Annotated in this window: 101 protein-coding genes and 1 pseudogene (1 of these 102 running past the window's edge); 40 read left to right on the top strand and 62 right to left on the bottom strand. The window is 61.9% G+C overall.

Translation table 11 applies throughout. The features are described from left to right. Window positions 1–190 carry the 5' portion of a substrate-binding domain-containing protein gene (locus tag PG898_RS04185; protein ID WP_171269121.1) on the bottom strand. Its footprint begins 617 nt before the window's first position, so 190 of the gene's 807 nt are visible here — the first part of the coding sequence; its start codon is at window positions 188–190; the stop codon falls past the left edge of the window. Between the two features lie 120 nt (window positions 191–310). Next, window positions 311–1,726 (bottom strand): aminotransferase-like domain-containing protein, encoded by a 1,416-nt coding sequence (locus tag PG898_RS04180; RefSeq protein WP_171269120.1) that lies wholly within the window; start codon window positions 1,724–1,726, stop codon window positions 311–313. Between the two features lie 121 nt (window positions 1,727–1,847). Here PG898_RS04180 and PG898_RS04175 point away from each other — a divergent pair, with 121 nt between their 5' ends. The 3 genes from PG898_RS04175 to cydX are packed head-to-tail and all read left to right on the top strand — an operon-like array spanning window position 1,848 to window position 4,684. Continuing rightward, a complete protein-coding gene (locus PG898_RS04175) occupies window positions 1,848–3,419 on the top strand; it encodes a cytochrome ubiquinol oxidase subunit I (RefSeq protein WP_042648349.1) in 1,572 nt (523 codons plus the stop codon). Further along, entirely contained in the window at window positions 3,419–4,546 is a 1,128-nt protein-coding gene (gene cydB, locus PG898_RS04170; protein ID WP_171269119.1) for a cytochrome d ubiquinol oxidase subunit II, read from the top strand. The genes PG898_RS04175 and cydB overlap by 1 nt, the downstream gene beginning before the upstream one ends. 24 nt (window positions 4,547–4,570) lie before the next feature. Next, window positions 4,571–4,684 carry a cytochrome bd-I oxidase subunit CydX gene (gene cydX, locus PG898_RS04165; protein WP_005310033.1) on the top strand — a complete coding sequence of 38 codons (114 nt, stop codon included), beginning with the start codon at window positions 4,571–4,573 and terminating at the stop codon, window positions 4,682–4,684. A 63-nt stretch (window positions 4,685–4,747) separates the two neighbouring features. On the opposite strand, the gene PG898_RS04160 is transcribed toward cydX, so the two are convergent. The 6 genes from PG898_RS04160 to PG898_RS04135 form a co-directional block, all read right to left on the bottom strand. Continuing rightward, entirely contained in the window at window positions 4,748–5,920 is a 1,173-nt protein-coding gene (locus tag PG898_RS04160; protein WP_171269118.1) for an MFS transporter, read from the bottom strand. 412 nt (window positions 5,921–6,332) lie between these two features. After that, window positions 6,333–7,136, bottom strand: coding sequence for a 2,5-didehydrogluconate reductase DkgB (gene dkgB / locus PG898_RS04155; RefSeq protein ID WP_270824025.1), 804 nt, complete (start codon window positions 7,134–7,136; stop codon window positions 6,333–6,335). Window positions 7,137–7,223: 87 nt separating this feature from the next. Then, complete coding sequence (locus tag PG898_RS04150; protein WP_171269116.1) at window positions 7,224–7,514, bottom strand: putative quinol monooxygenase; 291 nt, start codon at window positions 7,512–7,514, stop codon at window positions 7,224–7,226. A 174-nt stretch (window positions 7,515–7,688) separates the two neighbouring features. Continuing rightward, window positions 7,689–8,054 carry a VOC family protein gene (locus PG898_RS04145; protein WP_139750858.1) on the bottom strand — a complete coding sequence of 122 codons (366 nt, stop codon included), beginning with the start codon at window positions 8,052–8,054 and terminating at the stop codon, window positions 7,689–7,691. 46 nt (window positions 8,055–8,100) lie between these two features. Continuing rightward, on the bottom strand, window positions 8,101–8,487 hold the full coding sequence (locus PG898_RS04140) for a DUF6404 family protein (protein ID WP_171269115.1): 387 nt from the start codon (window positions 8,485–8,487) through the stop codon (window positions 8,101–8,103). Window positions 8,488–8,714: 227 nt separating this feature from the next. After that, window positions 8,715–9,062, bottom strand: a complete 348-nt coding sequence (locus PG898_RS04135) for a GFA family protein (RefSeq protein WP_041206103.1) — start codon at window positions 9,060–9,062, stop codon at window positions 8,715–8,717. Window positions 9,063–9,308: 246 nt separating this feature from the next. On the opposite strand from PG898_RS04135, the gene PG898_RS04130 reads away from it, so the two are divergent. Further along, the gene (locus PG898_RS04130; protein ID WP_005327695.1) at window positions 9,309–10,211 is read left to right on the top strand and encodes a LysR substrate-binding domain-containing protein; all 903 of its coding nucleotides are present in this window, start codon (window positions 9,309–9,311) and stop codon (window positions 10,209–10,211) included. Between the two features lie 175 nt (window positions 10,212–10,386). On the opposite strand, the gene glpK is transcribed toward PG898_RS04130, so the two are convergent. Both glpK and PG898_RS04120 read right to left on the bottom strand, forming a co-directional pair. Further along, window positions 10,387–11,889 carry a glycerol kinase GlpK gene (gene glpK, locus PG898_RS04125; RefSeq protein ID WP_041206102.1) on the bottom strand — a complete coding sequence of 501 codons (1,503 nt, stop codon included), beginning with the start codon at window positions 11,887–11,889 and terminating at the stop codon, window positions 10,387–10,389. A gap of 29 nt (window positions 11,890–11,918) precedes the next feature. Continuing rightward, window positions 11,919–12,767: an MIP/aquaporin family protein gene (locus PG898_RS04120; protein ID WP_005327692.1), complete on the bottom strand. Its 849-nt coding sequence runs from the start codon at window positions 12,765–12,767 to the stop codon at window positions 11,919–11,921. Between the two features lie 489 nt (window positions 12,768–13,256). Here PG898_RS04120 and glpT point away from each other — a divergent pair, with 489 nt between their 5' ends. From glpT to tyrA, 6 genes are all read left to right on the top strand, one after another. Beyond that, complete coding sequence (gene glpT / locus PG898_RS04115; protein ID WP_171269114.1) at window positions 13,257–14,612, top strand: glycerol-3-phosphate transporter; 1,356 nt, start codon at window positions 13,257–13,259, stop codon at window positions 14,610–14,612. Window positions 14,613–14,712: 100 nt separating this feature from the next. Next, window positions 14,713–15,471, top strand: a complete 759-nt coding sequence (locus PG898_RS04110) for a DeoR/GlpR family transcriptional regulator (RefSeq protein ID WP_005328190.1) — start codon at window positions 14,713–14,715, stop codon at window positions 15,469–15,471. 443 nt (window positions 15,472–15,914) lie between these two features. Continuing rightward, complete coding sequence (glpD, locus tag PG898_RS04105) at window positions 15,915–17,402, top strand: glycerol-3-phosphate dehydrogenase (RefSeq protein WP_171269113.1); 1,488 nt, start codon at window positions 15,915–15,917, stop codon at window positions 17,400–17,402. A 103-nt stretch (window positions 17,403–17,505) separates the two neighbouring features. Then, window positions 17,506–18,585, top strand: coding sequence for a glycerophosphodiester phosphodiesterase (gene glpQ / locus PG898_RS04100; RefSeq protein WP_171269112.1), 1,080 nt, complete (start codon window positions 17,506–17,508; stop codon window positions 18,583–18,585). Window positions 18,586–18,914: 329 nt separating this feature from the next. After that, window positions 18,915–19,988 (top strand): 3-deoxy-7-phosphoheptulonate synthase, encoded by a 1,074-nt coding sequence (locus tag PG898_RS04095; protein WP_171269111.1) that lies wholly within the window; start codon window positions 18,915–18,917, stop codon window positions 19,986–19,988. A gap of 118 nt (window positions 19,989–20,106) precedes the next feature. Continuing rightward, entirely contained in the window at window positions 20,107–21,246 is a 1,140-nt protein-coding gene (gene tyrA / locus PG898_RS04090) for a bifunctional chorismate mutase/prephenate dehydrogenase (protein ID WP_270824024.1), read from the top strand. A gap of 66 nt (window positions 21,247–21,312) precedes the next feature. Here tyrA and hdfR read toward each other — a convergent pair whose 3' ends face one another. The 10 genes from hdfR to PG898_RS04040 form a co-directional block, all read right to left on the bottom strand. Further along, window positions 21,313–22,188, bottom strand: a complete 876-nt coding sequence (hdfR, locus tag PG898_RS04085) for an HTH-type transcriptional regulator HdfR (RefSeq protein WP_005328182.1) — start codon at window positions 22,186–22,188, stop codon at window positions 21,313–21,315. Further along, window positions 22,188–22,547: a DUF413 domain-containing protein gene (gene maoP / locus PG898_RS04080; RefSeq protein WP_005328181.1), complete on the bottom strand. Its 360-nt coding sequence runs from the start codon at window positions 22,545–22,547 to the stop codon at window positions 22,188–22,190. Before maoP ends, hdfR begins: the two co-directional genes overlap by 1 nt. Window positions 22,548–22,837: 290 nt before the next feature. Continuing rightward, window positions 22,838–23,320: a serine protease inhibitor ecotin gene (gene eco / locus PG898_RS04075; protein ID WP_005328180.1), complete on the bottom strand. Its 483-nt coding sequence runs from the start codon at window positions 23,318–23,320 to the stop codon at window positions 22,838–22,840. Between the two features lie 187 nt (window positions 23,321–23,507). Further along, entirely contained in the window at window positions 23,508–24,065 is a 558-nt protein-coding gene (locus tag PG898_RS04070; RefSeq protein WP_270824022.1) for an Lcl C-terminal domain-containing protein, read from the bottom strand. After that, complete coding sequence (locus PG898_RS04065; RefSeq protein WP_333563611.1) at window positions 24,062–25,420, bottom strand: Lcl C-terminal domain-containing protein; 1,359 nt, start codon at window positions 25,418–25,420, stop codon at window positions 24,062–24,064. The genes PG898_RS04070 and PG898_RS04065 overlap by 4 nt, the downstream gene beginning before the upstream one ends. Window positions 25,421–25,482: 62 nt before the next feature. Then, window positions 25,483–27,897, bottom strand: a complete 2,415-nt coding sequence (locus tag PG898_RS04060; RefSeq protein ID WP_171269108.1) for a proprotein convertase P-domain-containing protein — start codon at window positions 27,895–27,897, stop codon at window positions 25,483–25,485. A 35-nt stretch (window positions 27,898–27,932) separates the two neighbouring features. Next, the gene (locus PG898_RS04055) at window positions 27,933–29,975 is read right to left on the bottom strand and encodes a prolyl oligopeptidase family serine peptidase (RefSeq protein WP_171269107.1); all 2,043 of its coding nucleotides are present in this window, start codon (window positions 29,973–29,975) and stop codon (window positions 27,933–27,935) included. Then, window positions 29,975–32,125: a TonB-dependent hemoglobin/transferrin/lactoferrin family receptor gene (locus PG898_RS04050; RefSeq protein ID WP_270824020.1), complete on the bottom strand. Its 2,151-nt coding sequence runs from the start codon at window positions 32,123–32,125 to the stop codon at window positions 29,975–29,977. The genes PG898_RS04055 and PG898_RS04050 overlap by 1 nt, the downstream gene beginning before the upstream one ends. Window positions 32,126–32,385: 260 nt before the next feature. After that, window positions 32,386–34,233, bottom strand: a complete 1,848-nt coding sequence (locus tag PG898_RS04045) for a DUF3413 domain-containing protein (protein WP_171269106.1) — start codon at window positions 34,231–34,233, stop codon at window positions 32,386–32,388. Between the two features lie 43 nt (window positions 34,234–34,276). After that, window positions 34,277–34,504: a DUF1414 domain-containing protein gene (locus PG898_RS04040; RefSeq protein WP_011705556.1), complete on the bottom strand. Its 228-nt coding sequence runs from the start codon at window positions 34,502–34,504 to the stop codon at window positions 34,277–34,279. Between the two features lie 73 nt (window positions 34,505–34,577). Here PG898_RS04040 and yejK point away from each other — a divergent pair, with 73 nt between their 5' ends. The 5 genes from yejK (at window position 34,578) to PG898_RS04015 (ending at window position 41,054) form a co-directional block, all read left to right on the top strand. Continuing rightward, window positions 34,578–35,639, top strand: a complete 1,062-nt coding sequence (gene yejK, locus PG898_RS04035; RefSeq protein ID WP_171269104.1) for a nucleoid-associated protein YejK — start codon at window positions 34,578–34,580, stop codon at window positions 35,637–35,639. A gap of 396 nt (window positions 35,640–36,035) precedes the next feature. Continuing rightward, window positions 36,036–37,217 (top strand): maltose/maltodextrin ABC transporter substrate-binding protein MalE, encoded by a 1,182-nt coding sequence (malE, locus tag PG898_RS04030; RefSeq protein WP_005328161.1) that lies wholly within the window; start codon window positions 36,036–36,038, stop codon window positions 37,215–37,217. 75 nt (window positions 37,218–37,292) lie between these two features. Then, entirely contained in the window at window positions 37,293–38,945 is a 1,653-nt protein-coding gene (gene malF / locus PG898_RS04025) for a maltose ABC transporter permease MalF (RefSeq protein WP_005328158.1), read from the top strand. Between the two features lie 12 nt (window positions 38,946–38,957). Further along, on the top strand, window positions 38,958–39,848 hold the full coding sequence (gene malG, locus PG898_RS04020; RefSeq protein ID WP_025326477.1) for a maltose ABC transporter permease MalG: 891 nt from the start codon (window positions 38,958–38,960) through the stop codon (window positions 39,846–39,848). A gap of 69 nt (window positions 39,849–39,917) precedes the next feature. Continuing rightward, window positions 39,918–41,054: an ABC transporter ATP-binding protein gene (locus PG898_RS04015; RefSeq protein WP_005328154.1), complete on the top strand. Its 1,137-nt coding sequence runs from the start codon at window positions 39,918–39,920 to the stop codon at window positions 41,052–41,054. A 100-nt stretch (window positions 41,055–41,154) separates the two neighbouring features. Here PG898_RS04015 and ppk2 read toward each other — a convergent pair whose 3' ends face one another. Further along, on the bottom strand, window positions 41,155–41,970 hold the full coding sequence (gene ppk2, locus PG898_RS04010) for a polyphosphate kinase 2 (RefSeq protein WP_042648271.1): 816 nt from the start codon (window positions 41,968–41,970) through the stop codon (window positions 41,155–41,157). A gap of 240 nt (window positions 41,971–42,210) precedes the next feature. Here ppk2 and PG898_RS04005 point away from each other — a divergent pair, with 240 nt between their 5' ends. Further along, entirely contained in the window at window positions 42,211–43,017 is an 807-nt protein-coding gene (locus tag PG898_RS04005; protein ID WP_171269103.1) for an alpha/beta fold hydrolase, read from the top strand. Between the two features lie 70 nt (window positions 43,018–43,087). On the opposite strand, the gene PG898_RS04000 is transcribed toward PG898_RS04005, so the two are convergent. The 3 genes from PG898_RS04000 to PG898_RS03990 all read right to left on the bottom strand — a co-directional run bounded on the left by PG898_RS04000 (window position 43,088) and on the right by PG898_RS03990 (window position 45,476). Next, window positions 43,088–43,897 (bottom strand): MipA/OmpV family protein, encoded by an 810-nt coding sequence (locus PG898_RS04000; protein ID WP_171269102.1) that lies wholly within the window; start codon window positions 43,895–43,897, stop codon window positions 43,088–43,090. Window positions 43,898–44,082: 185 nt separating this feature from the next. Next, window positions 44,083–45,153, bottom strand: coding sequence for an AI-2E family transporter (locus tag PG898_RS03995; RefSeq protein WP_042648268.1), 1,071 nt, complete (start codon window positions 45,151–45,153; stop codon window positions 44,083–44,085). Window positions 45,154–45,233: 80 nt separating this feature from the next. Continuing rightward, the gene (locus PG898_RS03990; RefSeq protein ID WP_171269101.1) at window positions 45,234–45,476 is read right to left on the bottom strand and encodes a sulfurtransferase TusA family protein; all 243 of its coding nucleotides are present in this window, start codon (window positions 45,474–45,476) and stop codon (window positions 45,234–45,236) included. A gap of 130 nt (window positions 45,477–45,606) precedes the next feature. Here PG898_RS03990 and PG898_RS03985 point away from each other — a divergent pair, with 130 nt between their 5' ends. Beyond that, on the top strand, window positions 45,607–47,061 hold the full coding sequence (locus PG898_RS03985; protein ID WP_364576666.1) for a beta-barrel assembly-enhancing protease: 1,455 nt from the start codon (window positions 45,607–45,609) through the stop codon (window positions 47,059–47,061). Between the two features lie 70 nt (window positions 47,062–47,131). Here the strand turns inward: PG898_RS03985 and PG898_RS03980 are convergent, their stop codons facing one another. Beyond that, window positions 47,132–47,611 (bottom strand): TlpA disulfide reductase family protein, encoded by a 480-nt coding sequence (locus PG898_RS03980; protein ID WP_042648265.1) that lies wholly within the window; start codon window positions 47,609–47,611, stop codon window positions 47,132–47,134. Between the two features lie 58 nt (window positions 47,612–47,669). Here PG898_RS03980 and arsC point away from each other — a divergent pair, with 58 nt between their 5' ends. Continuing rightward, on the top strand, window positions 47,670–48,020 hold the full coding sequence (gene arsC, locus PG898_RS03975) for an arsenate reductase (glutaredoxin) (RefSeq protein ID WP_043130031.1): 351 nt from the start codon (window positions 47,670–47,672) through the stop codon (window positions 48,018–48,020). After that, window positions 48,017–48,397 (top strand): DUF2069 domain-containing protein, encoded by a 381-nt coding sequence (locus PG898_RS03970; protein WP_043130029.1) that lies wholly within the window; start codon window positions 48,017–48,019, stop codon window positions 48,395–48,397. Before arsC ends, PG898_RS03970 begins: the two co-directional genes overlap by 4 nt. Window positions 48,398–48,472: 75 nt before the next feature. Here the strand turns inward: PG898_RS03970 and PG898_RS03965 are convergent, their stop codons facing one another. Together PG898_RS03965 and PG898_RS03960 are read right to left on the bottom strand one after the other, a co-directional pair. Further along, window positions 48,473–49,807, bottom strand: a complete 1,335-nt coding sequence (locus tag PG898_RS03965; RefSeq protein WP_171269099.1) for a metal-dependent hydrolase family protein — start codon at window positions 49,805–49,807, stop codon at window positions 48,473–48,475. Between the two features lie 183 nt (window positions 49,808–49,990). Beyond that, window positions 49,991–50,611, bottom strand: coding sequence for an acyl carrier protein phosphodiesterase (locus PG898_RS03960; RefSeq protein ID WP_171269098.1), 621 nt, complete (start codon window positions 50,609–50,611; stop codon window positions 49,991–49,993). A 425-nt stretch (window positions 50,612–51,036) separates the two neighbouring features. On the opposite strand from PG898_RS03960, the gene PG898_RS03955 reads away from it, so the two are divergent. Further along, window positions 51,037–51,816, top strand: coding sequence for an ABC transporter substrate-binding protein (locus tag PG898_RS03955; protein ID WP_408749932.1), 780 nt, complete (start codon window positions 51,037–51,039; stop codon window positions 51,814–51,816). A gap of 66 nt (window positions 51,817–51,882) precedes the next feature. Continuing rightward, the gene (gene iadA, locus PG898_RS03950; RefSeq protein ID WP_171269097.1) at window positions 51,883–53,013 is read left to right on the top strand and encodes a beta-aspartyl-peptidase; all 1,131 of its coding nucleotides are present in this window, start codon (window positions 51,883–51,885) and stop codon (window positions 53,011–53,013) included. A 76-nt stretch (window positions 53,014–53,089) separates the two neighbouring features. Here the strand turns inward: iadA and PG898_RS03945 are convergent, their stop codons facing one another. Then, window positions 53,090–53,992: a lysine exporter LysO family protein gene (locus PG898_RS03945; protein ID WP_171269096.1), complete on the bottom strand. Its 903-nt coding sequence runs from the start codon at window positions 53,990–53,992 to the stop codon at window positions 53,090–53,092. A 532-nt stretch (window positions 53,993–54,524) separates the two neighbouring features. Between PG898_RS03945 and PG898_RS03940 the strand changes: the two genes are divergently transcribed. The 4 genes from PG898_RS03940 to PG898_RS03925 all read left to right on the top strand — a co-directional run bounded on the left by PG898_RS03940 (window position 54,525) and on the right by PG898_RS03925 (window position 57,775). Further along, window positions 54,525–55,295: an ABC transporter ATP-binding protein gene (locus PG898_RS03940; RefSeq protein WP_005332890.1), complete on the top strand. Its 771-nt coding sequence runs from the start codon at window positions 54,525–54,527 to the stop codon at window positions 55,293–55,295. A 65-nt stretch (window positions 55,296–55,360) separates the two neighbouring features. After that, entirely contained in the window at window positions 55,361–56,134 is a 774-nt protein-coding gene (locus PG898_RS03935) for an ABC transporter substrate-binding protein (RefSeq protein WP_041206090.1), read from the top strand. Window positions 56,135–56,338: 204 nt separating this feature from the next. Beyond that, on the top strand, window positions 56,339–57,079 hold the full coding sequence (locus tag PG898_RS03930) for an ABC transporter permease (RefSeq protein WP_005332892.1): 741 nt from the start codon (window positions 56,339–56,341) through the stop codon (window positions 57,077–57,079). Window positions 57,080–57,082: 3 nt separating this feature from the next. Further along, on the top strand, window positions 57,083–57,775 hold the full coding sequence (locus tag PG898_RS03925) for an ABC transporter permease (protein WP_043130022.1): 693 nt from the start codon (window positions 57,083–57,085) through the stop codon (window positions 57,773–57,775). Between the two features lie 58 nt (window positions 57,776–57,833). Here the strand turns inward: PG898_RS03925 and PG898_RS03920 are convergent, their stop codons facing one another. From PG898_RS03920 to PG898_RS03910, 3 genes are all read right to left on the bottom strand, one after another. Next, complete coding sequence (locus PG898_RS03920) at window positions 57,834–58,475, bottom strand: energy-coupling factor ABC transporter permease (protein ID WP_171269095.1); 642 nt, start codon at window positions 58,473–58,475, stop codon at window positions 57,834–57,836. A gap of 93 nt (window positions 58,476–58,568) precedes the next feature. After that, window positions 58,569–59,411, bottom strand: a complete 843-nt coding sequence (pflA, locus tag PG898_RS03915; protein ID WP_171269094.1) for a pyruvate formate lyase 1-activating protein — start codon at window positions 59,409–59,411, stop codon at window positions 58,569–58,571. A gap of 75 nt (window positions 59,412–59,486) precedes the next feature. Next, a complete protein-coding gene (locus tag PG898_RS03910; RefSeq protein WP_171269093.1) occupies window positions 59,487–62,426 on the bottom strand; it encodes a sensor domain-containing phosphodiesterase in 2,940 nt (979 codons plus the stop codon). A 134-nt stretch (window positions 62,427–62,560) separates the two neighbouring features. Here PG898_RS03910 and PG898_RS03905 point away from each other — a divergent pair, with 134 nt between their 5' ends. Next, window positions 62,561–64,249: an FAD-dependent oxidoreductase gene (locus PG898_RS03905; protein WP_171269092.1), complete on the top strand. Its 1,689-nt coding sequence runs from the start codon at window positions 62,561–62,563 to the stop codon at window positions 64,247–64,249. Window positions 64,250–64,331: 82 nt separating this feature from the next. On the opposite strand, the gene PG898_RS03900 is transcribed toward PG898_RS03905, so the two are convergent. The 5 genes from PG898_RS03900 to PG898_RS03880 are packed head-to-tail and all read right to left on the bottom strand — an operon-like array spanning window position 64,332 to window position 69,445. Further along, window positions 64,332–64,760: an ion channel gene (locus PG898_RS03900; protein ID WP_171269091.1), complete on the bottom strand. Its 429-nt coding sequence runs from the start codon at window positions 64,758–64,760 to the stop codon at window positions 64,332–64,334. 1 nt (window position 64,761) lies between these two features. Continuing rightward, entirely contained in the window at window positions 64,762–65,790 is a 1,029-nt protein-coding gene (locus PG898_RS03895) for a DUF2955 domain-containing protein (protein WP_171269090.1), read from the bottom strand. Between the two features lie 8 nt (window positions 65,791–65,798). Then, a complete protein-coding gene (locus PG898_RS03890; protein WP_171269089.1) occupies window positions 65,799–66,893 on the bottom strand; it encodes an HlyD family secretion protein in 1,095 nt (364 codons plus the stop codon). After that, window positions 66,886–68,403: an efflux transporter outer membrane subunit gene (locus PG898_RS03885; protein WP_171269088.1), complete on the bottom strand. Its 1,518-nt coding sequence runs from the start codon at window positions 68,401–68,403 to the stop codon at window positions 66,886–66,888. Before PG898_RS03885 ends, PG898_RS03890 begins: the two co-directional genes overlap by 8 nt. A 4-nt stretch (window positions 68,404–68,407) precedes the next feature. Next, complete coding sequence (locus tag PG898_RS03880; RefSeq protein WP_253264855.1) at window positions 68,408–69,445, bottom strand: AI-2E family transporter; 1,038 nt, start codon at window positions 69,443–69,445, stop codon at window positions 68,408–68,410. Between the two features lie 559 nt (window positions 69,446–70,004). Between PG898_RS03880 and PG898_RS03875 the strand changes: the two genes are divergently transcribed. Beyond that, entirely contained in the window at window positions 70,005–74,858 is a 4,854-nt protein-coding gene (locus PG898_RS03875; RefSeq protein ID WP_253264854.1) for an alpha-2-macroglobulin family protein, read from the top strand. 127 nt (window positions 74,859–74,985) lie between these two features. Continuing rightward, entirely contained in the window at window positions 74,986–77,232 is a 2,247-nt protein-coding gene (gene pbpC, locus PG898_RS03870) for a penicillin-binding protein 1C (RefSeq protein ID WP_253264914.1), read from the top strand. A 65-nt stretch (window positions 77,233–77,297) separates the two neighbouring features. Here pbpC and PG898_RS03865 read toward each other — a convergent pair whose 3' ends face one another. Beyond that, window positions 77,298–78,257 (bottom strand): hypothetical protein, encoded by a 960-nt coding sequence (locus PG898_RS03865; protein ID WP_171269085.1) that lies wholly within the window; start codon window positions 78,255–78,257, stop codon window positions 77,298–77,300. 175 nt (window positions 78,258–78,432) lie between these two features. On the opposite strand from PG898_RS03865, the gene thiI reads away from it, so the two are divergent. Next, window positions 78,433–79,881, top strand: coding sequence for a tRNA uracil 4-sulfurtransferase ThiI (gene thiI / locus PG898_RS03860; protein ID WP_171269070.1), 1,449 nt, complete (start codon window positions 78,433–78,435; stop codon window positions 79,879–79,881). 74 nt (window positions 79,882–79,955) lie between these two features. On the opposite strand, the gene PG898_RS03855 is transcribed toward thiI, so the two are convergent. Both PG898_RS03855 and PG898_RS03850 read right to left on the bottom strand, forming a co-directional pair. After that, window positions 79,956–80,348, bottom strand: coding sequence for a hypothetical protein (locus tag PG898_RS03855; RefSeq protein WP_005326432.1), 393 nt, complete (start codon window positions 80,346–80,348; stop codon window positions 79,956–79,958). A 101-nt stretch (window positions 80,349–80,449) separates the two neighbouring features. Then, window positions 80,450–81,082 carry a trimeric intracellular cation channel family protein gene (locus PG898_RS03850; protein WP_025326511.1) on the bottom strand — a complete coding sequence of 211 codons (633 nt, stop codon included), beginning with the start codon at window positions 81,080–81,082 and terminating at the stop codon, window positions 80,450–80,452. 388 nt (window positions 81,083–81,470) lie between these two features. Between PG898_RS03850 and PG898_RS03845 the strand changes: the two genes are divergently transcribed. The 8 genes from PG898_RS03845 (at window position 81,471) to PG898_RS03810 (ending at window position 90,187) form a co-directional block, all read left to right on the top strand. Then, on the top strand, window positions 81,471–82,385 hold the full coding sequence (locus tag PG898_RS03845; RefSeq protein WP_111912387.1) for a flagellin N-terminal helical domain-containing protein: 915 nt from the start codon (window positions 81,471–81,473) through the stop codon (window positions 82,383–82,385). Window positions 82,386–82,983: 598 nt separating this feature from the next. Then, the gene (locus PG898_RS03840) at window positions 82,984–83,883 is read left to right on the top strand and encodes a flagellin N-terminal helical domain-containing protein (RefSeq protein ID WP_111912389.1); all 900 of its coding nucleotides are present in this window, start codon (window positions 82,984–82,986) and stop codon (window positions 83,881–83,883) included. Window positions 83,884–84,495: 612 nt separating this feature from the next. Continuing rightward, window positions 84,496–85,407, top strand: coding sequence for a flagellin N-terminal helical domain-containing protein (locus tag PG898_RS03835; RefSeq protein WP_111912391.1), 912 nt, complete (start codon window positions 84,496–84,498; stop codon window positions 85,405–85,407). Window positions 85,408–85,443: 36 nt separating this feature from the next. Next, window positions 85,444–85,893: a flagellar protein FlaG gene (locus PG898_RS03830; RefSeq protein ID WP_253264850.1), complete on the top strand. Its 450-nt coding sequence runs from the start codon at window positions 85,444–85,446 to the stop codon at window positions 85,891–85,893. 31 nt (window positions 85,894–85,924) lie between these two features. Then, window positions 85,925–87,319 (top strand): flagellar filament capping protein FliD, encoded by a 1,395-nt coding sequence (fliD, locus tag PG898_RS03825; RefSeq protein ID WP_171269069.1) that lies wholly within the window; start codon window positions 85,925–85,927, stop codon window positions 87,317–87,319. 20 nt (window positions 87,320–87,339) lie between these two features. Beyond that, the gene (gene fliS / locus PG898_RS03820; protein WP_171269068.1) at window positions 87,340–87,762 is read left to right on the top strand and encodes a flagellar export chaperone FliS; all 423 of its coding nucleotides are present in this window, start codon (window positions 87,340–87,342) and stop codon (window positions 87,760–87,762) included. Window positions 87,763–87,812: 50 nt separating this feature from the next. Beyond that, the gene (locus PG898_RS03815; RefSeq protein ID WP_171269067.1) at window positions 87,813–88,085 is read left to right on the top strand and encodes a hypothetical protein; all 273 of its coding nucleotides are present in this window, start codon (window positions 87,813–87,815) and stop codon (window positions 88,083–88,085) included. Then, window positions 88,085–90,187 (top strand): motility associated factor glycosyltransferase family protein, encoded by a 2,103-nt coding sequence (locus PG898_RS03810; protein WP_171269066.1) that lies wholly within the window; start codon window positions 88,085–88,087, stop codon window positions 90,185–90,187. The genes PG898_RS03815 and PG898_RS03810 overlap by 1 nt, the downstream gene beginning before the upstream one ends. A gap of 92 nt (window positions 90,188–90,279) precedes the next feature. Here PG898_RS03810 and PG898_RS03805 read toward each other — a convergent pair whose 3' ends face one another. From PG898_RS03805 to PG898_RS03745, 13 genes are all read right to left on the bottom strand, one after another. Further along, window positions 90,280–90,945: a class I SAM-dependent methyltransferase gene (locus PG898_RS03805; RefSeq protein WP_171269065.1), complete on the bottom strand. Its 666-nt coding sequence runs from the start codon at window positions 90,943–90,945 to the stop codon at window positions 90,280–90,282. 11 nt (window positions 90,946–90,956) lie between these two features. After that, complete coding sequence (pseI, locus tag PG898_RS03800; protein WP_408750204.1) at window positions 90,957–91,994, bottom strand: pseudaminic acid synthase; 1,038 nt, start codon at window positions 91,992–91,994, stop codon at window positions 90,957–90,959. A gap of 15 nt (window positions 91,995–92,009) precedes the next feature. Beyond that, entirely contained in the window at window positions 92,010–92,561 is a 552-nt protein-coding gene (pseH, locus tag PG898_RS03795; RefSeq protein WP_171269063.1) for a UDP-4-amino-4,6-dideoxy-N-acetyl-beta-L-altrosamine N-acetyltransferase, read from the bottom strand. A gap of 14 nt (window positions 92,562–92,575) precedes the next feature. Continuing rightward, the gene (pseG, locus tag PG898_RS03790) at window positions 92,576–93,730 is read right to left on the bottom strand and encodes a UDP-2,4-diacetamido-2,4,6-trideoxy-beta-L-altropyranose hydrolase (protein WP_216368058.1); all 1,155 of its coding nucleotides are present in this window, start codon (window positions 93,728–93,730) and stop codon (window positions 92,576–92,578) included. Beyond that, window positions 93,731–95,020: an aminotransferase class III-fold pyridoxal phosphate-dependent enzyme gene (locus PG898_RS03785; RefSeq protein ID WP_171269062.1), complete on the bottom strand. Its 1,290-nt coding sequence runs from the start codon at window positions 95,018–95,020 to the stop codon at window positions 93,731–93,733. It lies immediately after the preceding gene. Then, window positions 95,017–95,772, bottom strand: coding sequence for a cytidylyltransferase domain-containing protein (locus PG898_RS03780; protein ID WP_171269061.1), 756 nt, complete (start codon window positions 95,770–95,772; stop codon window positions 95,017–95,019). Before PG898_RS03780 ends, PG898_RS03785 begins: the two co-directional genes overlap by 4 nt. Next, a complete protein-coding gene (locus PG898_RS03775; RefSeq protein ID WP_171269060.1) occupies window positions 95,769–96,614 on the bottom strand; it encodes an aldo/keto reductase in 846 nt (281 codons plus the stop codon). The genes PG898_RS03780 and PG898_RS03775 overlap by 4 nt, the downstream gene beginning before the upstream one ends. Then, window positions 96,605–97,747, bottom strand: coding sequence for a UDP-4-amino-4,6-dideoxy-N-acetyl-beta-L-altrosamine transaminase (gene pseC / locus PG898_RS03770; protein ID WP_171269059.1), 1,143 nt, complete (start codon window positions 97,745–97,747; stop codon window positions 96,605–96,607). Before pseC ends, PG898_RS03775 begins: the two co-directional genes overlap by 10 nt. After that, entirely contained in the window at window positions 97,744–98,748 is a 1,005-nt protein-coding gene (pseB, locus tag PG898_RS03765; RefSeq protein ID WP_171269058.1) for a UDP-N-acetylglucosamine 4,6-dehydratase (inverting), read from the bottom strand. The genes pseC and pseB overlap by 4 nt, the downstream gene beginning before the upstream one ends. A 105-nt stretch (window positions 98,749–98,853) precedes the next feature. Next, a complete protein-coding gene (locus tag PG898_RS03760) occupies window positions 98,854–99,693 on the bottom strand; it encodes a cobalamin-binding protein (RefSeq protein ID WP_253264849.1) in 840 nt (279 codons plus the stop codon). After that, window positions 99,686–100,618, bottom strand: a complete 933-nt coding sequence (locus tag PG898_RS03755) for a cobalamin biosynthesis protein CobD/CbiB (protein WP_171269057.1) — start codon at window positions 100,616–100,618, stop codon at window positions 99,686–99,688. Before PG898_RS03755 ends, PG898_RS03760 begins: the two co-directional genes overlap by 8 nt. A 26-nt stretch (window positions 100,619–100,644) precedes the next feature. Then, a complete protein-coding gene (gene mtnN, locus PG898_RS03750) occupies window positions 100,645–101,337 on the bottom strand; it encodes a 5'-methylthioadenosine/S-adenosylhomocysteine nucleosidase (RefSeq protein WP_171269056.1) in 693 nt (230 codons plus the stop codon). 141 nt (window positions 101,338–101,478) lie between these two features. Next, window positions 101,479–102,408 (bottom strand): ZIP family metal transporter, encoded by a 930-nt coding sequence (locus PG898_RS03745; protein ID WP_043129314.1) that lies wholly within the window; start codon window positions 102,406–102,408, stop codon window positions 101,479–101,481. A 335-nt stretch (window positions 102,409–102,743) separates the two neighbouring features. Between PG898_RS03745 and PG898_RS03740 the strand changes: the two genes are divergently transcribed. Next, a complete protein-coding gene (locus PG898_RS03740) occupies window positions 102,744–103,097 on the top strand; it encodes a hypothetical protein (RefSeq protein ID WP_216368083.1) in 354 nt (117 codons plus the stop codon). An 82-nt stretch (window positions 103,098–103,179) separates the two neighbouring features. Here PG898_RS03740 and gloA read toward each other — a convergent pair whose 3' ends face one another. The 8 genes from gloA to rsxA all read right to left on the bottom strand — a co-directional run bounded on the left by gloA (window position 103,180) and on the right by rsxA (window position 110,771). Further along, window positions 103,180–103,587 carry a lactoylglutathione lyase gene (gloA, locus tag PG898_RS03735; protein ID WP_025326535.1) on the bottom strand — a complete coding sequence of 136 codons (408 nt, stop codon included), beginning with the start codon at window positions 103,585–103,587 and terminating at the stop codon, window positions 103,180–103,182. 80 nt (window positions 103,588–103,667) lie between these two features. Further along, window positions 103,668–104,309: an endonuclease III gene (gene nth / locus PG898_RS03730; RefSeq protein ID WP_005323629.1), complete on the bottom strand. Its 642-nt coding sequence runs from the start codon at window positions 104,307–104,309 to the stop codon at window positions 103,668–103,670. A 30-nt stretch (window positions 104,310–104,339) separates the two neighbouring features. Next, window positions 104,340–105,098, bottom strand: a complete 759-nt coding sequence (locus PG898_RS03725) for an electron transport complex subunit E (RefSeq protein ID WP_171269055.1) — start codon at window positions 105,096–105,098, stop codon at window positions 104,340–104,342. Between the two features lie 38 nt (window positions 105,099–105,136). Further along, a complete protein-coding gene (rsxG, locus tag PG898_RS03720; RefSeq protein WP_042648614.1) occupies window positions 105,137–105,769 on the bottom strand; it encodes an electron transport complex subunit RsxG in 633 nt (210 codons plus the stop codon). 85 nt (window positions 105,770–105,854) lie between these two features. Next, window positions 105,855–106,907: an electron transport complex subunit RsxD gene (gene rsxD / locus PG898_RS03715; protein ID WP_042648615.1), complete on the bottom strand. Its 1,053-nt coding sequence runs from the start codon at window positions 106,905–106,907 to the stop codon at window positions 105,855–105,857. 3 nt (window positions 106,908–106,910) lie between these two features. Continuing rightward, complete coding sequence (rsxC, locus tag PG898_RS03710; RefSeq protein WP_171269054.1) at window positions 106,911–109,604, bottom strand: electron transport complex subunit RsxC; 2,694 nt, start codon at window positions 109,602–109,604, stop codon at window positions 106,911–106,913. Window positions 109,605–109,618: 14 nt separating this feature from the next. Beyond that, window positions 109,619–110,185: an electron transport complex subunit RsxB gene (gene rsxB, locus PG898_RS03705; RefSeq protein WP_005326872.1), complete on the bottom strand. Its 567-nt coding sequence runs from the start codon at window positions 110,183–110,185 to the stop codon at window positions 109,619–109,621. A gap of 4 nt (window positions 110,186–110,189) precedes the next feature. Further along, window positions 110,190–110,771, bottom strand: coding sequence for an electron transport complex subunit RsxA (gene rsxA / locus PG898_RS03700; protein ID WP_005326871.1), 582 nt, complete (start codon window positions 110,769–110,771; stop codon window positions 110,190–110,192). 111 nt (window positions 110,772–110,882) lie between these two features. Here rsxA and PG898_RS03695 point away from each other — a divergent pair, with 111 nt between their 5' ends. After that, on the top strand, window positions 110,883–111,779 hold the full coding sequence (locus tag PG898_RS03695; RefSeq protein ID WP_270824016.1) for a DMT family transporter: 897 nt from the start codon (window positions 110,883–110,885) through the stop codon (window positions 111,777–111,779). Between the two features lie 61 nt (window positions 111,780–111,840). Continuing rightward, the gene (locus PG898_RS03690) at window positions 111,841–112,038 is read left to right on the top strand and encodes a hypothetical protein (RefSeq protein WP_042648673.1); all 198 of its coding nucleotides are present in this window, start codon (window positions 111,841–111,843) and stop codon (window positions 112,036–112,038) included. A gap of 80 nt (window positions 112,039–112,118) precedes the next feature. Here the strand turns inward: PG898_RS03690 and PG898_RS21305 are convergent, their stop codons facing one another. Then, window positions 112,119–112,508 carry a methyl-accepting chemotaxis protein gene (locus PG898_RS21305; protein WP_409241608.1) on the bottom strand — a complete coding sequence of 130 codons (390 nt, stop codon included), beginning with the start codon at window positions 112,506–112,508 and terminating at the stop codon, window positions 112,119–112,121. 150 nt (window positions 112,509–112,658) lie between these two features. Next, window positions 112,659–113,366: pseudogene (locus PG898_RS21300) on the bottom strand (PAS domain-containing protein); the annotation flags it as partial. Window positions 113,367–113,594: the final 228 nt, after the last annotated feature.

Here is a 113,594-nt window from a genome sequence, read left to right as displayed (position 1 = left end):
TCTCCTGCTGGAAGGCCGCGGCCGCCCGTTTCAGGGCGGTGTCCGGGCCACCTGGGCCGTATAGGCGGATCACGCCATCACCGGCCTGATGGACAGGGTCGGTCTGGGCAGACTGGGAGAGGGGGGCCGCCTGCAGCGGCTGGATGAGGGCCAAGCAGAGCAGGGCGAGCCAGAGGGGTTGGGATTTCATCGTCTCTCCTTGATTGAGGTTCAAGCAAGAGACGAAGGAGGGAGGCGATTGGATGCAGTTGAGGAAAAATTAATTTATCAATAAAGCCGAACCCGCCTCAGGCGCAGCTATCGATAAAGGCTAGGAGCCTCCCAGCTGCTGGTGGACCAACGCCGCCAGCCGGGTGAGGGCGGCCTCCAGCGCCGGGCTCCAGGGATGGGCGCTGTTGAGGCGCAGGCAGTGGTTGTGCTGGCCCTGGCTCGAGAACAGGGCACCGGGGGCCAGCGAGAAACCGTTGGCCAGCGCCTGGGCATAGAGGGCCCGGCTGTCGAGGCGCGCGTCGAATGTCAGCCAGAGGAAGTAGCCGCCGTCCGGGGTCGAGATATGCACCTCGTCCTGGAAGAGGCGCAGCAGGGCCGCCCGCATCTGCTGCTGGCGCTGGGCCAGGGTGTGGCGCAGGCGGCGAAAGTGGGCATCCACCCCACCCTGGCGCAGCATGTCGGCGAGCGCCAGCTGGCTCGGCACATTGGTGGACAGCGTCGACATCAGTTGCAGCCGCTGGATGCGCTCGGCATGGGATCCGGCCACCACCCAGCCGACCCGAAAGCCCGGCGCCAGGCACTTGGTCCAGGAGCCGCACAGCAGGCTGTCGCCCCGGGCGTCCCAGCGTTTGATGGGGCTGGGGCGCTCGCGGCCAAAGTAGAGCTCGGCGTAGACGTCGTCTTCCACCAGGGGCACCTCATGGGCGTTGAGCAGCGCCATCAGTGCCTGCTTGTGGCCATCCGGCATGGTGTGGCCGAGCGGATGCTGGACGTTGCCCATCAGCCAGCACGCCTTGATGGGGCGCTGGGCCAGGGCCTCGGTGAGCAGGGCGAGATCGATGCCCACCCCGGGGATCACGGGGATCTCCACCACGTTGAGCTTGAGCCGCTCTATGGCCTGCAGGGCGCCGTAGAAGGTGGGGGACTCCACCACCACCCAGTCCCCGGGCTCGGTCAGCACCTGCAGGCTTAGGGAGAGGGCCTCCATGGCACCGGTGGTGATGATGATCTCCTGGGGATCCACCGCCAGGCCGTCGTTGGCGTAACGCTGGGCGATGGCGCGGCGCAGCGCCTCGTTGCCAGGGGGAAGATCTGCCACCGTGCTGAAGGGATCGAGGCGGCGCATGCAGCTCGCCAGGGCCCGGCCGAGCTGGGGGTGGGGGAAGAGGGCGGGATCCGCCACCGCGAGCCCCAGCGGCACCAGCTCCCGGGACTTGCTCGCCTGCAACACCTCGAACACCAGATCGTTGATGTCCACCGAGCCGCTGTAGTGAGCCTGCTGCGGCGTGCTGGCGCGCAGCGGGGAGGGGGCGGCCTTGACGTAGTAACCGGACTGGGGCCTGGCCAGGATGAGGCCGAGGCTCTCGAGCAACTGGTAGGCCTGCAGCACCGTCATGGGGCTCAAATGATGGGTCTTGCAGCTCTGGCGGATGGAGGGGATGCGCTCCCCCGGCTGCCAGAGGCCGCTCTCTATCTGCTGCTGCAACAAGGCAGCCAGCTGACCGTAACGGGACATGGGGTGGCCTAAACTGTTATAGGTGGATTTCACTATAACTGCATCTGTTATAGGTGTCATGGCACGTGTTGTACTTAACGGGCGAAAACCTGTCTGTTAAATGCAACATAGAGAGTCATGCATGATAAGCCTGGATGATGTGGTCAGCCTCTCCCGAATACAGTTCGGCGCGACGGCGATGTTCCACTTTCTGTTTGTGCCCCTCACCCTGGGACTGTCCTGGATCCTGGTGATTGCCGAGTCCGCCTACGTGATGACCGGCAAGGTGATCTACAAGGACATCACCCGCTTCTGGGGCAAGCTGTTCGGTATCAACTTCGTCATGGGGGTGACTACCGGCATCACCCTGGAGTTCCAGTTTGGTACCAACTGGGCCTATTACTCCCACTACGTCGGCGACATCTTCGGCACCCCGCTGGCGGTAGAGGGGCTGATGGCCTTCTTCCTGGAATCCACCCTGGTGGGCCTCTTCTTCTTCGGCTGGGAGAAGCTCTCCCGGGGTCAGCACCTGCTGGTGACCGCGCTGGTGGCGCTCGGCTCCAACCTCTCCGCACTCTGGATCCTCATCGCCAACGGCTGGATGCAGAACCCGGTCGGCGCCGAGTTCAACCCCATGACGATGCGCATGGAGCTGACCGACGTGGCGGCGGTGATCTTCAACCCGGTGGCCCAGGTCAAGTTCGTCCACACTGTCGCGGCGGGCTATGTGGCGGCCTCCCTGTTCGTGATGGGGGTGAGCAGCTGGTATCTGCTGCGCCGCATGGAGGTGCGCTTCGCCCTGCGATCCTTTGCCATCGCCTCGGGTTTTGGCCTGGCCGCCATCCTCTCTGTCATCGTGCTGGGGGACGAGTCGGGCTACCGCTCCGGGGAGGTGCAGAAGGTCAAGCTCGCCGCCATAGAGGCGGAGTGGGAGACCGAACCCGCCCCTGCCTCCTTCACCCTGTTCGGTCTGCCGGATCAGGGTGACGAGACCACTCACGGGGCCATCAAAATTCCCTATCTGATGGGCATCATCGCCACCCGCTCTCTCGATGAGCAGGTGACCGGCCTTAAAGATCTGAAAGCGCAGCACGAGGTGCGCATTCGCAGCGGCATGCTGGCGTACGGCGCCCTGGAGGCGCTGCGTTCAGACGGTAGCAATGCCGAGGCCCGCGCCACCTTCGAGCGTCACCGCGCCGATCTCGGCTACGGCCTGCTGCTCACCCCCCATGCCAAGGAGATAGGCAAAGCGGACGAGGCGGCCATCGCCAAGGCGGTCGACGATTCCATTCCCCAGGTGGCGCCGCTCTTCTGGAGCTTCCGGCTGATGGTGGGCATAGGGGTGGTGTTGCTCGGGCTCTTTGTCGCCGCCTTCCTGCAGCTGTGCCGGGGCAAGCTGGTGCAATCCCCGCGCCTGCTCAAGGCGCTGTTCTGGTCTATTCCGCTGCCCTGGATTGCCATAGAGGCGGGCTGGTTCGTGGCCGAGTTTGGTCGTCAGCCCTGGACCATCAGCGACGTGCTGCCGGTGTCGGCGTCCGTCTCCTTGCTGCAACCTGGGCAGCTCTGGTTCAGCCTCATCTCCATCTTCCTTATCTACAGCACGCTGCTGGTGGTGGAGCTGTTCTTGTTGCGTCACGTGATCCGCAAAGGGCCCGCGAGCCTGCAAACGGGTCGTTATCAAGGTGAAGTGTTGAAAAACGGGAGTCCCGTCTGATGGATTACGAAACCCTGAAACTCATCTGGTGGGGGCTGGTGCTCTTCCTGCTCATCGGCTTCGTGGTAATGGACGGCTTCGATCTCGGGGTCGGCATGTTGCTCCCCGTGGTGGCCAAAACTGATGAGGAGCGGCGCGTGCTGCTCAACAGCGTGGGCCCCGTGTGGGAGGGCAACCAGGTGTGGCTCATTGCCGGTGCCGGCACCCTGTTCGCCGCCTGGCCTCTGGTCTATGCCGCCTCCTTCTCGGCGCTCTATGTGCCCTTCATGTTCCTGCTGTTCGGCCTCTTCCTGCGCCCGGTGGGGTTTGACTATCGCAGCAAGCTGCCGGACCCCCTGTGGCGTCGCTGGTGGGACAGGGCCCTGGTGATGGGGGCCCTGCTGCCGACCCTGGTGTTTGGCGCGACCCTCGGCTTCTTGTTGCAGGGGCTGCCGTTTCGCTTCGACTCGGCCCTTCGCATCCACTACGGCGCCTTTGACTTCAACTGGCCGCTGCTGTTGACCTGCATGGGCACGGCGCTGGCCCTGCTGATGCTACATGGCAGCAGCTTCCTGCAGTGCAAGACCCAAGGGGTGATAGCACAGCGTTGCGCCCGCCAGAGCCGCTGGCTCGGCCCATTGGCTAGTATTCTCTTTGCCCTGGGTGGTTTCTGGCTTAGCCAGATGCGCGGTTACCGGATAGCCGAGATCGGGGATCTCAACAGCGCCCTGACGCCCCTGATGAAGCGGGTGGTGACAGCGCCGGATGGCTGGTTGGGCAACTTCATGGCGCACCCCTGGCTCTGGACTGTGCCTGCCCTGGGTCTCTTGCTACCGCTCTTAAGCACGCTGGCAAGCCATCTGGGCCGGGCACGACTGGCCATCGTCGCCAGCGGCGGCGCCTGCGCCGCCATGATGCTGACCGTGGCCATTGCGCTGTTCCCGTTTGTGCTGCCCTCGTCCCTGGATCCGTCGAGCAGCCTGACCCTGTGGGACGGTACCTCCAGCGAGCACACCCTCTTCATCATGCTGGGCATAGTCGCCGTGCTGATGCCCATCAACATCGGCTATACGCTCTGGGTCTATTGGGTGGCGCGGGGCAAGATGAGTACCGAGCAGGTGCGCCAGCAGGGCCATAGCCTTTACTGACACAGGAATTGAGGAGTCGTTGATATGTGGTATTTCACCTGGATTTTGGGGCTGGGGTTCGCGCTGCTGTGCGGCCTGGTCAATCTGCTCTGGCTGGAGGCGCGCTGGGCTGCGGATGAGGATCTCAAGGAGTCTTGAGCCGCACTATTTTACCAATGAAAAAGGCCGACACCGGGTGTCGGCCTTGTCGTCTGTGGGAAGTTAAACCGCCAGCGCCAATTTGGCCTCGCGCTTCTCGCTGACGTGGGTGAGGCCATAGGCCAGCAGCACGATCAGCGCCCCAATCCAGGGGGTGTGCATCAATCCGAGGTGCTCCACCACGAAACCGCCCACCACGGATCCCAGCGCTATGCCGACGTTGAAGGCGGCGATGTTGAGGCCGGAGGCCACATCCACGGCATTTGGGGTGTGGCGTTCGGCCTGCTTCACCACCAGCACCTGCAGCCCCGGTACGTTGCCGAACGCGAAGGCACCCCACACCAGCACGGTGAGCACCGCCAGCACCGGATGGGGCGCGGTGAAGGTGAGCATCAGCAGGATGAGTGCCAGACCGCCAAACATCAGCTTCAAGGCGGGCAGTGGGCCCATCTTGTCCGCGAGCTTGCCGCCCCAGATATTGCCGACGGCAACCGAGACCCCGTACACCAGCAGAATGAGGCTCACCGCATTGGCACCAAAACCGCTCACCTGCTGCAAGATGGGGGCGAGGAAGGTAAAGGCGGTGAAGGCGCCGCCGTAGCCCAGGGCCGTCTTGGCGTAGACCATCAGCAGGGGCTTGTGGGTCAGCACAGAAAGCTGCTCACGAAGACTGGAGGCTGCGCCTTTTGGCAGGTTGTTCGGGATCAGCAGCAGGCTGCCTGCCATGGCGATGACCCCGAGTGCGCTCACCACCAGGAAGGTCTCGCGCCAGCCAAAGACCTGACCAATCCAGGTGCCGAGCGGCACGCCTGTCACCAGGGCAACCGTGAGGCCGCTGAACATGATGGCGATGGCACTCGCCGCCTTCTCCTTGGCCACGAGACCCGTGGCGATGGTGCTGCCCACCGAGAAGAAGACCCCGTGGGCCAGGCCGGTGAGGATGCGGGCGACGATCAGGCTCTCGTAGCCGGGGGCCTGCCAGGCCAGCAGGTTGCCGGCGGTGAACAGGGCCATCAGGCCCACCAGCAGCCACTTGCGCGGCAGTTTGCCGGTGAGCGCCGTCAGCACCGGCGCGCCGATGGCGACTCCGAGGGCATAGAGGCTGACCAGCAGGCCGGCCGAGGGGAGCGAGACATTGAGCTGCTCGGCTATGGTGGGGATCAGCCCCACGATCACAAACTCTGTGGTGCCGATCGCAAAGGCACTCAGGGTGAGGGCAAATAACGCCAGTGGCATACAAACTCCTTGGATAGTGGCTCCCGACGGGAGAATGGCGCCAGTATGCCGATGAGCTTTGTTGGCAAAAATGACGGCAACGTCAAATTACTTTTGCCAAATCAGCAGCAATGGTGCCGTGGAAGAAGGAGTGGCTGAGGCAGCGGAGGCAAGAGCGGGCCGTACAGAGAGAGTTGAGAGCAGCGGCAAAGGTGCAGAAGCAAAGCGTACAGACCGGGCCGGGGACTCATAGGCAAGGCGCTAGGGAAGGTTGCAGGGGAGAGGGCCAGCGGCACGGGCGGCAGTGGCGCACGGTATTGGAAGCAAAAAAAGCGGGAGGCACAGTGCCTCCCGCTTGGGTGCTCGTCGATGGTGTTGGGGTTTTCTTTGCTCCCTTCTCCCCTGGCGGGAGAAGGGCTGGGGATGAGGGGGATCAATCCCAATCTGGTGCGAAGTCCGGGTTGGCGCAGCGCTCGCCTCGCTCCAGGGTGGCAATCTGTGCCATCTCCTCGGGGCTGAGTTTGACCTTCAGCGCAGCCAGGTTGGCGGCCAGATTCTCCCGTTTGGTGGAGCTCGGGATCACCGTCATGCCCTGGGCCAGCAGCCAGGCCAGCGACACCTGGGCCGCCGAGACACCGTGGCGCTTGCCGATCTCCATCAGGAGCGGCTCGGCGAGCACCTTGCCATAGGCGAGCGGCATATAGGCGGTGATGGCGATGCCGTGCTCCTGGCAGAACGCCACCACCTTGCGGTTTTGCAGCAGGGGGTGGATCTCCACCTGCTGGTGGGCGATGGCGCCCGGCCCCAGGATCTCGATGGCCTGCTGGAGCTGAGCCACGGTGAAGTTGGAAACCCCGATCTCCCGGGTCAGGCCCCGGGCTTTGGCTTCGGCCAGCTGCTCCAGATAGACCGCCATTGGCACCTCATCCTGGGGGGAGGGCCAGTGAATGAGCGCCAGATCCAGATAGTCGGTGCCCAGCTTTTCCAGGCTCAGCTCCAGGCTCGGGATCACCTTGCCCGGGCCGAACTCGCTAGTCCACACCTTGGTGGTCAGGTAGATCTCCTGGCGGGGCACGCCGCTTTCGCTCATCAAGCGTCCCACTTCGGCCTCGTTGTCATAGATCTGGGCAGTATCGATATGGCGATAGCCGAGATCCAGACCCTGCAGCAGGGAGTCGCGCAGGGGCTGATCCTTCAGGCGAAAGGTACCAAGACCCAGGTTGGGCATCTTCATCATCATATTCCTCAACTTATTGTTTCTACGCTCAATATTGTATCGGCCCATCCCGCATCCAGGGTGGGCAGGGGCAGGCCGCAGCTGGATTCAGGCTAGTTGATAGCGGCGTACATTGGTGCTGGCAAACCAGCCCTGGGTGTTGGCCACGAAGGCGAGAAAATGGGGCTGCTGCTGGTGGGCACTGAGGGCGGCCTCACTCTCCCACTCCTCGTGGGTCATCCAGCCGTGGGGGCTCTCCAGGCTCTGATGCAACTGGTAGCAGAGGCACCCAGGCTCTTGCAGGGTAGCCGCTATCAAGGGGCTCAAGGCGGCGCGACACTCGGCGGTGAATTCAGGCTTGGCCTCAAGCTGGGCAATCACAATCACGGGGGATGACATCTAAACCTCCTCGTTAAGACGAGAATCAGTATGCCCGCCGCCTATCGTGGGAAACAGGGCAGCAGTCGCAAAACACTATTGAGAGGAAAGCAGCAATGAATGGGCAGGGGCGAGGTGGAGGTGAGGAAGTCAGGGAGGTAAAGGAGCAGGGAACGCCGGAGCGCCCCCTTGCCATCAGGCATTGGCCGGCTCCGACCAGACCGCAAATTCATTGCCGCTGGGTTCGACAAAGTGGAAGCGCCGGCCGCCGGGGAAGTCGAACAGCGGGCGGTTGATGATGCCACCATGATGCTGCACCTTGGCCTGGGTGGCCTCTATGTCGGCGCTGTAGAACACCAGCAGGGCGCCACCCTGATGGCTGTGACTGCACATATCTGCGCGGTAGAAGCCGCCATCCAGCCCTTCCCCTTCGAAGGCGCAATAATCGGGGCCGTAGTCGGCAAATTGCCAGCCAAAGGCGGCGGTGAAGAAGGCCTTGGTGGCGGCGAGATCCCTTGCCGCAAACTCCACATAGTTCAGTTTCTCATGGGCCTTGGTCATGGTAGCTTCCTTTTGTTTCAAACGATGTGTGATGGCGGCCGCGTGATTATCTGGGCTGCCAGCGTTTCTGTGTCCGTGGCGTGGAGCAGGGCAGAGCCCCCCAGGGGGTCAGCTTTAGCTGTAGCCGACGGATCTGGAAGAAAATGGCCATCAGCAGACCGAAACAGAGGGTGAAGAAAGTGGCCTGACGCAGGGCATATTCCAGACTCACCTCATGTTCCCGGCCCAAAAACCACATCAGCAGTCCCCAGATGATGCCAGTCGGTAGCCCCAGTGCGAGCAGATTGATCATGAAACGCTCATAGTGGGGCGGCCTCAGCTGCCAGCCAGTTCGGCGCAGCAGACGGTATAGCGGCGGGTCGTAATTGGGCTCCTTCACACCCTTGCTTGCCAGCTCTTTATGGGCGGCGAATAGACGGTGTTCAAATAACATTGTGCTTCCTTTGTGTGGCAGCAGAGCAGGGCTCACGATGAGATGCCTGCCCAGAATATCTCCATGCGGGCTCCGATTGTAGCCTTTTTTCCGGCTGGGGTGTTAGCGCCGGATCACATCGAGCCGTGCAGGAGAAGGGGAGAGCGGGCGGTGGGGATAGAGAGGGACAGGCCAGAGGGAAGAGAGGCACCTCCGGCCTGATTGACAGCGTCAGACGGCTTCTATGGTCATAGCGCCCGACCATCGTAGTGCTGCACCGGCAGCGACTCGGGCTCTATCCCCTCCAGGCAGCGGACATTGATGGCGACGATATGGTTGCCCTTGGGATCCACGCCTTCGCCATAGGGGTGCATGCCGCACACTGGGCAGAATCTGTGTTTGACCACATGCTTGTTGAAGGTGTAAGTGCTGGCCGCCTCGTCCGGGGTCAGCAACCTCATCTTGTCATGGGGCATGATCCACAGCAGGGACCCCTTGCGCTGACAGATGGAACAGTTGCAGGCCATGACCTGGCTCAGCTCCCCTTCGACTTCGAATGCCACCCTGCCGCAGTGGCAGCTTCCCTTGTATTTCATCACCCGACTCCTTGTTCTCTGGCTTGATCCTTAGGCAGGTACCGAACCACTTGTCTGCCAAAGGCCATCTTCATTGCCCGCAGCGCTTGTCCCGATGGGATGCGCGAACCGACTCAGTATAGCCATCCCGCGTCGGACGCCTCTGGCGGGCTAATGCGCGAAGGTGACCCCGAGCGGGCCATGGCGCTTGCCAACTCATCGCCATAATGACTATAAAGCCCCATGACTCTTGCCAGGATGACAACAATGAAGACCCATTCCGATGAATTGACCCTGTTCGTGGCCGTGGTGGAGGCGGGCAGCTTTCGCCAGGCGGCGGAGAACCTCGGCATGGACAACTCTGTGGTGAGCCGCGGCATCAAGCGCCTCGAAGAGAAGCTCGCCACCGTGCTGCTCAACCGCACCACGAGGCGGGTCAGCCTGACCGAGGAGGGGAGCTGGTTCTATCAGCGGGCGGTGAAGGTGCTGACCGAGATGAGCGAGGCGGAGAGTCATCTGCTGATGCGCCGGGAACAACCCGAAGGGGTGTTGAGAGTCGACGCCGCCACCCCTTTCATCCTGCACCGGCTGGTGCCCATCATCGGCGAGTTTCGCCGCCGCTATCCGGGGATCGAGCTGCAACTGCACAGCTCCGAGGGCTTCATCAATCTGATGGAGCGGCGGGTGGACATGGCCATTCGCATCGGCGAGCTGACGGACTCCTCCCTGCGGGCCCTGTCGCTCGGACGATCCAAGCTGCGGTTGCTCGCCTCCCCCGACTATCTGAAGGCGCGCGGTACCCCGCGCCAGCCGGCTGACTTGCTGGCAGGTCACGAGCTGCTCGGCTTTTTGCACCCCGATCACCTCAACCACTGGCCGCTGCTGAGCGCCGAGCAGGGGGACAGGTTCGCCATCACCCCGACCTTGCGGGCCAGCAGCGGCGAGACCCTGCGCCAGCTGGCGCTCAGAGGTCAGGGGATCGTCTGCCTGTCGGACTTCATGACGGGGGAGGACAGGGCGAGCGGTGCCCTGGTGGAGGTGCTGGCCCGCAGCAACAGCGGAGCCTCGCGCCCCATCCATGCGGTCTTCTACTCCGATGCCCAGCGGGATATCCGACTGCGGGTCTGGCTCGACTTCCTCAAGGAGCAGCTCGGCGCCGAGGCGTTGTAGGAGGCGGGCAGGAAGTTGCACTCTCTGCCGACCGCTTTCTACCAGAGGGAGGAGATTGCATACCTTTCCTGACGAAGGGGGGGCGGAAGGGGGCTCGCGAGCGCCAATAAGAAGAGGCCGACATTGCTGTCGGCCTCTTTGTTTTCTTCATCTCAAGGATGTGCCGGTTACCCGATCACTCCTCTTCGGCCCAGCGGCGTGAACGCTCCACCGCCTTCTTCCAGCCGTTGTAGCGTTTGGCGCGATCTTCCTTGTCCATCTGGGGGATGAACTCGCGATCGACGCTGAACTTGTCTTCCAGCTCTTCGGAACTCTTCCAGAAGCCGACGGCAAGGCCAGCTAGGAAGGCGGCGCCCATGGCGGTGGTCTCGATGCGGGTCGGGCGCACCACAGGGGTGTGCATCATGTCGGCCTGGAACTGCATCAGGAAGTCGTTGGCCACGGCGCCGCCGTCTACCTTGAGGGCAGCCAGCTTGATGCCGGAGTCCTGCTGCATGGCATCCAGCACGTCGCGGCTCTGGTAGGCGATGGATTCCAGCGCGGCACGGATGATGTGGTTGCGGTTGGCTCCGCGGGTCAGGCCGACCATGGTGCCGCGAGCATACGGATCCCAGTAGGGGGCGCCCAGACCGACGAAGGCCGGTACCAGGTAGACGCCGTTGGTGTCGCCAACCTTGGAGGCGAAGTAGTCGGTGTCGCGGGCATCGTGAATGATTTTCAGCTCGTCACGCAGCCACTGGATGGTGGCGCCACCCATGAATACCGCACCTTCCAGCGCGTAATTCACTTCCCCTTTCGGGCCGATGGCGACCGTGGTCAGCAGGCCGTTGCTGGAGCGGACCGGCTCGGTGCCGGTGTTCATCAGCAGGAAGCAGCCGGTGCCATAGGTGTTCTTGGCCATGCCTTTCTCGAAGCAGAGCTGGCCGAACAGGGCAGACTGCTGGTCACCGGCGATGCCGGCGATGGGGATGCGGGAGCCGCCCCCACGGGTGGTGTAGCCATAGACCTCGGAGGAGGGTTTGACCTCTGGCAGCATGGAGGCGGGGATGCCCAGCTCGTCCAGCATCCGCTCGTCCCACTTCAGATCGCGGATGTTGTAGAGCATGGTGCGTGACGCGTTGGTCGGGTCGGTGACGTGCACCTCGCCGTTGGTCATCTTCCACACCAGCCAGGTGTCGATGGTGCCGAATAGCAGCTCGCCGTTCATCGCCTTCTCGCGGGCCCCTTCCACGTTGTCGAGGATCCACTTCACCTTGGTGCCGGAGAAGTAGGCGTCCAGCACCAGGCCGGTGTTCTCGCGCACGTACTCTTCCAGGCCGCGGGCCTTGAGCTCTTCACAGATGGCGGCGGTGCGGCGGCACTGCCAGACGATGGCGTTGTAGATGGGCTTGCCGGTGGCTTTCTCCCACACCACGGTCGTTTCACGCTGGTTGGTGATGCCGATGGCGGCGATCTGCTCGCTGTGCAGGCCGCTCTTGGCCAGCACCTCGGTGAAGACGGAGGACTGGGTCGCCCAGATCTCCATGGGGTCGTGCTCGACCCAGCCCGCTTTCGGGTAGTGCTGGGTGAATTCGCGCTGTGAGGTCGCGACTATGTTGGCATCCTGATCGAACACGATGGCACGGGAGGAGGTGGTACCTTGATCCAGCGCGACGACAAATTTCTTTTCAGCAGACATGATGTTCTCCACGTTTGGGGGGACCGCTCTTAGGCGGCGGCCTCTTCTTTATTGGACAGCTTGGCGGCTTCTTCGGTCACGACACGGTTGCCCGGGACGCAGGGAGCCAGCACTTTCACATACAGAGCGGTACCCAGCTGGGCGCCGACGATGGGGCCGAGGATGGGGACCCAGAAGTAGGGGTTGTCGCGACCACCGGTCAGGGCCACATCGCCCCAGCCTGCAAAGAAGGCGAACAGTTTGGGACCAAAGTCACGGGCCGGGTTCATGGCAAAACCGGTCAAGGGGCCGAGGGAGGCGCCGATCACCGCGATCAGGATGCCGATCAGCAGGGCGGCGGCGAAACCTTTGGGGGCGCCGTTGTTGTTGTCACCCAGCGCCATGATGCCCAGCATCAGGACGGCGGTGATCACCAGCTCGACCGCGAATGCCTGCATGTTACTGAGCAGGGCATTGGGGTAGGTGGAGAAGATGCCGGCGGTGCCGAGGCTCTCTACGCTGCCGCGCACCACGTTGTGGGTCAGTTCCCACTGGGTGAAGAGGTTGCCATAGAGGAAGTAGACCAGAGCGGCGGAGGCGAAGGCGCCCGCTATCTGGGCGATGATGAAGGGCACGACCTTGCGCTTGTCGAAGCCGCAGAAGGTCATCAGCGCCAGGGTCACGGCCGGGTTCAGGTGGGCACCGGAGATGCCGCCGGTCACGTAGATGGCGATGGCGACTCCCAGGCCCCAGGTAATGGAGATTTCCCATTGCCCGAAGTTGGCGCCAGCCAGCACCAGGGCGGCCACACAACCAACGCCGAAGAAGATCAGCAGGCCGGTGCCGATAAACTCGGCGAGGCACTCGCCGAGCAGGGTATTGGGTCTTTGTATGCTCATAGTTGTTATTCCTTATATCCACCCAGAGTAGGTTTGATGTTCCGTTTCGTTATCTTGCATTCCCATTTCTTGCGTCCGAAAACGTTTCTTCTTGTTGTTTGAGCTGACGCAAACGTTATGCTCGTTTGCGCTCGTTCTTGGACGAGAGAGAAAATAAACCTTCTGTGCCAATTCACCAGACCCCCGCCACTGGAAATGTGGACAAGATCCCATTCATTGCTAAGAAAATGTGACGAAAAGCAACAGTTAGCGGCATCAATACTCCTTAGTGGGTAGCTAAGTTCCGTGCCCTGCAAGGGCTGGAGGCCGATGCGCGATCACTCATCGGGTGACATTCTTTGTAATAAAACTGCAATAATTTAGCCTTCATCACAGATTAAATGTTCACATATGAGCACAATAGGCTCGCTTGCGAAGTAAGGACTCAACTGGTCGCAGGCACGATCGGGGCACCCTCAATCGCCCATAACAACAATAAGGAAGCAGAACATGCTTAGTCTCTTCAGGCCTGCACCCCACATAGAACGGCTACCGGCCGACAAGGTGGACCCCTTCTACAAACGCATGCGCTGGCAGGTGTTTTTCGGGATCTTCTTCGGTTATGCCGGCTACTACCTGGTGCGCAAGAACTTCAGTCTGGCGATGCCCTATCTCATCGAGCAGGGCTTCTCCCGCGGTGATCTGGGGCTGGCCCTGTCCGGTGTCTCCATCGCCTACGGTCTCTCCAAATTCCTGATGGGGAACGTGTCGGACCGCTCCAATGCGCGCTACTTCCTCTCCGCCGGCCTGCTGCTCTCGGCCGGCATCATGTTCATGATGGGGACTGTGCACTGGGCCACCTCCAGCATCGCCATCATGTTCGTGCTGTTGTTCCTGAACGGCTGGGTTCAGGGCATGGGCTGGCCGCCCTGCGGTCGCACCATGGTGCACTGGTGGTCACAGAAGGAGCGGGGCGAAATCGTCTCGGTCTGGAACGTGGCCCACAACGTGGGTGGCGGCATGATAGGTCCGCTGTTCATCCTCGGCATGGGCTGGTTCAATGACTGGCGCAGCGCCTTCTATGTGCCGGCTGCGGCTGCGGCTGCCATCGCGGTGATCGCCTTCTTCGTGATGCGTGACACCCCGCAGTCCGTGGGTCTGCCACCCATCGAGGAGTACAAGAACGACTACCCGAAGGATTACAACGAGAGTCACGAGCAGGAGTTCTCCGCCAAGGAGATCTTCATGAAGTACGTGTTGCACAACAAGCTCTTGTGGTACATCGCCATCGCCAACGCCTTCGTCTACCTCATTCGCTACGGCGTGCTGGACTGGGCACCGACCTACCTCAAGGAAGCCAAGGATTTCAGCGTGGATCACTCCTCCTGGGCCTACTTCCTCTATGAGTGGGCGGGGATCCCGGGCACCCTGCTGTGTGGCTGGATCTCGGACAAGATGTTCCAGGGCCGCCGCGCCCCGGCCGGTATCCTGTTCATGGTGCTGGTGACAGTGGCCGTGCTGGTCTACTGGTTCAACCCGGCGGGCAACCCGACCATCGACATGATGGCCCTGGTCGCCATCGGCTTCCTCATCTATGGCCCCGTCATGCTGATCGGTCTCTATGCCCTGGAGCTGGCGCCCAAGAAGGCCGCCGGTACCGCGGCAGGTTTCACCGGTCTGTTCGGTTACCTGGGCGGCGCCGTGGCGGCCAACGCCATGCTGGGCTACACGGTCGACCATTTCGGTTGGGACGGCGGCTTCCTGGTGCTGACCATCTCCTGCGTGCTCTCTATCGTACTGCTGGCCCTGACCCTCAAGCACGAGAACATCTCGATCGCCCACAAGGCCGCTGCCGACAAGGCATAAAACGTGATCCTGCCCTTATCAGTCCGAAAAGGGATAGGGTACACTGCCAAAGGCCCCGCAATGCCGGGGCCTTTTTTCGTCTCTCAAGCGGAGTGCAAGCGTGAAGCAAACCCAACGACATCTGGAGATCCTGGACGTTCTGACAAGGCAGGGCTTTGTCTCGACCGACGACCTGGTGACCCATTTTGACGTCAGCCCCCAGACCATTCGCCGGGATCTGAACGATCTCGCCGAGCAGAACAAGATCCGGCGCCATCACGGCGGGGCCTCCCTGCATTCGAGTACCGTCAATACCGCCTACAGCGCCCGCAAGGTGATGCAGCTCAAGGAGAAGGAGCGCATCGCTCGCGAGGTGGCCGCCAATATTCCCGACGGTTCATCGCTCTTCATCGACATCGGCACCACCACCGAGGCCATCGCCCGCGCCTTGCTCGATCACCGTGAGCTGCGGGTGGTCACCAACAACCTCAACGTCGCCAGCATCCTCACCGCCAAGGATGACTTCACCGTCATCATCGCCGGTGGCGAGATCCGCAACCGGGACGGGGGCATCGTCGGGGAGGCGACCCGCGACTTCATCGGCCAGTTCCGCATGGATTATGGCGTCATCGGCATCTCCGGCATCGACAACGACGGCTCCTTGCTCGATTTCGACTATCACGAGGTGAAGATAGCCCAGGCCATCATCGCCCACTCCCGCCAGGTGTTCCTGGCCGCCGACCACACCAAGTTCGGGCGCAATGCCATGGTCAACCTCGGCAACCTCAACCAGATCCACGCCCTGTTCACGGATCAGGAGCCGCCGGAGAAGCTGATGCGGCTGATGTCCCAGCATCAGATCGCCTGCCACATCTGCTGAGTATCCCCACGCCGCACTAGCATCAGGCCGCCGTCAGGCGGCCGCTTTCCTTGCTGTTCTCTAACGGGGTCCCCATGCGGGGCGCCTTGCCCCTGCAGCCTCTCTCCGTCTGTCTCTGTGGCGCCGTCTAGGCCGGAAAAACAACGGCTCTCTTCTCGTCCTCGGTGGTTTGTCTCTGGGCAATCTCTGCTTCAGGGCCGGGCTCCTTCGGCCTCGGCCAGCCGCGTCCGCATCCGTTGCGGCAGATTCGCCCTGGCAGTAGGGACAATGGCGAGGGCTTGGGGCGGCACTTTGTCACCGACCGGCAGCATTTTTAGCATTGTCAGAACAATCGCGATCACATTTCCCTCATAAAATGTTCGTTTATCATTTTTTCATGTTCTAATATGAGCGAAATCAAACATTGCCGGCATGGCGAACACAAAATAAGAAAGTAGGTGAACATGAGCGAACATTATGATCTGGTCGTCGTCGGCGGCGGCATCAACGGGGTCGGCATTGCGGCGGATGCGGCGGGGCGGGGGCTGAAGGTGGCGCTGTTCGAGGCGCAGGATCTCGCCTCGGCCACCTCGTCCAACTCCAGCAAGCTGATCCACGGCGGCTTGCGCTATCTCGAACATTACGAATTCAGGCTGGTGAAAGAGGCGCTGGCGGAGCGGGAGGTGCTGCTCGGCATGGCGCCGCACATCGCCCGTCCCATGCGATTCCGCTTGCCGCACCGCCCGCACTTGCGCCCGGCCTGGATGATCCGTGCCGGCCTCTTCCTCTACGACAACCTGGCCAAGCGCGACAAGCTCAAGGGCAGTTGCGGCCTGCGCTTCCTGCCGCAAGATGGTCTCAAGAGTGGCATCAACAAGGGCTTCGAGTACTCGGACGCCTGGGTCGACGACGCCCGCCTGGTGGTGCTCAACGCCATGATGGCCCGGGACAAGGGCGCCGATGTGCAGACCCGTACCCGCTGCGTCAAGGCGGTGCGCGGATCCAAGCACTGGACCCTGACCCTGGAGCGAGAAGGGGGCGAGCAGTTCAACGTCACCTGCCGTGGCCTGGTCAATGCGGCCGGCCCCTGGGTCAAGACCTTCTATGACGAGAGCCTGCACGAGAAATCCCCGCGCGGCATTCGCCTCATCAAGGGCAGCCACATCATAGTGCCGCGCATCCATGAGCGCGAAGAGGCCTATATCCTGCAAAACGAGGACAACCGCATCGTCTTCGTCATCCCCTACCAGCAGGACTACTCCCTCATCGGCACCACGGACGTGGAGCACCATGGCAGCCCGCGGGAGGCGAAGATCAGCGAAGCCGAGATAAATTACCTGTGCAAGGTGGTCAACGCCCACTTCACCCGCCAGATTGCGCCCTCCGAAGTCATCTGGACCTATGCCGGGGTGCGGCCGCTGTGCGATGACGAGTCCGACTCACCCCAGGCGGTGACCCGCGACTACACCCTTGAGCTCTCCGGCGAATCCGACGGGGCGCCGCTGTTGTCGGTGTTTGGCGGCAAGCTCACCACCTATCGCAAGCTGGCCCAGGCCGCCTGCAACAAGCTCAAGCCCTGGTACAGCCAGATGGGCGAGGACTGGACCGCCACCAGCCGTCTGCCCGGCGGCGAGTTCGACTGCTCCACCACCGAGCTGGCCCGCGCCTACATGCTCGAATTCGACTGGCTGGACGAGCGCAGCGCCCGCCGCATCGCCGAGGCCTATGGCAGTCATGCCCGTCTCTGGTTGCACGAGGAGCGCGGCCAGCACTTTGGTGCCGGGCTGTACGAGTCGGAAGTGCGCTATCTGATCAGCCGCGAGTGGGCCCACTCCCTGGAGGATATCCTGTGGCGTCGCAGCAAGCTGGGGCTGCGCCTGTCCGAATCCGAGCAGCAGCAGCTCGGTGCCTGGCTGCTCGAACACCATCACGCCCTGCCCAAGGCAAGCTGATTGAAGCGGCGGGCTGCCCCTTGGCCGCCCGCCGTAAAACTGCAATAAACCTCTGCTATAACAACTACCTACATCCAATAAACAATAACAAAGAGCACCTTTCATGAAACAACCTCACCTCTCTCTCGTGGCCCTGGGCCTCGGGGTCGCCCTCGCATTGCCCGCCCTGGCCGCAGATGAAGGCAAGATAGTGATTGCCCACCGCGGCGCCTCCGGCTACCTGCCCGAGCACACACTGGAGTCCAAGGCGCTGGCCTATGGCATGGGGGCCGACTATCTGGAGCAGGATCTGGTGATGACCAGGGATGACCAGCTGGTGGTGATGCACGATCACTTCCTCGACGGTATCACCGACGTGGCGACGCGCTTCCCCGGTCGTGCCCGCCCGGACGGTCGCTACTACGTGGTGGACTTCACCCTGGCCGAGGTGCGCTCCCTGCGCATGACGGAGCCCTTCCAGCTGGTGGACGGCAAACAGGTGCCCGTCTATCCGGCCCGCTTCCCGTTGTGGCAGTCCGACTTCAAGATCCACACCTTCCAGGAAGAGATAGAGATGATCCAGGGGCTCAACAAGAGCACCGGCAAAGAGATCGGCATCTACCCGGAGATCAAGGCCCCTTGGCTGTTCCGCCACGAGGGCAAGGACATCTCCAAGGCGGTGCTGACAGTGCTCAAGGAGTACGGCTATACCGGCAAGAGCGACAAGGTCTATCTGCAGAGCTTCGACGTGGATGAGCTCAAACGCATCGACACCGAGCTGATGCCGGCGCTGGGCATGGACTTGAAGCTGGTGCAGCTGATGGCCGAGACCGACTGGAACGAGACCATGGTCTACGACACCAAGGGCAAGGCGACCCCCTACGATTATGACTGGATGTTCAAGCCGGGCGCTATGAAGACCATAGCCGGCTACGCCGACGGCATAGGCCCCTGGAAGCCGATGATAGTCACCGAGCCGGGCACTCCGGGCAAACCGGTGTTCACCGCCATGGTGAAAGAGGCTCACGCCGCTGGTCTCAAGGTGCACCCTTATACCTTCCGCCAGGATGAGGGCCAGATCCCGCCCTATGCGAAAGACTTCACCGACTTGCTCAACATTTTCCTCTACCAGGCGGACGTGGACGGAGTATTCAGCGACTTCCCCGACAAGGCGGTGGCGGTCATTAAGGCCCACGGCAAATAATAAAAGAAGAGCAACACGGGAACATAAGCGGGGCCAGGTGCCCCGCTTTTTTATGGCGGCAGGCTGGCCAGGGCGTGATGAGGTACAGGGTGTAATCATTTGTTTACGATTTTCGTGGTGGAGAGTGCCTCTCACACGCTACTTTCTGGCTGTTTTGGTCACGACAGTGGTCATTAATCCATCTGTTGATGCAGTAAACCGCTAGTTTCACTTGATTGTTTGTTTTTCCTTGGTAAGGTGAGGGCGGTTGTGTAACAAAGCGCTGACTTGTGTAAACAAATAAATACACCTGGCGCAATTGGCTTGAATACAGTAGAGAGAATGAGAAAATGCAAAGAGACCCCCTGAACAACATCCATATCCAGTCCGAACAAGTGATGATCACGCCTGCCCAGCTCAAGGAGAGGCAACCCATCTCCGACAAGGCGCTGGCATTCGTGCAAGGGGCCCGCAATACCATAGCCGACATCATCCACCGCCGGGATCACCGCCTGCTGGTGATCTGTGGACCCTGCTCCATCCACGACATGGACGCCGCCAAAGAGTACGCAACCAGACTCAAAGCGCTGCATGATGCCTACCAGGACTCTCTCTACATTGTCATGCGGGTCTACTTTGAGAAGCCACGCACCACGGTCGGTTGGAAGGGCTTTATCAACGATCCGAACCTCGACGGTACCTTCGACGTTGAGCTGGGGCTGCACCGCGCCCGGGAGCTGCTCTGCTGGCTGGCGGAGCTGGAGTTGCCGCTGGCGACCGAGGCGCTGGATCCCATCAGCCCGCAATACCTGGCTGAGCTCTTCTCCTGGTCGGCCATCGGTGCGCGCACCACAGAATCCCAGACCCACAGGGAGATGGCGTCCGGCCTCTCCATGCCGGTCGGCTTCAAGAACGGCACAGACGGCAACCTGGGTACCGCCATCAACGCGCTGCAGGCAGCCTCCAGCCCCCACGCCTTCATGGGGATCAACCAGCAGGGTCAGGTCGCTTTGTTGCAGACCCAGGGCAACCCGGATGGTCACGTGATCCTGCGCGGCGGCAAGCACCCGAACTACGATTCGGTCAATGTGTCGCTGGCGGAAGAGGCGCTGGAGAAGGCGGGTCTGCTGCCCGGTCTGGTGGTGGATTGCAGCCACGGCAACTCCAGCAAGGATCACCGTCTGCAACCCAAGGTGGCGGACAACGTCATCCACCAGATCCAGGAGGGCAACCGCTCCATCATAGGGGTGATGCTCGAATCCAACCTGTTCGAGGGCAACCAGTCCAGCGAGCAGCCCAAGGCGCAGATGCGCTACGGCGTCTCCATCACAGATGCCTGTATCGACTGGGAGACCACGGCGGATCTGCTGGCCCGCTGCCACAGCCAGTTGGCGGCGCCGCTCAAGAGCAGAACTGCGCAGTAAGTCGTGATATCTTGTCGTAACTGATTGAACCATAGAGGTATCACTGCCCACGCGGTGATACCTTGTTGCCTCTTGAATCACAGGGCGCCGCCGCCAGCGGCGCCGGCAGGGACTGGATATGGCTGAAGAGTTGAATGCCCTCAGGGACAAAATAGATGCGGTGGACAAGCAGCTGATCGATCTGCTGGCCGCCCGTCTGGCCCTGGTGGGGGAAGTGGGTGAAGTGAAGAGCCGGCACGGTCTGCCCATCTATGCACCGGACAGGGAGGCGAGCATGTTGGCCCGCCGCCGCGCCGAGGCCGAACGGCTGGGGGTGCCCGGGGATCTCATCGAGGACGTGCTGCGCCGGGTGATGCGCGAATCCTATATTCTGGAATCCACCAGCGACAAGGAGCACCACTTCAAGTGCATGAAGCCGGCCCTTGGCAAGGTGGTCATCATCGGCGGCCAGGGCCAGCTTGGCCGCCTGTTCGGCCAGATGTTCGGCCTCTCCGGCTACCGGGTCGAGACCCTGGAGCAGGGGGACTGGCCGCGCGCTGACGAGATCCTCGCCGATGCGGGTCTGGTGATGGTGGCTGTGCCTATCGATATAACCTGCCAGGTCATCGACCGGCTCGGCAAGCTGCCGGCGGATTGCCTGCTGGTGGATGTCACCAGCGTGAAGTCGGCACCGCTCGAGCACATGCTGGCGGTGCACCAGGGGCCGGTGCTGGGGCTGCACCCCATGTTCGGGCCGGATGTGGCGAGCCTTGCCAAGCAGGTGATCGTCTGCTGTCAGGGCCGCGACCCCGCCGCCAGCCAGTGGCTGCTGGATCAGATGACCATCTGGGGCGCACGGTTACAGCAGGTAGAAGCCAAGGCTCACGACGAGGCCATGACCCTCATTCAGGCGCTGCGCCACTTCGCTACTTTCGCCTACGGCTGGCACCTCTCCCGGGAGCAGGCCAATCTGGATCGCCTGCTGAGTTTGAGCTCCCCCATCTACCGGCTGGAGCTCGCCATGGTAGGGCGACTGTTTGCCCAGGATCCCCACCTCTATGCCGATATCATATTGTCGTCACCGCAGAACCTCGCGATGATCCGCCGCTACTACCAGAACTTCGGCGAGGCGCTGGGGCTGCTGGAGCGGGGGGACAGGGACGGCTTCATCGAGGCCTTCTCGCAAGTTTCCAGCTTCTTCGGCGAACGCGCCGACGAGTTCCTGCGCGAGAGCCGCACCCTGCTGGCCCAGGCCAACGACCGTCGTCACCATGGCTGACGGCACGCATCCATAACAAAGGGGCCGCTTGGCCCCTTTTTTCATGCTGGTCAGGCTGAGGCCCGGCTACTCGGCGGATGGCAGCCGCAGATCGGCGCCATCCCAACCGAGCGGCAGGGTGAGCAGCTGATCGATGAGCTCCCGGCGATCGGATTTCTCCAGATAGGCGAGATAGAGCGGGCGACTCAGCGCCTGTCCCCCTTCCACCAGGTGCAGTTGTCCCTGCTCCAGGAAGGGGCTCACCATACGCCGCGGCAGATAGGCAGCGCCCCCATTGGCCAGCACGAACTGCAGCGCCATGCTGGCCGAGCTCGAATGCAGCACAGGAGTCTTCTGCAGGCTCTGCAACCGGCTGGAAGGAGGCTCGAAACTGGTGCCCCAGTCGAGGTGAATATGGGGCATCTGCATCAGGCTGTCCGCATTGGCGGCCGGCTCCCGGCTCACCAGCTCGAACACCAGCTCGCCTATGGGGTGCAGGGCTATCTCGTCTATCTTGGTCGGCTCGGAGAGCAGGGCGAGATCGAGGGAGCGCTCCAGCAACTGGCGGCACAGGTGCTCGCGAGACGCCGTCTCGAGGCGCACCGCGAGACCGGGGGCCAGGGCATAGACATGGTTGAGCCAGTCATTGAAGTCGAGCTCCCAAAACACCGCGGGTGCACCTATGGCGAGCTGCTGACTGAAACCGGGGGAGAGGGCCACGTCCTGCCTGGCGCGGCCCAGGGTATGCAAGATGGCGTCTGCGTAAGGCAGCAGACGCTCACCGGAGGCGGTCAGACGGATGTTGTTGCGATGGCGGGCAAACAGGCTGACCCCGAGTTGTTGCTCGAGCTGGCGGATCCGAAAGCTGACCGCCGACTGGGTCAGGTAGAGATTCTCGGCAGCCCGGCCAAAATGCCGGGTCTTGCTGACCTCGATGAAGGTCCGAAGCAGCTCGGTATCCATTAATCGAGGGACTCGTCGCTGCCACCGCCGCCACCGCCCTCAAAGCTGCCGCCCGCATCCTCATTGGCGCCACCTGCGACTGTGCATAGACGGTGCACCCGCTTGGGACCAATCACCTTCAGGTACTTGAACCATACCTTGGCGTGGGGGTTGCTGCCGGCTGCGCCAGACTTGACCTGCTCGATGAAGGCGCTTTCTACGTCATCGCGAGGGGCCAGGTTGCCCTGATAGAGCGCCAGCATCACTGTGCCGTACTTTTCCAGACTGTCCGCTTCGGCCACGGTGAATTCGCCACTGCGACGCAGGCCACGGGGAAAATGTTTGAAGTCGTTGAAACGCTTGTCTGATTCGAAGCTCATAGTGCTCTTGTTCTGGTTAGTTTGACCTTTGCGGGCAAGTATCATCAGGCCGTCGCAGAGTGCAAAATCAATTTTCTTACTATGTTAATAAATATCTTTTATCGAACAGCCTTTGTCTCATCCCGAGGGAGAATTTTGCGGTCCGCAGCACAAAAAGCCTGAAAAATAGTGGAGTTATGTCAGGTTTTGTACAGCTGGACCCAGTCTCTGCAGGGTAAAAACAATAAAATAAAGGCGCCATACGGCGCCTTTGTGTGTTCATGGATTGGCTGAACCTGAGCGTCGGGCACTCATTCAATCATGGCTGGCTGCGCCAGGTTGTCGGCACGCCACAGACGGTAGCGCACTTCATACTCCTGCGGCACATAGATGACGAACGGCAGCTTGGAGTTGTAGTTCACGAAGAAGCCCTGACCATAGATCTGGACGAAGCTCTCTTTCTTCTGGCCATCCGGGCAGGCCATCAGGGTGCTGACAGGACCCGAGACCTGGCCCAGGGTCAGGTAGTTGTAGCCCCAGCCCTTGACGCTGTGCTGTTCCAGGTTGCCGGCGAAGCGGGGCAGGTTGCAGTCCACCAGCATCTTCTTGCCCACTTGCAGCTCGACCATCATGTCGGCTTCGTTTTCGACTTCCGGCAGGCGGATCACGACACGTTCCTGGTTCACTTCGGCGGCAGGGAACATGCTGATATCAAATTTTTTCGGTTCGGCGGCGAAGGCATGGCCACCCAGTAACAAGGCGCCCAGCAGGCTAAAACGCAATACGGTTTTCATCTGTACCTCATGGGATTGGTTCAACGCCGCTAGACTAACCGCTCTGCCCGTTTCACGCCAGCGCTCCGGCGCGCAAAACCAGCCTGAACCGGCACAGGGTGACGTAATTTGATGCTTTTTTGACGCCTTCCACCCCAAAGGGGCCATTCGGGGGTAAACCGGGCAGGGGAGTCCCCGCCCGGACAGCTCACCTTACCAGCAGCACCTGCTTTGCCCAGGAGCCGGGGGCCCGCATGCCGACGGCGCCACTGGTGATGTCCAGATAGACGACGCCCTTGCTGGCGGGCACCGGGGTGGAGGACCAGAGGTAGACATAGCCGTCGTTCACCTCCTTGCCGTCCCCGGCCATGGCGCGGGGGAAGAGGGTCTCGTTCAATGCCGGCTTGTAGCAGGCGGACTCCAGTATGCTGGTGAGCTCCTTGATGGTGGGCAGGCGCCAATCGGTATGCCCGCCGAAACCGTGGAGGGCATGGCTCGGCTCGGTGCGGATCCGCTCTGCGGTCAGCAGGGCCTGTTGCCAGTAGAGCCGGGTCGGCTCGCCGCTGCAGCTTCCATTCTGCCAGCTTTGGCCGAGCTGGCAGCGCATCCAGGTGAGGCCGGAAGCCCGGTCGGTGACGGTGCCGTTGCCGCGATCCAGGAAGCGGGAGCTGGGGCTGGTGCGCGGCAGGGTGTCGTCGCAGATGGCGATGGCCAGTGCCAGCGGGCTGCACAGGGTGAGCAGCAGGGTCAGAAGATACTTGTTCATCGGGTTACCTCGGCCACAAGGCGCAGTTGTATGGCATTGATTTCATTTTCGTTCTGGACGCCATAGGGGTAATCGGTGCCCGCATCCCCCCCCAGAAACTGAGGGCTGATGACGGCGATGGGGACGCTCTCGAGGCGCCGGGATGGGGTCAGAGTCTGGGTCCAGTAGCTGCCACCGAAGTCGCCGCTCGAGGGACCGACGTCGGGGAAGTAGCGCATATCCAGGCTGACCAGCTGGCCATCCTGGCGGGCGAGGGAGCCGTAGTGTTGCAGACTGCCGAGCTCCTGGGCTGTGGGCAGGCGCCAGTGCCCTATGCCGCAGAGTCGTTGTCCATTGAGCCACTGGCGATACTCCTCGGTGGAGCAGATGGCCTCCCCCTCTGGGCAGGCATAATCCAGCTCCGCCTGACTGGGGTGATAGTTGCCAAACTCCCAGGCGAAGACTTTGTGCAGATCCCGCGGACTGTCGGCATCATCTAGCTTCTTCTCCCAGATGAGGCCGGTGTTGAGATCCTCCACGCACTCCCACTCGTCGGCATTGTCCGCCAGGGGCTGCCCCTTGCCGTCCAGCTTGCGATAGCGCAGGGGCGCCTGGCCCAGGCTCGCCTCCTGGCCCGGGTGATCCGCAGGCTCCTGGGTCAGCAGGTAATCCACCCCGTCCGTGTAGGTGGTGACGCCGCTGGCGGTCACCAACGCCCGGGGTTGCTGCTGCATCAGCACGGCGGCGAGTCTGGCCTGATGGCTCAGGAGCTCGGGGCTTGCGGCAAAGTGCCGGGCGAGCTCGGGCAGCAGGGTGACCAGCCCCTGCCAGATCTGGCGTTGGCGCTCGCCGGTGGCGAGACCGGGCAGGCTGGCGGCGTCATCCCGTGTCGCCAGAGCGAGCGCCTCCAGAGCCCTGTTGAACTCCTCCAGCTGCACCAGGGCCGCGAGTCCCTGATCCGGTTGCAGGGGCGCAAGGGCGAGCAGCAGCTCGGCCAGGGCCTGGGCAGGCGGTATCCCGTCCGCGACCCGGGTCTGCAGCAGCGTGCTCAAGGGGGTGGGGGTGAGGTGCTGATCGTCCAGGCGCGCTGCCGGGTGGGTCAGGGTCAGGGCGCCCGGCTCCCGGGGGATGAACAGCAAGGGGCTGGTGAGCAGGCCGGGGGCGCTGGCGCTCAACTGGCGCGCGCCAGCCTCGCCACTGACCACGGGCTCGCCTGGCTCGCAGTTGTCGTTCTGGTTCAGGTTGACGCACAGGGTGCCCGCTGCGGGCAGGTTGACCGTCAGACGGTAGTCCGGCGCGGTCAGGGGCGCCTCATCGGACTCGCCTCCACCACAGGCGCTGAGCAGGGGGGCCAGCAGACAGGCCAGCGGGGTCATTCTCATCTTCATTTCTTGTCCTTGGAGGGGCCTTGGCCCCTCTTTGCTTTTATGGGGATGGATCAGCCGCGACGGCAGAGGCGGCGCCAGAGGGTGAGCGGCAGCAGCCAGAGCAGGTTGATAGTGCCGCCCCCGCTGCTGTCCGCGGTGTCGAAGTGGATGATGCCGTCATCCGGCGGGGCGACGGGCTCACCACACTGGGCGCCGGTGCGCTGGCTGATGCTCCAGCCGTTGATGCGCCCCTGATGGCCCGGCTTGCTGTCCACCACCTCCAGGGTCCAGCGACCGGCCAGCGGCTCTCCCACTAGGGGGGTGAAGGGTTGCAGGGGCTGAAGCTCGGTGGGGAAGACCCCCTTGAGCCGTGGCAACGGGCTGTATCCCTTGTCCCAGATCTGGATGCGGGTGCCTGAGGGGGAGTTGAGCCAGATCTCCAGCTCATCCAGGGCCCGGTGTTGCAAGTCCAGATTCAGCTGCAGGCGATCGCTCACCCGGGCGTCACTCTTCTCCAGCACCAGGCTGGTTTCGCTGATGCCGCGTATCTCCTCGCTCTGGGCATCCTTGAGGGTCAGCGGCTGGCCGTTGGCCCGGCTGATGACGGGGGGGCCTATGGGCAGGGTGAGGGACTGCTGCCACTGACGCTCGGTCGGGCTGGTGCCGCTCATGGCGAGGCTCACCGGCAGGCTCACCTCGTCGCCACAGGTCAGCGGGCTGGCGGCCAGCAGTCGCACTGTGGTGGTGAGGCTGGCTCCGGCCGCCAGGGTGGTCGCTGACCAGGCCAGGGGATCGGCCTGCAAGCCGGCGGGCAGGGACAGGGTCAGGGCGTTGAGGGTCACCGGGGTGCTGCCGGCGTTGCTGAGGTTCAGCTGCACCGACTGACGCTGCCCCAGCGCAAGGGCGCTGCCCTCGGCCAGGGCGATGTTGACGGGGGCCTGCAGCAGCCCGTGCTGGCGAAACGCCTGCTCCAGATGGCGGGCATAGGAGCGCGCCGGATAGAGGCGTGCCGCCGTGTCCACGGTAATGCGGGCCAGCTGCGGCATGCGGATGGCGGGCCCTAAGCCGAAGTGAGACTCGATGACGAGGCGATCGAACTCGTCCCGCGCCTCTTCCCCGTGTTCGGCTACCGACGCCAGCAGGGCCTGGAACAGCGGGGTGCCCCACAGCTGATCCCCGTTGCTGCCGTTGATGGTGCGGTGGGCCGGGTAGTTGTAGTCCGGGTGGTAGCGGGCCCGAGCATCGTCCAGCTGGCGCGGGGTGCGGTCGGTGAAGCGGGCATCCCAGTTGAACACCATGGCGGGCTCGAACTGGCGGCCCGCCTCGCTGCGCTGGCGATGGCTGGCGGCCAGGAAGTCGCCGAAGCCCTCGCCGATGGCGCCCCAGTCCCCCTCTTCCCCGAGATCCGGCACTATGTGGTGCTGCACCCCGTGGCCGAATTCGTGCCAGATCACCATGGGATCCTCGGCATCGGGGACGCCGCTGCGGCCCAGCTCCAGCCGGCGCTCGAACGGATCATAGAGGGAGTTGTCCTGATAGCCTGCGTCCGTGTCGACGTCGAGGGCGCCGGGGATGAGGTCGGTGAAGCCGAGGGCCTTGAGGTGGCGCTGGGCGAGATCCAGGTGGTAGTAGGCGTTGATGTCGGCAAAGCCCGGGTTGTCCCGGGTCAGGCGAAAGGCCTGCTGGTTGTCTGTCCCGTAGGGGGCCATAGTGGGCTCGATGGCATCCACCACCCTGGCGTGGGGGCCGCTCAGCACATAGTCCGAGTCCTGCAGGCTGACCGGCAGGGAGACCTTGTCCTGATAGGCGGCATCCGCCAGCACCAGGGCCTCGTGCCAGACCAGGCTGGCGTCTTGCAGCTGGGTGCGGGGATCGGGATCGAACACCCGCGCCAGGACGCGCTGATCCCCCGCATCCGGAGTACGCTGCGCCTGGGTGCTCGCCTGATCGCCCCAGCGGCCGAGCTCGCGATCCCCCTCGCAACTGGCAAACAGCTGGACCCGGGTGGCCTTGGCATTGCCCTCCTTATGCTCGCTCACCCGCTGGCGCAGGGCCGGCACCAGGGTGTCGCCGTCACGCCAGTACCAGGCTTCGACCGGCCCCTGCGGGTCTATCCGGCTGCCGTCGGCGCGCAGCAAGTCCAGCAGGGGATCCAGGCTGGTGCTGGCATCGCAGCCGGGCGCGGCGCTCTGCAAGGGGCGCAGATTGTGATAGAGGCGCCAGGGTCTGCCGGCGCCGTCTATGCTGACGGCGGCCTGGGTGGTGGCCACCGGCAGGCCGTTGACCAGCATGCGGAAGCTATGGTGATGGCCGAGCAGGCTGGCCCTGTCGTAGTCGGGGGTGAGCGTCACGCCGAGGCGCTGCTCCAGCCAGGCCTGGGGCGTGGTGGTCAGGGGGGGCTCATCGACAAACTGCAGTTCGGCCGCCAGCAGGGGCTGGGGGAGCAGGGTTGCCGCCAGCCAGAGGGCCAGGGAGGAGGGTTTCATGGGTGACTCCAAAACAGAAAAGGTGAATGCGGACATCAGTGACGGACTCCAGCCAGGGAGAACAGGAAGGCATATTCACGGGCAGCCTTCTGCTGCGCGGTGCCCGCACTGGCGAGATGGCCGCCGTCGAGTTCGGTGTGCAGCAGATAGGGACCGGCCCCTGTGCTGTGGGCCCGCAGGCGGGCCAGCCACTTGAGCGGCTCCCAGTAGGGCACCTGGCTGTCGTGCAGCCCGGCCGTCACATAGAGGGGCGGGTAGGGGACCGAGTGCAGGTTGTCGTAGGGGCTCAGGCGGCGCATGGCCGCATAGTCGGCCGGGATGGCCGGATTGCCCCACTCCCCGTACTCCTGGCGGGTGAGGGGCAGCTCGGGATCCTGCATGGTGCCGAGCAGGTCGACGAAGGGGACCTGCAACACGGCCCCAGCGAAGCGGGTCGGTGCCTGATTGAGGGCCGCCGCCACCAGCAGGCCGCCGGCGCTGCCCCCCATGGCGAACAGCCGGTCGGGATTGATGGCGGGATCCCGGGCCAGGCTGTCTGCCACCGCCAGGAAATCGTCCACGCTGTGTTGCTTCTGCTGGCCGCGACCCTCCTTGTACCACGCCTCCCCCAGCAGGCCCCCGCCGCGCACATGGGCGATGGCGTAGACGAAGCCGCGATCCAGCAGGCTCAGCACCTGGGGCTGATAGTAGGGGCGCATGGGGGTGCCATAGGCGCCATAGCCGTAGAGCAGCAGCGCCTTGGGCGCCTGGATCTCTTTGCGCCATACCAGAGAAACCGGCACCCGGACGCCGTCCTTGCCCACCACCCAGCGCCGTTCGCTCTGATAGAGGGGGTTCGCGACCGGTTTGTCAGCGGCTTGCCATTGACCGGAGGCGAGATCCAGCCAGCGCTGGTGCGGCGCCTCGGCCATGCCCTGGCGGCGGATCAGGATCTGCTGGCTGGCGGGATCATGGGCCCCCTGGATCCAGGCCGTGCCCGCCCCGTCGGTGAGCGGGAGGCTGTGGGTCAGCTTGCCGTCTGCATCCAGCACATCGAGCCAGTCGTCCCCTGCCTTGCGGTATTGCAACACTGTGTGGCGGGCAAACAGGCGCCACTTCTCGAGCTCCCGGCCCTCGCCTGACCAGAGGGGCTGCCAGGGACCCGTCGCCAGGCTCGCCAGGGTGGGTGCCTGATAAAGTCCCATGGCCCCGTCCTGGTTGCTCTTGACAAGCACCCTGTCCCCCTGGGTATCCAGGTAGTATTCGAGCCCATGTTCACGGGCCCTGAGCAGGGTCGGGCCGCCCTCATCCAGTAGGTATTGCTCCGAGCTGTCGTGGTTGTTGCTCTGCAGCACCAGGTGGCGGTTGTCCGTGGTGCGATAGAGGCTGAGCAGCCAGGCGGGATCGGCCTCCTGGTGCACCAGCGCCTCCTTGCCGGCCTGCCAGGCCCACAGCTGCCAGGGGCGCAGGGTGCGGGGTTCGTTGGCAATGGTGTAAAGGGTCTTGCCATCCAGGCTCCAGAGCAGATCGCTGGCCCGGTGCGCCAGGGTCGCAACCGTCTCGCCGCTCGCCAGCTCCAGCACTGTGATGCGGTAGTCCCTGTCCCCACGGTTGTCTTCGGCCAGGGCAAGCAGGCGGCTATCCGGGTGCAGGGCCCAGGCGGCAATCTCGTAGTAACCCTGGTCGGGCTGACGGGGGGCCAGCCGCTGGCGGGGGGCGTCGCGGGCGTCGCTGCGCTGCCACAGGCTGCCGTCCGCCTCCATGCGCCACTGGCTGCCCGCCTGAGTCAGCCACTCCTTTGGCAGGGGCTCGCCCCGCGCCCTGGCCTGCCACTCCGCTTGCAGCGTTGTTTCGAGGGGCTTTTGAGGGGCGAGTTGCTCGTCGGTCCAGCGATTCTGCTCGCGCAGCAGCGCCAGCAGGTCGGGGGTGCGGCGACTGTCGTCGCGCCAGCCGCCATAGGGATCGAGGCGGGCTATCTCCCCCTTCATCAGTTGTGGACGCTCGGGGATAAGGGGCGCTGCCTCCTGGGTTGTCTCAGGAAGAGGGGCTGCCGGGGCCGGGGTGGCCAGCAGGCTGGCCAGTACAAACAGGCTGTGCATCAGATCCCCACGAAGGTGTAGCGCAGGCTGGCACTCAAGGTGCGCCCGCTCTGGGTGAAGAGGGAGGCGTCGGTACCGGCTTCCAGCCCGGCCACGTCCTGATAGCGGGTGTAACGGGTGTCGAACAGGTTATCGAGCTTGAGGTTGACCTTGAGGGCATCGGTAATCAGCCAGTCCGCCGTCATGGCGAGACTGAGCCAGCCCGCGCTCGTGAGGCAGGCATCCTGGCTCTTGGTCAGGTTGTTGCCGCAGCTGGGCACTCTGTCCATGGCCGCGGCGTAGTCCGCCTGCACCCCCAGGCTCCAGTCATGGGTCTGGTAGCTCAGGCGAGTGTTGCCCTCCAGCGGGGTCAGAGTGCGCAGCGCCTCGCCCTGGCTGTCTTCCCCGTCGACCCAGCCGAGCTTGGTGGCCAGCTCCCACTCCTGGGTCAGCCAGTAGCTGGCGGCGATTTCCGCGCCCCAGGTCTCGGCCTTGGCCACGTTGCGGTACTGGCGCAGGATGACGCCGTCACTCAGGCGTAGCCCCACCTCGCGCCAGTCGATGAAGTTGTAGTAGCGGTTGTAGAAGAGGGCCGGCTTGATGCTCCAGTTTTCCCCCTCGCCGCTGAGCCCCCACTCAAAGCTGTGGCTGGTCTCCTCCTTCAGATCCGTGTTGGCGATGATCTGGAATGGCGGCAGGGCGAAGTAGTGGGGAATGTTGCCGTACACCTTGTCGTAGGAGGGGGCCCGAAAGCCGTTGGCATAGCTGAGCCAGCTGCGCCACTGCTCGTTGACGCGGTAGCTGGTGGCAAGACTCGGGGAGAGATGCCAGCTGTGGTTCTCGCCCTGGTTGCCATCTTGCGGGCGCAGCCACTGGTGATCCATGCGCAGGGTGGGGGTGAACTGCCACCGGCCCAGGGTCGCCACGTCGCCGAGCCAGACGCCGGCCCGGTCGGTGCGGGCACTGCTGAAGGGCTCGGACTGGCTGGGCTGGGGCACCCCCGCCTCCAGGCTCAGCTTCTCCACCGGCCGCTCGTGGCGGGTACGCTCCAGCTCGACGCCGTAGCTCAGCTTGTGGGCGATGTCGCCGGTGACGAGATCCCGGCGTACGTCCAGCTCGCTGCCGACCCTCTCTTCGGTGAAGGTGGAGAGCTCCCGCTCGCTGCGGTAGCGGGGATAGCCGCTCAGCAGGTCGTTTTGCAACAGGCTGCGCTTGTTGGCGCTGTTCTTGGAGTGGTTGCCATAGAGGCTCCAGGTGAACTGATCCGCCAGCAGACTGCCGAGACCGCTCGCCTCCCAGCCAAGCTTGCCCCCCTGGGTGCGCTGGCTGCCCTGCTCGTGGTATTGGCGCACCTGCCACTTGCCGTCGGGCTGGGGCACTTCGCGCGGTCCCTGATCCCGCTCCGCATTGTCCTCGAAGTAGTCGAGCTCCAGGCGCAGCAGGTGGTGATCGCTTAACGGGAAGCGGGAGCTGGTGGAGGCGCTGAGGCCGTCCAGATCCGCCGGGATGCGGCTCTCGTCATAGTTGGCGGTCTCGTGCCCCTGCCAGCCGGAGACCCGCAGCAGGTGCTCGCTATCCAGTACCCGGGCGGCGCCGGTGGCGCTCAGCTTCTGCTTGTCGCTGCTGCCGTCCTGCAGCACCTTGCTGCCGAGATAGGTATCCTGCCCCTGCAGGTAGTCCTCCGGCTGCTTGGTAGAGATGACTATGGTGCCGCCGATGGCGTCGGAGCCATGGAGGGAGGAGCCGGCACCCTTGGCGACCTCTATCTGCTTGACGTCATCGAGATCGAAGCTGAAACGGCCCACCTTGTCGTTGAGGTCGTCGGCGCCGAAGCCGTCGCTGACCCGCACCCCATCCTTGATGATGAGCACCCGGTTGCCGCCCATGCCGCGGATGATGATGTTCTGCGGCCGACCGGCCGAGCCGGTCACCGAGACCCCGGGTTCGTTCTTGAACACGTCGGTGAGCTCGGTGGCGACCTGGCGATCCAGATCGTCTTGTGTGATGACGGTGATGGAGCCTGAGACATCGGACAGCTTCTGCTCGATGCGCTGCCCCTTGACCACTATGGTCTCGTGAGCCCTGGGTTCGGGATCTGTCCCGGCGGGATCGCTGGCGGCCAGGGCTGTGCCGGACAGCAGCATGGGCCAGTAGTGAAGCAGTGTTTTCATTGTTGATAATGATTTTTATTTAAGCCTGAAGGGCGCGGATTATTGCAGATGAATCCCTTCTCATCAATGATTGATAATTATTATCATCTTTGTTTTATGATCTTGATCGGACTGAGTTTTTTGAGAGATGAATCAGTAGGTGCAGGGCATATGCTTGCGAAGGGCACTGACCGGGGGAGGGGAAGGGAGGTGTCCTGACTGGATCTTGAGGCAATAAAAAGCCCGCCGAGAAGGCGGGCTGGTTGGAGGCGTGCGAGCACCTATGGGGTGCGATAGAAGCGGTTAAGCTCGTTCATCACCTGGATCATGGCCCCCATGTCCGGGGTGCCGTGCTTGATGGGGCGATAGGTGGCGCGATCCAGCAGTTCGAAGTCACCCTGCTTGTTGAACTGGGTGATGGTGTTGTCCTGATAGATGGCAAAGTCATTCTGATCGCCGGCCAGCAGCCAGTTGCGCGGGCTGGTGTCGAACAGGCTGCGCCCCGTGCTGTAGTCCCGAGGGGGGTTGCGAACCCCCAGCATGCCCTTCATCAGGGTCGGCACCAGATCCAGGTGGCTGCTTGCCTGCTCCTGTGGCTGGCTATCGATCCCAGGCCAGGCGAGTACCAGGGGAACCTGCACCTGATAGGGGGAGTAGTTGCTGCCATAGCCCCAGCTGTTGCTCTGGGTTTCGTTGAACTCCTGGCCGTGATTGGAGGTGATGACGACTATGGTCTGTTCGCCGAGCCCCTGTTGCTGCAGCTGGGAGAGCATCTGTTCCAGCAGTTGGTCGGTATAGAACACCGAGTTCTTGTAGCGATTCTCCAGCTTTTGCAGGTTCTCGGGTCTGTAGGCGGTAGCCGGGTTGAACCGGGTCAGCTCGGGCTGGAAGGGGCCCTTGAGGCTGGCGGGCACCTGATAATCTCCCGGGCTAGAGAGATAGACCAGAGAGAACCAGGGTCTGTCCGCCGTGCGTGTGCCAAGCCACTGCTGCCAGTCGCCAATGAGGCGTGTATCGTCGGTCTGGCGGGAGACAAACACCTGCTTGCGCAGGCCGGCGAGCAGGCTCTGCTGATATTGCTGGGCATCTTCCAGCGCACCGAACAAGCCGAACTGGTAGTCCTGGCGCAGCATCTCGTCGAACAGCACCGGCGGGCGCTTGTCGGCACGGATATCGCCATAGTAGTGGCCCGGCAGCCCGTAGAAGAGGCTGAACATCCCCATGGCGTCATCGTTGCCGCCACTCATGTGGTTGGCAAAGTTGAGGTGTTGATCCGCATAGCGCTGCAGATTGGGCATGTTGATGTTGTTGAGCATGTCGGCCCGCAGGGAGTCGACCACCACCACCAGCAGGTTCTTGTGCTCGGCCGGGGCACTCACGCTGAGGGGGCGCAGGGGGTAGAGCAGGCGATGCTCGGCGCTACCCTGGTTCTCGGCCTTCTTCTCATACTGCTCGAGATCGAGCCAGCCATGCTTGGCCAGGAAGCTTCTGGCTGTCATGGGGTAGGAGAGCGGGAAGTTGGCGCGCTGCATGGTGATGGCCTGATACAGGGTTGCATCGGCCCAGCTGTTGACCAGGTGAGTCAGCATGAAGCAGACCAGCAGGGCCAGCCCCACCTGATTGCCGTACTGGCGGCGTTTGCGCTTGTTGATCTTGCGCCACACATAGGCCGACAGCAGCAGTTGCAGAAGGAAGATGGTGGGCACGGCGACGAAGATGATGCTCCAGATAGAGCCCTCTTCGGTCTGGGCCTGATCCAGCAGCAGTTGCCACACCTGGCCATTCAAGTGGAACTTGAACAGCTGGAACACCTGGGTGTCGATGAGCAGCAGCACCTGCGCCAGGGTGGCGATGATGGCCGAGATGAAGCGCAGCGGCTTCTCCCTGGGCAGCACGAAGCTCAAGGGGAAGACGGTCAGCAGATAGGTGACGAAGCTCAGGAACGAGAAGTGACCTATCCAGCTGATGATGAGATAGGTGACCCCGAGCGTGGTCGATGGCCAGCTGATGGAACCCAGGTAGCGGGTCGCGATCAGCATGGCCAGGATGATGTTGAAGAAGGAGAACCAATGCCCCCAGGTGATCAGGCGAGAGACATTATCACGATAGGGGTTGCCGGTTTCGACCATAATGATCCATCTGCTTGAAAAACATCAAAGAATGCGAAGAAACTCAGTGAGCATCGTGGCGATGATCCACCGAGGCGGTGAGCGCCTGGATGTACTTCTCGGTGATCGCCTGACGCTGGGCCGGGGCCATACCGTTGATGATGTTGGTGGTCAGGTTGCCAAGCACCATGAGACTGAGATCCACCGGCGCCTTGTGTTTCTCCAGGGCGGTGATCAGGTCGTTCATCAGGGCGTCAAACTGCTCGTTATTGTACTTTGATACGATGGGCATAATCTTGGGTTCATCTCGGTTCAAAGCGCCTTATAATACTTCACCCTTTCGGCTAACACTATGGCTTTGTGACATGAGTCTCGATATCGACAAGATCATTCTTCACTCCCTGCGCGCCGGCAATGACGGTCAGCCGCACGCCGATACCCGCAGTCAGACTCTGCCTGCCGACGAGGCGGTGCAAGGGCTGATGGCAGAACTGCATCGCATCTACAACGGCAAGGGTGGCAAGGGCTTCGGCTTCTTTGCCGACCCGGAAGCCGACGTCGCCGAGCTGGCAGAAGGTGAAGAGGCTCCCAGACAGCCGTCACCGGCCTTTCGCATCGCCCTCGAACAGCTGCTTGGCGAGCAGACCGAATTCGTCCCCTTCTCTATTACCCTGACCCAGATGCTGGTCAAACAGTTGGTGGAGCACGCCTTGGACGAGCAGGGCGTGTTGCTGATTGCCAAATACAACTATGTCGGGGTCGATTACCTGATGATCGCCCTGCTGGAGGGCAAGGAGAGCGTCACCGTCAGTGAGGCGCTGGACCTGCGCCACATTCATTATCTGGATATCGGCAAACTCAACCTGGTGGCCCGCATCGATCTGACTGAGTGGAAAACCCAGCCGGACTCTCGCCGTTATATCACCTTCAGCAAGGGGCGGGTCGGCCGCAAGCTGGGGGACTTTTTCATGGACTTGCTGGGTGCCCGTGAGGGCATGGATGCCAAGGTACAAAATAAAGGCTTGCTGCAGGCGGTGGACGATTACTGCGACAGCCGTCAGCTCGAACCCGCCGAGCGCAATGATTACAAGAAACAGGTCTTCAAATATTGCACCGAACAGGCCAGCGCCGGTGAAGAGATCGAGATCAAGGAGCTCTCGGCGGAGCTCTCCGCAAAAGAAGCGGGAGGTGGCGACCTCGATTTTTACAGCTTCATCGGTCAGGAATACGAGCTGGAGGAACGCTTCCCGGCGGACAGATCCACCCTGCGTGGCCTGACCAAGTTCGTCGGTTCCGGCGGCGGCCTGACCTTGAGCTTCGAGCAGAAGCTGTTGAACAGTCGGGTGTTTTACGATCCCCAGACCGACACGCTGACCATCCGTGGTGTGCCGCCCAACCTCAAGGATCAGCTGCTGCGCCAGTCATAATGTGATCTACTCGCCATTTCTGGCAAAAAGGCATCGGAGTCCGCTCCGATGCCTTTTTATTTAAGGGGGAGATGAACTTGGAATCCGGCTTGGTACTTTTGTTAACACATTAAACAAAATAATGGAGATGAAAGGGTTTTCATTGAGGTGAAACCCCTTTCATTGGTGTAAATTTATTTCTTTTTGGTAATTGGTTTTCTGTGCGAGGCCAAAAATATGGCGATAAATCCCGATAAGTCGCTGAAATAAGAAAATGTTTTCATAACTTTCTGGAAGAAAATACGTAATTGCATTTCAAAAATGCGAGGCGTGTCATGTGAGGCGTTGCAGGCTTGGGATAATATTCATCTCGCACACAATGCTCTTACAGCGCGGAACTAATACAAGGAAAGGCTCATGAAAAAGAAATTGCTGTCATCCCTGATCGGTCTGGCTACCCTGGGTGTGGCTTGTTCAGCCACTGCTGCGATTGACGAAGGTCAGCTGACCATCTGGATCAACGGTGACAAGGGCTACAACGGCCTGGCCGAAGTAGGCAAGAAGTTCGAAGCCGAGACCGGCATCAAGGTGACCGTCGCTCACCCGGATCAGGTAGAAGTGAAGTTCCAGCAAGCCGCCGCCACTGGCAACGGCCCGGACATCTTCTTCTGGGCTCACGACCGTTACGGTGAGTGGGTCAAGGCCGGTCTGCTGGTGCCCGTGACGCCGAACGCCGCCACCAAGGCCAAGTTCGAGCAGTTCGCCTGGGACGCCATGGCTGTCGATGGCAAGACCTATGGCTACCCGGTCGCGGTGGAAGCCGTCAGCCTGATTTACAACAAGGATCTGTTGCCCAATCCGCCGAAGACCTTCGAAGAGATCGCCAAGATCGACGAAGAGATGAAGAAAAATGGCAAGCGCGCCATCATGTGGGCCTATGACACCCCCTACTTCAGCTACCCCCTGGTGGCTGCCAACGGTGGCTATGCCTTCAAGAAGACCGCCACCGGTTATGACGTGAAAGACACCGGCGTGGCCAACGCGGGTGCCAAGGCGGGCGTCGGCTACATCTCCGAGATGATCAAGTCCGGTCACCTGGAGAAGGGCATCGACTACGGTGTCATGGATGCCAAGTTCAACAAGGGCGAAGTGGCCATGATGATCAACGGCCCCTGGGCCTGGAGCAACCTGGACAAGAGCGGCATCAAGTACGGCGTAGCGCCGCTGCCGACCCTGAAGGGTAATCCGGCCAAGGCCTTCGTCGGCGTACTGGGTGCCACCATCAACGCCGCCAGCCCGAACAAGGATCTGGCCATCGAGTTCCTCGAGAACTACCTGCTGACCGATGCCGGTCTGGCACCGGTGAACGCCGACAAGCCGCTGGGTGCCGTGGCGCTGAAGTCCTTCCAGAAGACTCTGGAAACCGACCCCAACATCAAGGCCACCATGCAGAACGCCCAGAATGGCGAGCCGATGCCGTCCGTGCCTGAGATGAGCCGTTTCTGGTCTTCCTTCGAAACTGCCCTCAAGAACGTCACCTCTGGCCGTCAGAGCGTTGACGAAGCCCTGGATACCGCTGCCAAGCGCATCGTCCAGTAAGCACGCACTACCGGGGAGGCCGCAACGGCCTCCCACTCTCTCAAATCTCTCTTGGCGCAATAAAGGTTAATTGGCATGGAAGTAGTACCTTCTATTGAATCCTATGCCGGTCCGAAGAAAGACAAGTACGTCTGGCTGAAGTGGACCATGGCGGCACTGATCGCAGTGCTTAATGGTTATGCGGCCGTGATGATGTATGCCAGCGGCGAGTGGGTGTTTGCCCTGCTCGATCTGGTGGTCGTTTCCGTCGGTCTCTATGTCTTCATGAACAAGAAGACCTATGCCCACCGCTATATTTTCCCCGGTGTGGCAGGCATGGTTGTTTTTATCATCTTCCCTCTTGCCTACACGATCGGCATCGCCTTCACCAACTATTCGGGGTCCAACTTGCTCTCCCTCGAGCAGGCACGGGATTTCCATCTGAAAAAAATCTATAAGGTGACCGGCGGTGAATTCGATTTCACCCTTCTGGGTGGTGAGAACAATCAGTTTCAGCTGCTGCTGCAACAGGACGACCAATCCTTTATCAGTCAACCCCTTACCTTGCTGAACAACAAGGCACGTGAACTGGCCGTCCGTGAGGGCCGGGTTCATGACGAGCCACAGGCTGTTCAGTTGCAACCCCTGAACGGGGAAGCGATCGACCAGGCGGCACCCATCCGTGCCATCGTCGATCATCGTACTCACCTGAGTGCTCTGGATCTGGTGCTGCCCGAAGGCAATATTCACCTGACCCTGAGCAGCCTGCGCAAGTTCGCGGCGCAAAAGCCCCTCTACACCCAGCTGGTGGACGGAGCCGTGCTCAAGTCCGGTGTCGTTATCAAGGACGGCAACCTGCTGCGTGACAACCAGAGTGGCGAGCTGATGCTGCCCAACGGCGATACCGGCTTCTATCAGTACATCGATGCGGAAGGTCATTTCGTTGGCAAGGGCATAGCCCCGGGCTTCGTGGTGAGCGTGGGCTGGAAGAACTTCGTACGCATCATGACAGACCCGGGTATCCAGGGTCCCTTCATGCAGATCTTCGTCTGGACCGTGATCTTCTCCGCCTGCTCCGTGGCCTTCACCCTGGCCATCGGCATGGTGATGGCGTGTCTGGTGCAGTGGGAGCAACTCAGGGGACGCGGTTTCTACCGGGTCATGCTGATCCTGCCCTATGCGATACCGGCGTTCATCTCCATCCTGGTGTTCAAGGGCTTGTTCAACCAGAACTTCGGCGAGATCAACCTGTTCCTGGAAGCGGCGTTCGGCATCAAGCCGGACTGGTACACCACCCCCTTCCTGGCCAAGGTGATGATCCTCATCGTCAACACCTGGCTCGGCTATCCCTACATGATGATCCTCTGCATGGGGCTGCTCAAGGCCATCCCGGAAGATCTCTATGAGGCATCCGCCATGGACGGTGCGGGTCCGGTACAGAACTTCTTCAAGATCACTGTGCCGCTGCTGATGAAGCCGCTGACGCCCCTGTTGATTGCATCCTTTGCCTTCAACTTCAACAACTTCGTGCTTATCCAGTTGTTGACGAACGGCGCGCCGGACATCATAGGGGCCAGTACCCCGGCCGGGACCACGGATCTGCTGGTGAACTACACCTACCGGATCGCGTTCCAGGGCTCGGGTGGTCAGGACTACGGTCTGGCCAGTGCCATCGCCACCGCCATCTTCCTGATCGTCGGCGCGCTTGCACTGCTCAACCTGAAATTGTCCAAAGCGGACAAGCTGTAAGGAGGCTTCTCAATGGCTATCGTACAACCCAAATCAGTGAAATACCGGGTGTGGGCAACCCACCTGGTCATGTGGGGCTTCCTCGCACTGATCATCTTCCCGGTGATCATGGTTATCGCCATCTCGTTCCGTAACGGCAACTTCTCGGTGGGGGAGATCATCCCCTCCAATCCGACTCTGGATCACTGGAAGCTGGCGCTCGGCATGTCCATCACCAACGCCGATGGCAGCATCACGCCGCCACCGTTCCCGGTGCTGACCTGGCTGTGGAACTCCATCAAGATCGCGGGCATCACCGCCCTGATGATAGTGGTGCTCTCCACCACCTGTGCCTATGCGTTTGCCCGCCTGCGATTCCGTGGCAAGCAGACCATCTTGCAGGGGATGCTGATCTTCCAGATGTTCCCGGCGGTGCTGGCACTGGTGGCCATCTATGCGCTCTTCAACAAGATTGGTGACTACATCCCCTGGTTGGGTCTGAACACCCACGGCGGCCTGATCCTGGCCTACATGGGCGGCATCGCGTTGCACGTGTGGACCATCAAGGGCTACTTCGAGACCATCGACTCCTCCCTCGAGGAAGCGGCGGCCATCGATGGTGCGACTCCCTGGCAGGCATTCCGGTTGATCCTGCTGCCCCTGTCGGTGCCCATCCTGGCGGTGGTGTTCATTCTGGCCTTCATCGGTTCCATCACCGAGGTGCCCGTGGCCTCCATCCTGCTGCAGGATGTGAACAACCTGACCCTGGCGGTCGGTGCCCAGCAATACCTCTATCCGCAGAACTATCTGTGGGGTGACTTCGCCGCCGCCGCCGTGTTGTCAGGTCTGCCCATTACAGTGGTGTTCCTCATGGCGCAGCGCTGGCTGGTGGGTGGCCTCACCGCGGGCGGTGTGAAAGGTTAAGGTTAATGGCCGGGGGAGCTGGCTCCCCCGGCCGTCACGATTTGCAAAGATTCAAGAGCGGAGCTCGTCATGGCTGAAGTAGTACTCAACAACGTTCGCAAGAACTACGATCCGGCGGTCCACAAGGACACGCTGCGCAACATCAACCTCGCCATCAAGGAAGGGGAGTTCATCGTCTTCGTCGGCCCGTCCGGTTGCGGCAAGTCCACTCTGCTGCGGATGATCGCAGGTCTGGAAGACATCACCAGCGGTGAGCTGACCATCGGCGGTCGTTACATGAACGACGTGCCGCCGGTGGAGCGCAACGTGGGCATGGTGTTCCAGTCCTACGCCCTCTACCCGCACATGAACATCTACGAGAACATGGCCTTCGGCCTCAAGCTCAAGAAGATGGACAAGGAGAACATCCACAAGCGGGTAATGCGCGCTGCCGAGATCCTGGGGCTCGAGCCCCTGCTGGACAGAAAGCCCAAGGCCCTCTCCGGCGGTCAGCGCCAGCGGGTGGCCATCGGCCGCTCTATCGTCCAGCAGCCGCAGGTGTTCCTGTTCGATGAACCCCTGTCGAACCTGGACGCCGCCCTGCGGGTGAAGATGCGCATCGAGATCGCCAAGCTGCACAAGGAGCTCAACTCCACCATCATCTACGTGACCCACGATCAGGTGGAGGCCATGACCCTGGCCAACCGCATCGTGGTGCTGAGCCCGCTCAAGGGTGAGGCGACCACCAACCTGGAGCAGTTCGGCACCCCGCTTGAGCTCTACCACAACCCGGACAACAAGTTCGTGGCAGGCTTCATCGGCTCCCCCAAGATGAACTTCCTGGCGGGTGAGCTGCTGGAGATCGGCGAACAGGAGTGCGTGATCAAGCTGACCTCCGGCGACACCGTGCGTGCCCGGGTCGATGCTCGCAGCGGCGCGGTCGGTGACAAGGTGGAGCTGGGCATTCGTCCCGAGCACCTGGTACCGCTCGATCATGCCCATGCCGACAGCAAGGTGAGCGGCGTGGTGCAGGTAGCCGAGCACCTGGGTGCCGAGTCCTTCGTCTACATGGACGTGGATGGTCACGACTTCACCGTCAAGGCCAGCTCAGACGTGGACGTGGCCACGGGTCAGGAGTACAGCGTCGGCATTCCGGCGGAGGCTTGCTACCTGTTCGATGCCAAGGAGCAGGCATTCCCCCGTACCGCCAGATATATCCGTACTTGATGATTTTTTGCGTTGGTTTTCCTTAGTATTCAATGCCTTTTTGCCGGTCGAAAGACCGGCTTTTTATTGCCTGTCGTTTCGGTAACCGAGCCGGCAGGGTTCAGGCTTCGAGATCGGCGGTGATGTCGGGCACGAAGGTCTGGCTGGTCAGGGGCGGGCGCTCATAGCCCTCGGTCTTGATGGGGGGCAGGGTGATGGGCTCGTAATGGATCGCCTCGTAAGGCACCTTGCCGAGCAGGTGGGCGATGCAGTTGAGGCGGGCGCGACGCTTGTCGTCGGCATCGACCACGAACCAGGGGCAGTCCTCGGTATCCGTGTAGGTGAACATGTCATCCTTGGCGCGCGAATACTCCACCCAGCGGGAGCGGGATTGCAGGTCCATGGGGCTGAACTTCCAGCGCTTGATGGGGGTGTTGATGCGCTCCTTGAAGCGCTTCTCCTGCTCCTCGTCACTGACCGAGAACCAGTACTTGATGAGGGTGATGCCGGAACGAGTCAGCATTCGCTCGAACTCGGGGCAGGCACGCAGAAACTCACGGTATTCGGCGTCGGTGCAAAAGCCCATCACCCGCTCCACCCCCGCCCGGTTGTACCAGGATCGATCGAACAGCACCATCTCGCCCGCCGACGGCAGGTGGGCGGCATAGCGCTGGAAGTACCACTGGGTGCGTTCCCTGTCCGAGGGGGCTGGCAGGGCGGTGACCCGGCAGACCCGAGGATTGAGCGGCTCGGTGATCGCCTTGATGACACCCCCCTTGCCGGCGGCGTCGCGCCCCTCGAACAGCACCACCACCTTGAGTCCCTCCTGCTTGACCCATTCCTGCAGCTTGACCAGTTCCTCGTGCAGGCGGGCGAGGCTGTGCTCATAGGTTTTCTTGTCCAGGCGCGGGCGTTTCTTGCTCTTTTCCTTCTGCATGGTCTTCTCCTGTTCGAGTCCTTTCTGTGGGTTGCCCCAGCTTGCCCCAGGGAGGCGCCACTGCCAAGGCCGACGTGTTACACTGCCGCCCCATCGCTGGCAGCAAGACAGAAGAAAACATGAGGCAATGTATGGCGATTGATACTGCCGCCTCATCAGCCGCTGGCAATCGAAAAAACATGAGGCAATGTATGGCGATTGATACTGCCGCCTCATCAGCCGCTGGCAACAGGAGATGACATGAAGCATTTTATGGAGATAGCGGGTCGCCGCATGGCCTATCTGGACGAGGGGCAGGGCCCTGTGCTGCTCTTTGGCCACAGCTATCTGTGGGACAGTGCCATGTGGGCGCCGCAAGTCGAGGCGCTCAAGGGCAGCTATCGCTGCATCGTGCCCGAGCTGTGGGGCCACGGTGATTCCGACGTGCTCCCTGACGGTGGTTGCACCCTGGCAACCCTGGCCCGGGATCACCTGGCACTGCTCGATGCCCTCCACATCGAACAGTGCGTGCTGGTGGGACTCTCCATCGGCGGCATGTGGGGCGTGGAGCTCGCGCGCATGGCCCCGGCGCGGCTCAAGGGACTGGTGCTGATGGATACCTTCGTTGGCTGGGAGCCCCAGATCCCCTGTGAGCGCTACCTCGGCATGCTGGCGATGATAGAGCAGCTGGGAACCCTTCCTGCCCCCGTCATCGAGCAGGTGGCGCCGCTCTTCTTCGCCCATGAGCCGGATCCCGCCCTGATGAGCGGCTTCAAGGTGCGGCTCGCCCAGTGGCCAGCGGACCAGGTGGCGAGTCTGGTGGCGGTGGGGCGCAGTTTCGTGACTCGGGAGGATCGCATCGAGTGGCTCGAAGAGATGGCGATGCCGAGCCTGGTGATGACAGGCTGCGAGGACAAGGCGCGCCCGGTGCTGGAGGGCTATCTGATGGCCGAGGTGCTGAACTGCCCCTTCAGGGAGATACCGGGTGCGGGCCACATCTCGACCCTGGAGAACCCCGAGTTCGTCAACCGGAGGCTGGCCGAGTTTCTGGCCGGGTTGCAAGGGTGATGCATTGCCCGATAGCACAAGAAAAGGAGCCATGGGCTCCTTTTCTGTTATTCAGTCCTGCCGGATGGGGTTACCAGATATAGCCCACGCCGAAGCCGGCGTAGAGTTCGCCATCGTGCTGGACGATGGGGCTGTTGGCGATGTCGTCGTCGTAGCGTTCGTAGTTGGCGGCAAACATGCCGATCCAGTGGGGGCTGAAACGGTAGCTGGTGATGATGGCCACCATGGGGGAGAGGGTGGTGCCCGTGTCCCACTCGGGGCGCTGTGCCCTGGCTTCGCTGCCCGAGACGCCGCCGAAGTAGTAGTTCGCCATCTTGTCGCTGCGGATCATCATCCCCATGCCGGGCATGATGAGCAGCTTGTCACGCAATATGGGGAAGTCGGCCCACAACAGCAGTTCCTGGCCGTTGCTGGTGCCGGTCACGTCCGTGCTGAGGCGGGTGCTGAGCAGGGCGTAGGGGGTGATGAGGCTGGCGCCGACGCCCCCTTCCAGCTGCCACTTGCGCTGCTCCATGCCTGCGAGTTCGGGGGCATCGTCCGGGTCGAGATTGCCAAAGCGCACCCGGCCGTAACCGTAGGCGGCGAAGTTGTCATCCTTGTGGAAGTAGTAGCGGGCCCTGTCTCCGAGGAACATGAATTGATCGCCGAAGTAGACGGCACCCGGCACCGCCAGGGCCGTGTCGTCCTGCCCCTGATAGCGGGCATCGCCACCGATGACGGCACCGCCCAGCACCAGCCCCTTGGGCACCGGGCTGGTGGGGCTGTCCTGCACGAAGATATCGAGGGAGCCGAGATCGACCTCGGCCCGGGCCGGGGTGGCGAACAGCAGGGTCAGGAGCGCGCCAAGGGCGGCGCGGTGGAGGGGGCGAACAGGGGGCATGGACTGATCCTTCAGAGTCGGGGCTGGCAGAGCATACTGCCGATGACCTTGTCAGTGAAGCCTGTTTTTATTTGAAATTCAAGTCGATAGCGTCACGGTGTCCCGCCTGGATTCAGGCGGGAACGGAGTCTGTGGTCGACGAGATCGCGGCAATAACAGAAAAGAGGCGGCGGCCTCTCCCGTCATCAGGGGGCGGGGCGGGGAAGATCGTCCCGTTTGGGCCAGGCGTTGAGCACCGCTTTCACCAGGGTCGCCAGGGGAATGGCGAAGAAGACGCCCCAGAAGCCCCAGAGCCCGCCGAACACCAGCACGGCGATGATGATGGCCACCGGGTGCAGGTTGACCGCCTCGGAGAAGAGCAGGGGTACCAGCAGGTTGCCGTCGAGGGCCTGAATGACCAGATAGGCCACCATCAGCCAGGCGAAGTCCGGGGTCAGTCCCCACTGGAACAGGGCCACCATGGCGACGGGCACGGTCACCGCCACGGCCCCAATGTAGGGGATGAGCACGGAGAAACCGACCGCCACCGCCAGCAGCACCGAGTAGCGCAGCCCCATCAGGGCGAAGGGCACATAGGTCGCCACCCCGACGATGAGGATCTCGATCACCTTGCCGCGGATGTAGTTGATGATCTGGTCGTTCATCTCCACCCAGACCCGGTTGACCAGGGTACGGTTGCGGGGCAGGAAGCGGCGCAGGCCGCCCATCAACACCTGCTTGTCCTTGAGCATGAAGAACACCATCAGGGGCACCAGGATGGCGTAGATGAGGATGGCCACCACGTTGATGAGGGAGCTGAGCGAAGCGCTCACCAACTGCTCGCCGCCTGCCAGGATACGCTGACGGATGTTGTCGATGATGGTCTCGACCAGGCTGACGTCGATGATCTCCGGGTACTTTTCCGGCAGGGTGCGCACAGCGTCCTGGGCATGGGCCAGCATGGACGGCGCCTCCTTGGCGAGGTTGACCCCCTGGCTCACCAGTGTGGGAATGAGGCCCAGCACCATCAGGGTGGTCACCGTGATGAACAGCAGCAGCACCAGGCTGGTGGCGAAGGTACGGGAGAGCCCGGTGCGTTGCAGCCGGCTGACCGGCCACTCCAGCAGGTAGGCCATCACCACGGCCACCAGCAGCGGCGCCAGCAGATCGCCGAACAGCCAGAGCACCGCGAAGCAGAACACCAGCAGCAGGAACAGGGTGACGGCATCGGGGTCGGAAAAACGGGTCTGATACCAGCGCTTCAATACATCTAACATCGAGGCTTCCTTGGTTTATCGGGTCATGGCGATGGAAAGGGTCGATCCGGTGTTGGTCCATATCATGGGCATTGGCACCATCATGATGGCCGGTTTTGGACGACGAGCCGCAGGGTGAGAGCGGCTTCCGACTCCTGCAGACGCTGTACCTGATGGCCCTGCCGCAGCAACCAGGCCGGAATGTCTTGGCGGGAGCCGGGATCCTTGAGCAGGATCAGCAGGGATTGACCGGCCCGGGCGCCGCGCAACCAGAGCTTGAGCCGGATCAGCGGCTCCGGGCAGCGCCAGGGGGTCAGGTCGAGCTGTTCCCAGTGCGGTTCCATATCGGGGGAGGCTCCATGGTGCGTGATGGCCGTCATTATGGCCGCGATGGGAGGGCGAAACAACGCTTGTAGGCCTTGATGGGCAAGGGTATTCTGCCCCCGAGCACTTTCTGATGGAGATAGAAACACAGTGGCCCGCTTTTCCCCTTTGATGGCATCACTTCCCCTGCTGGTCTCCCTGATGGGTGCCACCTTCCATGCCCAGGCGAACAACCAGTTGCCCGACATCGGCACCGCCGGGGTCGCGGCCCTGCCCATCGAGCAGGAAGTGCGCTATGGCAACGCCTTCATGCGGTTCGCCCGGGCGGGCTTGCCCATCATCGATGATCCCGTGCTAAACGAATACATCGACGATCTGGGTCAGCGATTGCTCACCAATGCCGACGGGGTACGTTTCCCCTTTACCTTCTTCCTCATCAACGATCCCAGCATCAACGCGGCCGCGTTCCTCGGCGGGCGGGTCAAGGTGCACACCGGCCTCTTCCTCTACGCCGACAGCGAGAGCGAGCTGGCCTCGGTGCTGGCGCACGAAATCACCCACGTGACCCAGCGCCACATCGCCCGTTACATGGAGGCGCAGGCGAGCAGCTCGGCCATGACCCTGGCTGGCCTGGTGGGCTCCATCGCGCTTGCGGTGATCAACCCCACCGCCGGTATCGCCGCGCTGCAGACTACCCTCGGGCTCTCCATGCAGTCGGCCATCAACTATACCCGTGACAACGAATACGAGGCGGATCGCATCGGCATGAAGACGCTGTATGACGCCGGTTTCGATCCCATGGGCATGGCCAACTTCTTCCAGAAGCTGGCGGCGGAGTATCGCTACGCCAGCAAGCCGCCCGAGATGCTGCTCACTCACCCCCTGCCCGAGACCCGGATCAGCGAAGCCCGCGCCCGGGCGGGCAGCTATGGCCGCCGAGCCTTGCCCCCCAGCCTCGACTTCTGGCTGGCCAAGGTGCGCATCCAGGTGCGTTATGGCACCGAGAGCCCTCAGGCGCTGCTCACCTATTTCGACAGCCGCCTGCAGAAGGGGGACTACCCCCTCAAGGACGCCGCCACCTATGGCAAGGCGCTGGCCCTGTTGCAGCTCAAGCGCACCGACGAGGCCGATACCCTGATGCAGGGGTTGGCGGCCCGCCATCCGGAAGATCTGTTCGTGGTGGATGCCCTGACCGACATCGATCTCGCCAAGGGGCGCAGCGCCCAGGCCATCGCCCGGCTGGAGCGCTTCCGCACCCGGATGCCGGACAACGAGGTGGTAGTGGTCAACCTCGGCAACGCCTATCTGGAAGGGGGCAATTACCATAAGTCCATCGCCATCCTGGACCCCTATGCCCGGGAGCACGACGAGAACAGCCTGGCCTGGAGCCTGCTGTCGGACGCCTATCGCAAGGCGGGACGAATGACGGATCTGCACATGGCACGGGCGGAGACCCTCTCCCTGCGCGGCGACTACCAGGCGGCCATTGACGAGCTGATCGTGGCCCGCGGCACCACCAGCGACAAGCTGACCCTGGCCCGCATCGAGGCGCGCATCACCCAGCTGGAGCGGGCGAAGAAGGATCTGGACAGCCTGAAGGGCTAGTCCGGCTCACCGCTCCTGTGACGAAACGGGGTGCACCAGCGATGGGGCACCCCGTTTCGTCATGGGGCCATCAGGGCTGTGCTGCAGCCCAGGCCCTGAGGTCGGCGAGCCTGTGTTCATCTATCTCTCCCACCAGTGTCTCCTGCAACCGGCCCTCGCCATCGAGCAGGTAGCTGGTTGGCAGCGCGCCGGGTCTGGGGAAGGGGAGGCTGGCTTCATCGAGGGGCACCATCAGGGGGACGGCTATCTGATGGCGCCGGGCCAGCTCGGCCAGCTCACCGGGGGAGGCGGGATCATAGTTGATGGCGATCACTCCAATCCGCCCCTCCCGGTGCAGCGCCGCGAGCAGGGGCATCTCCCGCAGACAGGGGGCGCACCAGGGGGCGAAGTAGTTGACCAGCAGGGGCTTGCCCGCCAGGGCGCTCAGGCTGATGCTCTTGCCCGTCTCGTCGGTGAAGTCGGGCGCCGGGCTGCAGGCCCCCAGCAGGGTCGCCACAATCAGCCAACAGATTCGTTTCATTTCCATATCCTTCCCGCTTACCCTGCCCATCCGTTTCCCCTACAATAGCGCCATTTGTTGTCCCATCTTGCAATATCAGGGAGTTACCATGAGCGAGACCCAAATCTATCACAACCCGCGCTGCTCCAAGAGCCGTGAAACCCTGGCCTTGCTGGAACAGCACGGAATAGCCCCGGAGGTGGTGCTCTATCTGGAACAGGCGCCGAGCGAAGACGATATCCGCACCCTGTTGAGCCAGCTCGGTTTCACCGATCCGCGCCAGCTGATGCGCACCAAGGAAGATCTCTACAAGGAGCTGGGGCTGGCCGAGATGAGCGGCGATGCCCTCATTCGCGCCATGCACCAGCATCCGAAGCTTATCGAACGCCCCATCGTCATCAAGAATGGTCAGGCCCGCATCGGCCGTCCGCCCGAGCAGGTGCTGGAGATCCTCAAGTGAGCACCCGCTTCGCCCGTCTGCTGACCCTGGTCGGCTTCTTCGGCCTGCTGGGCTGGGTCATCCTCTGGCATCTGTGGCTGTCACCCCATCCGGATCTCAATCCCTGGCTGCTGCCGGTGATCTGGACGGTGCCGCTGCTCTTCCCCTTGAAGGGGATAGTGCAGGGCAACCCTTACACCCATGCCTGGGGCAACTTCGTGCTGATGCCCTACTTCCTCCACGCCCTCACCCTGATCACCACGGATGAAGGGGAGCGGTGGCTGGCGGTGGTGGAGCTGGTGTTCACCACTCTGGCCTTCGTCGGCACCATCTATTACGCCCGCCTGCGCGGTCGTGAGCTGGGCCTGAGCATTCGCAAGAAGAAGGAAGATCGCTGAGCCGCTCTGCCGCTGGCAGTCGTGCAGCCCCCATCAAAAAGGCCCCTTTCGGGGCCTTTTTGTCATCCAGGGAGGTCAGAGCGTGTTCTTGTAGATCTTGCCGTCCTTCATGATCACCTTGAAGTGCTTGGCCGGATCGGCCACCAGGGAGAGATCCTTGAGCGGGTCACCGTCGATCAGCAGCAGATCGGCCAGCGCCCCGGCCTCCACCACGCCCAGCCTGCCCGGGTAGGGGCTGCGCGGGCCGGAGAGGGCCAGCAGCTCGGCGTTGTCATGGGTGGCCATCCTCAGCACCTCGGCCGGGGTATACCAGGTGCCCATCTTGGCCAGCATGGTGCCCTGACTGGCGGCGGCCTGGGCGCTGAACAGGGCGTCGGTACCGAACGCGGTCTTGATGCCGTACTTCTTGGCCATGGCATAGGCGTGGTCGGTGCCCTTGTACATCTCAAGCTGCTTCCGACGGTTGGCCGAGCCCTCCGGGAAGGGGGACTTGCGATCGTCGGTGAAGGGTTGCAGGCTCCACCAGACCCCCTTTTCGGCCATCAGTCTGGCAGTGTCCTCGTCGAGCATCTGACCGTGGTCGATGCACTTGACGCCTGCCTCGATGGCCTGGCGCACCGCCTTCGGGGTATAGGCGTGCACGGTCACATAGGTGCCCCAGTTGTCGGCGGCCTCCACCGCGGCGCGGATCTCCGGCACCGTGTACTGGGTCACATCGATGGGATCATAGTTGGAGGCCACACCGCCACCGGCCATCACCTTGATCTGGGAGGCGCCGAGGGCGAGTTGCTCGCGGGTGCGCTGGCGCACGGCATCCGGACTGTCGGCGACCATGGCCGCGTTGGCCCGCTCGCCGAAGGAGTATTGTCCCGCCAGTGCCGGCAGTTCGTTGGGCAGGCGGAAGTCGCCGTGGCCACCGGACTGGGAGATCATGGCGCCGGCCGGCCAGATACGCGGTCCATTGATCAACCCCATGTCGATCCCCTTCTTGAGGCCGAACACGGGGCCGCCGAGATCACGGGCACTGGTGAAGCCGCGCATCAGCATGTCGTTGGCCGCCCTGGTTGCCGCCACTGTGGTGAAGGTGACGTCGTTGGTCAGCACGGCAATCTGCGGCAGGGTGGCGAACATCAGGTGGGTATGGGCGTCGATGAGGCCCGGCATCAGGGTCTTGCCCTGGCCGTCGATACGCTGCACTTCGCCTTCCACCTTGATGCCGCCCTGGCTGAGCCTGGTGATCAGGCTGCCTTCCACCAGGACGGAGGAGGGGGCGCTGAGTGCACTCCCCTTGCCATCGAAGATACGCACGTTTTCAAACAAGATGGCTGCATGAGCTGGCTCGGTGGCGTGAACGGCACCACCGGCCAGGAGGGCGCCGCACAGGGCGCTACAGAATAATCGCAATGACATGAAGAGGTCTCCTTGGGTCTTGAGGGGGCTGAGTCTAGCCCAGCCGCACCCGTTCAGCCTGAGCCCGGGCTGAGCGGCATCGCCAGTCTCCTCCCTTTTGGGGTGCCATAAAAGACCCAATCTGATCCAGCTTTCGTTTCCTCCCTTGCCCTGCCAGCCTTGTCTGAAACAGGATCAAGGCATCTAACCTGGGGGTCCTTGAGGATCTCTGGTGGCGCGGTAGTGGGCGAGCTGCCGCTCACTGAAGCAGATCAACGCGGGATAGAAGCGCAGAAACCCCCGCTCACACTCGTGCCAGCGGCCCTCATCCAGGGTATGGAGTGCCTCTCCCAGCAACAGGGGGCGACGCAGGCGGCGGCCGATGCCGTTGAGGGCCTGACTCAGCCCCTCCCGGTGCCGGTATGAGGCGATCCAGTCTTGCTCGGCCATCCGCCTGAGGGGCACCGGCAGGCCCTCCGGCAGACGGTGATGATCCGCCAGCAGTTGACCATAGCTCTGTTGCAGGAAGCGGGGCAGGGGTTGCGGGCTGAATTGCTGCCAGTGGCGACTCAGCCAGTGGTCGTAGAGCATGTCCACCAGGATGCCGCCAAAGCGGCGCCAGGGGGCCTCGAAGCTGGCGACCGCCGCCCTGTGCTCGGGGTGGGCATCGGTGAAGGCGTCTATCTTGCGGTGCAGCCAGATCCCCTCATCGAAGGGGGGCTCGAGCCCCGTGGGCAGCGGCCCCTTGACGAAGTCTCCCAGCAGGTTGCCAGTGAGGGAGCTTCGGGTGTGGGCCGCCAGGTGAAGGTGCGCCAGGTAATTCATGGGATCAGGGTCGTGTGCAGATCGATGACAAGGTGCTCCGAGCCTAGCGGATCCACCTTCTGTTGACCATGGTCCGGGTTTTTGCAACGGACCTGAAACGCCCCCTTGCGGGGCAAATTTTGGGCGTGCTAAGGTGGCTGACATCTTTGTCACAGGACACGACAAACCATCATGATGCGCAAAGCCAGAGGCTTTTTTCTGGCCTTCTACTTCAAGCCTTTCTACCTCTCCGAGTGGTTCGACGAATAAGTCGAGGCCCCGGAGCAGTTCATTGACGCCCGCCGATCACTGACGCCTGCCGATCATTGATACCCACGGGGCGTGATCTCGCTCATCCGCGTTTTGCCGTTTGTTGGCCATCGCTTGCCCACGCTTGCGATGCCTTGACCGCGCCTGTGCGCTTTCTATGTAATGGAGTACTCATGATGAATACCAAACTGACCCTGTCAGCCCTGTTTGCTGCCTGCCTGCTCACCACCCCCGTCACGGCCAAGGAGTGGAAAACCGTGCGTTTCGGTGTGGAGGGCGCCTATCCTCCCTTCTCCTGGACCGATGCCTCGGGGGAGATCAAGGGCTTTGACATCGATCTCGCTCATGCCCTGTGCCAGCAGATGGCCGTCAAGTGCGAGCTGGTGGCGCAGGATTGGGACGGCATGATCCCCGCCCTGTTGTCGCGCAAATACGATGCGATCATCGCCGCCATGTCGATTACCGACGAGCGGCGCAAGAAGGTGGATTTCACCGAGAAATATGCCCATATCCCCAACCGCTTCGTGGCGGCCAAGGGCACCGAGCTGGCGCTGACCCCGGCGGGGATGGCAGGCAAGCGCATCGGTGTGCAGCGTGCCACTACCCACGACAAGTACCTGACGGATAACTTTGGCTCCGATGTCACCATAGTGCGCTACGGCAATGCCGATGAGGCCTATCTCGATCTGAAGGCGGGCCGGGTGCTCGCCTTGCTGGCCGATGCCTCGGCCATCGATCAGGGGCTGCTCAGCAAGGCGGGCGGGGACAAGTTCGAGTATGTGGGGCCGGCCCTGACCGATCGCCAGTGGTTTGGTGACGGCATGGGGATTGCGGTACGCAAGGGCGATCAGGATCTCAAGGCCAAGTTGGACGAGGCGATCAAAATCCTGCGTGCCAATGGCAAGTATCAGGAGATCAACCAGAAGTACTTCAAGTACGATATTTATGGTGGCTGATGGGGGGAGGGAGCTTGCTCCCTCTCTTTTTTTGCAGCAAGAGGTGATGAAACAAGGAGATACCCCATGTTGACCCTGATCGAGGGTGCGGAAATTCATAGCCCGGTCCCGCTCGGCCAGCAGGATCTGCTGGTGGCCGATGGCCGCATCGCCTGGCTGGGGAAGGGGCTGACGGTTCCCCCTGACTGGCCGCTGGTGCGTGTCGACGGCCGTGGCCGCTATCTGGTGCCCGGGTTGGTGGATCCCCTGGCCCACATCACCGGGGGCGGTGGGGAGGGGGGCTTTGCCTTTCGCACCCCAGAGCTGGCGGCAAGGGAGGCGCTGAGTGCGGGGGTCACCACGTTGGTGGCGGCGCTTGGCACCGACAGCCTGACCCGCACCCCGGCCCAGGTGCTCGGCAAGGTGCGTGAGTTTCGTGCCGTCGGGGTGAGCGCTTACATGTACACCGGCTCCTATCACCTGCCGGTCAAGACCCTCACCGGATCTGTGGAGTCGGACATCATGCTGATCCCCGAGGTGCTGGGGGTGGGGGAGCTGGCCATCAGCGATCACAGATCCAGTGCGCCGACGCATGACGAGCTGGCACGGCTGGTGAGCGAGGCGCGGGTGGCCGGGCTGCTCGCGGGCAAGAGCGGGGTCAGCTTCTTCCACGTCGGGGACGGCCGCGGGGCGCTGGCGCCGCTGCGGGCCCTGCGCGATGGCACCGACATTCCCCTGCGCCAGCTCTATCCCACCCACTGCAACCGCAACCCCTGGCTCTTTGCCGAGGCCATCGATTGGGGCCGGGCCGGGGGCTGGGTCGATCTCACCACCTCGAGCTTCCCCGAGCTGCTGGACGATGGCGAGCAACTGGCGGCAGAGGCGCTGGTGGCGCTGCTGGAATCCGATGTGCCTGCCGATCGCATCAGCTTCAGCTCTGATGCCAACGCCAGCCTGCCGCGTTTCGATGGCGAGGGGCGCCTCATCGAGTTGCGCTGCGGCCAGATTGCCAGCCTGTGGCAGGAGTGCGTCCGTGCCTGCGCTCTCGGGGTGTCGTTCGAGGTGGCTCTGGGAGTGGTCACGGCCAATCCGGCGCGGGCCCTGGGGCTGGCAGGCAAGGGGGTGATAGCGGTGGGGCTGGATGCGGATCTGCTGCTTATCGACCCGAATACGTTGGCCATCCAGCGGGTGATGAGCGGCGGTCAGTGGCGAACCTGAGCCAGTGTGCGTCCGTCAGTAAACAGAAAGCCCGGCACTGCTGCCGGGCTTTTTTCCACCTGGGGTCGCACCAGGCTCAGATAGCGAGGAAGCCCAGTATCAGGATGGGGCCGAGCAGGCTCAGGATAAAGCCCGAGACGATGGCCACAGGGACTACCTGGATGCCGCCGGATTTCTGAATGACCGGCAGGGTGAAGTCGAGCGCGGTGGCGCCGCCGTAACCGATGGCGGCGGAGGGGTGGCGACGCATCAGCACCGGAATGATGAGAATGGCAATGAGCTCGCGCCCCAGATCGTTGATAAAGGCGGCGGAGCCGAGCACTGGCCCCAGCTTGTCGGCCACCAGGATGCCCGACAGCGAATACCAACCGAAGCTGGAGCTCATGGCCAGCCCGTGGGCAAAGGGCATGCCCAACAGCTGTGAGGCCAGCAGGCTGCCGAGCCAGCTGCTGAGGATGACGGTGGCGGCTATCTTCATGCCCCAGGGGTTGAGCAGGATCTGGCGCAGCCGCATGCCGGAGTTGCGCATCTGGATGCCGATGAGCAGCAGCAACAGCATCAGGGCCCACTCGCTCCACTTGTCGATGGGCAGGGTGCGCAAGCCCACCAGCAGCCCTAGCAGCACGCCGCCGAGCACCACGAAGCAGAGCTGGAGAGACTCCCACAAGAGGTGCAGCTTGCTCGGCATCTTGCCGTCGCTCGCCTCATGGGTGGGCGGACTACGCCTGTCCAGCCACCAGAGCGCCAGCAGGTTGCAGACGGTGATGGCGGCCAGCATCACCCCGGCCACCTTGAAGATCACCGCCAGGTTGCTGCCGAGGTCCTCCACATAGGCGAGCCCCAGCCCCATCAGGAACAGGATGAGATAGACCATCTTGCCCAGCGATTGATTGACCAGCTTGATGAGCCGCTGACTGGAGAGGGGAACAAGATAGCCGATGGCCAGGGGTAACAGGATCAGCAACACATTCAGCAACATTGGGGCCTCGGTCACAAAACTGGTAAAAACGGCACCTTATCACGACTTGTTGCATCTGTGTCACATATCCGTGTATTTGAATGCCCCAGACGGGGCTTTTTTATCACATTGTTATGTTTTTTCGATGACTGGCGGAATGGACTGGCTGTGTGAAACGGGGGAGCATCACCAGTAAAATCAATTCCATCCTCATATAATTGTGCGATGGCTTCACCAGAGGAGGATGAATAAAGTCGTTTTGGGTGACATCTGGTGTGGATAGTGGAATATTCTTGCCAGTAGGGCGTTGCAGGTATAAAAGTGCGGTATCCGAGAACCGACTGAAAATGGATTTTATGCAGACAAAGTGCTGAAAAATACCGATGAGGCCAATAAAAATACAGATAAAACACCAAATACCTCGGTTCTGTATTGTTTTTTGACTACCTGAATGATATTTTCGCTGAAGGTTGCCATCGGTTAACGTTTTGTTAAATTGACGATGGTGGGATCACGCCGTAGCGGCGTCTAGGGACAGACAAGGTTGTAATGGATGAGCGACGTTGCCGCACTGGAAGTTCGTGAACTGCACAAGTATTTTGGCACCCACGAAGTGCTCAAGGGCATCGATATGACGGCCCACAAGGGGGATGTGATCTCCCTGATCGGCTCCTCGGGTTCGGGGAAGTCGACCTTTCTACGCTGTATCAATCTGCTGGAAACCCCCTCTTCCGGCACGGTTTCCCTCCATGGCGAACTGATCCGCATGAAAAGCAATCGGGCCGGTGAGCGCCTGCCTGAGGACATGCGTCAGGTGGAGCGGATCCGCAGCCGCCTGGCCATGGTGTTCCAGAGCTTCAACCTCTGGTCGCACATGACCATCATGCAGAACATCATCGAGGTGCCCATCCAGGTGCTCAAGGTACCCCGTGCCGAGGCCATCGCCAAGGCGGAGCTGCTGCTCAACCGGGTGGGTCTGTGGGAGCGGCGCGACTACTACCCCGGTCATCTCTCCGGCGGCCAGCAGCAGCGGGCGGCCATTGCCCGGGCGCTGGCGGTGGATCCCGAGGTGATGCTGTTCGATGAACCCACCTCGGCGCTCGATCCCGAACTGGTGGGGGAGGTGCTCGGCCTGATGCGCGAGCTGGCCGAGGAGGGGCGCACCATGCTGGTGGTCACCCACGAGATGTCGTTTGCCCGTGACGTGTCCAACAAGGTCATGTTCCTGCATCAGGGGCGGGTGGAGGAGGAGGGCAATCCCAAGGAGATCTTCGCCCATCCCAAGTCGGAGCGATTCAAGCAATTCATCTCTTCCATCTATTGATGGACGGGCTGTATTTTCAACAATCTGCGTTTTCAATGATCGACGTGTTTATCAAGGAGAGATACATGAACAAGCTGATGCTGGCGACTGCCGTGATGACGGCCCTGTGTTCCGGTAGCCTGATGGCCAAGGAGTGGAAAGAGGTGCGGATCGGGGTGGAAGGTGCCTATCCTCCCTTCTCCTGGACCGAGCCGAGCGGCGAGGTGAAAGGCTTTGACATCGACATCGCCAACGCCCTGTGCGAAGAGATGAAGGTGAAGTGCACCCTGGTCAAGCAGGACTGGGACGGCATCATTCCGGCGCTGTTGTCGCGCAAGTATGACGCCATCATCGCCACCATGGACATCACCGAAGAGCGCAAGAAGAAGGTGGACTTCACCCAGAAGTACCAGCACATTCCGGCCCGCTTCGCCGCCAAGAAAGGCACTGACGTGCAGCTCGACAAGGCCTTCATGGATGGCAAGACCATTGCCGTGCAGCGCGCCACCTCCATGGACACCTACATCACCGACAACTTCCCCAACGCCACCATCAAGCGCTACGGCACCGCAGACGAAGCCTATCTCGATCTGAAATCCGGCCGGGTTGACTACGTGATGGCCGACTCCGCCGCCATCAGTGATGGCCTGCTGAAGAAAGAGGGTGGCGATGCCTACGAGTTCGTCGGCCCGAAACTGACCGATCCCAAGTGGTTTGGCGAGGGGGCCGGCATCGCGGTACGCAAGGCAGACAAGGATCTGAAAGAGAAATTCAATGCCGCCATCCTGGCCCTGCGCGCCAACGGCAAGTACAAGGAAATCAACGACAAGTACTTTGATTTCGACGTGTACGGCGAGTAACCCCCTGGCGCGCTACCCCGGGTAGCCGCCGAAGGGATTGCGGCGAATCATCACGACAGGTTGACCCTCGTCTGTAGTCACCGGGCCCGTTGTCTCTCGCAAGGGAGCGATGGGCCCGCTTAGTTGCAATGGAGCTGCATGTGTTTGGTTTGAAAGGATATTGGGACGGGCGATCCCGCTCAATGCGTTGCAATGGAGCCGCATATGTTTGATTTGAAAGGATACGAAACCTCCCTGCTGGAGGGGGCCTGGGTCACCCTGGAGGTGGCATTGGCCTCTCTGCTGCTGGCGCTGCTGCTGGGCATGCTGGGTGCCCTGGCCAAGCTCTCTCCCTACAAGTGGGCGCGCGGCATCGCGACCGCCTACACCACCGTCATTCGCGGCATCCCGGATCTGGTGCTGATGATGCTGCTGTTCTTCGGCGGCCAGGTGCTGATCAACGGGATCTGCAGCTGGGTCAACGAGGCCTACAACAACTACCTGCTGGAGAGCAACCCGAGCCAGGAGTGGGTCTCCCTGCTGCCGGATTATATCGACATCAGCCCGTTTGCGGCCGGGGTCGCCACCATCGGCTTCATCTTCGGTGCCTACATGACCGAGACATTCCGCGGCGCCATCCTGGCGGTGGACAAGGGGGAGCTCGAGGCGGCGCGCGCCTTTGGCATGCGGGCGACCCAGGTATTTGTGCGGATCCTCTTCCCCCAGATGATGCGCCACGCCTTGCCGGGGTTTGGCAACAACTGGCTGGTACTGCTGAAAACCACGGCGCTGGTCTCTATCATCGGGCTCGATGACATGGTGCGCAAGGCGTCGCTGGCGGCGGGCTCGACCCAGCAGCCCTTCACCTTCTACATGGCGGTGGCGCTGATCTTCCTGATCTTCACCGCAGTCTCCACCTCGGCGCTCAAGTGGGCCGAGCGTCACTACGCCATCAAGACGAGGTAAGCCATGGATTTCTCGATCATTCTCACGGAGTGGCCCACCTACTGGGAAGGTTTCTACACCACCATCTGGCTGGTGGCGGTGTCCCTCATGCTCGGCCTCATGCTGGCGGTGCCCATGGGCATTTTGCGCAACAGCCGCAACTGGCTGATCAAGGGGCCGATCTGGGCTTATATCTACTTCTTCCGCGGCACTCCGCTGCTGGTGCAGCTGTTCATCATCTACTACGGCGCCGCCCAGTGGGAGTGGCTGAAAAACGGCCCCGCCTGGGCGCTCTTCTCCGAGGCCTGGTTCTGCGCCCTGCTGGCGTTTACCCTCAACACCGGTGCCTACACCGCCGAGATAGTGCGCGGCGCCGTGCTGAACATGCCAAAGGGACAGATCGAGGCGGCCAATGCGTTTGGCATGAGCCGCTGGCAGACCCTCACCCGCATCATCCTGCCCAACTCGTTTCGCCGTGCGCTGCCAGCCTACAGCAACGAGGTGATCTTCATGCTGCAGGGCTCGGCGGTGGCGGGCATCATCACCATCGTCGACCTGACCGGTGCGGCGCGGATCATCAACTCCCGCTACTACAGCCCGTTCGAGGCCTTCTTGACCGCAGGCCTGCTCTACATGCTGCTCACCTTCGCCATCGTCTGGCTGTTCAAGAAGTGGGAGGCCCGCTGGCACGCCCACCTGCGCCCCCGCAGCGTGTGACAGAAATGAAAAAAGCCCGCAGCTGCGGGCTTTTTTTATGGCGCCGGCCTCTGCTGGCTCACCGCCCCAGATATTCCCTGTCGAAGAAGGTGTTGACCCAGTGGGGTCGATAGACGGCGAGCAGTGTCATGGCCATGCCGTTGAGCAGGGCCTCGGGGAAGAGCAGCAGCGGCCAGATGGAGAGGTAGTCGGCACTGATGGTGTGCCAGGGGTAGGCGCCGCTCATCCCCATCAGCAGGGCACTGGCGAGGATCTTGACCGAGATGCTCAGGGCCCCGCCGAGGAAGGCGGCCACGAACAGATAGACGAAGAGGTGGCGGGGCATCCAGGCCCAGCTTGCCAGAAACAGCAGCCAGCTGGTGGCCACCGGCAGCGCGACGCCGATGAGCGCCTGCCAGCCGAACTCCGCCAGATCGGTGACACCAAAGGCCCCGAGGATCAGCAGGGTGAGGCAGGGGGCCAGCAGGGCGAGGCGCCAGCCCAGCAGCAGGGTCAGGCTGGTGAGACCGAGAAAGTGGATCTCCAGCCCCTCATGGAGGCCTGCCCGCAAGGTCCAGAGCGGCACCAGGACGATGGCACTTCCCAGGCAGAGGTGTTGATAGAGGGGGTGGTCGTGGAGGGTGCGCAGCAGGGAGGCGTTCAGGCTGAAGGCGAGCAGCACCAGCCAGAGCAGGAGGGCGGCGACTTGTCCTTCACTCATGACATGTTCCCTCGGATGTCATTGCCCGGTGATGAGTCCGGGCGCTGGCGGTGCAGTGAAAAGAGGCCGCCCAATCCCGGGCGGCCTCCTGTCTCAATACTTCACGTTGGGGTGGTACTTGCCGAGGATGGCCTGGACCCTGTCCATGGTCTCCTTGCTGGGGGGCTTGATCCCGGTCAGATCGTAAGTGTCTCCCAGCACGTCCCACTTGTGTTTGCCCAGTTCGTGGTAGGGCAGCAGTTCCACCTTCTCGACGCAATCACCGAGCTCTGCGATGAACTGACCGAGCCCTTCGGCGCTCTCGTCATCATCGGACCAGGTCGGCACCACCACGTAGCGGATCCACATGGTCTGGCCGCGGGACGCCAGGTAGCGCGCGAACTCCAGGGTGTACTTGTTGCTGACGTGGGTGAGGGGGATGTGCTTCTCGTCGTTGATCTGCTTGATGTCCAGCAGCACCAGATCGGTGTTGTCGAGCACCCGATCGAGCAGCTCGTCGTAGTGACGCACGAAGCCGTTGGTATCCAGGCAGGTGTGGATCCCCTGCGCCTTGCAGGCGGCAAACAGTTCGGCGATGAACTCTTGCTGCAGCATGGCTTCCCCACCGGAGGCGGTGACGCCGCCGCCCGAGGCATTCATGAAGTGGCGGTAGCTGGTGAGATCCTGCATCAACTCGGGCACGGTGACCTCGCGGCCGCCCTGGGTGTCCCAGGTGTCCCGGTTGTGGCAATACTTGCAGCGCATCAGGCAGCCCTGCATGAACACGATGAAGCGGATGCCGGGGCCGTCGACGGTGCCACAGGTCTCGACGGAATGGATCCGGCCAATGATGTCGGGATTGCTGGTGTCGCTAACGGTGGCGGCAGGGATCCGCTGAGTGCCCTGATCGGCAGGGCCGCTGGTTTCAACGGCAGGGATCCGGTTAATGACTGACATAGACGACTCCAATTGTTCGGACAGGGTTCGAGCGGTCGTTATTTTATGACATAAAGCCCTATAAATCCTACCTGTTTAGCCGGTTGGGGTGGCACCCAGCAGACTCTCCAGTGCCTTGACGGGAAGCGGGCGGCTGGTCAGGAAGCCTTGATAGTGCTGGCATCCCAGTGCCTTGAGCACGGCCAACTGCTCTTCCTCCTCCACCCCTTCGGCGGTCACGGTGAAGCGAAACACCTTGGCGAGATCCAGAATGGCCTTGACGATGGCCTTGTCCTGCTCGCTGTGCACCAGCGTCTGGATGAAGCTCCTGTCCAGTTTGACCTCATCGGCGGGGAGATCGCGCAGATACGCGAGAGAAGAATACCCGGTACCGAAGTCATCGATGGAGATGAGGATGCCCAGCGCCTTGAGCTGGCGGATCTTGGCGATGCTGTCCAACCGGTTTTCCAGCACCACGGACTCGGTGACCTCCAGCAGCAGGCGCGATGGCGGCACCCCGGTATCGCGCAGCACGTACTCCACCTGCTGCACGAAGCCGGCGGTGTGGAACTGGCGGGCACTGACGTTGACCGACAGATGGGGGATGGCGAGGCCGTTGTTGAGCCAGAAACTGTACTGGGCGCAGGCCGTCTTCATCACCCAGTAGCCTATCTCCTGGATCAGGGTGGTCTCTTCGGCGATGGGAATGAACTCCCCGGGGGGGATCATGGTGCCGTCCATCTTCTGCCAGCGCAGCAGCGCCTCCACACCCGAGAGGCTGCCGTTGTCGACTCTGTACTGGGGCTGATAGTGCAGCACCAGCTCGTTGTTGCGTAGGGCATCGCGCAGCTGGTTGCTCAGGGAGAGCTTGCTCTTCTCCTTCTCCGCCATGGCCTCGCTGAAGAAGATGTGGTTGCCCTGGCCGGCGCGTTTGGCCATGTGGACGGCGGTGTCGGCCTGCTGCATCAGGATCAGGTGATCCTTGTCATCGTCGCTGAACAGGCTGATCCCCACGGAGGCACTGCAGTGCAGCTTGTGATCGCCGATGTCGAAGGGGAGCCGGAAGATCCCCATCAGCTCCCGGGCAAAGTGCTCCGCCAGGATCTTGGCGGTGATGTAGCCCTGGCCCAGCGCCGTGAACAGCAGGGCGAATTCGTCCCCCGAGGTGCGGGCCAGCACCAGGTTTTCCTGGGGCAGGGACTTGAGCCGCACCACCACGGCTTGCAGCAGCAGATCGCCGCAGGCATGGCCGAGGGAGTCGTTGATCGACTTGAAGTTGTCGAGATCCAGCAGCAGCAAGGCCCCCCACTGCCCGCTCGGGGTCTGCAGGGTGCGCTGCATGATGTCGTTCAGGCTGCGTCTGTTGTAGAGGTCGCACAGATCGTCGTAATAGGCGAGCCGCTCGATGTGGCGGGCCGCCTCCTTCTCCTGGGTGATGTCGTGGAAGCTGCAGACGAAATGGCTGATCTCGTCCTCCTCATCCTTGACGCCACTGACCATGAGCCGTACTGGGAAGAGATGGCCATCCCTGTGCAGGCACTGCTCCTCGCCGAGCCAGTATCCCTGCTCATCGACGGCGACGATGACCTCCTCCTTCAGGCTGTCGCCATAATAGGTAGGCCGCAGGGCCTCGATATGCTGACCGAGCATCTCCTCGCTCGCAAAGCCGGTGATGCGGCTGAAGGAGTCATTGACCTTGAGGATGATGCCGCCGTGGTCCATCACCAGCAGACCGTCGTGGGTGTTGAAGGCCACCTCGGCCAGGCGCAGGGCATCGTCGTTGGCGAGGCGCTGCAGTTCGATGGCCGCCCGTTCACGCTGTTCGTAGAGGGCATCGAGCAGGGGAATGGGGTCGGCCAGCGGCCCGTCCAGCAGCAGGGCGATCTGACCGAGGGGGGCGCCGCCTTGACCCTGGAGGGGGATGCCGATGTAGGCCTTGGCGTTGAGGGCCAGCAACTGGGTGGCCTGGGGATAGCGCAGCGGCAGGTCTTCCACATAGAGGCTCTGGCCGTGCTGGAAGATCTCCCGGCCCGGGCCTATCTCCATCCGCATGGGCTTGACCGCGGAGAAGGTCTCTCCTTCCAGCATGCAGCGCGGGATGAGCCAGAGATCCTGGCCGCGCAGCTGAAACTCCCCGAGCCAGCCGATGCGGGCGCCGCTCGCCGTCATGGCCCAGCGCACCAGGGCGCGGCAATACTCATTGCCGGTCTTGCAACTGAGCCCGCCTGGCAGGGTGAAAGGGGAGTCCTCGGCTATCTCGGGTTCGGGCTGCCAGTGACCCAGCAACTGGGCGCAGTGGCGCACCAGCTGCAGCGTCTCTTCGCCGATCAGGGTCGTCTCGGCGTATTCGAGGCTGAGCACGCCGATGAGTTTCTCCTGCTCCAGCAGGGCGCCGTCCAGGCGGGAGCTGACATTGGCATTGGCCAGATAATAGTGCTGGCTCAGCATGGGCTGGTGTGCGGCTTCCGAGAAGCTCAGGGCGCTCCGGGTACGCAAGGCCCGGATGTAGCGGCTGTCACCGCGAATGGCACCGACAGAATCCGCATTCAGGGTGAAGACCGGGGTCAGCTGCTCGCTGCCGAGGGGACCATTGGCCTGGTAGTGCCAGAGGATCAGGCGATCGGCCCCCAGGCACTCCCTGAGGCTCTCCAGCATGGCGGCATACTGCTGCTGGCTGGCCATCTGGCTCAGGCGCGGCAGTTGCAGCGACAGGCTGGCTGCGCTCTCCTGGGACTGGGTCTGCAGGCAGATGAGCCAGAAGGCGTCCTGTTCATGGGAGAGGGAGATATGCCACTGCTGGGCGGCAAAGCGCAGCAGCAGCTTGCCCCCCTTGCCGCTGGCCAGCCGCTGCTCTATGGGTTGGCGCAGGGCATCAGGCAACTGAGCCGGCCAGGCGCTGCGGGGCTCATCGAGCCAGTGGAGCGGGGTCTGCATCACATCGGTCAGGGCGACCAGCCGTTGACTACGGGTATCCAGGCGAAAGAACAGGGGGGCCTGGCTGGCTGTCGGGAGATGGCTGAGCGCGGTAGACGACATGAACGGACACTATCCTGTTGAGCAATTGTCGGAGGGCAAGAATACTGCAAATCCGTGGCAAACAAAATTTCATTGAAACCTAAATTAGATTGTTCTAATTTTAACTCAATTTCTCGTTGAGTGGAGTCTGGCAGATGAAACGGATCCTGATTGTGGGTGGTGTCGCGGGTGGTGCATCGGCGGCGGCCCGCGCCCGCCGGTTGAGTGAAGAAGCAGAGATAGTGATGTTCGAGCGGGGCGAGTTCGTCAGCTTTGCCAACTGTGGTCTGCCCTATCACATCGGGGGGGATATCCCCAATCGGGATGCCTTGCTGCTGCAGACGCCCTTGAGCTTCAAGCGCCGTTTCAACGTCGATGTGCGGGTCTTCCACGACGTGATCGAGATAGACAAGGCGGGCAAGACTCTGCTGGTACGCAACCTGCAAACCGGTGACGAGCAGCGCGAGCCCTACGATGTGCTGTTGCTGAGCCCGGGTGCGGCACCGATCCGCCCTCCTTTCCCCGGTATCGACAGCCCCCACGTTTATACCCTGCGCAACATCCCGGACATGGATCGCATTCTGGGGGCCCTGCACCACGACAATCCACGCCATGTCACCGTGGTGGGCGGGGGATTTATCGGGCTGGAGATGATGGAAGCGCTGCATCAGCGCAAGCTGGATGTCACCCTGCTGGAGCTGGCCGATCAGGTGATGGCGCCGGTGGACAAGGAGATGGCCAACATGCTTCATGCCCGCATCCGCGAAGAGGGGATCGATCTGCGTCTGCGCACCGGTCTATCAGCCATCGAGAGTCTGGATCTGCCCGCCGAGAAGACGGCAGCCGTGCCCACCGCCAACAGCGGTGGCCTGCGCCTGACCCTCAATGACGGCACCCATCTCGACACCGGTATGCTGATCCTCGCCATTGGCGTCAAGCCCGAAACCCTGCTCGCCGCCAAGGCGGGGCTGGAATTGGGGCCGCGCGGCGGCATCAAGGTCGATGCCGGCATGCGTACCTCGGATCCTTTCATCTTTGCGGTGGGGGATGCGGTGGAGGAGACCGATTTCGTCACCGGCGAATCTGTGCTGATCCCGCTGGCGGGTCCTGCCAACCGGCAGGGACGCATCGCCGCCGACAACATGCTGGGCCGTGCGGAAACCTACAAGAAGACCCAGGGCACCGCCATCTGCAAGCTGTTCGATCTGGCGGTGGCGAGCACCGGTCTGAACGAGAAGCGACTGGTGCAACTGGGTCTGCCGTTCGAGAAGGTTTATGTCCACCCGGGCAGCCACGCCGGTTACTACCCCGGTGCCCACCCGGTCAGCCTCAAGCTGCTGTTTGCTCCCGATGGCAAGATTTATGGCGCCCAGGCCATCGGCAAGGATGGGGTCGACAAGCGCATCGACGTACTGGCGGTGGCCCAGCGGGCCGGTCTCTCCGTGTTTGATCTGCAGGATCTGGAGCTCACCTATGCGCCGCCGTTCGGCTCGGCCAAGGATGTGATCAACATGGCGGGCTTCGTGGCGAGCAATCACCTCAAGGGGGACACCATCCTTTGCCACGCTGCCGAGGTGCAGGCTCGCCACCCCCATCAGCTGGTGGTGGATGTGCGCAACGGCCCCGAGCTCGACAAGCTGGGACGCATTCCGGGGGCGTTGCACATCCCCCTCGACGAGCTGCGCAGCCGTCTTCACGAGCTGCCCAGGGACAAGGAGCTGCTCATCAGCTGTCAGGTGGGCTTGCGCGGCCACGTGGCCTGCCGCCTGCTGAGCCAGCACGGCTTTCGGGTGAAGAACCTCTCCGGCGGCTTCAAGACCTGGCAGATGGCCTCTGCCGAGTAGGTGGCATGACCCGGATCATTGATCGCGCATAAAAAGGGCCACTCGATGGAGTGGCCCCTGTCTTGCCGTAAGCTGTGCCCGGTCAGGGGGCGCGGTCATTGAGCTGCTTGCGAATATGGTGCTGCAGGACCGCCAGCATGGAGGCGCCGGAGAGGCCTATCATCAGGGCGCCGTTGACTGCTTCCAGCGGCCCGAGCATCTTCCACTGCGGGCTCATGACGATGTCGCCATAGCCCAGGGTGGCGAAGTTGACCCCGGAGTGATAGATGGCCTCCTGCAAGGTGTCGAACTCGCCGAGCCACAGGAAGAGCCCTCCCCAGACGCCGATCTGGGCCAGGTTGCCCAGCATCACCAGAGTGATGGTGCCAAAAAGGGCCAGCATGCCGGCCAGGATACCCTCGCGTTGATTGAACCGCTTGATGTAGAAGCGGATGCACCAGACGGCAACCAGGGATTGCAACAGCATGTTGACCAGGATCACCGGGATGCCGACCATCAAAATGAGAAACATGTCAGTCTCCTAACTTCGCTTCTGCCAGTGGTCGGCCGACCGGCCGCCACTGCTCGAGCAGCAAGATACACAGCCAGCCATAGCCGGCTACCAACAGATAGAGGCCGCAACGCATGGCGGCCGCCAGCCACACATCCTTGCCGGTGGCGCTGTCCTCTATGGCCGGGCCAAACAGGATAAGCGCCGTGATCCAGGCATTGCTCCAGAATGACGGCGGGAAGCGCCCCGCCACCAGTCGCACCAGACGCCGTGCCAGCCAGAGAGTCATCAGGGTCAGCATCAGCACCAGCATCAGCAGCGAGGGCCAGAGGCTGAGTCCCATCCAGAGGGCGAACGCCAGCAGGGCGCCCGCCAGGGTCGAAAGCACCAGCTCCTGGCCCGCCTGTTTGGCGTTGAGGGAGGTGCTCTGCTGGGCCAGCGTCACCGTCTTCATTACCGCCGGAATGTAGAACGCCGGATTGCCGAGGGCCAACAGCCACACCGGCATCACGATGGCGACGGCGCGCAGCGCCAGCCGCTCGGGGTGTTCGGGGGGCGGCGGTGCCGCTCTGGCGGCCGCACCGGCCACCGGCTGAGGGGGGAAGAGTGCATGCGCCATGCGGTTGACCAGGGTGCCTATCAGGATCCCCACACCCATCATCTGGGCGATGGCAATGGCAAGGGACTGCTCGATGAGACCGGCCACCGGGATCACCGTGATGGCCATGATGAGCAACATGGCGGCGGCCCCCTTGCCGGCCATCGCCTGCTGCATCAGCAGGTAGAGCAGCAAGCCGACAAGCAGCACGGCCGCCAGGGCATAGTGGGTCAGCAGCGGAACCAGCAGCACCCCGGAGGCCATGATCCCCAGTAGCAGGATCCCCCCCGCCAGCCCCTTCTTCAGGCCGAGCGGCTCACCGGGTCGGCACAGCACCACCCAGGCCATGATGACGCCGAGATGGGGCATCGGTAGGGCCAATCCGTAACAGATCCCCGTGGCGAGTCCGATGCCCGTGCCAATGCGCAGTACAGCCCTGTCGGCGTTATGCATGTGGCGCCTCAATAGAGGAAGGAGAAGAGGCTCATCAGCCGGATATAGAGTGCCCCCAGGAGGTGCATCACCCCGCTCTCGCCGGTGTAGACCAGCACATCGACCTGGCCACCGACCCGCAGCGCCTCGACCGGCGGAAAGTCGTCACCCTGGAAGGCAATCTTGACCGGGAAACGCTGGGCCTGGCGCAGCCAGTCCCGGTTGTTGTCGACCGTGGGCAGGGCTCCGGCTGGCTGGCTCTTGCCGTCGCCCACCCCGTAGCCGACGCTGCGAACCTCGCCCTTGAACAGGCGTCCGGGCAGGCTGTCGAGCAGGATGGCGACCTTGTCCCCCGGCCGAATGTTGCCGAGGTTGTTCTCCGTCAGATCGGCCGATATCCAGACGTCGTGGATGGCGATCAGGGTCATGGCCGGTGCGCCGGCCCCGATGAACTGGCCTGCATCTGTGCTCAAGTCGGTGATGAGCCCCCGACCCGGCGCAACCACGTGGGTGTTCTGGCGATCCAGCTCTGCCTTGTGTACCGCCGAGCGAGCGCTGAGCAGCTGGGAGTTGTCATCGCCGCTCGCCCCGGCGGCCTCGATGGCGCGGCGGACGTCGGCTTCGGCTGCCGCCACCTGGCTCTTTGCGGTCTCGCGGCTGGCCTGGGCGACCTCGAGGCGACGCACCGAGATGGCGCCCGGATCCTCCCGATAGAGTCGCTCCTGGCGTTCGGCGTCCTTGGCCGCGTTGTCATAGGCGGCACGCATGGCCATCAGGGCCGCCTCGGCCGCCTTGACCCCTTCGGTGTTCGCCTTGACGCCGCTCAAGACCGTCTGGTAGTCGGATCTGGCCTTGGCCAGGGCGATGTCATAGGGCTCGGGGTCGATCTCGAACAGGGGGGAGCCTGCGTCCACGTCCTGATTGTCGTGGACATAGACCCGTTTGATCTGGCCGGACACCTCGGCGGCGACGGGGACCACGAAGGCCTGCACCCGGGCCTGGGAGCTGTATGGGGTCAGCCGGTCCGCCAGCAGATACCAGATGAGCAGGAGGAGGATTGCAGCCAGCAGCCCTAGGGTGGCGCGGCGGCTGGCCTGGCCGGGAGATGCAGTGCTGTCAGTCATGGGAGCTTGCCTTCTGTGTCATGGGGGAGTGGGTTGCGTCGAGTAGGGGAGCCCAGTCGGCGCGCGTGCGCAGCTGGGCCTCCACCTCCGGGGTTACCAGGGGGCGTTCACGCCCCTGTTCCCAACCGCCACCCAGAGCCTTGTAGAGCGTGATGAGATCGCGCATCCGGGCGCCACGGCTGTTGACCAGGCGCTCCTGCTGGTTGAACAGGGCGCGCTGGGAGTCGAGCACCCGCTGGAAGTCCGCCATCCCCTCGCGATACTGGGTGTTGGCTATCTCGAGGGAGCGACGGGCGGCCTCGCCGGTTTGGGTCAGCAGGGCGATCTCGTCCTGGCCGTTGGCGTAGGCCACGGCCGCGTCATCCACCTCGCGGGCCGCCTTGAACACGCTGTCACGATAGCGCTCGTGCAGTTGCTGGAAGCGGGCGTCCTGCACCAGGATCTGGTTGCCGAGCCGTCCCTGATCGAGCAGGTTCCAGCTGAGCGAGGGACCTACGGCCCAGGAGAAGGTGCCGCTCTCCCCATTGGTGGCGTTGACGCCCAGGGTGCCAAGCAGGGTGATGGATGGGTAGAGCTCGCTCTCGGCCACCCCTATCAGGGCCGACTGGGCGGCCAGTTGCCGCTCCGCGACCCGCACATCGGGGCGTCGGCGCAGCAGATCGGCCGGCATCTCGGTGACCAGAGCCAGTTCGCCCTGGGGAATCTTGCCGGTGTTGGTGCCCATCTCGGGCAGGGGGCCAGGAGGTCTGGCAATCAGGGTCGAGAGGGCATTCTGGCTCTGGCGCAGGCTGGTCTCGAGTTGCGGAATGCCGGACAGGGTGCCGAGGTACTGGGTCTTGGCCTGCTGCACGTCCAGCTCGGCGCTGTTGCCGCTCTTGAACAGCCGTTCGGTGATCTCCAGGCTGCGCTGCTGGAGGCGGGCATTCTCCCGGGCTATGTAGAGGCGAGCCTCCACGGTGCGGATGCTCACATAGAGCTGGGCCACCTGGGCGGCCATCAGCACCTGGATGTCATCATACTGGGCCAGGGTGGCGAAGTAGTTGGCATCCGCCGCTTCGATGCCGCGTTCGAACTTGCCCCAGAAGTCGAGCTCCCAGCCGAGGTTGAACCCGGCGCCATAGCTGCTGCCGGCGCTGCTGTGGCCGCCCCGGGTCTGTCCGGCTTGCAGGAACTCGCCCGTGCCCACAGTGGCCTGGGGGCCGAGCAGGCTCTCGGCGATGCCGAGCTGGGCCTGGGCCTCGAGGATCCGCAAGCCGGCTATCCTGACGTCCGGATTCTTTCGCAGCGCTTCCTCGACCAGGGCACTCAGCACGGGATCGTTGAGCCGGTTCCACCATTGGCGATAGTCGGCGGTTGCGATCGCCTGCTGACCCTCGCTGGCGCTGTGCCAGCTGGCCATCTCCTCGACTCTGGGAGCCTGATAGTCGGGGCCTAGCACTGTGCAGGCACTCAATAACAGGCATGCGCCCCCCGTGAACAGGGGGCGCATGGTGTGACGTTGGACGGCCATGGGGTTATTTATCCGCAGAAGCCAGACCTTCGTTGACCCAGGCCATGAAGATGCGATAGCCGATGGAGAGCAGGGTGGCGCCGATGAACATGCCGAGGATGCCACTGGCCGCCATGCCGCCAAGGGCGCCCAGCAGCACCACCGGCATGGGGGCATCGACACCGCGACCCAGCAGCAGCGGTTTGAGGACGTTGTCGGCCATGCCTGCGACGATCAGCAGGACGCTGTAGATGATGTTCACCGCAGTGCCGTGATCACCCGTGCTCCACATGTAGGCGATGGCGGGAGCCGTCACCAGGATCACGGGCACCTGGGCGATGCCGAGGATCAGCGCCAGGACGAAGAAGATGCCGACGGCCGGGATCCCTGCCAGCATCATGACGATGCCCGCCAGCAGCGCCTGGATGAAGGCGACCCCGATGACCCCTTGAGCGACGGCACGTATGGTGCTGGTGCACAGCTTGGTCAGCGCCAGACCCTTGCGTTCATCCGTGATGCGCATGGCGATGCGATCGGCGCTCGCAGCACCCGGTGCGCCCCAGGCCATCATGATGCCGGCCACGATGAAGGAGAAGACGAAGCCGAGCAGGCCACCCCCCATGCTGGCCAGGATGCCGACGACCTTCTTGGCCAGATCCCCGAGCTGTGGCTTGTAGCTGACGATGAGGCTGGGCAGATCCGCCGAGGCCTTCAGCCAGACGGCATGGAGCTTGGCGCCCACCAGCGGGATCTCGGCGATGTCGGCGGAGGGCGCCGGGATCACCAGGGTGTTGTTGTTCACCTTGTCGACCAGGGAGCTGACGCTGTCACCCAGGGAGCTGACCATGACGACGGTAGGGGCCACGATGAGCAGCACCCCCAGCAAGACCAGCAGGGTAGAGGCCTTGCCCTGTTTCCCGCCCAGGCGCGCGGCAAAGCGCTGGTGGAGGGGATAGAGGGTGACGGCCAGGATCAGGGCCCACAACATCATGTTCATGAAGGGGGAGAACACGGTGAAGCAGAAAGAGCCCAGTGCCAGGATAAGGCCAAACTTGATGAACATATCCAGGAATCTGGCAACCAACCTTTTTTCGACTATGGACAGATCATTATTTTCCATTCTGGTATGACTCCGACGGGGGATGAGCACACAACCATGCTGGCCCAACATAGGTGTCGGGCCAGCAAGCAGGGGTTGTGCAGTAATAAATAACACTGAGTTCAGCGTGTGGGGGTCACTCTGACCTTGCCTGCATTTAATTTATGGCACAGGAATTCAATGTTTAAAAAGTTTTTAACTGGTTGATATTAGGTTGATTGATGCAACCTCTTCAGAGGGGCCAGAGAATAAAGAGTCCCCAGGTGCCGCACAAGCGAACAGTTGTTCCCAGTTTGGCTTGGGTTCAGAAAACGGGGAAAGTTTGCCTATATAAAATAGCCGTCTAAAAAAGGCTTCGAATGAGAAATATTATTTTCTACCTATGAATGGCTATTTTAGCGACCAGTATCGGCACATGGTGAATGAGCAGTGGAAAGCACTGAGCTTTGTGTTAATGGGGGCGACGTTTTATCCTGTTGGCTCCTGCGCTGCGCTGGCGGCGACTCAACCCGGGATCAAACCTATGCGTCTCCTCAAGCCCTCTCCTGTGTCTCGCGTCCCTTGTTTAGTGGCCTCGTTATTGGCGGGCTTGGGGGCTCTGCTGCTGGCAGGCTGCGGCCCGGACACCCCGGCGCCCTCATCCTCCCCAACCGAGGCGCAGCAGGAGGCCGGGGCACCGACCTCAGTGGTGCAGGCCAATGCCCGCCAATATCGGGATGCCCCGGCGCTGGCACTGGTCTTCTCCGGCCCCCTGGTGCCCAAGGCGAACTGGCAGAGTTGGCTGGCGGTCAGTGAAGGGGGCAAGCAGGTGCAGGGGGAGTGGATCCTCGCCGAAGATGGCCGCACCCTCTATTTTCCGAACGTTCAGCCCAACAAGCGTTATGAGGTGACCCTCACAGCTGGCCTGGGTCCAGCCCCCCAGGACTGGACTCTCCAGACCCGGCCGCTTGAGGCGGGGGCCTCCTTTACCGCCAGCGGCATGGTATTGCCCCTGCGCGAGGAGCTGCGCCTGCCCATCAGCGCGGTCAACGTGGACGAGGTCAACATCGACTTCTTCCGGATCGATGCCGACTATCTGCCGCGCTTCCTGGCCGAGTATCGCCCCGGCGCCGGCATGGGCAACTGGGATCTGGAGCAGGTCACCCAGCGTGCCAAGCGGGTGTTCAGCGGTCGTTATGCCCTGGCGCTCGATGCCAACCGGCGCGAGACCCGCCTCATCAATGTGAAGGAGCCGCAACTGGCCGAGGCCGGGGTCTATTTCGCGGTGATGTCTCCGCTTGGCAACTACGACTGGCGCAAGGAGACCACCTATTTCGCGGTGAGCGACATGGGGCTCAGTGCCCGCCGCTACCGGGATCGACTGGAGGTGTTCGTCAGTTCCCTGGCAACCGCCGCCCCCCTCAAGGAGGTGCAACTCTCCCTGCTCGACGAGAAGGGCAACCGGCTGCAGGTGCAGCAGACAGATCCGCGCGGTCACCGGCGTTTCGAGCAGGTGCAGGGGGCCCGGCTGCTGCTGGCCGAGCAGGGCAAGCACTTGGCGGTGCTGCGCCTCGATGGCGCGGCCCTCGATCTCTCCACCTTCGATCTGGGCACCCAGCCCTGGCAGGCACAGCAGCTTTATTTGTTCAGTGGGCGGGATCTCTACCGCCCCGGCGAGCGCCTCGACAGCGAGATCCTGCTCAAGGGGCAGGATGGCCAGCTGTTGCCCGGCATGGCGGTGGAGCTGGAGGTGAAACAGCCGGACGGTCAGTTGCTGGAGCAGAAACGGCTGCTACCTGACCCCCTGGGCGCCGCCCACTACGGCCTGCGCCTGCCCCAGGATGCGCCCCTGGGACGCTGGACCATCACCCTCAAGACATCGGCAGGCAGCCGCTTCGAGTGGCCCTTCCTGGTGGAGGAGTTCCTGCCCGAGCGGCTGAAACTGCAGCTCGGAAAGGGACCGGATGGGGAATTGCAGAGCCCGGAAGCGGCCCTCACCCTGCCGCTGCAGGGGGACTACCTCTATGGTGCCCCGGCGAGCAGTACCAAGGCGAAGGCGGAGGTGAAGATAAGCCGCGCCACCATGCCTTTCACCCAGTGGCAGGAGTTTACCTTAGGGGACGTGCTGCTCGCCGAGCAGGCCAAGGATCTCGAGCCCCGGAGTCTCACCCTCAATGAGCAGGGGCAGGGGACCTTCTCCCTGGTGGATGAGCTGGATGGCGTGCGTGCCCTCGGGCCGCTGGAGGTGGCCTACCGTGTCTCTCTCTCCGAGCCCGGTGGCCGAGCCGTCAATCGCAGCCGCACCCAGTACGGCTGGCCCGCCGGCAGCCAGTGGCCCGCCCTCAGGGCCGATTTCGTGGCGGAGCGGGCAGAGGGGGGCAAACCGCTACCCTTCCAGATCCTCAACCTCGACGACAAGGGCCAGCCGGTGGCGGGGGCGGTGAAGGTGCGCCTGGTCAACGAGTACCGCGACTACTACTGGCACTACGCCGACGGCGAGGGGTGGAAGTACGAGTTCAACAGTCAGCCCTATCTGGAGCAGGAGCAGACCCTGCAGCTGGATGGCAAGGGGCCGACTGCCCTCAGCCTGCCCCTTGCGGCCGGCTGGTATCGCCTCGAGGTGGAGAACAGCCAGGGCCATCAATCCAGTCTGCGGCTGGAGATCGGCAGCTACGCCTGGGGCGGCGGTGGCGAGCAGGCGCGGCCCGACAAGATTGCCATCACCCTCGACAAACGTGCCTATCAGGCCGGAGACAAGGCCAAGGTGACCCTGGTGGCACCGCGTCCGGGCAAGGGGTTGCTGCTGGTGGAAGATGGCGACGGCCTGCGCTGGTGGCAGCGCATCGAGCTAAACGCCGAAGGCACAGGGCAAGGGGAAGGGCGGGGCGAGTTCGAGATCCCCATCAGCCCCGAGTGGCAACGTCATGATCTTCATATCTCGGCCCAGATCGCCGTCCCTGACAGCGAGTCGAGACCGGCGAGCAGCAAGGGCATTCAAAGCCTGCGCTCGGTCGGCCTGGTGCCGCTGACGCTGGACAGAGAGGCTCGCCGCCTGCCGCTCACCCTGAGCGCGCCTGATAAAGCCGTGCCGCTCACCCGGCTCGAAGTGACCGCTACCTCCACCCCCAACAGTCAGGGGCGGGTGGTGCTGGCGGCGGTGGACAGGGGCGTGCTCAATATCAGTGACTACAAGCCCCTCGACCCGTTCGAGATCTTCTTTGGTCGCAAGCGCTTCGCACAAGACTTGTTCGACAACTACGGTCAGGTGATCCCGCCCCAGGACGGCAAGCTGGCTCGCCTCAACTACGGCGGCGATGCCCCGGCCCTGAAGAAGGGGGGCGCACTGGAGAGCCGGGTCGAGGTCGCTGCGCTCTGGAGTGGCGAGGTGAGTTTCGATGAGCACGGCAAGGCGCTGATCCCGCTCGATCTGCCCAACTTCAACGGCGAGCTGGCGCTGATGGCGCTGGCCTGGAACGAGCAGCAGGTGGGCCAGGCCGAGCGCGCCGTCAAGGTAGTTGCGCCCCTGGTGGCCGAGATAGGCTGGCCGCGTTTTGGCGCTCGCGGGGATCAGACCCGTGCCCTGGTGCAGCTGCGCAACATGAGCGGTGAGGATCAGAATCTTTCGCTTGAATGGACCCTGAGCGGCGGCCTGCAGGCGCGGGGTGAGCTGCCCGGCACCCTTTCCCTGAAAAACGGCGAGGAGCAGTGGCTGACCCTGCCGCTCACCGTGACTGGTACAAACGGCGTTGCAAGCATGCAACTGGCGGCCAGCGGCAAGGGCTTTGCGATAAGCCGTGACTGGTCGCTGCCGCTGCGCTCCCCCTGGCCTGCCGAGACTCGCCAGCGCTACCAGATGCTGGCCCCCGGCCAGCAGATGAGCTTTGCGCCGGGCGAGCTGGCGGGGCTGGATAGCACCAACCTGCAGGGGCTGCTCAGCCTCTCAGGCACGCCCCCCTGGGATCCTGCCGCCCAGTGGCAGGCGCTGGCCGACTACCCCTATGCCTGCCTGGAGCAGACCCTCTCCCGCGCCTGGCCCTACCTGCTGACCACGGCGGATGAGCGTGCCGCCTGGGCCAAACCTGCAGAGGGGAGCAAACCGGTGAGCGAGGCGGATCTGCAGCGCGCCCTGCTGCAACGCTTGCAGCGGTTGCAACTGCCGAGCGGCGGTTTTGGCCTCTGGGATGGGCGCTCCGACGAGGAGCAGTGGCTCACCGCCTATGCCGCCGACTACCTGCTGGCCCGCAAGGAGGCGGGTGATGCCGTGCCGGAGGCCATGCTCAATCAGGCCATCAACCGGCTGCAGAGCTATCTCACCGACAGCCAGTACGGTGAGCGCTGGAGCAGTGCCCCCGAACACAGCCGCCTGGCCTATCAGGCCTACAGTGCCTATGTGCTGGCACGGGTGGGCAAGGCGCCGCTCTCCACCTTGCGCCTCATCTGGGAGCAACAGGCGGATCACGCCCGCTCCGGTTTGCCGCTGCTCCACCTCTCGCTGGCCCTCTCGGCCATGGGGGATGAGCAGAACGCCGCCAAGGCCCTTGCCCGGGCGCTAGCGACCGAGCGCGGTGAGGACTATCTGGGGGATTACGGCTCTCCCCTGCGCGACCAGACCGTCGAGCTATCCCTGCTTCGTCAGTACAAGCTGGCCGAGGAGCGCTGGTCAGCGCTGAGCGCCAAGGTGGCCGATACCCTGGCTCACCGTCAGTGGCTCAGCACCCAGGAGCGCCTCGCCCTGCTGGGACTCGCCCGCTTTGACCCCGCCGCCGACTGGCAGGCCAGGTTGGTATCGGCCGATGGCGAGCGCCCCTTTGCCGGCGAGGCCAGCGTGCAGCTCGGCGCCCCGGAGGCGCTGACAGCCAGCGCCGTTACCAATGAGGGCAAGGGCTCGCTTTATGTGCAGCGCACTTTGATCGGCTACCCCGAGCAGGCACCCGTGCGCGTCAGCCAGGGGATGAGTGTTACCCGCAGCTGGTTCAACGGCGACGGTCAGCAGCTTGATCCTGCCAAGGTGAAGGTCGGCGATCTGGTGGTGGTGCGGCTCAATGTGAGTAGCGAATCGGCGGTGCCCGATGCCCTGCTGGTGGAGATGGTGCCAGCCGGTTTCGAGCTGGAGAACCCGGCCCTTGGCAACAGCATCAAGCTGGAAGAGCTTTCGATTGAGGGGAAACCGGCGTGGCAAAGCGAGTGGAACGACTACCTCAAGCATCAGGAGTTTCGTGACGATCGCTACACGGCGGCACTGGATCTGAGTGCGGGGGGCAACCAGCAGCTGGTCTATCTGATGCGAGCGGTGACGCCGGGCCGTTATCAGGTGCCGCCGACCCAGGTGGAGGATATGTATCGGCCTGAACTGCGGGCCCTGGGGGAGGATATTCACGAGGTGAGCATCTCTGAGTAATCTTTCCTCCCTCGAGTGGCTTCGCCCGCTCACCCGCTGGCGGCGCGGCTGGTTGCGGCTTTGTCACTGTGGCCGCGTCTGCCGTGCCTGGCTTGGCCGTTTGCCACCCTGGCTGCGCTGCTCGGGGATGGGGGCAATCGCCCTTATCCTGTTGCTGCTGGCGCTGGATCGCATTTTCCCGCCGCCGCCGCTTGATCCCGCCTACGCGCGGGTAGTGCTCGACATCAAGGGGAGGCCGCTGCGCGCCTTTGCCGACACCAGCGGCGTGTGGCGCTACCCCGTGGCCCTGGAGCAGGTATCCCCCCGCTATATAGAAGCGTTGCTGGGCTACGAGGATCGCCATTTCTGGCGCCATCCCGGGGTCAACCCTGTGGCCATGGTGCGCGGGGTCTGGCAGTGGCTGCGTTACGGGCGCGCCGTCTCGGGGGGTTCGACCCTCACCATGCAGGTGGCGCGCCTCATCGAACCCTACCACAGGAGCGTGCTCGGCAAGCTGCGCCAGATGGCGCGGGCGCTGCAACTGGAGTGGCATTACGACAAGCGCACCCTGCTCACCGTCTACCTCAACCGAGCCCCCTTTGGCGGCAATCTGGAGGGGGTGCAGGCGGCGAGTTTCGCCTATCTGGGCAAGAGCGCGGCCAAGCTGACCCACGCCGAGGCGGCGCTGCTGGCAGTGCTGCCCCAGGCCCCCAGCCGTTACCGGCCGGACAGGCATCCCGAGCGAGCCCGCGCCGCCCGCGACAAGGTGATGCAGCGGCTGGTGGCGCAGGGAGTCTGGCCCGAGGTGGTGTGGCAGGAGGGGCGTATCGAGCCTGTGCTGGCCCGCGGTCACTTCACGCCGATGGAGGCGCCGCTCTTTGCCCGCCTCGCCGCCGACCATCAGGCGGGTGCCCTGGTGCACACCACCATAGACGGGGATCTGCAGCGCTGGCTGGAGGCGCGGGTGGCAAGCTATATCCGCCGCTTCCCCGAGCAGACCTCAGCCGCCTTGCTCCTGGTGGACAACAGCACCATGGCGGTGCGCGCCTATGTGGGCAGCGCCGAGTATGGCAATCTGCGCCGCCACGGCTACCTCGACATGGTGCAGGCGATCCGCTCCCCCGGCTCCACCCTCAAGCCTTTCATTTATGGCCTGGCCCTGGACGAGGGGCTGGTGCACTCGGCCTCCCTGCTCTCCGATGCCCCGAGGCTGGGCTCGGACTATAGACCCGCCAATTTTACCGGCGCCTTTCAGGGGCCTGTGACCCTCACCCAGGCGCTGCAGCAATCCCTCAACGTGCCGGCGGTGCAGGTGCTGGAGGCGCTCGGGGCCGACAAGCTGGTCAGCCGCCTCGACAACGCCGGGGTGCGGCTGGCGCTCTCGGACAAGCCCAACCCGGCCATTGCGCTGGGGGCGGCAGGCATTCGGCTGGAGCAGCTGGTGGCGCTCTACAGCTCCCTCACCCGGCAGGGACAGGTGGCGATGCCGGTCTGGCTGGCGGGGCAGCAGGCGGTGCCCCGCCCCTTGCTGAGCCCGGGGGCCGCCTGGATCATCTGGCAGATATTGAGTGCCCAGGGGCGGGCGGATCAGCCCTTCGCCAGTGAGGCGACCGGCCGGGTCAACCGGCTCGCCTGGAAGACGGGCACCAGCTACGGCTATCGGGACAGCTGGGCCATGGGGGTCTCCGGCCGCTGGACCATAGGCGTCTGGCTGGGACGCCCCGACGGTACCCCCTTGCCGGGCTTTTATGGCCAGAGCGCGGCTGTGCCGCTGCTGCTCTCGGTCTACTCCCGGCTCTCGGACAACAGCCCCTTGCCGGCGCAACCCAACACGGTGAGCGAGGCCGAGATCTGCTGGCCGCTGGGGCGCAAGGCAAGCGCGACCCTGCCGCAGACTTGTCTGCAGCGCCAGAGTGCCTGGCTGCTGGATGAGCGGGATCCGCCGACCCTGCCTGATCCCATGGACTGGCCCTCACCCCTGCGGCAAGTGGCATTGACCTCTGAGGGCAAGCCGACCCTGGCGCGCTGCCCGGATGCGGCCCAGTCCGTCCTTCGGGCGCTCTGGCCGCTCTCCCTGGAGCCTTGGCGGGGGCCCGGCGAACGCCGTCAGGCACTGCTCGCCAGCCACTGTGCGGGGGAGGGGCGAAGCGCCGACTTGCAAGCGCCCATTCGCATCCTGGCCCTGGGGGAGGGCAACCTCATCCGCAGTCAGCGCTACCGCCTGCAACCCAGGGTGTTGGGGGGCGTGGGCAAGCCGCACTGGTTTCTCAACGGCCAGCGGCTGCGCTGGGACGGGGATCAGGTGCTGAGCAAGGCGGGGCGCTACCAGCTGGTGGTGGTGGACGAGGCGGGCAACAGCGATCGCATCGAGTTTCGGCTGGAGAACCCCTCCTGAGAGAGGCGGGTCAGGGGAGCACCCGTTCGGGGCGACAATATCTTGACGGCAGCCCCTGTGCTGGATCAGGGTTTGACCTGACCCAGCCGGGTGAAGAAGTGCTGACTCTTGCGCTGGTGAAAGTGGCTCTTCTTGATGGGATGGAAGACAAGGTGGCTGTCGGGATGACTCTCCTTGAGCCTGTGGATCATCGCCATGGCGGGCAATGAGCTACTGACAAGGGTGGTGAGTGGCAGGCTGCGGGTCTCCGGGCCCAGCAGCTGGTTGAGCCCCTGCTGCGCCTGCTCGAAGCGGGCCAGTACGGCAGGGTCGGCGTAGCCGCTGCCCAGCATGGCGAGCAGGGCATCCAGAGCCTGGTGGAAGGCCGCCAGCTGCTGGCGAAAACCGCTGCGTCCTCGCAGGGCAATCAGCTCATCGAAGGAGATCTCGGCGAGGTGAGTGGGCACTTGCAGCGGGATCTCGAGGTGGAAGCAATCCTGGCCGCCCCGGTTGTGGTAGCGGGATTCCAGCAGGTGAAGCAGCCTGTCCAGATAGTCGTGATCCGTAATGAGGGCCCCCTCATTGGCGAGCGCCCACTCACGGGCGAGGCGCATGGAGAGCAGGTTGGCAAAGCGCCGCGCCATTCTGATCCCCCCCTCGTCCTGGGTTGCAAAGCCGTGGCTCAGGCAAAAACCGTGCAGCCGCTCCAGACCCGGCTGGGCGGGGCAGAAGCAGTTGTGGTTGGTGATCGAACGCCAGCGTGCGATTAGCTCCTTGTTGCCAAACACCTTGTGGCGGACGAAGTCGGGGGCGATAAGGCCGGTAATCTGATTTTCGATTTGGGGGGTGATGCCGGCAAAGAAGGCCGGTGCTGGCCGCTCGGCCAGCAGATCGCTCTGCTGGCGCAGGGTATCGAGCAGGGCGGTGAGGCCGCTCTTCTCGCTGACGGTGAAGACGAAGGCGAGCCGCTCCAGATAGACAAGAGCAAACTTGAGCCAGAGTTCATCCCGTACTTCCATGCCGGGGTAGTAGATATAGGTCTTCATCGGATCGTCAGTGTTCAAGCCGGTGGCCAAGGCGCAGGCTCGGGAATATACGCAAGATTGCCGTCTTGCGGCAAATATTGTGTGGGAAAATCTGCCGTCACCTGGCCAGTAGGCGCTGGCGCCAAACTTCTGATATAATTCGCGCCCTTAAATCAAGGCCACCCGAGTCAACACCATGAAGTTCATTATCAAGCTGTTCCCCGAAATCACCATCAAGAGCAAGTCAGTGCGTCAGCGTTTCACCAAGATGCTGCAGGGCAACATCCGTAACGTGTTGCGCCGCTTTGACGAAGACGCCCGCGTGCGGATGGACTGGGACAAGCTGGTAGTGAGCTCCCGCAACGATCAGTTCCATGCCCAGTATCTCGAGACCCTGGCCTGTATTCCGGGCATCCAGTATTTCCTCGAAGTGAAACTGAGCAACTTTACCGATCTGCACGACATCTTCGAGCAGACCCGCGCCGTCTGGGGCGATCGCCTGAAAGGCAAGACCTTCTGCGTGCGCGCCCGTCGCGTCGGCAAGCACGACTTCAGCTCCCTGGAGCTGGAGCGCTATGTGGGCGGTGGCCTCAACCAGCACTGTGAAACCGCCGGTGTGCGCCTGAAGAAGCCGGATATCCAGGTCAACCTGGAAGTGGAAAACGACGAGCTCTACATCATCAGTGCCGTCCACCACGGCATGGGTGGCTTCCCCATGGCGACCCAGGAGGACGTGCTGAGCCTGCTCTCCGGCGGCTTCGACTCCGGTGTGGCCTCCTACCAGTTCATCAAGCGCGGCTGCCGCGTGCACTACTGCTTCTTCAATCTGGGGGGCGCCGCCCACGAGATCGGGGTCAAGCAGGTCGCCTATTACCTGTGGAACAAGTTCGGTGCCTCCCACAAGGTGCGTTTCACCGCCATCGACTTTGAGCCTGTGGTGGCCGAGATCCTAGAGAAGATCGACAACGGCCAGATGGGGGTGGTGCTCAAGCGGATGATGATGCGTGCCGCCGGCCAGGTAGCGGAAACCTTCCAGATCCCGGCCCTGGTGACCGGCGAGTGCGTGGGCCAGGTCTCCAGCCAGACCCTGACCAACCTGAACGTCATCGATCGGGTGACCGACAAGGTGATCCTGCGTCCCCTCATCACCTGGGACAAGCCAGACATCATCAGCGAAGCCCGCCGCATCGGCACCCTGGAGTTCGCCGAGACCATGCCGGAGTATTGCGGCGTCATCTCCAAGAAGCCGACCGTAAAGGCCGAGCTCTCCCGCATCGAGGCGGAAGAGGCCAACTTCGACTTCGCCATCCTGGACAAGGTGGTGAGCGAAGCCCGCTACCTCGACATTCGTCGCATCGGCGAAGAGACAGCCGCCCAGGTGCAGGAGGTGGAGACCACCCAGGTGCTGGCCGCCAACGAAGTCATCCTGGACATCCGCTCCAGTGATGAGCGCGACGAGAAGCCGCTGGTGGTGGAAGGGCGCGACGTCCTGCACATCCCCTTCTTCAAGCTGGCGACCGCCTTTGGCGATCTGCCCAAGGAGCAGACCTACCTGCTCTATTGCGATCGTGGCGTGATGAGCAAGCTGCAGGCGCTCTATCTGAAGGAGCAGGGCTTTGACAACGTCAAGGTGTACCGCCCCTGATAGCTGTGTGCATGCGCCCATAAAAAAATCCGGCCAAGGTGCCGGATTTTTTTATTTCACATCTTCGGTGATGATCAGGGGCAGGGGACGGGGGTAAAGGTCTCCTGACCCTGGCAGCGCCAGCCCATCTCGGCCTGACGCATCTGCCACAGGTTGTTGCTGCGAAACAGGGTCAGGATGTAGAGCATGTCGCTCTTCTGGCCATCGAGGGCCACCGAGAGCACCAGATCGTTGTCCAGCTGCTGGGCATGGATGCGGGTGGGCACGTCTTCATGACCCACGAAGCGGCGAGCCACTTCGCGATAGTCGTTGACCCAACCCTGCTGACTGCTGCTCGCCTGACGGATCTGCTGGTTGAACTGCTGCACCGGGGTGGATGCCAGGCGCCCGAACAGGGCCTGTGCCCCCGCATGAGCCGCTGCCACCATCATCAGAATCAGCGTGGTAATGAGCCCAAGTTTTTGCATGAGGTAATCCGGCTTGAAACGACCACTCTATGACAACAGAAAAGCGGGCTTGGTTCAATCTTGCCCCTGCAAGGGTGGGATCTCGCCCACTCAGACTCGCTTCAGTTGCGCTGCAACGAGAAGGTCGGCAGGGAGAGGTGCCAGTAGATGGCGGCAACCCGCAGGCCAAAAACGGCCGTCATGCAGATGAGCATGGCGGTGACCCTGTCCATGTTGACCTCCAGCGCCAGGGTATAGAGGATGCCCCCCAGGATGCAGGCGGTGGCATAGATCTCCTTTTGCAGCACCATGGGCACTTCCCGGGCCAGCACGTCCCGGATCATGCCGCCCGCGACCCCCGTCATGGTGCCCATGAGCACTGCAATCAGCCCAGAGGTGCCGAAGTTGAGTGCCTTCTGGGCGCCAATCACGGTGAAGAGCGCCAGCCCGAAGGCATCGGCCACCGGCAGCACATACCAGGGCATGCGGCGGGGCAACTTGACCATCCACATGCCGATGAGCGCCGTGGCGATGACGACCCAGATGTAGAGGGGGTCGCGTACCCAGAATACCGGGGTGGCGCCCAGGATCATGTCACGGATGGTGCCACCGCCGATGGCGGTCACCGCCGCCAGCACCATGACGCCGAAGCCGTCCATTCTGAGGCGCCCTGCCACCAATACCCCCGAAAACGCGAATACCGCAGTACCAAACATGTCGCTGATGTAAACAATCTGCTCAACCAGTGTCTGCATGGAGAACAACTCACGTCCAATAAATGATGGGGCGGCGATTTTAGGGGCAAGGGGCGTGCGTGAGCAATGCCGGCATGCAAAAGTGGGAGCCAGAGCCGGTTTCTGGGGACTGAAGAGGGCGGGTGACTAGCAGCACAGACCCAGCGGTTGCGGGATCTGGCCACCAATCTGCGGGTTGGTTGGGATGCAGTGGCAAAAATTCTGATTTTTTTCTCAAGGCTGGGAAATAGAGGCCGATATATAGGTTAGGCGGCGATTACTGCCAAGAAGGCAGAAAAAAGAAATTAAAGTCTTACCAAACAGCGCCGTTAACTAAACATATCAGGCACAAAACAAAATAAAGCCTGAGTGAATTAAAGATAAAATTTAATAGCTTAGGAGAAAAATTATGAGTCTGTATATCAATACCAACGTTTCATCGCTCAACGCTCAGCGTAACATGATGAACAGCACCAAATCTCTGGATACCTCCTACACTCGTCTGGCCTCCGGCCTGCGCATCAACAGCGCCAAGGACGATGCGGCGGGTCTGCAGATTTCCAATCGTCTGACCTCCCAGGTCAACGGTCTGGATCAAGGTAACCGCAACGCCAACGACGGTATCTCCTTGGCGCAGACCGCAGAAGGCGCCATGGACGAAGTGACCGGCATGTTGCAGCGGATGCGTACCCTGGCCCAGCAGTCGGCCAACGGCTCCAACTCAGACAAGGATCGCGATGCCCTGCAAAAAGAGGTGGATCAGCTGGGTGCCGAGATCAATCGTATCTCCACCGCCACTACCTTCGCAGGCACCAAGCTGCTGGATGGCTCTTTTGGCGGTACCTTCCAGGTGGGGGCTGATGCCAACCAGACCATCAGCTTCAGCTTGAGTCAGGCAGATGGTTTCAGCATCTCCGGGATTGCGGCAGCAGCGGGAACTACGATTAGTGTCTTAAATGCAGCTAGCGCTGTGACAACAGTTGCTTTAACAAATATTTTCGGTAGTGGCAGCGCTGGTGGGATCAGCATTAGCACTCAAAGTAAGGCTCAACAGGTCTTAGCAGCAGCAGATGCCATGTTGAGTGTGGTAGATAGCAAGCGTGCAGAGCTGGGGGCAGTACAGAACCGACTGGATTCCACCATCCGCAACCAGTCCAATATCTCGGAAAACGTCTCTGCTGCGCGCTCCCGTATCCGTGATGCGGACTTCGCCACCGAAACCGCCAACATGACCAAGCAGAACATCCTGCAGCAGGCCGCCTCCAGCATTCTGGCCCAGGCCAACCAGCGCCCACAATCAGCGCTCTCCCTGCTGCAAGGCTAATACGCTCAGAGTGAGAAAAAGAAAAGGGCGGTTGTTCAGGCCGCCCTGGTAAACAAGATGGAACAATGGGGTGTTCGGATTTACGCCTTGTTCTATCGAAAGAGAAGTTCTCTTATTGGTATACCCCTCGAGTGTTGCGCAGATCGTTCACTCTGTCATCATCGAGGTTGTTCTCCTGAGCGTAAGCTCTTCTTTGGCCGACATTGTCGGCCTTTTTTATGGGCGCCGAAAAAATGGCGACACCAAAACTAAAGCACAAACCGTGCCAGTTAATATCTTCCGTGGACTGATGCCGAGCCTCATGGCGACATGGCCGGGCTTCCCGATCCGTTCTTGTGATATCCAAACTCGGACAGCATTAGGGTCGTGCATAAATTGCTTAAAGCTTCTGGCGAGATGGCCGTTACAGAAGGTGAAGCAAATCGAGGGGTGTTCGGAAATCCAACATTTGCGCAACTGCGGGTCCGATGTCCGTTCAAACAGAGGGCCCGCCAGGTGAGACAGAACCGTTCAATCTGTCCATCTGAACGGTGGGATCCTGACCGTGTATTGGCACCGGCAGGGCCCGCAGTTTCTTGTTCATCAGGAGAAATTTTTTATGGCCATGTTTATCAATACCAACACTTCATCATTGAACGCCCAGCGTAACTTGATGAACACCACCAAGTCGTTGGATACCTCTTACACCCGTCTGGCTTCCGGCCTGCGCATCAACAGCGCCAAGGACGATGCGGCGGGTCTGCAGATCTCCAACCGTCTGACCTCCCAGATCAACGGTCTGGATCAGGGCAACCGCAACGCCAACGATGGCATCTCCTTGGCACAGACAGCCGAAGGGGCCATGGACGAAGTAACAGGTATGCTGCAGCGCATGCGCACTCTGGCGCAGCAATCTGCAAACGGTTCAAACTCTGCCAAAGATCGTCAAGCTTTGCAGAAAGAAGTGGATCAGTTGGGCGCAGAGATCAACCGCATCTCCAAGGACACCACCTTCGCTGGCACCAAGCTGCTGGATGGCAACTACAGCGGCAGCTTCCAAGTCGGAGCGGATGCTAACCAAGTCATAGGTTTCAGTTTGAGCCAGGCTGGTGGTTTTAGTATTTCGGGGATCTCCGCGGCGGTTACCGCAACAATCACAATAGGGCCTGCTGGTTCTGTCACAACAACAGTCGATAGTATTTTTGCTGCAGGTTCTAGTATTGACATCAGCTCAGCTTCAGCTGCTCAGGCTGTACTAGCCGCGGCAGATTCAATGTTAGGTATCGTGGATGGTAAGCGTGCCGAATTGGGGGCGGTGCAGAACCGCCTTGATTCCACCATCCGCAACCAGGCAAATATCTCGGAAAACGTGAGTGCTGCCCGTTCCCGTATCCGCGATGCGGACTTCGCGACCGAGACTGCCAACATGACCAAACAGAACATCCTGCAACAGGCAGCATCGAGTATTTTGGCCCAGGCCAACCAGCGTCCGCAGTCTGCCCTGTCACTGCTGGGCTAATCAGCAAAAAGAACAGGGCGGTTGTTCAGGCCGCCCTGGTAAGAAAGATGGAACAACGGGGTGTTCGGATTTACGCCTTGTCCTATCGAAAGAGAGATTATCTTGTTGGTGTATCTCCTCGAGTGCGAGCAGTCGTTCACTCTGCCACTCTCGAGGCTGTTCTCCTGAGCATAAACGCTTCAATGGCCGACAATTGTCGGCCTTTTTATTGGCGCCAGAAAAGTGGCGACGAAAAGTTCCAAGCATAAATCATGCCAGTTGGTGTCTATGGGCGGAGATCAATATGCAGAGGCGCCGTTTGCTCTGGACGGGATCGGCCAGCAGCCTGATTAACAGCCATCAGCTTATGGGCGGAAGGCATTTGCCTCTTTGTTGATGAGAGCGGCAATAAATCTCCTAAAGCTTCTGATGGGACTGCCGCTACAAAGGATGAAGCAAATTGTGGGGTGTTCGGAAATCCAGCATTTGCGCAACTGCGGGTCCTATGTCCGTTCAAACAGGGGACCCGCCAGATGGTACAGACCGTTCAATCTGTCCGTCTGAACGGTGGGACCCTGGCTGCATAGATGCAAACAGAGCCCGCAGTTTCTTGTTCATCAGGAGAAATCTTTTATGGCCATGTTTATCAATACCAACACTTCATCATTGAACGCCCAGCGTAACTTGATGAACACCAGCAAGTCGTTGGATACCTCTTACACTCGTCTGGCCTCCGGCCTGCGCATCAACAGCGCCAAGGACGATGCGGCCGGTCTGCAGATCTCCAACCGTCTGACCTCTCAGGTCAACGGCCTGGATCAGGGCAACCGCAACGCCAACGACGGCATCTCCCTGGCGCAGACCGCAGAAGGGGCCATGGACGAAGTGACCGGCATGCTGCAGCGCATGCGTACCCTGGCCCAGCAATCTGCGAACGGTTCCAACTCAGACAAGGATCGCGAAGCCCTGCAGAAGGAAGTGGATCAGCTTGGGTCTGAAATCAACCGTATCTCTACCGATACCACCTTCGCTGGTACCAAGCTTTTAGACGGTACTTACACCGGTTCTTTCCAAGTGGGGGCTGACGCCAACCAGACTATCGGTTTCAGTTTGAATCAGTCTGCCGGTTTCAGTATCTCTGGTATTGCAGCGGCAGCGGGAACTACGATTAGCGTTTTGAATGCAGCCAGTGCTGTGACAACTGTTGCTATAACAAATATTTTCGGTAGTGGCAGTGCTGGTGGGATCAGTATTAGTACTCAAAGTAAAGCTCAACAGGTGTTAGCTGCAGCAGATGCCATGTTGGGTGTGGTTGATAGCAAGCGTGCCGAACTGGGTGCGGTGCAAAACCGTCTGGATTCGACCATTCGCAACCAGGCCAATATCTCCGAGAACGTCAGCGCCGCGCGCTCCCGTATCCGTGATGCGGACTTTGCGACCGAAACCGCCAACATGACCAAGCAGAACATTCTGCAGCAGGCCGCGTCCAGCATCCTGGCCCAGGCCAACCAGCGTCCGCAGTCGGCTCTGTCGCTGCTGGGTTAAGTCGGTTCAACAGTCAATTGACATAAGGAGCAGCAGATGGCCAATGAATCGATAGCCATGCCTTCTGTTACTTCGACGCTGACTCAACATGGCGGCCCCCAGGCCGCCATGGCTGTTTCTCCACCCACATCCAGCGGAGAGGAACTGGCCGAACAGACAAGTGTCGAGCCGACAGCCAAGACACCACAGGCACAGGCCAAGGTGTCAGAGCCGCGTATGGACAAGGCCTATATGGAAAAACAGGCCCAAGAATTGCAAGAAAGATTGGACAATTTGAGCAAGTTGAAGGGGTGGACCATCAATTTCAGTCTGGTCCCCGAATTTGACCAGCCGGTGATCAAGGTGATAGATGCGGAGACCAAGCAGGTTATCCGTCAGATCCCGAGCGAGGAAATGCTCTTGATAAGCAAAAGGTTGCAATCCATGGATCAGGCGAATGGCAATGGCTCCGGTCTCTCCGGACTGCTGTTCGATGGTCAGGTGTGACCCAATTTTAAGTCGATAGACAGGAGGATGTATGGCAATTACCTCTGCGGGGGCGGGATCCGGGCTCGATCTTGAAAGTGTGATCTCGGCGAGTGTGGCAGCGAAAAAAGCCCAGTTGCAACAACCGATCGTCACCAAACAAAACAGCACCCAGATCACCTTGTCTGGCATAGGTCAGCTGAAATCCTCCATCTCTGCCTTCACCGACATCCTCGACAAGCTGAGTGCCCCCGGTGCTTTCAACAAACGCGCCATCAACATCACCCAGAGCAAAGACGACCCCATATTGAAGGTGGAGAGCAAGTCTGGCGCCTCCAATGGGCAATACAACATCATCGTCAATAAGTTGGCGGAAACGAGTCGTCAGGAAGGCATTTTCGATAGTTCCACCACCTCCCTGGTCACCCAGGATGGGCAGCTGACCTTCAAGGCTGGCGACAAGACATTCAAGGTGGATGTGAAAGCGGGCGATACCCTGCAAGACATTCGCAAGAGCATCAACAGCAACGGCGACAATTTCGGCCTCAGCGCCAACATAGTCAACACGGCGGATGGCAAGGCCAAGCTGGTGATCGATTCCGGCATCTCGGGCGATGGCAAGGACTTGACCATCACCGGGGATACCGCGGAGCTCGCCATCTTCGAGTCGGGGGGCGGTGTGATGAGTCAGACCCGGGCTGCCAGCAGTGCAGAGATTTCCGTGGATGGCAATGTCCTCAAGAGCGACACCAATACCTTTGATGACTCTATCCAGGACCTCAAGGTGACGGTGCTGCGGGTGTCGGATAAAGACAGTGCGGGGGATCTCAAGGCAAACAAGGTCGATATCACGACCGACAAGACCTCTATCCAGGAGCTTGTCCAGCAGTTCGTGGATGGCTACAACACCCTGCAAGACAAGATGAATACCCTGGGCAAACGCAACACCTTCGTGGGTGGCGTGAAACAGGACGATGGCGGAGCCCTGGCCGGTGACTCAACCACAAGAGCCATCGAATCATTCATGAGCAATCTGCTGGTCAGCCCTTCCCAGAACAGCGGCACCTACTCCACCATCTTCGAGGTCGGTATCAAGATGGACAACAAGGGCAAGCTGTCCCTCGACAAGACGAAGTTTGGCGAAGCCGTCGACAAGAACTTCGATCAGGTTGTGGCGCTGTTTGGTGGAGAGAAGGGCCTGGCGGGCACCTTGAATACCGGCTTGAAAGAATATACCAAGAGCGGTGGCATGCTGGCACAACGAGAAGATGTCTTGAACTCGGATTTGCGTGCTCTTACCCAGAAAACCGCAACGGCCAGTGCACAATTGGCAAAATATGAAGCCTCACTGCGTGCCCAATATGGCAGCCTGGATGCCTTGCTGGTCAAGATGAACAACTCGGCCTCTGCATTGTCCACTCTGCAGACGAATTATCAGAAATCTTGATAGATCGAGAGTATTGAAATATGTACAAGCGCAATATCAAAGCCTATACAGCAGGCAACCTCGCAGCCGATCTGGCCACGGCGGATCCTCACCGTGTCATTCAACTGATGATGCAGGGGTGCCTGGAACGTCTGGCACAAGCCAAGGGGGCCATCGAGCGCCAGGACATGGAAGCAAAATCGGTGGCCATCTCCAAGGCACAAGGGTTGCTGCATGGTTTGCAGGATGCACTGGATATGAGTCAGGGGGCCATGGCAGAAGATCTTTATGGGCTTTACGCCTATATGGACGAACGTATCTGGGATGCCAGTCTGGCACGGGATATCGCCCCTCTCGAAGAGGTCATGGGACTGATGCTGACCATCAAATCCGGTTGGGACCAATTGCCCGAGGCTGAAAAACAGCAGGGCTATCAGATGAGACAAAAGTTGGGTGAACTGTGAGAGTCACTCTCACCGAGCTCGATGGCGCACTGCGGGAAAATACCCGCTTGATGGACGCACTATTGCAGCAGCAGCAATATGATGAGGCCCTGCTCTGCATGGATGAGCGGCTGGCGCTGATAGGTCGTCTGGTGCAGCTTGCTCAAGATGAACCTGAGCAACAACAGGCTGTTGCAGCCTTGGCTGGCGAACTGTCAATTTATGAAGAGAGCACGAAAGCCCTAGCAGCCAGCCATCATCACGCCATTTTTGAGCAGCTGACCCACGTTGGGAAAGCCAGCAGGGCCGGGCAAGCGTATCGTGCAAACAGCAAGGAGTTCTGATGCCAGGCAATATTGATGCAGCCCTGATAAAAGCGGAACAGGATGCACTGCGACTTCAGCAGCAAGCAGAGCAGGAAGCTGCCATGAAGGTGGCGTTGCCCCTTCGCTTTGCACAAAATATGGCGGCGTTTCGCCAATATATTCCCCATATCGCCGACATGTATGAGGACTATCAGCCCGCTCGTCCATTCAAGTTCTTCTGCAGTGAAAACGGTCAACCCAATCTGGCATGGCTGGATGATGATGTCGCCGTGTACGGTGCCGAGCCTTATCTCATCTGTGAGACGCTGGTGAAGGAGTTCATGGAGAAGGGGGGATTGTCCAGATTCTCCTTCAGCCAGGAGGCCAATCCCCTCGGCTTCATGCATGTCGAGTACCTCAACAAGCTCAATGCCTATCTTGACGACATTTCCGAGCGGGAAGAGAGGCTGGGTCAGGTGCCCCATGAGGTGCCGAGCGCCCTGATCTTCGGGGTGGGTCTGGGTTATCACCTCGGTTATCTCTATGAAAGATGCAAGATTGGTACTCTCTTCCTGTTTGAACCGGACCTGGATCTCTTCTACGCGTCCCTGTTCTGCTTCGACTGGGCGCCATTGCTGACTTACCTGTATCAGGAGAATCTGGGGCTGCACATTCTGCTGGGTCAGGATGAAGAAACCATCGTCAAGGATTTTGCTTCGGCCATTCACAGCCGTGGCTCTTTCCTGATCGCCAACGCTTTCATCATGTGGGGCTATCAGAACGACAAGATCAAGAAACTGATCGAGAAGGTGCAGCAGGAATATTACCTGCTGGTGATGGGATGGGGTTTCTTCGACGACAACCTGATCGCCCTGTCCCACACCATCAACAATATCGAGCGCGGGGTTCCGTTCCTGCAAAAAGATCGACGGGTCTCTCCCCAGTATCAGCGTACCCCGGTTTTCATTGTCGCCAACGGCCCCTCGCTGGACGAATCCATTGCTGTCATCGAGCGCAACAAGGACAAGGCCGTCATCATCTCCTGTGGCAGTGCCATATCGGCGTTGCACAGGGTGGGGATCAAGCCGGATATCCACGTCGAGACCGAGCGCACCAAGATTGTCTACGACTTCCTGGTGAATCTGGAAGACCCCGAATATCTGCGTGACGTACTGTTCCTGAGTACGGACGTCATCCATCCCGACTGTGCCACACTGTTCAACCGCTCGGCACTTGGGTTCAAGTTCAGTGAACCTGGAGGGGCTCTTTATCAGAACTTCTTCTATCAACTGGATCCTCGTGCTGTGCTTGGTGGGGTCAATCCTCTGGTAGGCAACATCGGCATCAGTGCCCCCGTCCACCTGGGCTTCAAGCAGCTCTACTTGTTCGGTCTGGACAATGGTTACAAGCACAAGGGGCACCACCACTCCAGGCTCAGCTCCTACTACAACGACGAAGAGAACGCGGGTGCTCTGGGGGAGATGATGTATGGCGACAGCCTATGGCAGCGGGAAGGCAACTTTGGCGGCACCGTCATCAGCAATGCCATGTTTGATACCTCCCGCCGCGTGATGGAGCAGGTCTTGGCAAACAATGACGAGGTACGCTGCTTCAACTGCAGCGATGGGGCCAGGATTGCCAATACCAGGGCCTTGCCAAGCGGTGAGATAAGCCTCTCCCAGCCTGTCAACAAGGCCGCCCTGCTCGATGAGATTGCTGCGCTCTGTACCCCTATCCCCTTGTCCAAGGACGATTTCTCGTCACTGCTCGACGTCGAGTTCTTCAATATCTTCGTCGACAAGATGATGGATGAGTGGCGTCAACCCTTATCCTCCCGAAATGAGCTGAACCAGCTGATGCTGCGCAACTTTGGCTATCTCGCCCAGATAGCCGCCACGCGCCAGCAGCATATCTCCCAGACCATGGTGGGATCGATGAACTATGTGTTCACCCTGTTGAGCTCCATTCTCTACTCCTTTGAGGGGGAAGAGGAGACGCTAGCCCTGATGAAGCCCGCCATCGAACTCTGGCTGGAGTTTCTGGGGAAGGTGAGGGAGATGTATCCCAGGGCGCTCGACAGCGTAGACATGATCGATAACGAAGTGATGGCACTGTTTAGAAAGAAAACCGTGAAAAGCTGACTGGACGCGCGGGAGTGCCGCGAGATGAGCTGATGCCGTTCCCGGAGCCAGAAGTGAAGCAGCAAAATACCGACCCTGAGGTCGGTATTTTTTTATCTTGCAGGGTAAGGGTTTTGCGCCGCTAGCAGCCTCGCATCTTTGCGCAGGATCTGCACCGAGATCAGCGCATCTGGCTCCAGGTCGGCGCCGCCATCGTGATGTTGCACATGTTCAAACAGGCGATGGTAGCCCGGGTGCCAGCCAAACAGCTCTGCGTAATTCATCTTGTAGCTGAAGAGATTGGCGTGATGCTGATAGTCGTTACGATAGTGTCCGGCCGGCGGATTGAAATCCAGTATGGTCATGAGGCCCCGATCAGCCAGCAGGGCATCACTGCCGGCGGCAATCTTGAACAGATCCTGGGGGTCGCACAGATAGAGGCAGAAGCCGAAGATGATGAGATCGACCGGCTCTATCTCGGGCAGGCAGTCGGCCGTCCCCACGGTGAGCTGCAACCCTGGATAGCGGGAGAGCCCATCCTGGATGGCGCTGGCGGACGGATCCACCCCATAGCAGCGGGCGCCGTAGTGCTCGGCCAGCTGCGCCAGCCGCCAGCCGTTGGCACAGCCTATCTCCAGGATCCTGGCAGGTCTGCTGCCCAGATATTCCAGCGCCTTGAAGATGGGATCATTTGCCAGAGATTTATCGAGGATGGCGGCCTTGTTGCGCTTATACCACTCATTCCCTTCGTGGTCCATGAAGACGTTTTTCTGATGCATATGCCCTTCCATTATTTAAAAACGTCGTTGTTTACCGGCGTGTTTGCCAATATAGGTTGAGTAACAGTTTTTCCTATCACATCAGGAAGATATTTGGGGGCCAATCCAAAGCCAGGACGTACACTGCGCACCGCATCTGCCGTGATGGTTTCTCCCACCTGCAGGTCTTTGACAAAATAGAGAGAGCGCCGAAATTTTACATTTCCCACTTCGCTGGATTTTCGGCTGTAATCCACTTGACCCAGTGCAGACCATGCTGTTCTGGCACTAATACATAGTTGCTTTAATTCTGTCGGCTCCAGCGAAAAACTATCGTCAGGACCACCACCATTGCGATCCAGAGTAAAATGTTTCTCAATGACCGATGCTCCCAAGGCAACACTGGCAATAGCTGTTGTATTGTCGAGCGTATGATCGGATAACCCAGTCACTAATCCGAAGCGCTGCTGCATATCTAGCAAGGTGCGCAAGTTGTAATCTTCAGCCGGAGCAGGATAACCACTGACACAGTGAAGTATGGCTAATTCTTTGCAGCCACCAGTTCTCGCCGCCTCAATCGCATCTTCAATTTCTTCCGCGTTTGCCATGCCCGTCGATATGATCATGGGTTTGCCTGTGCTTGCGACATAGCGGATCAATGGTAGGTCAATTGCTTCAAAAGACGCAATCTTGTAGGCAGGCGCATTGAGCTCTTCTAGGAGATCTACCGCGGTGGTGTCAAAAGGAGAGCTGAAAATTGTGATACCGATTTTACGGGCATGCTGAAATAAGGGAGCATGCCATTCCCAAGGTAGCTGAGCCTCTTGGTAAAGTTGATAAAGATTCTTACCGCGCCAAAGCCCTTCATGGATTTGAAATTCTGGGGTATTGCTGTTAAGAGTAATGGTGTCTGCTGTATAAGTCTGTAATTTTATAGCGCTAGCACCAGCATGCTTAGCCTCTGTAATTAAGCGGAATGCATTATTTAGCTTGCCATTATGGTTAGCAGACATTTCTGCTATCACATATGGAGGAAAATCAGCACCAATGCCAACATCATTAATAAATATTCTTGGTTTCATATGCTATCTGCTCCTGAATGCTATTATTCTTTCTAGTTGAGCAGTTCTATTGCATTCCCATTGGGTTTTTAAAATAGCCAGTCTATGAACATTGATAAACTCTCCATTAGTAAAGCGCTGATCCTTAAAAACCCCCTCAGTTTCAAAGCCAAACTTGTGGTGTAAAGTAATTACAGGGCGATTAAACTCTAATACCTCACAGTATAGTTTGTGTAAGCCAAGCGTAATGAATGCTAGGTCGAGCATCAGAAACTCCATCTTAGCTCCAGATCCTCTCGGTGCTGAAGGTGATGTGTAAAATGCCCAGGCTGAATTTTTATTACTCAAGTCTATATTGTTAAATGATGTTATGCCACATGGCAGCCCTTCATATTCATACATATAATATCTTTGGTCTTGACGGAGTTTAGTCCTCTCCCACCAAGAATAATGCTCTTCACGCGATATAATATGCTGAGTGTACATATTACTTCTTACTTTTTGCTCGTTACGCCAAGCGAGCATTATATCAAGTTCATTTTCTCTAACATTTCGTAATACACCAAGAGAATCCATGGCAAAATTCCCAATTAAGTAGACATTATTTTGTCTGAAACTAACCAGACTCCTAAACCATCTGTAATACTACTGGCACAACTTGTCATTACAGTGCTAGTTCCTGGTGCTGTAATAAACTCATTAACCCAATGTGTAATATTTTTTTCCATATTTTTTTCTTGCATACACACAGCCGCTCCAGCCGACATTAAATTGTGCGCTGCTTCTTGTTGGTTGTCTGCAATTATCATCATCAATGTAGGTAAACCGAGACAGCATCGCTCCCAAGATGTACTACCCGCAGCACCGATCGCCAAGTCACTACTCGCCATAAGTTGCGCCATATTGTTAGCATTAACCAGTACTTCGGTTGGCCAGTGTAGAGTTGCAGCGAGATCTTCAATCTGTGTTAGCCATGGGGCCTTTGGTCCCATTACTACAAGGATCCGACAATCGTCAGGCAAGGGGGCACAGCGTAATGCATTCAACACTTGGCTAGTTACATTAAGCTTGTCGACACCCCCCATAGTGATCAGAACCTGTTTTAACACCGGACGCTGGCGCCGCTTTAGAGAGTATTCTCGTAATTCAGCAAATTCTGGGCGAAGCAATGCATAGCGTGGGCCGATCAGGAGTTGGCAACCGGGTGGGACATGTTTTCGGTAGTCATCGAGCTGTCGGCCCAGATTCTGATCGAGCAGCAGATCGCAATCGTGAGGACGATCCGCAAGGTCATCGATCACCATGATTCGACCGACATAATTACGGAGCCTGCTTTCCCAGTGGGCGTCGAGAGCGTAGTGGTCGACAATCAACCATGCTGGACACAGCTCGGCCAGAATTACATGGGTTTGTGCAGCATCCAGCATCTTGCTGCATCCAAGCCAGCTCGCATGTGCAGGTGAAGATATGTCCGCAGAGCCTTGGTCTGGCTCGGCGACTGTGTCAAGCAGATGGCAGTGGTGCCCACGGGTACGGATAAGCTCAGCCAGGTGTCCTGGATGCGCACGGCAGATAAACCAGCACTTAGCCCCTTTCTCACTCAATGCATCGGCTAGGGTCAGACAGCGCATTACATGGCCTGAACCGATCTCCAGCGATGCATCGGTACGAAAAACAATCCGCTGGCCGTCTAGCCTCATGCTATCCGATGCTGTGCATCGAGTCTGCGGCATATCTGGTTGCACTCAGCGCACCTTGAATACCGGCTGGATAGGCTCGCCATCCAGGGCCTGATGGATGGCCTTACTCGCGTCCAGACGGATAAGTTCCGGCAGGACTTCTGCATAGACGGCCAGCAGGGTTCGAATGTCCTCTTCACTATGGGCAAGATTGAGGTTGTGGCTGCCAAGGCTGAGAATGCCACGCTTGCACAGCTCCTGCATTAAATAGCTCTTTAACTGCCAGCTTGTGTGGTTGGTTGAATCACCTGTCAGTAAGAAACACCAACTGGGGTGGCCGGCGCTTTGCAGCCAGCCTGGGGCATCCAGCTTTTGCAACAGGGCGTTGAGCCCATCGAGCAGTTGCTGGCCCCGCTCGGCCAGGCGAGTGGGCACGTCGAGCCGGCGCATCTTCTTGATGACGGCGTTGGCCGCCGCCAGGGCGATGGCATCGCCGCCGAAGGTGCCGGAGAAGAAGATGTCCTCCATGCGGCGCATGTACTGGCGGCGACCCACCACGGCGGAGATAGGGAAGCCGTTGGCCATCCCCTTGCCGAAGGCGGCCAGATCCGGGGTCACCCCGAACAGGGTCTGGGCGCCTCCTAAATGATTTCTAAAACCTGTGATGGTCTCATCGAAGATGAGCAGGGCGCCGTGCTCGTCGCACAGCTGGCGCAGGCCGGGCAGGAACTCAGGGGCGGGCCAGGCGACGTTCATGGGTTCCAGGATCACGGCGGCAAACTCGCCGGGATGGGCTTCCAGCTGGGCCTTGAGGGAGGCCAGATTGTTGTAGTCGAAGCGATGGGTCAGCTCGCGTACGCACTCGGGCACCCCCAGGTGGCGGGTGGTGGAGCCTATGTACCAGTCCTGCCAGCCGTGATAGCCGCAGACCGCGACCCGCTCTCGCCCTGTGACGGCGCGAGAGAGGCGGATGCAGGCGGAGGTGGCATCGGTGCCGTTCTTGCCAAAGCGCACCATCTCGGCGCAGGGAATCAGCTCGATCAGCTGTTCCGCCACCTCGGTTTCCAGCCGATGGGGAAGGGAGAAGATGGAGCCCAGGTTGAGCTGCTCCAGCACGGCCTGGTTCACATCCGGATCGCAATAGCCGAGGCTGATGGCCAGCAGGCCGCTGGCAAAGTCGAGATACTCGTTGCCATCCACGTCCCACACTCTGGCGCCCTGGCCGCGCTCGATAAAGAGCGGGGCGGCGCCGTAGGGGAAGCAGAGGCGGCTCTTGGAGAAGGTCTGGGACCCTAAGGGAATGCTCTGCTCGGCCCGGGCTGAGAGGGTCAGTGAATGCTGATAACGTGAGGTCATGAGTGGTTCTCCTTGGCCAGCGATCGCGCCAGCCCCTCATTGCGTTGATGTTGAGTGTTCAGGGTCGCCAACTGCGGCTCACGGGCCAGCAGGGCGAGAATGTCGTCGGTGGCAAAGGCCGGGTTTGACGGGTAGAGCCGCTGATATATCTGCTCGACCAGGGCGAAGTCGGCGGGCTCGTCCACCGTCCAGCGCAGGTGGGCCAGGCTGGGAGTGTGGCTAAGTGTTCCTATCTTGAACTGATCCGCATGTTGGCGGATGTAGTAGGTGACGTGCTCGCGCTGGGTCGGGGTGTGGGCGCACTCGGCCAGCAGATCCAGGGTGGCGGCGCTCATGATCTCCGCGTCCAGCCCATCCGGGTAGCTGGGATCCCAGCAGTTGCTGCTGTAGTCGTAGCCGCCGGCCAGATGCAGCTCGATCAGCTCGTCGATGAGGGCGGGATCCGCGAGGGGGCAGTCGCCGGTGAGCCTGACAATCTGGCTGGGGCCAAAGGGTTGCGCCGCCAGATGAAAGCGTTGCAGCACATCGTCCAGGGGGCCGCGAAAACAGGGAACATCCAGTTCTGCGCAGAGCGCCGCTATGGCCAGATCGTCGGCCTGGTCACTGGTGGCGACCACCAGCTGATCCAGCCTGGTCGAGCGTTGGAGTCGCTCTATCTGGCGGGCGAGCATGGGGGCGCCGAGCAGAGGCTTGAGCACCTTGCCAGGCAGCCGGCTGGAGCCGGCTCTGGCCTGCAGGATCCCGAGGATCATGATGTTCTCCACAAGGCTGGGTTGATGAGGGTCGGCTCGTCACAGGCGAGGGCAGCTAGGTCGTCGTCATGGCACGGATGCAGATGGGCATAAGCCGAGGCTATGGCCGCCAGCTCGTGGGCATGACAGACCCCCACCACGAAGCGGCTCACCTGGGGCAGGGCCGGGATCAGGGAGAGCGCCTTGTGGAGGGGGGAGAGGTGGGGATGCCACCCATCCAGCCGCGCGAGCAGTTCACCGAAGGCGTCAAAATAAACGGGACGAAGGGCCGGCTGCATCAATAACAGGCCTTGCAGGAAGAGGGATCGCACATGGATTTCACAGCCCATGGCCTGCAACCGGTCGAGCCAGCCCGAGCGCAGGAAGCGTTGATCGAGCAGGTTGGCGGGGAGCTGCACCAGCTCCAGGGGATAACCCTGCGCCAGCCAGAGTGCCAGCTCCTCGGGGGAGTAGACGGAGACCCCCACCTTGCCTACCTTGCCCTGATGCTGAAGATCCGCCAAATGCTCGAACAGGGCAGGGCTGGCATCCTGACTGCGGTGCAGCAGCAAGCCCTCGACGCTGGGGCGAGCCAGTCGTTGCAGACTGGACTCCAAAGAGGAGGCTAGGTTCGCGGCGTCGATGTTCGGTGACAGCTTGGTGATGACCTGAAAGTCGGCGGTGTTGCAAAGCCCTAGTCTTGCCTCGGCCTTGCCGTAGGCCTGGGCTGTGTCCAGGGTATCCATCCCCAGCTTGCGGGCCAGAGTCAGGATGGCGTCGAGTTCGCCATCCGGTACCTGGCCCGAATGGTTGCTGATGCCGTAATCGAGGCCGAACTGGACAGTGCCTAGGGCTAGGCGCATAGCACCGACTCCAGGGCTTCGACAACCTTGTCCTGCTCGGCGGATGAGAGGGCAGGGAACAGAGGAAGGCTGATGGCTTGCCGGTAATAGGCCTGGGCGCCGGGGTAATCGGCGGGATCATGGCCCAGACCACGGTAATAAGGCTGGGCCGGAATGGGCATGTAGTGGACGTTGACGCCGATGCCGGCCTCCCTCAGCTTTGCAAACACCCGGTCCCGGTCGTGAACCCGGATCACATAGAGGTGATAGCCACTGAGGCAGTCATCCATCTGGTTCAGGGGCTGCACCGGCAGCCGAGTCAACAGCTCGTCGTAGCGGGCGGCCAACTGCCGACGCCTGTCGATGAACTGCGGCAGGCGAGCGAGCTGGCTTAACCCCAGGGCCGCCTGGATGTCGGTCAGGCGGTAGTTGAAGCCGAGCACCTGCTGCTCGTAGTACCAGCCACCCGGACTGGCGACCCTCAGTTGCTCTGGATCCCGTGTGATGCCATGACTGCGATAGAGGCGAAGCCTGGCGGCCAGCTCGGCACTGCGGGTAGTCACCGCGCCCCCTTCCCCCGTGGTGATGGGTTTCACGGGGTGGAAGCTGAAGACGGTCATGTCGCTGTAGGCACAGCTGCCGATGGGGTCTCCCTGATAGCTGGCCCCCAGGGCATGGCAGGCATCCTCAATGAGGTGAACGCCATATTGCCGGCACAGGGCGCCAATCTCGGCAAGATCGCAGGGCTGGCCTGCCAGGTGCACGGCGACCAGGGCCCTGGGCTGACGAGCGCTGCCCTGAACGCTTTGCAGCTTCTCGCGCAGCGCCGTCACGCAGAGGTTGCCGGTATCGGGTTTCACATCGACGAAATCCACCTGGGCGCCGCAATAGCGGGCACAGTTGGCGGAGGCGACGAAACTGATGGCCGAGACCCAGACCCAGTCATCTGCTCCCAGTTCAAGCGCGGCGCAGGCGAGATGCAGGGCCGTGGTTCCGTTGCTGCAGGCGATCACATGAGGGGCATGGCAGTAGTCGACCAGTCCCTGTTCAAAGGCGGGGACCGCCTCGCCCTGTGTCAGATAGTCCGACTTCAGGACGGCAACGACGGCTTCGATATCTTCATCTGTGATGGATTGGCGTCCATAGGGGATCATTCGGCTAGCACCTGCTGGTTCATCGTTTTCAATTCCTCTATCGACAGGAAATGGCGATTATTGAGGGAATTGTATTCGAAGCCGGGCTCGACCAGGGTCGCCTGCTCCCCCAGGGCATTGATCGCGAAGTCATTGTTGCGACTCGTGAAGGTGATGCTGGGGGCGATGACGTAATAGTCATTGAACTCATAGGTATGGTAGGAGTCATCGGCCGGGCACATCACCTCGTGCAGCTTCTCGCCCGGGCGTATGCCGATGATCTCCTGGGGCAGCTCGGGGGCCATGGCGCTGGCGAGATCCGTGATGCGCACGGACGGGATCTTGGGAACGAATACTTCCCCCCCCTTCATGCGGACAAAGTTGGTCAGCACGAATTCCACTCCCTGTTGCAGGGTGAGCCAGAAGCGGGTCATCTCGCCATGGGTGATGGGCAGGCGGCTGGCGCCTTCCTTTATCAACCGGTCGAAGAAGGGCACTACTGAGCCGCGGGATCCTACCACGTTGCCGTAGCGCACCACGGAGAAAATAGTCGGATGCCTGCCCGCCATATTATTGGCGGCCACGAACAGCTTGTCGGAGCAGAGCTTGGTGGCGCCATAGAGGTTGACCGGGTTGGCAGCCTTGTCGGTAGAGAGGGCGATCACCTTCTCGACCCCGTTGTTGAGGGCCGCCTTGATGACATTCTCCGCCCCATAGATATTGGTCTTGATGCACTCCATGGGGTTGTACTCGGCGGCCGGTACCTGCTTGAGGGCGGCGGCATGGACCACGAAGTCCACGCCGTGCATGGCCATGTTGAGTCGCTCGGCATCGCGTACATCGCCGATGAAGTAGCGCATGCAGGGGTGGTTGAAGCGCTGCTGCATCTCGAATTGCTTGAGTTCATCACGGGAATAGACGATCAAACGGCTCGGCGTGTACAGAGAGAGGACAGTCTCGATGAATTTCTTGCCAAAGGAGCCGGTACCCCCGGTGATCAGGATCGTTTTTCCGTTGAACATGTCATAGTCCCGTTATGGAGTGAGTATCTGTCAGAGTGGAAAGCATATTCTATGCCATATCTTGTAGCGAGCCATCGGAGGACCAACCCGCTGCGACGCCTGGGATCAGGCCGATGGCGGGCTGCTGCCGGCGATGGCCTCGCATACCTGCTCCACTGCGTTGAGGGCCCGCGGGGTGAAGCGGTGCAGCTCATCGGGGTTGATGAGAACGAGCCGCTGCTGCCTGACGGCATCCAGCATGGGCCACTGATGCCAGTGGGCCAGCACGGCGGGATCCCGGCTACCAGCCAGGATGAGATCCGGGTTGGCCTTGATCACCTGCTCCAGCCCGACCTGGGGATAGGGGGAGCTGGCATCGGCCATGATATTGCGGCCACCGCAGAGCCTGATGGCGCGGCCCGGCCAGGTCGAGTCGTTGACGCTGGTGAGCGGCGGATACCAGAGCTGATAGAAGACCGAGACCGGTTTGGGCTTGCCGTAGCGCTGTTTCAGGGCATCGAGCCTGGCCAGATAGGCGTCGGCCTGCTGGTCGGCCTTCTGCCGGGTGCCTAGCAGGCGCCCCAGGCTGCGCATCTCGTCGGCCAGGGAGGCAAAGTCGGTGGGCTCCGAGTAGAAGACGGGGATGCCGAGCTTCTCGACGGGGGCCAGCATGCGGGACTGGGCCGAGCGCCAAGCCACCACCAGATCCGGCTTCTGTGCCAGCAGTGCCTCCAGGTTGATGCTGCGATAGTTGGCGACCCGTGGCAGGGGCGCCACCTCGGGGGGGAAATCGGAGGCATCGTCGGCTGCGACTATGCGATCCCCGGCCCCTATGTCGTACAGCAGCTCGGTCAGGTGGGGGGTGAGGCTGATGATGCGCTGCGGGGTGGCCGCCGCAGCGGACAGGGGCCAGCCGAGCAGGCACAGCAGCAGGCAGAGGGCGCGAAGGGGGAAGCGGTCAGCCATGAGTCAGTGCCATCAGGGTCAGGATCAGCGAGAGCCAGAGCCAGCCCCAGCCGATCAGCAGCAGGCGATGGAGCAGGCGCCGGGGCAGGGTGGCATCGGGTTCGCTCCCATCGCCCAGCACCGGGAGGCGTACCAGCTGGCCCTGATAGTAGCGGGGGCCCCCGAGGCGGCTGCCGGTGCTCTGTGCCAGCAGGCCGAGCAGGGCGCCCATGGCCGGATAGGGCCAGCGCAGGGCAAGGCGCAGCTTGCCCCCAAGCTGGCGCAACCGGGTCAGCGCAAGCGGGAGCGCCAGCAGCAATATGGCGGGGGCACAGAGCCCCTGATAGAGCGCACTGGCGGCGCGGCCGAAGTGGACGAACTCGGTCTGCTTCGGGCTCCAGGCCTGATTCATAAGCTGGGCGAGGCGCCAGAGCAGGGCCCCCTGCATCCCGGCCAGGGCAAAGCCCAGCAGGGGGCCGGCCCACTGGCCCACGAGGCGCAGCACGCAGGTCTCGCTCACCGCCTTGTTCAATCCCATCACCGACAGAGCGCCCGTCTCTCGTCTGAGCCAGCTTGCTGCCTGCAACCTTGCCACCACTAGCGTCTCCTGGGTTGCCAGGGCGCGACTCCCCTGGGCGAGCTCCCGCAGCGGGCGTGACTCCAGCATCAGCAGCAGGAACAGCAGGTCGAACAGGGGTTCAGACAGGGAGAGGTTGCGCACCGCCCAGAGGCCGGCGGCGCAGGGCACCCAGACCACCAGCAGGGCCAGCAGCCCCGCCTGACGTTGCTGGCTGGGCGAACCGTCCGGGCGATACACCTTGTGGCCGAGGCGGGTCAGCAGCGGCACGGCTGCGCCGGGCCTGAAACGCGCGGGCCAGGGCAGCAGGGCCTCCAGCAGGGCGGCGCCCACCATGATGGCCGCCGTCGTCGAGGCGAGGGCGGCCATCAGGGCATCCCAGGAGAGGGCGTCGATCACAGCTTGCCGAGCAGCGCGATGATCACCTCGGCGGAGTGTTGACCCGCCACCTCGATGAAGGCATCGAAGGATTCCACCTGCTCCTTGCCGGCGATGTCGGACATGGCGCGCACTACCAGATAGGGCACCTTGAACATGTGGCATACCTGGCCGATGGCGGCCCCTTCCATCTCGACTGCCAGCATTTGCGGGAAGTCGGCGCGGGCTTTGGCGATGGCGTCCGGCTTGCACATGAACTGATCGCCGGTGCAGATGAGGCCGACCTTGGTCTGGTGCTTGCCTTGCTCGGCGATGCAGGTCTGGGCCAGGGCGATGAGCTTGTCATCGCAGGGGAAGGCGGCGGGCTGTTGGGCCATCTGACCCATCTCGTAACCGAAGGCGGTCACGTCCACGTCGTGGAAACGCATCTCGCTGGCGATCACCACGTCTCCGATGTGCAGGTCCTGGGCAAAGCCGCCGGCGGAGCCGGTGTTGATGACACAGTCGGGGGCAAATTTCTCCAGCAGCAGGCTGGTGGCGACGCTGGCGGCAACCTTGCCGATGCCGGAGCGGGTCAGGATCACCTCTTTACCGGCCAGACGGCCCTGATAGAACTCGCAGCCGCCCAGTTGCAGGGTGGTGGGTTCACTCAGCTGGCTGCGCAGCAGGGCAACTTCCTGCTCCATGGCGCCGATAATACCTACTTTCATCATCTACCTCGTTTCTCAGATCTTGTGCGGGCCCGGCCACGCGCTGGGTAGCGGTGCCGAAAAAGTTGGCGGAGATGATAGCAAAAGATAACGGCGGCGCCGAGCGCCGCCGTTCGAATCAAGAGGGCAGGGGATTTCCGGTTAACCCAGTGCCGTATCCAGGGTCATCATCAGTGCAAAGCCTGCCATCAGACCTAGGGTGGCGTGGGTTTGGTGGCCGTTGCGGTGGGTCTCGGGGATCACCTCGTGGGAGACCACGAACAACATGGCGCCGGCCGCGAGCCCCAGGCCAATGGGGTAGGCGATGGCCATACCGCTGGCGAGCCCGACCCCGAGCAGGGCGCCGAGCGGTTCCAGCAGACCGCTGCCGATGGCCACCAGCACGGCCACCGAGGGACGAAAGCCGGCGGCGCACATGGCGAGCGCCACCGCCAGCCCCTCGGGGATGTCCTGCAGGGCGATGGCGGTAGTGAGCGGCAGCCCCACCGCCATGTCCCCCTGGGAGAAGCTGACCCCGATGGCCATGCCTTCCGGCAGGTTGTGCAGGGCGATGGCAAACACGAACAGCCAGACCCGGGAGCAGCTCTCGTGGCCGGGACCGCAGGGGCCTGTCTTGTCGTGCTCATGGGGGGTGAACTGATCCAGCCCCAGCATCAGCAAGACCCCCAGGGTCATGCCGGCCACCACCACGGCGGCGGCGAGAAAGCCGTCTCCGGTGATCCCCTCGGCCGCCTCCAGCCCCGGCAGCAGCAGGGAGAAGGCGCTGGCCGCCAGCATCATGCCGGCGGCAAAGCCCAGCATGGCGTCTTCCACCCGCTGGGGAACAGATCGCAGGAACAGGGCGGGCAGGGCGCCAAGCGCCGTCGCGGCAAACCCGGCGGCGCCGCCGATAAGGCCATAACGCACCCCGGGGCTGATGTCACCGGCCGCCAGCATGACGAGGCTCTGCAACAGGAGCAGCAGCACGGCGGCCAGGGCGAGCAGCAGCCCCAGGGCGACGAGGGGGCGATCCGCTATCTGCTCGCGCAGTTGTACTGACCAGGAGGGGCTGAGGGTCGACGCGTTATCCATGGGGCCTCGGGGGGACTGTGGTTGGGAGAGACGAGAGTGCCATTACATAACCTGGCCCCCGGTTTGTCCATGCTCGCGGACCGATTGCTGCAATCGGCTCAAGTTTGTGGTCATCCGGTCGCGCTTGTATTCCTGGCGCATGCCAAACGACATGGCCCTGTGCAACACGAGAGGGATAAACGAGGGCGGCAGCTGTGGCAGGGGCTTGCCTGCGAATGCGCTTCCCGTTCGTTCGTGTTGTTTCGTCTTCCCGTCAGGTGTCTCGGGTCACCACTTACACGGATGTGATCGCCCCTGCACCCCAGCGTATCAGCAGTCGAGGATCACCGGCCAACATGTTTTGCAAGAACCTCTCCATCGGCACGAAGATTGCCGTGGTCTTTGCGGTTATTGCCGCCCTCAACGTGATATTCGACCTTTTTCTCGCCAGCAAACAGCGTGGTATGCTGGATCAGGTGCTGAATTTCACCGATTCCACCCTGCTGGCGCAGGGGCTCAAGGATCAGGCCTGGGATGAGCCGTTTCGCTCCAACGGGAGCTACACCGAGCCGGGCCGCAACGTGGAGCGGATCAACGAGTCTTCCAACGAGGTGGCGACCGGTGCCGATCACACCGCCCGCGCCTGTCTGGAGCTGAGCCAGCTGGCGGCGAGCCTGCGCCAGACCATAGGCCGCTTCCGTCTCGCCTGATGGTGGACGGCTGGCAGAGTACCAACAAAAACGGGGCCCCAGGGCCCCGGTTGCTATGTCACCGCGAGGATGCCGGTCTGGCTCAGACGCCGAGGCCGGTTCCTGTGTCTTTCTTGGCGATCAGCTCAATCTTGTAACCGTCCGGGTCTTCCACGAAGGCGATGACAGTGGTGCCACCCTTGACCGGGCCCGGCTCGCGGGTGATCTTGGCGCCGGCGGCGCGCAGGGCGTCGCAGGTGCCATAGATGTCGTCCGCTTCCAGGGCGATGTGGCCGTAGGCGGAGCCCAGCTCGTACTCGCTCACGCCCCAGTTGTAGGTGAGTTCGATGACGGCCTCATCCTTCTCGTCACCGTAGCCGACGAAGGCCAGGGTGTACTTGTATTCGCTGTTCTCGCTCTTGCGCAGCAGTGTCATGCCCAGCACGCGGGTGTAGAAGTCGATGGAGCGTTGCAGGTCGCCGACGCGCAGCATGGTATGCAGAATTCTCATTGCTCAATTCTCCGGGTTGGTGATTGGTACTGCTTTCTATCTAGGTCTTGAGGTCGGGCAGTGAACGGAAAGGAGGTCGTTCAGCTCTGGGGGTAGACCTTTTCTTTGTACTCGCACAAGTCTTCGATGATACAGGAGCCGCAGCGTGGCTTGCGCGCCAGACAGGTGTAGCGCCCGTGCAGGATCAGCCAGTGGTGCACATCCAGCTTGAACTCGGCGGGCACCACCTTCAGCAGCTTCTCTTCGACCTGATCCACGTTCTTGCCCACCGCGAAACCGGTGCGATTCGACACCCGGAAGATATGGGTATCGACCGCTATGGTGGGCCAGCCAAACGCCGTGTTGAGCACCACGTTGGCGGTCTTGCGGCCCACCCCCGGCAGGGCTTCCAGTGCCTCGCGATTTTCCGGCACCTCGCCGCCGTGTCTCTCCAGCAGGATGGCGCAGGTCTTGATGACGTTCTCGGCCTTGGTGTTGAACAGGCCAATGGTCTTGATGTACTCCTTCACGCCGTCCACCCCGAGTGCCAGCATGGCGGCCGGGGTATTGGCCACCGGATAGAGCTTGTCGGTGGCTTTGTTGACGCTGACATCGGTCGCCTGGGCCGACAGCAGCACGGCGATCAGCAGCTCGAACGGCGTGGTGAAGTTGAGCTCGGTGGTGGGGTGCGGGTTGTTCTCCCGCAGCCGTTCCAGTATCTCTCTGCGTTTTTGGTTATTCATCGCGTCTCATGTCTGTCTTGGTGCCAGCCCTCAGAGCTGGGTGGTGCGGGCACCGGCTGCGGGCAGGCTGCAGTGTGCCTTGTCGGCACGCTGTTTGCGGCCCATCCAGTCGTTGATGGCGTTCTTGCCGGCGATGAGCAGGCCCAGGCCGATGAAGCCCCCCGGCGGCAAGATGGCCAGCAGCAGGCTGGCATCGGCATGGAACAGCTCGATGCGCAGGGACCTGGCCCAGTCCCCCAGCAGCAGGTCGGCGCCGTCGAACAGGGTACCCATGCCGATGATCTCACGCAGGCCCCCCAGCAACAGCAGCACCAGGGTGAACCCCAGCCCCATCATGAAGCCGTCGATGGCCGCCAGCAGGGGCGGGTTCTTGGAGGCATAAGCCTCGGCCCGGCCTATGATGACGCAGTTGGTGACGATGAGGGCGATGAAGATGCCGAGCGCCTGATAGAGGCCATAGGTGTAGGCGTTCATCAACAGCTGCACGCTGGTCACCAGGGCCGCGATGATCATCACGTAGACCGGGATGCGGATGTCCTTGGGCACCCAGTTGCGCACCAGAGAGACGGCCAGGTTGGAGCAGACCAGCACCACCATGGTCGCAAGACCCAGCCCCAGGGCATTGGTAAAGGTGGAGGAGACCGCCAGGGTCGGGCAGAGCCCCAGCACCTGCACCAGGGAAGGGTTGTTCTTCCACAGTCCCTGCAGCATCAGCTCCTTGAGTTCCTCGCGGCGGCTGTTGCCCTCATCGGCCGGGCTATGGCCGTCAATCACATCAACTTGTTCCATTGCTTGTTCCGTTGTATGCGCCATATGGGGCTCCGGTGTCAGGGTGTGGTGTCACAGGAGGGGGCCTCTTGCAGCAGCTCAGGGTGCTCCTGCTGCAGCAGCAGCAGATTCTTCACCGCCTTGACCACGGCACGCGGGGTGATGGTGGCGCCGGTGAAGGCGTCAAATTCGCCGCCATCCTTTTTCACCGCCCAGCTTGCCGCGTTCTCCTTGGTGAGGAACTTGCCGACGAAGCTCTCTATCCAGCTCGATTTCTTCAGCTCTATCTTGTCGCCAAGACCCGGGGTTTCCTTGTGAGCCAGCACCCGCACTGCGCTGATGGCGCCGCTGGCATCGGTGCCGACCACCATGCGAATGGCACCACTGTAGCCGTCGGGGGCCACGGTTTCCAGCGCATAGCCGGTGTGCTCCCCCTTGAGGGTGGCGGTGTAGAGCGGCATGGGCTGATCGCTGCCCAGGTACTCGCGGCTGGTGACCAGCCTGCAGCTGGCCACCAGATCGTTGTCATAGCTCCCCGCCGGCAGCAGGGCCTCCAGGGTGCGCAGCTTCTCCAGCTGTTGCTGGTGGGCGATGCGATCCCGGGTCAGCTCGTTGGTCAGCACCACCATGGCGGTACAGGCCAGGGCGAACAGGGCCAGGGTGACGCCGTTTTTGCGCATGCTCTTTAACATGGGAGGGCTCCTGAGAGTGAGATGTGCGCGATGATCATTTGCGGCGAGTCAGGCTGTCGCTGGGGCTGGCTACGCAGAGGTTGGCTCATTTGCGGCGATCCCCATAGACCTTGGGACGCGTCAGGCTGTCGATGAGCGGCACGCAGAGGTTGGCCAGCAACACGGCGAAGGCGAAGGCGTCCGGGTAGCCGCCGAAGCGACGAATGAGGTAGACCAGCACGCCGATCAGCACGCCGTAGATGAGGCGACCCCTGGCCGTGGTGCTGGCGCTCACCGGATCGGTGGCGATGAAGAAGGCCCCCAGCATGGTGGCGCCGCTGAACAGGTGCAGCATGGGGGTGGCGGTAGCGTCCGGCGTGGCCAGATAACCCAGGGTGGCAGAGAGCAGCAGGGCCCCCAGCACGGCGGTGGGAATGCGCCAGTTGATCACCTTCTGCTGCAGCAGGAAGAGGCCACCCAGCAGGTAGCCGAGGTTGACCCAGCTCCAGCCAATCCCGCCCCAACCCTCGAACACGGCGTGAGTCATCACTTCGCTGGCGGTGAGCCCCTGGGTCAGGCCCGTCTTCAGGGTGTCGAGGGGGGTAGCCATGGTCAGGCCATCCACCCCCTGCTTGAGCTGCGCCAGGCTGTAGCCGTCCAGGCTGAAGCCGGTGAAGATCACCGAGACGGCGTCCCCAAAGTCGACCCCGTAGGCGGCGATGCTGGAGGGGGGCAGCCAGCTGGTCATCTGGACCGGGAAGGAGACCAGCAGCAGCACATAGGCCACCATGGCCGGGTTGAACAGGTTCTGACCGAGCCCGCCATAGAGGTGCTTGGCGATGATGATGGCAAAGGCGGTGCCCAGTACCAGCATCCACCAAGGCAGCAGGGGGGGCAGGGATAGACCTATCAGCACGGCGGTGAGGGCTGCGCTGCCGTCCAGCAGGGCTGGTTTGACAGGGCGGCCGCGCAGGCGCAGGACCAGGGCCTCGCAGCCCAGGGCCGTCACCAGGGCCAGCAGGATCTGGATCAGGGTTCCCCAGCCGAAGAACCAGGTCTGGGCCAGGAAGCCGGGCAGACAGGCCAGGATCACCAGCAGCATCAGAGTCTGGGTCTGTCTGCGGTTATGGGCGAAGGGCGCACTCGCGAGATTGAACATGGATCAGTGGCTCTTGTCGGTCGAAGGAGATGGAGTGTGCGCCGCGGCGTCGGCCGCCAGCTTCTTGGCCTTGGCACGGGCGATGGCAGCGGCAATGGCCGCCTTCTTGGGGTCGACCTCGGGGGCGGACTCAGCCACCGGCTCGCTCGGGGCGGCCAGCGTGTCGCTCACAGCGTCCCTTGAGGGGACGGGCGCATCGGGCACGACCTCGTCGGCGGCGGCCAGCGTCTTGGCCTTGGCGCGGGCGATGGCGGCGGCAATGGCCGCCTTCTTGGGGTCGACCTCGGGGGCGGACTCAGCCACCGGCTCGCCCGGAGTAACCTGCGTGTCGCTCACAACGTCCCTTGAGGGGACAGGCGCATCGGGCGCGACCTCGCCTGCGGCGGCGGCCAGCTTCTTGGCCTTGGCACGGGCGATGGCGGCGGCAATGGCAGCCTTCTTGGGATCGACCTCGGGGGCGGGCTCGGCCACCGGCTCGCCCGGGGCGGCCAGCGTGTCGCTCACAGTGTCACTTGAGGAAACTGGCGCGTCGGGCACGACCTCGTCAGCGGCAGTCGCCAGCTTCTTGGCCTTGGCGCGGGCGATGGCAGCGGCAATGGCCGCCTTCTTGGGATCAATCTCGGCAGCGGGCTCAGTCACCTGCTCGCCCGATGTGGCAGCCGTGTTGCTGGTCTCGTCACCGGCGGCCTGGGCCGCCTTCTTGGCCTTGGCGCGTGCGATGGTGGCGGCGATGGCCGCCTTCTTGGGATCGACCTCGGGGGCAGGCTCAGCCACCGGCTCGCTCGGAGCGGCTGCTGTGTTGCTGGCCCCGTCATCGGCAGCCTGGGCCGCTTTCTTGGCCTTGGCGCGAGCCAGGGCGGCGGCGATGGCTGCCTTCTTGGGATCGATCTCGGCAGCGGGCTCAGCCACCGGCTCGCCCGGAGCGGCAGCCGTGTTGTTGGCCTCGTCACCGGCAGCCTGGGCAGCCTTCTTGGCCTTGGCACGGGCCAGGGCGGCGGCAATGGCGGCCTTCTTGGGATCAGCTTCGGCAACGACAGCCGTGCCGACATCATCCGGCTGTGCGGTCTCGACCGCCTTGGCGGCGCGGCGCGCCAGCGCCTCCTGCTTGCGCGCCTCGCGGGCGGCCATCATGGCGGCGTTGTCCGGCTGGGGCTCTGCGCTGGCGGCGTCCTGCTTGGCCTTGAGGCGGGCCAGAGCGGCGGCGACGGGATCATCCCCCCCGGCCGCGGCCATGGCCTGGCGACGCTGGGCGGCGGCCTCGGCGTGGCGAGCCTCCCGCGCGGCCTTGTCCCGCTCGAAGCGGGCCTGCTTGGCCTCGAAGCGCTGCTTGGCGCGCTCCGCCTTCTCGTGCTCGGCACGGACCTCGCGGATGTCATCCTTGGCAATCTTGTAGTACTGCACCAGGGGGATCTCGCTCGGGCAGACCCAGGCACAGGCCCCGCACTCTATGCAGTCGAACAGGTTGAGCTTCTCGGCCTTGTCATACTCCTTGACCCGGCTGTACCAGTAGAGCTCCTGGGGCAGCAGGTTGGCGGGGCAGGCGTCGGCACAGGCGCTGCAACGGATGCATGCCTGTTCGGGGCCGGGGGGCGGCAGCTCGGCGCGGGTGGGGGAGAGCAGGCAGTTGGTGGCCTTGACCACGGGCACCATGGCATGGGGCAGGGTGAAGCCCATCATGGGGCCTCCCATGATGACCCGCTGATCCGCCTCCGGTTGCAGTTCGAAACGCTGCAGCAGCCAGCGCACCGGCGTGCCGAGCCGCACCCAGGCATTGCCCGGTTGCTTGAAGGCATCCCCTGTGAGGGTGACGATGCGCGAGATGAGCGGCTCGCCGTCTATGATGGCGCGCTTGATGGCAAAGACGGTGGCGACGTTGAGCACCATGATGCCCATGTCGACCGCCCGGCCTCCCTTGGGCACCTGGCGCCCGGTGAGCAGCTCTATGGTCTGCTTGGCTCCGCCGGAGGGGTACTTGGTCGGCACCGACTTGACCAGCACATCCGGGTCTGTGGCATGGCGGTTGAGGGATTCGATGGCCGCCGGCTTGTTGTCTTCCACCCCGATCAGGGTCAGCTTGGGCTTGAGCAGGTGCTTGAGCACCCGGATGCCCTCCATGATCTCGTCGGCATACTCCTGCATCAGACGGTCATCTGTGGTGATGTAGGGTTCACACTCCAGGCCGTTGACGATCAGGATCTCGGTGAGCTGGCCGCGGCCATCGAGCTTGCTGTGGGTCGGGAAGACGGCGCCACCGAGCCCAGCGACCCCCGCCTGCTGGATGCGATCGAGCAGCTCGCCCCGCTCCAGATTCCAGTAGTCGGGTTGGGGGCTGCGTTCACCCCAGGCATCTTCCCCGTCCGGGGTCAGGATGACGCAGAGATCGTCCAGGCCCGAGGGGTGCGCCACCGTGTGTTGTTCGATGGCGGTGATGGTGCCCGAGGTGGAGGCGTGCACCGGCACTATGCGGCCCTTGTCATGACGGGTCAGCGGTTGCCCCTTCTTGACCCTGTCACCCACCCGCACCAGCAGTTCGCCGGCCGGGCCTGCGTGCTGGCGCACCGGGATGATGAGCTGGGGGGGGAGACCCGCGTCCACGACAGGGGTCAGGCTGGACTGGTGCTTGTTCTCGGGAGGATGAATGCCACCGTGAAAATCCCAGAGTGTGCCGGCTTTGATGCGTTCGAGCAGATGCTGCATGGTTACTCCGCTGTTTATTCCACTATCTTGACCGGAATGGCGACCTTGGCCAGATCCCATTTCCAGTTGTCGACCGTGGTCGGCACCGGGATCATCTCGATACAGTCGGTCGGGCAGGGGTCGACGCAGAGATCGCACCCCGTGCACTCGGCCGCGATGACGGTGTGCATCGCCTTGGTGGCGCCGAGGATGGCATCGACCGGGCAGGCCTGGATGCACTTGGTGCAACCTATGCACATGTCCTCGTGAATGAAGGCGACCTTCTTGACGGGGACGGCCGCTTCGTCGCCACCGTCCAGCGGCTGGGGCTCGACCCCCATCAGATCCGCTATCTTGCGCATGGTGGCATCGCCACCGGGCACGCACTTGTTGATCTTGTCGCCGTTGGCCAGCGCCTCGGCATAGGGCTTGCAGCCCGGGTAGCCACACTGGCCGCACTGGGTCTGGGGCAGCAGGGCATCGAGCTGGTCGACGATGGGGTCGGCCTGCACATGAAACTTGACGGCGGCATAGCCCAGAATGATGCCGAAGGCCAGGGCCAGCAGGGCCAGCACCAGGATGGCAAAGAGTATGTGAGTCATAGCGCTATATCTTGATGAGGCCGGTAAAGCCCATGAAGGCCAGAGACATCAGGCCGGCGGTGACCATGGCGATGGAGACGCCGCGAAAGGGGGCCGGCACGTCGGCGGCCACCAGACGCTCACGCATGGCGGCAAACAGGATCAGCACCAGCGAGAAACCGCAGGCAGCCCCGAAGCCGTAGATGATGCTCTGGATGAAGTTGTGACGCTCGTTGATGCTCAGCAGCGCGACGCCCAACACGGCGCAGTTGGTGGTGATGAGGGGCAGGAAGATGCCGAGCAGGCGATAGAGGGTCGGGCTGCTCTTGCGGATCACCATCTCGGTGAACTGCACCACCACGGCGATCACCAGGATGAAGCCCAGGGTGCGCAGGTAGGCTATGTCCAGCGGGATCAGGATATAGTGCTCCATCAGATAGGAGCAGGCGCTGGCGAGCGTCATCACGAAAGTGGTGGCCAGTCCCATGCCGATGGCGGTTTCCAGCTTGCCGGAGACGCCCATGAAGGGGCAGAGGCCGAGAAACTTCACCAGCACGAAGTTGTTGATCAGCACGGTACTGACCAGTAAAAGCAGGTACTCAGTCATTGACGATGGGTTTTCCGGTGTGAAGGCGGCGGTATTATCTGATGTTAGGTGCCTTTAGACAACCGCAAGGCCGTATGGTTATTATTCGGGGGCCCAATTCATGGAGGCATTGTGCGCCCGCTACCCATACTGACCCTCACCCTGGCCATGCTGCTCTGGTCCAGCTCCTTTATCGCCCTCAAACATGTGCTGGAGGTCTGGTCCTTCGGCCAGGTGCTGTTTATGCGCATGGCGGTGGCATCGGGCTGCTGGCTGCTGTGTTACCGTCACCTCGGCAACTTCCACTATCAAAAAGGGGATTGGCGCTGGCTGGCCCTGATGGGCGCCCTGGAGCCCTGCCTCTATTTTCTGCTGGAGGTCAACGCCCTGCGCTACACCAGCGCCGGGCAGGCGGGCATGGTCTGTGCGCTGCTGCCCCTGATGGTGGCCCTGGTGGCCTTCGTGCTGCTGAGGGAGCGGGTGAGCCGCCGCCAGCTGCTGGGTTTTGCCATCGCCATCTGCGGTATCGCCCTGCTGGGGTTGGCCGAGGGGGCCGATGAGTTCGCTCCCAATGCCCTGCTCGGCAACAGTCTGGAGATGGGGGCCATGCTCTGCGCCGCCACCTACTCAGTGGTGTTCAAGAAGCTCTCCAGCCGTTACGGCGTGCTGACTCTGACCGCCCTGCAGGCCTTCGTCGGCACCCTCTTCTTCGCCCCCTTTGCCTTCAGTGCCCCCTGGCCCGCGGACTGGGACTGGCAGGACATGGGGGTCATCCTCTTCCTCGGCGCCTTCGTGACGCTCGGCGCCTACCTGCTCTACAACTGGTCTGTCACCCAGGTGAAGGTGACCCTGGCGGCCGCCTATGTGAACCTCATCCCGGTCTTTACCCTGCTGCTCGCCTATCTGCTGCTGGGGGAGACGCTGGGTGCCTTGCAATGGGTTGCCTGCGCCGCCGTGCTGGCCGGCATCGGGGTCGGTCAGTTGCCCGCTGGCAAAAACCGGGTGCGCGGCGCCGCCGCCCAGAGTTGACTTTCCCCCGATCGGCTACAGTCTGGACAGGGACCTATGCTGGCCATGAAGGAGCCACACCATGAGCGACATGAAGTTGCTGGCCGAGGCCAAAGCTTTACTGAGCCATCACCCTTTCACCCTGGCCGATGCCAGGGCCCTGGAGGCCCTGGAGGAAGCGGCGGTGGGGGAGGAGGGGCTCTGCATCGCCGAGTTGTGGGAGCTGGCCCTGGGTCAGGCCGACGAGGAGGCGAGGCACTATCTGCAGGGAGAGGATTGACGCCTTTTCACACATCCTGGATGACAATAAACAACGCGGGGCCAGGCCCCGCGTTGTTTATTGGATGGCGTACCCCGAGCTCAGATGGAGAGACTCTTGACGGTGTCCGAGACCGAGTTCGCGTCCTCGATGATCTCCTTGATGACGTCGGCGATGATGTTGGCCTGATCCTGCCCCGCCACCGCCTTGCCTGAGACGACGGAGACGGTCTGGGTGATCTTGGAGGTGATGTCGGAGTTGTGCTTGATGACGGAGACGATCTCGTTGGTGGAGGTCGAGGTTCTGGCCGCCAGCTGCCTCACCTCGTCGGCGACCACCGCAAACCCCCGGCCCTGCTCGCCGGCCCTGGCCGCCTCTATGGCGGCATTGAGTGCCAGCAGGTTGGTCTGATCCGCGATGCCGCTGATGGTGGAGATGATGGACTCTATGCTCTTGGATTGCTGATTGAGCAGATCTATCTGCTTGCTCACCTCGTTGACCGAGGTGTTGATGTGAGAGGAGGTCTCCAGCACCTTGTCGATCACTTCCCGCCCCTTGGCGGCACTGGCGACGGTTTCGCTCGCGATGGCGCAGGCCTTCTGGGCCGCCTCCCGGGTGGAGATGGATTTTTCCACCCGCTCCGTGATGTCGCTCGCCAGCTTGATGATTTTGACCACCTTGCCCTCGTGGTTGAAGATGGGGTTGTAGGTCGCCTCCAGCCATATCTTCTCCCCGTGATGGCCAAGGCGCATGAAGAGTCCGGACTTGATGTCCCCCGAGCCAAGATCGCGCCAGAAGTTGGGGTTTTTCTGGTAAAACTCGGGATCGCAGAACTGGCGATGGTGTTTGCCGACCACCTCCTCCAGCCGGTAGCCGAAGCAGTGGAGGAAGTTCTGGTTGGCGGTGATGACGGTACCGTCCGGCTGGAAATCGATCACTGCCAGCGATTTGTCCAGCGCCGCCAGCAAGGCCTGGGTGCGCTCGAGGGAGGATTGCTGCGGTGTCACATCGGAGGCGACCTTGGCGACGCGCACCACCTTGCCGTCGATCACGATGGGGAAATAGGTGGCCTCCAGCCAGACTGCCTTGCCCGATTTCGACTGGCGGATGAAGCGCCCGTTGCGGGAGATGCCACCGCGCAAATCCTGCCACAGGCTCTCATAATCTCGGGTCTTGACGTCCTCCGGAAAACAGAGCGTGCTGTGGTGCTTGCCAATCACCTCTTCACGTCCAAAGCCCACGATCTTGAGAAACAGCTCGTTGGCGAAGGTGACCACTCCTGCCGGGGTAAACTGGATGAAAGGCACCTGGGACTGGATGGCCTGCTCGAAAGCACTCAACTCTGCCATCTTTGCTACCTGCTCATTCACTTCCTTGCTTGTTTTTTGATTCCAGAACATGACAGAGCTCCTCCATGAGACCCTTGAATGACAGACCGACCTTAATCTGAGTGAATTAACAATAGCATTGCTCTTTGATGAATCATCATCGAGTCTGAATTAAGGAAGGTGCGAATAAGCGGGGAAATTCTTCTCGGCTGACTCAGTCATTTCATTTCTTCATGTTTGAGCCGATTT

This window comes from Aeromonas sp. QDB31 (assembly GCF_027707605.1).
Taxonomy (GTDB): Bacteria; Pseudomonadota; Gammaproteobacteria; order Enterobacterales; family Aeromonadaceae; genus Aeromonas; species Aeromonas media.
This window is presented reverse-complemented; position numbering and strand designations above follow the sequence as displayed.

What these genes read in the sequence shown, in the direction of transcription:
- PG898_RS04180 (WP_171269120.1), bottom strand. Translation starts at nt 1,726, where the DNA reads ATGTCCCGTTACGGTCAGCTGGCTGCCTTGTTGCAGCAGCAGATAGAG.
- PG898_RS04175 (WP_042648349.1), top strand. Translation starts at nt 1,848, where the DNA reads ATGATAAGCCTGGATGATGTGGTCAGCCTCTCCCGAATACAGTTCGGC.
- cydB (WP_171269119.1), top strand. Translation starts at nt 3,419, where the DNA reads ATGGATTACGAAACCCTGAAACTCATCTGGTGGGGGCTGGTGCTCTTC.
- cydX (WP_005310033.1), top strand. Translation starts at nt 4,571, where the DNA reads ATGTGGTATTTCACCTGGATTTTGGGGCTGGGGTTCGCGCTGCTGTGC.
- PG898_RS04160 (WP_171269118.1), bottom strand. Translation starts at nt 5,920, where the DNA reads ATGCCACTGGCGTTATTTGCCCTCACCCTGAGTGCCTTTGCGATCGGC.
- dkgB (WP_270824025.1), bottom strand. Translation starts at nt 7,136, where the DNA reads ATGATGAAGATGCCCAACCTGGGTCTTGGTACCTTTCGCCTGAAGGAT.
- PG898_RS04150 (WP_171269116.1), bottom strand. Translation starts at nt 7,514, where the DNA reads ATGTCATCCCCCGTGATTGTGATTGCCCAGCTTGAGGCCAAGCCTGAA.
- PG898_RS04145 (WP_139750858.1), bottom strand. Translation starts at nt 8,054, where the DNA reads ATGACCAAGGCCCATGAGAAACTGAACTATGTGGAGTTTGCGGCAAGG.
- PG898_RS04140 (WP_171269115.1), bottom strand. Translation starts at nt 8,487, where the DNA reads ATGTTATTTGAACACCGTCTATTCGCCGCCCATAAAGAGCTGGCAAGC.
- PG898_RS04135 (WP_041206103.1), bottom strand. Translation starts at nt 9,062, where the DNA reads ATGAAATACAAGGGAAGCTGCCACTGCGGCAGGGTGGCATTCGAAGTC.
- PG898_RS04130 (WP_005327695.1), top strand. Translation starts at nt 9,309, where the DNA reads ATGAAGACCCATTCCGATGAATTGACCCTGTTCGTGGCCGTGGTGGAG.
- glpK (WP_041206102.1), bottom strand. Translation starts at nt 11,889, where the DNA reads ATGTCTGCTGAAAAGAAATTTGTCGTCGCGCTGGATCAAGGTACCACC.
- PG898_RS04120 (WP_005327692.1), bottom strand. Translation starts at nt 12,767, where the DNA reads ATGAGCATACAAAGACCCAATACCCTGCTCGGCGAGTGCCTCGCCGAG.
- glpT (WP_171269114.1), top strand. Translation starts at nt 13,257, where the DNA reads ATGCTTAGTCTCTTCAGGCCTGCACCCCACATAGAACGGCTACCGGCC.
- glpD (WP_171269113.1), top strand. Translation starts at nt 15,915, where the DNA reads ATGAGCGAACATTATGATCTGGTCGTCGTCGGCGGCGGCATCAACGGG.
- glpQ (WP_171269112.1), top strand. Translation starts at nt 17,506, where the DNA reads ATGAAACAACCTCACCTCTCTCTCGTGGCCCTGGGCCTCGGGGTCGCC.
- PG898_RS04095 (WP_171269111.1), top strand. Translation starts at nt 18,915, where the DNA reads ATGCAAAGAGACCCCCTGAACAACATCCATATCCAGTCCGAACAAGTG.
- tyrA (WP_270824024.1), top strand. Translation starts at nt 20,107, where the DNA reads ATGGCTGAAGAGTTGAATGCCCTCAGGGACAAAATAGATGCGGTGGAC.
- hdfR (WP_005328182.1), bottom strand. Translation starts at nt 22,188, where the DNA reads ATGGATACCGAGCTGCTTCGGACCTTCATCGAGGTCAGCAAGACCCGG.
- maoP (WP_005328181.1), bottom strand. Translation starts at nt 22,547, where the DNA reads ATGAGCTTCGAATCAGACAAGCGTTTCAACGACTTCAAACATTTTCCC.
- eco (WP_005328180.1), bottom strand. Translation starts at nt 23,320, where the DNA reads ATGAAAACCGTATTGCGTTTTAGCCTGCTGGGCGCCTTGTTACTGGGT.
- PG898_RS04070 (WP_270824022.1), bottom strand. Translation starts at nt 24,065, where the DNA reads ATGAACAAGTATCTTCTGACCCTGCTGCTCACCCTGTGCAGCCCGCTG.
- PG898_RS04065 (WP_333563611.1), bottom strand. Translation starts at nt 25,420, where the DNA reads ATGACCCCGCTGGCCTGTCTGCTGGCCCCCCTGCTCAGCGCCTGTGGT.
- PG898_RS04060 (WP_171269108.1), bottom strand. Translation starts at nt 27,897, where the DNA reads ATGAAACCCTCCTCCCTGGCCCTCTGGCTGGCGGCAACCCTGCTCCCC.
- PG898_RS04055 (WP_171269107.1), bottom strand. Translation starts at nt 29,975, where the DNA reads ATGCACAGCCTGTTTGTACTGGCCAGCCTGCTGGCCACCCCGGCCCCG.
- PG898_RS04050 (WP_270824020.1), bottom strand. Translation starts at nt 32,125, where the DNA reads ATGAAAACACTGCTTCACTACTGGCCCATGCTGCTGTCCGGCACAGCC.
- PG898_RS04045 (WP_171269106.1), bottom strand. Translation starts at nt 34,233, where the DNA reads ATGGTCGAAACCGGCAACCCCTATCGTGATAATGTCTCTCGCCTGATC.
- PG898_RS04040 (WP_011705556.1), bottom strand. Translation starts at nt 34,504, where the DNA reads ATGCCCATCGTATCAAAGTACAATAACGAGCAGTTTGACGCCCTGATG.
- yejK (WP_171269104.1), top strand. Translation starts at nt 34,578, where the DNA reads ATGAGTCTCGATATCGACAAGATCATTCTTCACTCCCTGCGCGCCGGC.
- malE (WP_005328161.1), top strand. Translation starts at nt 36,036, where the DNA reads ATGAAAAAGAAATTGCTGTCATCCCTGATCGGTCTGGCTACCCTGGGT.
- malF (WP_005328158.1), top strand. Translation starts at nt 37,293, where the DNA reads ATGGAAGTAGTACCTTCTATTGAATCCTATGCCGGTCCGAAGAAAGAC.
- malG (WP_025326477.1), top strand. Translation starts at nt 38,958, where the DNA reads ATGGCTATCGTACAACCCAAATCAGTGAAATACCGGGTGTGGGCAACC.
- PG898_RS04015 (WP_005328154.1), top strand. Translation starts at nt 39,918, where the DNA reads ATGGCTGAAGTAGTACTCAACAACGTTCGCAAGAACTACGATCCGGCG.
- ppk2 (WP_042648271.1), bottom strand. Translation starts at nt 41,970, where the DNA reads ATGCAGAAGGAAAAGAGCAAGAAACGCCCGCGCCTGGACAAGAAAACC.
- PG898_RS04005 (WP_171269103.1), top strand. Translation starts at nt 42,211, where the DNA reads ATGAAGCATTTTATGGAGATAGCGGGTCGCCGCATGGCCTATCTGGAC.
- PG898_RS04000 (WP_171269102.1), bottom strand. Translation starts at nt 43,897, where the DNA reads ATGCCCCCTGTTCGCCCCCTCCACCGCGCCGCCCTTGGCGCGCTCCTG.
- PG898_RS03995 (WP_042648268.1), bottom strand. Translation starts at nt 45,153, where the DNA reads ATGTTAGATGTATTGAAGCGCTGGTATCAGACCCGTTTTTCCGACCCC.
- PG898_RS03990 (WP_171269101.1), bottom strand. Translation starts at nt 45,476, where the DNA reads ATGGAACCGCACTGGGAACAGCTCGACCTGACCCCCTGGCGCTGCCCG.
- PG898_RS03980 (WP_042648265.1), bottom strand. Translation starts at nt 47,611, where the DNA reads ATGGGCAGGGTAAGCGGGAAGGATATGGAAATGAAACGAATCTGTTGG.
- arsC (WP_043130031.1), top strand. Translation starts at nt 47,670, where the DNA reads ATGAGCGAGACCCAAATCTATCACAACCCGCGCTGCTCCAAGAGCCGT.
- PG898_RS03965 (WP_171269099.1), bottom strand. Translation starts at nt 49,807, where the DNA reads ATGTCATTGCGATTATTCTGTAGCGCCCTGTGCGGCGCCCTCCTGGCC.
- PG898_RS03960 (WP_171269098.1), bottom strand. Translation starts at nt 50,611, where the DNA reads ATGAATTACCTGGCGCACCTTCACCTGGCGGCCCACACCCGAAGCTCC.
- PG898_RS03955 (WP_408749932.1), top strand. Translation starts at nt 51,037, where the DNA reads ATGAATACCAAACTGACCCTGTCAGCCCTGTTTGCTGCCTGCCTGCTC.
- iadA (WP_171269097.1), top strand. Translation starts at nt 51,883, where the DNA reads ATGTTGACCCTGATCGAGGGTGCGGAAATTCATAGCCCGGTCCCGCTC.
- PG898_RS03945 (WP_171269096.1), bottom strand. Translation starts at nt 53,992, where the DNA reads ATGTTGCTGAATGTGTTGCTGATCCTGTTACCCCTGGCCATCGGCTAT.
- PG898_RS03940 (WP_005332890.1), top strand. Translation starts at nt 54,525, where the DNA reads ATGAGCGACGTTGCCGCACTGGAAGTTCGTGAACTGCACAAGTATTTT.
- PG898_RS03935 (WP_041206090.1), top strand. Translation starts at nt 55,361, where the DNA reads ATGAACAAGCTGATGCTGGCGACTGCCGTGATGACGGCCCTGTGTTCC.
- PG898_RS03930 (WP_005332892.1), top strand. Translation starts at nt 56,339, where the DNA reads ATGTTTGATTTGAAAGGATACGAAACCTCCCTGCTGGAGGGGGCCTGG.
- PG898_RS03925 (WP_043130022.1), top strand. Translation starts at nt 57,083, where the DNA reads ATGGATTTCTCGATCATTCTCACGGAGTGGCCCACCTACTGGGAAGGT.
- PG898_RS03920 (WP_171269095.1), bottom strand. Translation starts at nt 58,475, where the DNA reads ATGAGTGAAGGACAAGTCGCCGCCCTCCTGCTCTGGCTGGTGCTGCTC.
- pflA (WP_171269094.1), bottom strand. Translation starts at nt 59,411, where the DNA reads ATGTCAGTCATTAACCGGATCCCTGCCGTTGAAACCAGCGGCCCTGCC.
- PG898_RS03910 (WP_171269093.1), bottom strand. Translation starts at nt 62,426, where the DNA reads ATGTCGTCTACCGCGCTCAGCCATCTCCCGACAGCCAGCCAGGCCCCC.
- PG898_RS03905 (WP_171269092.1), top strand. Translation starts at nt 62,561, where the DNA reads ATGAAACGGATCCTGATTGTGGGTGGTGTCGCGGGTGGTGCATCGGCG.
- PG898_RS03900 (WP_171269091.1), bottom strand. Translation starts at nt 64,760, where the DNA reads ATGTTTCTCATTTTGATGGTCGGCATCCCGGTGATCCTGGTCAACATG.
- PG898_RS03895 (WP_171269090.1), bottom strand. Translation starts at nt 65,790, where the DNA reads ATGCATAACGCCGACAGGGCTGTACTGCGCATTGGCACGGGCATCGGA.
- PG898_RS03890 (WP_171269089.1), bottom strand. Translation starts at nt 66,893, where the DNA reads ATGACTGACAGCACTGCATCTCCCGGCCAGGCCAGCCGCCGCGCCACC.
- PG898_RS03885 (WP_171269088.1), bottom strand. Translation starts at nt 68,403, where the DNA reads ATGGCCGTCCAACGTCACACCATGCGCCCCCTGTTCACGGGGGGCGCA.
- PG898_RS03880 (WP_253264855.1), bottom strand. Translation starts at nt 69,445, where the DNA reads ATGTTCATCAAGTTTGGCCTTATCCTGGCACTGGGCTCTTTCTGCTTC.
- PG898_RS03875 (WP_253264854.1), top strand. Translation starts at nt 70,005, where the DNA reads ATGCGTCTCCTCAAGCCCTCTCCTGTGTCTCGCGTCCCTTGTTTAGTG.
- pbpC (WP_253264914.1), top strand. Translation starts at nt 74,986, where the DNA reads ATGGGGGCAATCGCCCTTATCCTGTTGCTGCTGGCGCTGGATCGCATT.
- PG898_RS03865 (WP_171269085.1), bottom strand. Translation starts at nt 78,257, where the DNA reads ATGAAGACCTATATCTACTACCCCGGCATGGAAGTACGGGATGAACTC.
- thiI (WP_171269070.1), top strand. Translation starts at nt 78,433, where the DNA reads ATGAAGTTCATTATCAAGCTGTTCCCCGAAATCACCATCAAGAGCAAG.
- PG898_RS03855 (WP_005326432.1), bottom strand. Translation starts at nt 80,348, where the DNA reads ATGCAAAAACTTGGGCTCATTACCACGCTGATTCTGATGATGGTGGCA.
- PG898_RS03850 (WP_025326511.1), bottom strand. Translation starts at nt 81,082, where the DNA reads ATGCAGACACTGGTTGAGCAGATTGTTTACATCAGCGACATGTTTGGT.
- PG898_RS03845 (WP_111912387.1), top strand. Translation starts at nt 81,471, where the DNA reads ATGAGTCTGTATATCAATACCAACGTTTCATCGCTCAACGCTCAGCGT.
- PG898_RS03840 (WP_111912389.1), top strand. Translation starts at nt 82,984, where the DNA reads ATGGCCATGTTTATCAATACCAACACTTCATCATTGAACGCCCAGCGT.
- PG898_RS03835 (WP_111912391.1), top strand. Translation starts at nt 84,496, where the DNA reads ATGGCCATGTTTATCAATACCAACACTTCATCATTGAACGCCCAGCGT.
- PG898_RS03830 (WP_253264850.1), top strand. Translation starts at nt 85,444, where the DNA reads ATGGCCAATGAATCGATAGCCATGCCTTCTGTTACTTCGACGCTGACT.
- fliD (WP_171269069.1), top strand. Translation starts at nt 85,925, where the DNA reads ATGGCAATTACCTCTGCGGGGGCGGGATCCGGGCTCGATCTTGAAAGT.
- fliS (WP_171269068.1), top strand. Translation starts at nt 87,340, where the DNA reads ATGTACAAGCGCAATATCAAAGCCTATACAGCAGGCAACCTCGCAGCC.
- PG898_RS03815 (WP_171269067.1), top strand. Translation starts at nt 87,813, where the DNA reads ATGGACGCACTATTGCAGCAGCAGCAATATGATGAGGCCCTGCTCTGC.
- PG898_RS03810 (WP_171269066.1), top strand. Translation starts at nt 88,085, where the DNA reads ATGCCAGGCAATATTGATGCAGCCCTGATAAAAGCGGAACAGGATGCA.
- PG898_RS03805 (WP_171269065.1), bottom strand. Translation starts at nt 90,945, where the DNA reads ATGCATCAGAAAAACGTCTTCATGGACCACGAAGGGAATGAGTGGTAT.
- pseH (WP_171269063.1), bottom strand. Translation starts at nt 92,561, where the DNA reads ATGGATTCTCTTGGTGTATTACGAAATGTTAGAGAAAATGAACTTGAT.
- PG898_RS03785 (WP_171269062.1), bottom strand. Translation starts at nt 95,020, where the DNA reads ATGACCTCACGTTATCAGCATTCACTGACCCTCTCAGCCCGGGCCGAG.
- PG898_RS03780 (WP_171269061.1), bottom strand. Translation starts at nt 95,772, where the DNA reads ATGATCCTCGGGATCCTGCAGGCCAGAGCCGGCTCCAGCCGGCTGCCT.
- PG898_RS03775 (WP_171269060.1), bottom strand. Translation starts at nt 96,614, where the DNA reads ATGCGCCTAGCCCTAGGCACTGTCCAGTTCGGCCTCGATTACGGCATC.
- pseC (WP_171269059.1), bottom strand. Translation starts at nt 97,747, where the DNA reads ATGATCCCCTATGGACGCCAATCCATCACAGATGAAGATATCGAAGCC.
- pseB (WP_171269058.1), bottom strand. Translation starts at nt 98,748, where the DNA reads ATGTTCAACGGAAAAACGATCCTGATCACCGGGGGTACCGGCTCCTTT.
- PG898_RS03760 (WP_253264849.1), bottom strand. Translation starts at nt 99,693, where the DNA reads ATGGCTGACCGCTTCCCCCTTCGCGCCCTCTGCCTGCTGCTGTGCCTG.
- PG898_RS03755 (WP_171269057.1), bottom strand. Translation starts at nt 100,618, where the DNA reads ATGGCCGCCCTCGCCTCGACGACGGCGGCCATCATGGTGGGCGCCGCC.
- mtnN (WP_171269056.1), bottom strand. Translation starts at nt 101,337, where the DNA reads ATGAAAGTAGGTATTATCGGCGCCATGGAGCAGGAAGTTGCCCTGCTG.
- PG898_RS03745 (WP_043129314.1), bottom strand. Translation starts at nt 102,408, where the DNA reads ATGGATAACGCGTCGACCCTCAGCCCCTCCTGGTCAGTACAACTGCGC.
- PG898_RS03740 (WP_216368083.1), top strand. Translation starts at nt 102,744, where the DNA reads ATGTTTTGCAAGAACCTCTCCATCGGCACGAAGATTGCCGTGGTCTTT.
- gloA (WP_025326535.1), bottom strand. Translation starts at nt 103,587, where the DNA reads ATGAGAATTCTGCATACCATGCTGCGCGTCGGCGACCTGCAACGCTCC.
- nth (WP_005323629.1), bottom strand. Translation starts at nt 104,309, where the DNA reads ATGAATAACCAAAAACGCAGAGAGATACTGGAACGGCTGCGGGAGAAC.
- PG898_RS03725 (WP_171269055.1), bottom strand. Translation starts at nt 105,098, where the DNA reads ATGGAACAAGTTGATGTGATTGACGGCCATAGCCCGGCCGATGAGGGC.
- rsxG (WP_042648614.1), bottom strand. Translation starts at nt 105,769, where the DNA reads ATGTTAAAGAGCATGCGCAAAAACGGCGTCACCCTGGCCCTGTTCGCC.
- rsxD (WP_042648615.1), bottom strand. Translation starts at nt 106,907, where the DNA reads ATGTTCAATCTCGCGAGTGCGCCCTTCGCCCATAACCGCAGACAGACC.
- rsxC (WP_171269054.1), bottom strand. Translation starts at nt 109,604, where the DNA reads ATGCAGCATCTGCTCGAACGCATCAAAGCCGGCACACTCTGGGATTTT.
- rsxB (WP_005326872.1), bottom strand. Translation starts at nt 110,185, where the DNA reads ATGACTCACATACTCTTTGCCATCCTGGTGCTGGCCCTGCTGGCCCTG.
- rsxA (WP_005326871.1), bottom strand. Translation starts at nt 110,771, where the DNA reads ATGACTGAGTACCTGCTTTTACTGGTCAGTACCGTGCTGATCAACAAC.
- PG898_RS03690 (WP_042648673.1), top strand. Translation starts at nt 111,841, where the DNA reads ATGAGCGACATGAAGTTGCTGGCCGAGGCCAAAGCTTTACTGAGCCAT.